Here is a 115,343-nt window from a genome sequence, read left to right on the forward strand (position 1 = left end):
GCTTTCCCGCGGTTCGATATAAGCTCCCATCTCCTCATTCCTCCCGTCTGCCGTCATGGCGCCCATTGCCGGACAGCCTGATCTCGAAGGTTGTATCGTACGGCGTCAGCACGTTGACGAGCAGCGTCCGGCAATCCGCCGGGTAGCTCGCGTTGTTGAGCGTCCTCGCCCGGTGCTCGCGGGCGCCTCCGTCCAGCTCGATCCAATCCTCTCCGGCGGCGAGGCGGACGGTCCCTTCCCGCCAGAACTGCGTCCCGTCAGCCGCATCCGCCAGCCCTTCGCCGGTCAAGGCGCCTTCCGCGCCGAACACGAACGAAATTTGCGTCATCAGAATGTCCGGCAGCCCGCAGCGGACGCGGATGCGCCAGCCTTGCCCGGTTTCCGTCAGCTCGACCTCGACCTCGTGCCGCTGCTCGTGCGTCGCTTCCCGCAAATGATGCGGCAGCAAATACCACGGGCTGACCGGTCCGCCCGCCGATTCCGGCAAATGCCGCGCCGCCACGGGACCGTAGTAGCCCTTCTTCTCCGTCGCCGACAGCCTGTATCCGCCGGATTCCAGCTCCTCCAGCCGCTTCAGCTTCACGAAGCCCGGCTCGAACGAAGCGGCGACCTGCACCGCGAGCAGCTTCGCCGCTCCGTGGCGGAGCGCGAAGAACGAATTCGTCTCGGTCATGACGGTCGCGCTCGTCGGGCCGCTCCGGTGCCTCGCGACCGGGGCGCCGAAATCGGGATGCAGCCGGCTGTGATAAATTTTGCCGCCGTGGCCGGCCGCCTCCATTCCTCCGAGGTAACGCCCGCGCGGGAATCCGCCGTTCACGACGACGCGGTATTCGTCCGGCAGCTCCGAAGGCGGAACCGGGCAATCGCGCAGCTCCGGATGCAGCAGCAAACCGAGCAGCGCGTTATTGGGCAGCCAACCCGGGTGCTCCAGCGCCTCGCCCGCGAGCCGCGCGATCGCGGCGAACAGCGGGTCGCCGTCGAGGCTCGCCATCAGCCCCGCCGCGAGAAAATACGCCCCCATGCCGTATTTGCTGCCGTAATCCTGGCGCCCGGAGTAATCCGTCACCACTTCGCCGTCCGGATGGATCATGTACGCCATCATCCGCAGGTTGCGGCGCACCGGCTCCAGCAGCTCGGGCTTGCCCAGCCGCTCCGCCGCGTAGATAAGAACGATGTCGCTGACGGCGTTATAAATGCCGTTGCTCCGCTCCGTCCATTCCCCGTCCCCGGTGCAGTCGATCCCTTCCGCGAGCCATGCTTCCGCCCGCTCCTTCAGCTCCGGCCGCCCCGTCAGCGTGTACATGAACCCGAGCGCCGCGGTCAGTACCCAGCGATGATTCGGGGTATGGCAGCCGCCCGTCAGCAGGGCGGGAATCGTCCGCTCGAGGAACAAGCGGATATCGTCCGCCGCTTGGCGCGCCGGCTCCCAGCCGTCGGCCGCGAGCAGCTCGTACACCTGCGCGAGGCCGCTCACGACGAACGCGGTGTCCGGCGGCGAGTGCATATTCGTCCATGGCGGCGAAATCGTCCCGTCGGCATGCTGGAACCGCAGCATGTAGCGAGCGCCCAGCTCCAGCCGGCGCAGCAGCTCAGGTTCGCGATAGAACCGGGAATCCTTGCCGGCCAGCGCGGATGCCCATAACGCCATGACCATCGGCGTTCCGCCGTGGCTCGGCCAGGCGACGCCGCTCGCCGGATCGGCGACTCCGCCATAGAAGCGGCTTTCGTTATCCAGCACCTGATTGTCCATTCCGTCTTGCACGCAGCGGTCGTTCATGGCGACCAGCTTCTCGTATAGGCTCATTTCGTTTCTCCCACGCTTTCCGTATAGCCGCCGCCTCATGTCCGCAAGGCCGCAAGCTTCGCGATTATCCGTTCATGGCTTCTTTCGATTACTAAGGCGAAAGCCGCATCGCCATCGCCTTGCCCATTCCTACCCCTTCACCGCCCCAAGCATGACGCCGCTGACGAAGAAGCGCTGAAGCCAAGGGTATACGATCAGGATCGGCACGGTGGCGAAGATGACGCTGGCCGCCTTCAGGCTCTCCGGAACGACGGTCGCCATCTGCGCCCCTTCATTCTGCAGAAGGTCCGTGATCATGTTGTTCTGGATGAGCTGGTACAGCTTGAGCTGGAGCGGGTAAAGCTCCGGGCTTGTGATGTACATCAGCGTGTCCGTAAAGCCGTTCCAGCGGCCCACCGCGTAGAACAGGCTCAGCGTCGCGATGACCGGCATCGATAAGGGCAGCATAATGCCGACGAGCGTCCGGAAGTGGCTGCTGCCGTCGATTTCCGCCGATTCCTCCAGGCTTTCCGGGATGTTGTTGAAGAACGAGATCAAGATGATCAGATAGAACGGGTTGATGAGGCCCGGCAGCACGAGCGCCCAGATCGAGTCGAGCAGGCCCAGATTGCGGACCAAAATATATTCGGGTATGATGCCGCCGCTGAAAAACATCGTGATCAGGACGACGAACATGAAGCCTTTGCGTCCTCTCAGCTTCTTTTTGGACAACGGATAGCCCATCGCGATCGTCATGACCATGCATAGCACGGTGAACAGGCCGGTCAGCAGCACCGTAAAGCCGAGCGAACGGATCATCGAAGCGTCGGTAAATACTTTGGTATACGCCTCTACGTTCAAATCGACGGGAAGCAGGCTTACTTTGCCGGACAGGATCCCCCCTGCCGAGCTTAAGGATATTGCCGCTATATGAAGAAATGGAGCCAGACAAATCAGCGTGCTAACGAGTAACACGATAAAGTTGGCCGTATCGAACACGCGGTTCGCGGTATGCTCTCTCATAAGCGTCCGCTCCTTTCCGATTCTCGATAGTCGAAAGTGATCGTTCCTGCCTTGCTTATCCTTTTATTGCGCCTACATAATGCCTTCGTCCGTAAGCTTCTTGGACGTATAGTTCGCGCCCAGCACGAACACGAGCCCTACGACCGCCTGGAACAGGCCGACGACCGTCGCGAGCGTATATTGGCCCGATTCGAGCCCGATTCGGTACACGAACGTGCTGAGCACGTCGGAATATTCGCGCACGGCCAAATTGCCGATGACGTACGGGCGTTCGAAGCCGATCGATACCATATGGCCTAAATTGATAATAAGCAGCACGACGATGGTCGGCTTCAGTCCGGGGAGCGTAATGTGCCAAATGCGCTTCAGCCTGCCCGCCCCGTCGATGCCGGCCGCTTCGAACAATTCCTTGTTGATGCCGGTAAGGGCCGCCAAGTAAATAATCGTCCCCCAGCCCGCGCTTTGCCATACGCCGACGAGCAGGTAGGTGACGAGCCAATCGTTCTTGTCCGTCAGGAACGGGATGGCTTCAAAGCCAAGCGACGTGATGATGTTGTTGATCATGCCGGATTGCGTGCCGAACACCTGGTAGACGATGCCGCCGATAATGACCCAGGAAATAAAATGCGGAATGTATAAAATCGTCTGCGAAAGCTTCTTGAACCAGACGGTCTTCATCTCGTACAGCATAATGGCCAAAATAAGCGGCGCCGGAAACGATACGAGCAGATCGAGAAAGTTAAGCATAAGCGTATTGCGAAGCGTCAAATAAAAATCGCGCATGGCGAATACTTCCTTGAACGCGTCGAAGCCGATCCACTCGCTCCCCGCTATGCCCTGGAAAAAGTTGAAATCCTTGAATGCGATTTGAATTCCGTACATCGGCCCGTATTTGAAAATGATGAAATAGGCGAGCGGCAGAGCAAGCAGCGCGTACAGCTGCCAATATCTGCGGAAATAAACGATCCAGCCCACGGCGGTCTCCTCCTTATGCTATCGGTTATGGCGGGGGGACGTTAAGGCTCCCCCATCCCCCTCGCCAAGCTGTACAGCCGCGTTAGTTCGCCGCCTGCATCTCTTTGTAAACGGCCGTGCGCTCATCCAGAATCGCCTGGCCGCCGCTCGCCATATAGTCCTTCAGCATCGTTTCGTAGATGCCGTCGAATTGATCCGGCTTCGCCATCGTCGTCTTGACGATCATCTCGTTGAATTTGTCGAGCAGGGTCGTGCCGTATTTCGTCTGCGCCTCGATCGGTCTGTCCATCAGCACGGGCTCAATGACGTCCGCGTTCGCGATGACCTGAGCCGCTTCCACCTGCTCCAGAAACTTCTTCGGCATTTGCAGTGCTCTCGCTTTCAGGTTCTTCTCCATGCTGCCAAGCTGCTTGCCGTTCGAGACGATGGCCATGTCGCCCGAGTTGAACATCCTGTTCAGCGCCTCCTCCGACGGATTCTCCACCGCGACCGGAATATCGTCGACCATTGTGTAGTTCTCGCCCTCGATGCCGTTCTGCAGGTGGAACAGATTGTCGCTCGTCGCCATCCACTCCAAATACTTGACCGCTTCGACCGCGCGCTCGCTCGATTTCGGAATCATGATGTACATGCCGTTCGGCGCGTACATCGGCTTGGCATGCTTGCCTTCCTCGTTCGTATACACGTCTACGGAAGCGAGCTGCGCGCCGGGAACGTTTTGCTGAAGCGTGTCCAGGGACCCTTTCTCGTAGAACGGGTTAATGTCGTCCTCGCTGTAGAAGCCGACTTTGCCCGTTGCGACGTCTTCGCCCAGCTTTTTCTTATCCTTGTCGAGGCCGAAGTCCTTGCTTATCAAGCCTTCGTTGTACAGCTTGTTCATGAACTGCAGCGCGTCCTTGAAGCCCGGCAGGAGCGTCGGGTAATCGTTGGAGCCGAGCTGCTGCGTCAGCGTGTGCCGCTCTTCCTCGGACACCGGCTTGATGAACGACCAGATGAGCGGCTCGTACTGCGCCGACGCGATCGTCATCCCGAGCGGAATGACCTGGCCGCCCGTCTCGCCCGGATCCTTCTCCTTGAACGCCTTGAGCGTTTCGTACAGCTCATCGGTCGTCTGCGGAACCGGCAGGCCGAGCTTGTCGAGCCAATCCTGGCGGATGAAGGAAGCATATTTGCCAACGTTCGACCGCTTGGCCGGGATGGCGAATTGCGTGCCTTCGAACTTGCCGTAGCCGAGCACCTCTTCGCCCAGGAACGCTTTCAAATTAGGCGCATGCTCGTCGAGCAGCGGACCTACGTCGGTGAGGCCGCCCTGCTTCGCGTAGCGGTTGAACGTATTCGGGTCGTAGGTGAATACGATGTCCGGCACGTTGCTGCCGCTGGCCATCAGCACGTTCAGCTTCTCGACCTCCTCCGAACGCGGCACCGGCACGTATTCCACGTCGATGTTGTTCGGTTTGCCGAAGTTTTCCTGTACGTATTTCGTCAAGTAATTGTCCGTAATCGTGGAGCCGGCCGGCGAATTGCCCCTGTCGAACACCTCGACCTTGAGCGTGACGTGCTCCTTCGCCCCTTCGCCGCCCGATCCGCCCGAAGCCTCCTCTCCGGCACCCGAATTTGCCGAGCATGCCGTAAATAATAAGGTACAAGCAAGTCCTGCCGTAAGCGCCGCTTTCTTCGTGCCCATGATCCCTTTTCTTTGTTTGTTTCCAATCATCGTTCCAGCCCCTTCGTTTGAATGATGGTTTGCCTCTCCGCCGGGCCGTTCGATGGAAGGATAACGCTTTCAGCAGCGATTGCCGCAGCCCGGACCGGAATGACCACAGTATGGCATGCCGGCCTGGAAAGCGGCAATAAACTAGTTTCCAAGCGATAAACCGCCGATAAAATTCCCATATTTTGTATACCTTAACCGTAATCGCGCAATAAACTTTTTTCAAATATCCCCGGCGTGACGGGCTTTTCCGGGCTTGAACTTCAGCTTCCGGTAGTCGCCCGGCGTGACGCCGACGACGCGCTTGAACACGCGGCCGAACGTGATGGCGTTGGCGTAGCCGACCTTCAGGGCGATGCTTTGCACCGGCTCTTCCGTCTCGGCCAGCAGCTCCTCCGCCCGCTCCATCCGAAGCTGAACGATGAAATCGACGAACTTCATGTTAAATTCCTCTTTGAACAAATAACTCGCGTATTTGCCCGAAATATGAAACCGGTCGCTCAGATGCTTGAGGGACAAATCGGGATTTTCGAAATTTTCTTCGATGTACGATTTCAGCTCGGTGATCATGGCGCGGTGGTTCTTCGTTTCGCTGTGCGAGACGTAGATGCGGTATACTTCCGTCAGCCGTTCCGAATAGAGCGCCTTCAGCTCCTCCAGCGTCGCCGTCTCGTCCGCGGCGGAGACGATGGCGCCCGCCTCCGGTCCCTTGAAGTAGACGCGCAATTCCTCGGACATTTCCGCCAGCTCGCTCCCCAGCATATCCATCATCGTCTGGAGCACCGTCCGGATGTCCTCGTCCTTCATGCAGTCCTTCTCCATGTGCGCGAACAGCATGTCCAGCTGCGCGCGCCACTGGCCGGTGAGCAGCCGGAATTCCTTGACGAGCCCGGAGGCATGCTGCACGTAGGCGTACCATTTCCGTCCCGCGGCGTCCGGCAGATCCTCGCTCATGACGACGGCTTGCTTGCCGAGCGACATTTTGTGCCGCAGCGCGTCGACGGCCGATTTGCAGGACTCGCCGATCCGCTCCCATTCCCGCACGGCGTTGCCGACGCCGAACAGCAGCGACAGCCGCAAATGCTCGGCCGCCCATAACCGTCCTTTGTCCGCGAATTGCCGAATTTGCCTGCGCGCGTCGGGACGGTCCGCGCCAAGTCCGACGATCAGGCCCATCCGGTTCTCGGCGATCCACTCCGCCCAGCCGTACATGCCGTCCGCCTGCGCCAGCTCCTGCAGCACGTTGGTCAGCGCGAACTTCAAGGTGTGCTGATCCCGCGATGAGAAGTCGCTGCGGAAATCGCGGTAGCGGCCGATCTCTACGACGACGAACGCCAGCTGCTCCGGCTTCTCCCCTGCCGGCAGCAGACCAAGCTTCGTCAGGCGTTCCTGCGCGTTCGCCGCTCCCTCGCCCTGCATCAGGTCGTGGAACAGCTGGCGCCGGCTCACGAGCAGATTTTCCCGCTGCTGCTTCTCGAAGTCCGCCGTCTGCTGAATGAGGCTCTCGAGCGTATGGTCGATCATCGACAGCTCGTCCATCTTCCGCCCGAACGCGTCCTCGCGCAGCTGGATCGATTCGATCCGGTTCATCATAACCCGGATCGGTTTATAATTTTTCCTCGTAATGTAAATAATGTAGAATATCGCAAAAGCGACCGTCAGCACGCCGATGACGATCCAGACATAAGAAATGACGGACACCCACATGAACAGCTGGCCGGCGGCGATGCCGCTCTCGAACGTCCAGCCGGTCAGCCCGAACGGAATGCGGTTCAGCACCTTGCCTCCCGCCTCGTCTCCTTCGGTCCGGTCCGCCGAACTGGTCGAGAACAGCAGCGTACCGGACGCGTCGCGGACGTCGACGAAGGAGAGCTCCCCGTTATTCATCGAACGGATCATCTGTTCTACCGCGTACATATCGACGTTGATGACGACGAGCCCTTCGGTTCCGAAGGGCAGCGGCTCTCTTTTGTAAACGGAAATGACGCGCTTGTCCTTCTCCGTGCTGAATTCGTGATAGGACCGCAGCTCCGACCACCCGTGGATATCGGGGTTCGCGAGCGCATGCTCGACGAACGCGCGGTCGGCGAACGCCTCCCAGCTTACGAGTCCGCTTCGGGTCAGCACCTGCTTGTCCTCGTTCCGGTACACGTAGATCGAATCGAGCAGGCTGTCGCTGTCGGCAAGCGCGCGCATGCTGTCGACGACGTCGAAGATGACCTGGCTGTTCTCCCCCGTCAGCCCGACGTTCAGAAAATCGCGGTACCGGTCGTTCTTCTCCACTTCCTCCAGCACGTCGAGCTCGATCCCCTTCAGCGAGCGGGACAGCCGGTCGGCCATATAGTCGGTCTTAATCCGGTCGGCCTTGACGGTCTCCTTATGCGAAATGTCGTTAACGACGATGAAGGACAGGAAAATCAATATCGTCACCGTAAACATAAAGATCGGGAAATAAGACAGCAGCATCCGGCGGTACCAGTTCCTCTTCATTTCTTCATCACTCCCCGTATCAAAAACCGCTTTCCGGAGAAAGCGCTTACCTTGCTTATTTTAAGAGATATCGGGCAAGGATTCAATGGTAATGCGATTTCCCAATCAGAAAAAAAACGGCAATTCCGGGAAGATTCCCAGAACTGCCGTCATCTAAGCGCCTGCCGAAAGCAAACGGATTATTTGAATTGCTTCAGAAATTGAACCGCCTTGCCGATATCGCCTTCGGGATTCGTGCCGACCTCGCGCTCGATCGTCAGGTAGCCGGTATAGCCGATCTCCTGCAGCGCGCGCAGGTAAGCCGGCCAGTCCACGCGGCCTTCGCCGAGCGGAACCTCGCGGAACGTCTCGCCGGATTCGGCCATCGCCGCGATCTTCTCGTGGTCGAGCGACTTGTCGTAGCCGTAGAAGCCGTACACGTCGCGCGGATCGACGTCCCCGAGCTTCACGCCGTCCTTAGCGTGCGTATGCACGATGTAATCCTTCAATGTGTGGACGCCGACCACCGGATCGTCGCCGGTCACCATGACCATGTTCGCCGGATCGAAGTTCACCGCCACCCCTTTGGTGCCAAGGCTGTCCAGGAACGCCTTCAAGTGCGCCGACGTCTCCGGACCGGTCTCGATCGCGAAATAGGCGCCCATATCGTTCGCGAACCGGGCCAATTCCTCGCACGCGGCGTGCATCGTCTCGTATACGCGGCTGCTCTTATCGTCCGGCACGATGCCGATATGCGTCGTAATGATGTTCGTGCCGAGCTCCCTGCCAAGCTCCATAATGCGCTTGGACTTCTCGATCTTGGCGGGATTCTCCGCCGGATCCTGGAAGCCGTGTCCGCCCAAATCGCCGACGAGCGCCGAAATTTCGAGCCCGAGCGATTCGATGTACGCCTTCCATTCTTTCCTGGCCGAAGGCGACAGGTTCGCCGGATCGAGCTCGCCGGATACCGCGTACATTTGGACGCCGTCCGCTCCGACCTGCTTCGCTTTGAGCAGGCCTTCCTTCACGCCGACCTGAAAGCTGTCGACAATGACGCCGATTTTATTCGTTATGAGTGGCATCGTCATCTTCTATCCACGCTCCTTAAACGTTAAATTTCGTTCCATACGCGCTTCACGTAATCGAAACCGAGCTTCGTGCCCAGCTTGCACTCTTCCATGCCCTCGAACTCGATCGAAACAAAACCGTCGTAGCCGCTTTCCTTCACCTTGCGCAGCACGTCCCGCATCGCGATGTCGCCGTGGCCGACGATCGCGCCGCGCAGCCAATTGCCGTGCGACGTGCCGAACCAGCCTTCGCCCGGTTTGTCCCCTGCCGGACGGTAGTAGAAATCCTTCACATGCACCATTGAGGCGAGGCCGATGTTGTTCGCCACCGCCACGAGCGGATTCTCGTCCGCGCACAGGAAGTTGCCGACGTCGAGCGTCGTCCTGAAATTCGGGCGGTCGACCGCCTTCACGAGCGCCTGCACGCGGTCGCTCTGCTGGATGTAGTAGCCGTGATTCTCGACGCTCGTCGTAATGCCGTGCGGAGCCGCGTAATCGGCGATGACGCGGCAGGCTTCCGCGAGCCTCGGCAGCTCCGACAGGAAGCTCGCGATCGACAAGTCGCTCGAGGAGGCGACGTCATGGCGCATCTTCTTCACCCCAAGCGCGGCCGCGTAATCGACCTCGCGCTTCAGGCGCTCGATTTCCCGCACCAGCTCCTCATCGTTCAGACCGGAGAAATTGGCGCCGACCGCGTAATTGGACAATTCGATTCCGCTCTCCCGCGCCTGCGACTTGATGACCTCGATAAGTTCCGGGTTTTCCGTGAAATTAAAGCCGAGCGGCACGATCTCGACATGCTCCGCGCCGATCGACGCGACGTGGGAGACGACGTCCCCGATGGACATTTCGCCCGCCGCCATCGCCTTGTACAGGCTGTACGAGCTTATTCCGAGCTTCATAGAAGCACCTCCGCGCCCTTCGCCGCCGATTCGTAAATGCCGACCAATATTTTCATGATCTCGACGCCGTCCGCGACGGGGCTGAGCGGCTGGCTGCCGGTTCTGACGCAGTCGACGAAATGGTTGATCTCGTTCTGGAACGCGCTTTGGAAATGGAAGCCCCGATGATCCGTCTGCGGGTACGCGTTCAGAATCGCGTTATGCCGCTCCGTCACGATGACCGTCTCCGGATCGATCTCGAAGCCGCCTTTGTCGCCGTACAGCTTGACGGAGCCTTCGTCGGACTTCGCGTGCAGCGTGAAGCTGACGTCGACGAGCAGGGAAGCGCCGTTCTCGAACCGGATGAGCGCGTTCGCCATGTCCTCGACCGTGTTTTTGTCCGCGTCGTAGTCGGCCGCCCTGTAGAACGACAGATTCTGCACGTTCGCGCGGTTGCCGAGCTTGCGGTACGTGTTGGCGCTGACCGATACCGGCTTCGGCCGGCCCATCATGTACCAGCACAGGTCGATGACGTGCACGCCGATATCGATCAGCGGGCCGCCGCCGGAGCGCTCGATGTCGGAGAACCAGCCGCCGGGATTGCCGAGGCGCCGGATCGTGGACGCCTTCGCGTAGTAGATGTCGCCGAACTCGCCTTTGTCGGCAAGCGAACGAAGCAGCTGGGCGTTCGTATCGTAGCGGCGGACGAAGCCGACCTGCAGCAGCTTGCCGGAGCTCGCCACGGCTTCCTGGACGCGAAGCGCCTCCTCCACCGTGCGGCAGAGCGGCTTCTCGACGAGCACGTGCTTGCCCGCTTCGAGCGCGGCGATGCTGATCTCGGCATGCGTGTTGTTCCATGTGCAGATGCTTACCGCTTCGACGGCCGGATCGGCGAGCAGCTCGCGGTAATCCGTATACACCTTGGACGCGCCGTACTTCTCGGCCGCCTTCCTCGAGCGCTCCTCGTTCAGATCGCATACCGCGTAGAGGTTCGCGTTCGGGTTGTTTTTATAAGCATCTAGATGACTGGACGAGATGGAGCCGGTTCCAATTACCGCGATTTGTACGGGATTCAATGACGATTCCTCCTCAATTTGGGCAGATGGGCAAACCCGCCTCGCTTGCGAGAGATTGCTCTCCAAAGCTTTGCAAGCGTTGCGAAGGTTTGCGCGCCTTTACTTTCGTATTATAATGGAATCGACGCCAAGCGCCATGCAAAGGTGTGCGGTTTGTTTGCACGATTGTGCGGTCTATGAGGAGCTATCGGAGGAGGATCAAGGGGATGAACAAGGACAGTTACGAATCGCTGCGCGAGCCGATGGACATGCCGGACCCTCATTTTCCGATCAAGGTGCACCGCAACGCGTTCAGCCAGCAAGGCCAAGTCACGTTCCCGCATCACTTTCACGAGCATCTCGAATTTCTTTATATCGTGCAGGGAGAAGCATCGATCGAATGCGGCTCGACGGCGATTACGGCAAAGCCAGGCGAGCTCATCGTCGTCAACAGCAATGAGCTTCACTATGGAATCAGCTTATCCTCCGATTTGTTCTACTATGCGCTGATCGCCGACATTTCGCTGCTGCACAGCCAGTCCGCGGACGCGGCCGAGACGAAGTTCATTACGCCGATTACGCAGAACCGGCTGCTGCTCCGCAACCACATCAGCGAGGACGGCGAAGCGATCGGCTGCGTCCTCTCCATCATCCGCGAGCTCGAGCAGCGCGAGTTCGGCTACGAGCTGGCCGTGAAGGCGGAGCTGTACCGGCTCATGACGCGGCTGCTTCGTGGCCATGTCGCTACCGTGCTCACCCAGGTCGAACACGACGAGCGTATGAAGAACCTCGAGCGATTCGCCCCCGTGTTCCAGCATATCGAGAACCATTACAAGGACGAGCTGTCGGTCGACCGCCTCGCCCGCATGGCCAGCTTAAGCCGGTTCCACTTCAGCCGCTTGTTCAAGGAGCTGACCGGCCATACCGTCACCGAATACGTGACGATGACGCGCCTGAACAAAGCCGATCACCTGCTGCGCCACAGCCCGCTTACGATATCGGAGATTGCCGCGGCCACCGGCTTTAACGACATCTACTACTTCAGCCGGACGTACAAGAAGCATAAGCAGGCAACCCCGTCGTCGGTGCGGGGGAACTAAAACAAAAAGCAAGCCCCGGAAATGCCGGCGCTTGCTTTTGTTGTTTCACGCGTCCTATCTATTTCGCTTGAATGTAGCCTTCCGCCTTGAGCAGCTCGGCGATCAGTACGGCGCCGCCCGCCGCTCCGCGAAGCGTGTTATGCGACAGACCGACGAACTTGTAATCGTACAGCGAATCCTCGCGCAATCTTCCCGCCGATACGCCCATGCCGCCTTCGATGTCGCGGTCGAGCTTCGTCTGCGGACGGTTCTCTTCCTCGAAATACGTAATGAACTGCTTCGGCGCGCTCGGCAGGCCAAGCTCCTGCGGACGGCCCTTGAACTGCGCCCAGCGCTCCAAAATTTGCTCCTTCGAAGGCTTGTTCTCGAACGATACGAATACGGTGGCCAGATGGCCGTCCGTTACCGGAACGCGGATGCACTGCGTCGTAATGTGCGGTGCGCTCGCCTTCACGATTTCGCCGCCTTCGACGCTGCCCCAGATGCGCAGCGGCTCCTGCTCGCTCTTCTCTTCCTCGCCGCCGATATACGGGATGACGTTATCGAGCATATCCGGCCAGTCGGTGAAGTTTTTGCCCGCGCCGGAGATCGCTTGGTACGTCGACGCCACGACGGTCGTCGGCTTGAAATCGGCCAGCGCGTGCAGCGCCGGCACGTAGCTTTGAATCGAGCAGTTCGGCTTCACGGCGATAAAGCCCTTCGAGGTACCGAGTCTTTTGCGCTGCGCTTCGATCACTTCGAGATGGCGCGGGTTGATTTCCGGAATGACCATCGGCACGTCCGGCGTCCAGCGATGGGCCGAGTTGTTGGACACGACGGGCGTGCCGGTCTTGGCGTACGCTTCTTCCAGCGCCTTGATTTCGTCCTTCTTCATATCGACGGCGCAGAAGATGAAATCGACCGGGCCGGCAACCTCTTCCACCTTCGAAGCGTCCTGCACGACGATGTTTTTCACGTTATCGGGGATCGGCGTTGACAGCTTCCATCTGCCCTGCACCGATTGTTCGTACGTTTTGCCGGCCGAGCTCGCGCTTGCCGCGATTGCCGTTACTTCAAACCAGGGATGCTGATCCAGCAGCTGTACGAACCGCTGCCCGACCATGCCCGTTCCGCCGACGATACCGACTTTCAATTTTGCTGTCATGATGATTTCAATCCTTTCGTTATGGCATTCCTAATTCATGGGTTTCCGAATGAGTCCGATTCCAATTTCAAGCCAACCAAACGTTTCTGTTATACCCTATGCGGCATGTGCGCGGCATTCCTTCGCCGCAATAAAAAAATCCCACCCCCAAGACTTCTTGTCAGTCTCAGGGACGAGATTGGATCCTCGTGGTACCACCCAGATTCGCCGATGCGTCGCCGCCTCGGCCTCTTCAAGTACGGCATCGGCCCGCAATGCGTATACTCTAGCTCGGTATCGGGAGCTCCCGGCGCACCATCCCCCCGATTCGCGGAGTTCCGATGGGCTGCTCAGAGTCTTTCTTCGATAAAGTTCGCTTTGCCCCTTTCCAGCCGCCGGAGCTCTCTGTGAAAGATCCCTTTACCTACTCGTCTCTTCATCGCATTGGATTATTGCGATTATATTATCAAAAAATGATGGCGAGGTAAACAGCATTTTAGAAAATTCCAATATTAATTACCTTTTTGGGCGGCCGTCATAGCGGATATTTGTGCCTTGGGCGTTTAAAAATAAGAATGCATAACAAGTCATTCAGCGCTTTGCTGCCGACAACAGCAACAGCGGCCAGGCTTGGACTTTTTTCGCGCCCTCGACTGCCGCTGTTGCGATTTCGGATCAGTTTAAAACCTGTAAGGCATCGTTATTACTCTTCGAACTCAACGTTGTGATAAACCTGCTGAACATCTTCCAGGTCTTCGAGCGCATCGATCAGCTTCTCGAATTGCGCCACGGAATCTTCCGGAAGCGTGACGTAGTTCTGCGCCAGCATCGTCAGCTCGGCTACCGTAAACTCGGTAACGCCCGCTTGCTTGAACGCTTCCTGCACCGCATGGAATTGATCCGGTTCCGCATACACCATGACGGACTCGTCCTCTTCGAGCACGTCCTTCACGTCTACGTCCGCCTCGAGCAGGATATCGATCGCTTCGTCGGCCGTTTTGCCCGTAACGCCGATGACGGCCGTGGCATCGAACATGTAGGCGACCGAACCGCTGACGCCCATGTTGCCGCCGCTTTTGTTGAAAGCCGAGCGAACGGCCGGAGCGGTACGGTTCACGTTATTCGTTAAGGCATCGACGATGATCATGGAGCCGTTCGGACCGAAGCCTTCGTACCGGAGCTCCTCGTAGACCTCGTCGGCGCTTCCTTTGGCCTTGTCAAGCGCGCGGTCGATAATCGCTTTCGGGACATTGTACGTTTTGGCGCGTTCTAGGACGACCTTGAGCGCGCGGTTCGATTCGGGATCCGGCTCGCCCTTCTTGGCTGCCACGTAAATTTCGACTCCGAATTTGGCGTAGATACGGCTCGTATTCGCATCCTTCGAAGCTTTTTTCTCTTTGATATTATTCCACTTGCGGCCCATGCTGTTCCCACTTTCTTATTTTTTCTATCCATCTCTACAGAGCTACGCTGTTTTTTCTATTATAAAGATCTATGCCTCGCAGCCGCAAGCCTATGCTGGATTTCATCCAGTGTAAGAGGCTGGCAAATCGATCTCCAGGTCTCTACACGAAATCATGAAATCCTAAATAATAAACCGGATAGCCCGCAAGCTGCCTGAAACCGAGCTTCCTTGCGATGGCGATCGAGTCCTTCCGGAACTGCTCGGTCGTCCAATGCGGCGTTCCGCCAATGCTCAGGCACTTACGCATGAAAGCTGTGGCCATCGCGGTAGCCAGCCCTTTGCCGCGATGCTTCGGATCATACGTGTTAATGCCAATCTCGTGCTCACTGCCGCTGACGAAGACGGAAAGGCATGTACCGACCACTTCGCGGTCTTTCATGACGCAGAAACCGATGCCCTTCGCCAGAAACCGCTCAATCGAAGGCCAGAACTTTATAATTTCAGTCGCAATGATTCCACCCGCGCCGGTCGCCAGCGCGACGGAATCGATCTCCGCAAGCCTGTAACCGTCCGGAAGCTTCTCTTCCCTGCCGGAATCATCCGCCTCGAACCGCTCCCGCTCGAAGACGAACGGAATCCTTTCTCCGCGATTCAGCTTGCGCTCGAACCTGCCGGCCACGAAGGCATGCGCTTCTTCGGACGAATAAACCTCCAAATTAAAGCAGTCCTCGCCCTGCCGAAGCGCCTCAGATGCAATCCGCTCCGCGATGAACGCCTCCAGCCGCGAATAAAAAGCCTCCTCATACCTGCCGACAAGGTAAAACATTTCGTTCTCTGCCCATACGAGCGCCGCACGCGGAGCTTCCCGATGGTCGACATAAACCTTGCCCCGGTTATTCCCGTTCAAGACTCCGTTAATGACAACGTTCGATTGCGCTTCTCCAAGCAGAGGTTTAACCAATCTGCAGCAATCTGCCGCTTCTAAATAATAGATCATATTCGCTCACGTCCCGTTTCAATTTTTATGGTTCTTGCCGCGATAGTTGGCCGAAGAACATAAAAATCGAAATGCCGTTCGTCTTTTCGTTGCGATTCACCTCGCCTCTCTTGCATACAGCTGCTTCATAACCGCTTCGATCGGGAGCGATTCGATCGCCATGTCGATAATGCCGTAGGCTTCGTTGAACTCACGGATAAACCGCTTCAGCGGGAGAGACGAGGTATCGATTCCGAGTTCCAGCTCATGCGGCCCGATCCGCTCGAGAATCTGAAGCCCCTCCTGGCCGATATCCGGCACTGCCGCTTCGGTCGTTATCCGGACCGACTTTTTGTCCCCCAATCGGCCCCGTAAGCCGCTGAGCGAATCATCGACGACGATCTCGCCGTGATTGATTACGACCACCCGCTCCGCCAGCATCTCCACATCGCCCAAATCATGCGTCGTCAAAATAAACGTGACGCCCTGACGGTTCATGCTGCGGATAAAGCCGCGGATGTTCTCCTTGGCGATCATATCCAGCCCGATCGTCGGCTCGTCGAGAAAGACAAGCTCGGGCCGATGCAGCATCGCCATGATGAATTCGCATTTCATCCGTTCTCCGAGCGACAGCTGCCTCGTCGGCTTGCGCATTACGTCGCCCACCTCAAGCAGCCCGACAAGCTCATCCAGAGTCGCCTTGTACGCTCGGTCCGGTACGCCGTATATCGCCTTGTTCATGTAGAAGGCGTCAGCCGGAGGAATGTCCCAGAGCAGCTGCGATTTTTGACCGAACACGGCTCCGATTCGGCCCACATACTGCCGGCGCTGCTTCCATGGAACAAGCCCGAGCGCGCGCACCTCGCCTGAAGTAGGGTGAAGGACGCCCGTCAGCATTTTGAGCGTCGTCGACTTGCCCGCGCCGTTAGGCCCCAAGAAAGCGACCATCTCTCCTTGTTCAACCGCAAAGGATAGCTCGTTCACCGCTCTCACTTCCTTCATCGGCCGGCGAATGAGATTTTGGGCGACTTCGCGAAGCGTATGGCCGCGCTCGTGCGTCCTATATGTTTTCGTTAAGTTTCGAACCTCTATCATGGCTTGTTCGTCGCTCCTTCAGCTTTCATACATACGAGAGATCAACCGCCTGCGCTTGTATAGCCCCGCAGCATCCGGTTCCAATACAAAGCCCCGAGTACGAGCACTGCGGCTGCGGGCACCAGCGCCCAAAGCACTCCCCAGCCTTCTCTCCCTAGAAGCGCGGAAGCCGGCACGAAGGCGATCAAGCCGATCGGAAGCACATAGGTGAGGACGTTTTGCAGCGATTTGGAGAAAATCGTCCCCGGATACATGCCAAAGCTGGTTACCGCGTCGAAAATATCGAATACGCGGCTGCTTCCGACCCAGCGGAAGAGCATGCCGGAGAGAAACAGCGATACGGCGCACAATATCGTAAGCGATGCGAGAAACAGCAGCCCGAATTGCAGCCATGACTGCCAGGACGGGCCGCCGGCGCCGCTTAGCGCATAGCCGAACAGAACGGAGCCGCTCAGCAGCCTGCCGAAATCATCGGGGTCGAAGCCCGTCAGCATCGCCATCATCATGACCGGACGCGGTCGAAGCAGGAGCAAATCGAAGGTGCCTTCCCTCACCTGGGAAAGCGTCGTTCCGACCATGCCGAAGAAGAAGGGGAACGCGATCCCTTTCGCCAGCGCAAATACCGCCTGGATGAGCAGCGCCTCATGCAGGGACCAGCCCGGGAACGATGCGCCCGACCGGTAAACGAGCAGCGTTACCAGAGGCACGACGAGGTCGCCTACGATCAGAAGCAGCACGCTTAATGCAAAATGGCTCCGGTAGGCCATTTGCTCGGCCAGTTTCGTCCGCATGACAGCCGCCCAGCAATATACGATGCCTCTCATACGCCAACCCCCGTAAACCGTCTAAGCGCCGCGCCGTATAAAGCAATCGTTGCCGCGCCGGCAACCGTTACGGCGGCGGCTTGCAGACCGACCGCCTGTCCAAGCGTCAATTGGATGCCCGTCAGCTCGTAGCTCCCTATATAAACCCTCGTAGGCAAATAAGTGATGAATTGAAACGGCAGAAAGAACAATAGCTTTTGCAGGACATCCGGAAAAAAAGAAAGAGGAAGGAATACGCCGGCGCTCACATCCTTAATCAACAGAAACACCCTGCGCACGCCCTCGGCGCGTACGAGCCAGAACGCCGTAAGCCCGACGCAATAATTGACGAAGAAGTTCATCAGGAAGCTGAGCAGAATCGAAATGACCGCCCAGCCCGGAGCGGCAGGCTTCATGTTCACGCCGAACGCGAGGATGAACAGCGCCATCACCGGCAGGACCTCGATCCCGAGCGCAAGCGAGCGGTGGCCGATCTTCTGCGCCAGCGCGAACAGCCAGTGCGGCAGGGGACGCAGCGCGAAAGTAACGAATTTCCCGCTGCGCACCAGCATCTGCAAATTCCAGTCGGCAAAGTCGAAGGAGATATAGTGGATTAACGTCGCCACGCCGAAGTAGGCGAGCATTTGCGGGTACGTTAAACCGTTCAGCGTCTCCTTCCCTTCATACATCGCCTGCCAAATGAATACTTGAACGAGGAACAGCACCGGTCCGACCAGCAGCGAAGCCGCCATATGCGACCGGAAAGCGGCCCATTCCTTATAGGTCGCAAACCCGATCGCCCTTATGGCGGCAGCAAGCCTTCTCATAGCCATCCGGAGCCGATAATATTTTGCGTGCCGATGATGGACTCCGGAATCCAGTCGGCATGGGTAGGAACGAAAAATACGATAACCGCTTGATGCTTGGAATCGATCAGCAGCTTGCAGCGCCCCGCGCCCTCATGCCCGAATGACCCCTCCGGCATCCATTCGCCGGGTCCGGTAATCGAGGCGCCTATGCCGTGCATCATCGCCCCTACTTCGCCGCCCCAGGCAAATGCCTCAATTCCGCCGCCAAGCGCGTTATCTCTCAGCTTCTCGACGGATTTGCGCGAAAGCACCTTGACGCCGTCCAGCGTTCCGCCGTTCAGCAGCATCTGGCCGAAGCGGAACAGGTCAGCCAGCGTCGAATAGAGGCCTCCCCCCGCACGCGGCGGCGCATACTTCCAATCGCCAGGTTTAAGACGCGAAGCTTCATGCTCGTTAACGAGGCAAACCTCGCCGTGCAGTTCGCCCGGCACCTCGAAGAACGTGCGGGTCATGCCAAGCGGCCGGACGATCTGCTCCATCACGTACCGTTCGAAGGGCATGCCGCTCGCTCTGGCAACGATTTCGCCAAGCAGCGCGAAGCCCGCGGAGGAGTAACTCCACTGCTCGCCTGGAGCGGCCAGCGGCTTGCCGGACAGCACGGCGCGAATCCATGCTGATTTGCGCCGTTTCTCAAGCTCGGCCTCGTCCGTAACCGCGTGCGGCCCCTCCGTCTCCGGCTCGAACGCGAACAATATATTCCACCAGCCCATTGGATACGGCTCCAGGTAGTATCCGGGATCGGCCTGAATGCCCGATGTGTGCGTCAACAAATGAAGAATGGTAATGCGCTCGAACATCGGGTGCTTGAACTCCTCCATCCATTCGGCAGCCGGCTGCCGCAGGAAGAGCTTCCCCCGCTCCACGAGCTGAAAGACGGCTGTCGCCGTAAACAGCTTCGTAACGGATGCGATGCGCCGAATCGAATCCTTGCGCAGCAGGGCTTCCGCATCGTCATACCGAAGCCGGCCGACGGCCCCGTCCGCGAATACCGCGCCGTCTCTGGCAAGCAGAAAGGACGCGCACTGCAATTTATTTTGAACGGTCAGCTGTTCGAAATGGCTCTCCAGCCTCTCGATCGCCGCATGGTCGAAGCCTGCCTCCTTCAGCTTCATACCGCTTACTTCTTCCGTCATTGACATACCTATCCCTCCATTATGGCTTCGTCATTAAATCCGGCTCAGCTTGCCAGACGCTAGAGAAGACCCGACCAAACGATCGCGCGGGGCGTAAGCACCGACTCGTTGGTAAAGCCCTTTGCGCTCGGAACAAAAAAAACAAATACCAGCTCCTCCGCCGGATCAATATACAAGCCGCAATGCCCGTAGCCTTCATGCGAGAATGTGCCCTTGCTGCACAAATCGTAATGCTCAAGCGACCATCCGAGCCCGTGCCTGTAATCGGTCTGCGAGCCTCCCCAGCCATTATGCGCTACGCCGTTTAAATGGTTGGCCGTTTGCAGCTCCACCGCCCGCTTGGACAAAATGCGGCTGCCGTTCCCCAGTCCGCCGTTCAGCATCATTTGCCCGAATTTCCACAGGTCGTCCAGCGTGGAATACATCCCGTTGCCGGCTCCAGGCGGCGCATCCTCCTGAATCTCGCGGGGATTGTTAATCTGCTCCTCCTCCCAAGGGCCCGTGCAGCAGACGCTGTCCCGGAACGGCTCCGGCACGGTGAAGAAGGAGCGGGTCATGCCAAGCGGCGTAAAAAACTCATCTTGAATATATTGAGCGTAAGGCTTCCCGGAAACCTTCGCTATAATTTCTCCCAGAACCGCGAACGCGCTGGTGGAATAAATCCATTCCTTGCCCGGCATGTTTTGCAGCGGTCCGGATAATATCGCCTTAACCCAGCCAATGTCGTTCCCCTGCTTCTTCAGCTCGCGAACCGCCCACTCGAACCAGGGAAGCCCGTTCGGCTCCAAATAGAAGCCGGGATCTCCGCGCAAGCCCGAGGTGTGGGTCAGCAAATGAAATACCGTTATGCCGCGATGCTTGTCCGTTTCGAATTCGGGCAATATGCCGCTCACCTGCTGCTTTAAATAAAGCTGTCCGCGATCGATGAGCTGGCTTATCGCCGCCGCTGTAACCGCTTTCGTAATGGAGTATACTTTCCGGATCGAATCCGGCATCAGCTCCGGACTGCCGTCGGCTGCGCGCAGCCTGCCCATCGAGCGGTTAGCGAATACCTTCCCTTTGCGCGACAGAATATAGCTCGCGCCTTGTATCGTTCCTTTGCCGATCAGCTCCGCATAGTGTTCGTCCAGCCTGTGCAGCGTTTGCGAATCGTAGCCGACCTCCTCCGGATTCGCTTCCGTCCAGCCTTCTTGCGTCGTTGCCGTAAACCGCATGATCAGATCACCTTCCCGCTATTGGAGATATTTGTAATCATAAGCGCGGATTCCATTTTAAGGGATGCAGCCGGCGTATGTCTATCTATTTTTATCGGCGTCATCCCGTTGTCAACGCATACGGGGCGTAACGCCCCGCTCACGCGAACGGGGCGCTCTTGACGAGCGGTACGGCTTCTTCATCATTCATCCCCGAGTCCGAACTGCTGAAGCCGGTATAACGACACGTTCGTCACGTCGGTGAACGTCTTGCCGCAATCCTTGCAGCGGTAGCGCTGGCGCTCCATCGTCTTCTTGCCGACCTTGACCGAATATTTGCCGAAGCGGACCGCTTCGCTGGAATGGCAATGGGCGCATTCGTACCCATCCTCCCGCTTCCGATCGGCCGCCTTCTTCATCACGGATTCGCATGCGGAATAAGAATCAAGGGATATCGTCAAATACTCCTTCAGACGATATTGCTCCGCCGCGCTAAGCTTCTCAATCTCTTTGATAATATCCCTTAATGCCATTCGATCACACCTGCTCTCCATCTTATTCCCAATAAATATAGAACATTTGTTTGCATTTTTCAATTGCCAATGGATTAAATTAACAGACTCTTTGGAAATAAGCTGCCTCGACGGCGACGGCGACGGCTTTGCGAGCCGGAACAGCATAGGAATGTCTATTGATATAGCGCGGCCAGCAGAATGCCCAGACTCTGCTGGTAAATTTCCTCGAGCTGCGACAGCGGCAGCGGATTGACGCCCCGCCCGACTTCGATCGTAAAGCCCGGCCTGCGCCAGTCCTGGATGAACCAGTCCTTATAGCCGGCGGAGCTGTCCGCGTAGCCGACCGGCCGGTAGCCGCTCACTCTCGCGAATTCCGCGGCGAGCGTTGCCGATTCGGGAGGCTCAAGCCCTTCGAAGCCCCAGAAAATGACCTGTCCCTGCGTATGAAAAGCCAATACGCGGCTGAAATCGCTGCTCCTCGTCAAATCGGCGATCGCCTGCGATTCCGGCTCGGTCAGCGGCTCCGCTCCCGCATAGTCGCGCGGGCTCGGCACGCGCGGGCCTCTCGCCGCTTCCCGGGCCCATAACGCCGGAAACTGGTTGTTCAGGTCCACGCCGCGAATATTCGCCTTCCAGCCGCTGAAGTCGTAGCTGCCGCCGTTGATCGCAAGCGCATCGCTGCGGTAAGGCTCCTCGGCCGGCAATCCGTTTACGACCAGATCGACCCCGTCCGGATTCACCATCGGCACGAGCGACAGCGTGGTCGCCAGGTAGAACGGGCTCATGACCAGCCCGCGAATATTGCCGTTATTCGTTAAGGCCAGCAAATATTCGTTCAGAAACCGGACGAGCACGGGCGTCGTAATCCACTCGTTGCCGTGGAAGGACGCGTCGGCATGAACTTCTTTCCGGCCTGCGCCCACCCGAATTTCCGGGATTGGCTTGCCCATCACCGAGGAGCCGATCGACCGGTGTCGCATGAACGGGTAAATATCCGCCAGGCGGTTCAAGTCCTCCTGCAATTCGTCGTAACCGTACGGCCTGGCCGTCTGTACGACTAGGCTCGTGACGCGGCTCGGCACCCGAATAAGCTGACCGACAGCGAGCGCGTTCGGCTGCGCCGTCGGATTCAGCAGCGGCAGCGCGTCCACCGGAAGCCCCCCCGACGAAGCGATGCTCCAAAGCGACTGTCCGGAGGCGATGCGGTGCGTTCTAGCCGCGTATCGGGGAATATCGACCGTCTGCCCCGCTTGCAGCGCATTTGGATTAACGTTCGGATTGGAATCGACAATAAGCTGAAGCGGTACCCGGAACAGCTGGCTGTATGCCCATAACGAATCGCCGCGTCGCACGGTAATTTTCATCTTAGACGCACCCTCCTGTGACAAAAGCCCATTTCCTATATCCTATGTCGGGCATGCGTCGAGAGTTCGCCGCTTGCGGGACGGCGCTAGACGGTCACTTCGTTGAAAACGCCTTCCAGATAAGCCGTCAAATCCACCTTGATCGGCATAAAATAAATATGGCCCTTCCTCTGCCGCGCGAATTCGATCGCTTGTCTCGAGAAATCCAAATTCCAGGCGAGGGTCGGCTCAAAATGGTTCGGAAACACGACGCGGTTCCGCTTCTCCCAATAGCCCCGGGACTTGTCCGTCACGACGGGCGCCACGCCCCAGAAAATGTCCGTCCCTTCGAGCATGTCGGCGTACAGCTCCATAAGCCGCGAGTCGAAGAACGGCTGAGTGAAGAAGCCGTCCGCTCCGGCATCGATTTTTCGCCGCACGTATTCGTATTCGCCGCGCATGCTGTCCCGGTACGGGTCGATTGCCGCGTATACCTTCAGCTGCGGATGCTCCCGCTTGAGCTTCGCGATCAGACCGGTGCACGTTGCCCCTCCCGCGGGTAGGCGGCCATCCCCCGGAGCGTCGCCCGTCACGACGAGCACCTCGGTTATGGCGTGCCGGTCCAAAACGTCGATTAACGCGAAAGGCTCGTCCGCCTTGAAATCCATCGCCCGGATATGCGGAATGCTGGCTCCGTAGCTCGCCTTGGACAAGCCCGCGGCTTCCCAGCTTCGCAGCTCGAACCTCGCCAGATCCGGTAAGTTGATCGTATTAATGGAAGGAAATCGATTTTTGACCAGCCGCAGCTCGGCGCTCAGCTCGTCTGCGTTTCTTGGAACAAGCTCTAATGAAACTCTCAACTTTTCGTCTCCTAACGCCTCAATCCTAAGCAGGACTGCATAATAATTCATGATAAAGAATTTATATGCGTTTTGCCAATACATATTTTCTAGCAAACCTATTAGTTTTTCTTATAATTAGGCAGGAGATCATTCATTTCGAACAAGGAGTAATACGTCAAGCCCGCCGCCTCCAGGTTGCGCCTTCCGTTCGCGTCCCGCTCGATAACCGACAGGACGGCATCCACGCAGGCTCCCTCCTCCCGCAAATCCGCCGCGCTTTGCAGGATCTGGCCTCCGGTCGTCACGACGTCCTCAATGACGCATACCTTCCTCCCGGTCAGGCCGATTCCCTCGGCAAGCTTGCGGGTCCCGTAGTCCTTCGCCTTCTTCCGAACGAACGCGACCGGTATGCCCGTTGCCAAGGACAGCGCCGTCGCAACCGGTATGCCGCCCATTTCAAGGCCGGCCAGCGCTTCCGTCCCCTTCGGGACGAGCGGCGCGAGATGCTCCGCGATAGCCCCGAGCAGAGCCGGGTCGGATTCGAATAAGTACTTGTCGAAGTACCGGTCCGAGGTTTGCCCCGACCGCAGTTTGAATTCCCCTTGCAAATAAGCCGCCTCGCAAATCGCCCTCGCCAATGTTTCTTTCTCCATGCGCCGATCCCTCCCTGAATTTGTGCATAAAAAAAACACTAAAGCCGCAATAGCTTTAGTGTCCGTAAGGGCAATCGTATGAACAAACGCACATAAGCCGATCCGGCTTCCGTTTTCGTTCCCGTCTCATGCGATCGCCCCCTAACCAACTTGTCATTTTCGATTATGAATTATAACCTACATTTCCCTCTCGCGCAACCGCTTCGCCGGCTTCATCGTGGCCGCGGCGATTCCGTAAAGCAGCAGCACCGCCAAAAACAAGTTCCAAACGCTCGGCACGGACGCAAGCGACAAATACAGTCCGTACGGCGTGGACCAGATCAGCGCGGCGAGCATGAGGAGCCGCATTCGGACGAGCGACGCGGCAAGCGCCAGGCATGCGGGAGCGCCCACCGCCAAGCCGACGATCAGCAGCGAATCCCTTCCGGCCGTCTCCCCGGTATAAGGATTCGCGAACAACAGGAACGCGCATAGCGCGAGGCAGCCGATCGACGCGGCCAATCCGGCCAGGGAAGGGAACCGCTTCATGCTACTCGGCCTCCCGGAAGCTCTCGATGAACAGCCGCGCGCGCTTCGGCAGGTAATGGTCCTTCAGCCATACGATGCCGACGTCGGACTGAAAGTCGGCGTCCTCGATGTCCAGCATCTTCACGACTGTCGTCGGGAAGGATGACATGACCGACTTCGGAAAGACGGTCGCCCCGATGCCGCCCGCAATGAGCGACATAATGATCGCCACGCTGGAGCATTCGCATATGATGTTCGGCTCGAAGCCGTGCCGCTTGCATTCGCTCACGACCAGCTCGTGCATCCGCGTCGTCCGGTCCGTCTTCAGCGTCAGGAACGGGAACTGCGCCAGCTCCTTCATGCAGATCGCCCGCTTGCCGGCGTACTCGCTCCAGGTGCTCGGAATGACGGCGACGAACGGGTCGGAGGGAAGCGGAAGGACGGAATACTGCTGCGGATGCTTCTCCGCCTCAAACGGAAGACGCGCCACGACCAGATCGATCGTCCGTTTGTCGAGCTGCTCGCCCAAGTAGAAGTGATCCCCTTCCGAAATTTTGAACGTAACCTGCGGGTATTTCTCCCGGAACTGCTCGATCCGCTTCGGAAGCAGGGAGATGCACGAGACGACCGATCCGATCGGCAGGACGCCGCTGACGCTCTCCTCGACCCCCTTCACCTCGCGGATCGACTCGTCGAACTGCAGCAGCAGCGTCTCCGCCTTCTGCTTCAGCAGCTCGCCCGAGGCGGTCAGCCGGAGCCCTTTGCCCCTCCGGTCGAACAGCTTCGCCCCAAGCTCCTCCTCCATCAGCTTCAGCTGCCTGCTGAGCGGCGGCTGCTCCATGTTGAGGCGCTTGGCCGCCCGCGTAATCTGCCCTTCCTGCGCCACCGTCAGGAAATATTTGAGCTGTCTCAAGTCCATTCCGCTCACTCCCGCAGAGCCATACCTTTTGAGTATGACGTTTCAATAAAATCGATACTTTAAATATATCGGAAGACATGTTAGCATTCAATTATCAATCATGAGAGGGAGATGGGCGAATTGCTTCAATCGTTGAGCATCGAACGGACCAAGACGAAGAAACGGCAGCCGGCGGCGGATCAGCTCGGCTTCGGCAATTATTATACGGATCATATGTTTATTATGGATTACGAGGCGGGCCGAGGCTGGCATTCGCCGCGCATTATTCCTTACCAGCCGATCGTGCTCGACCCGGCGGCCAAGGTGTTCCATTACGGGCAGACGATTTTTGAAGGCTTGAAAGCGTATAAGACGGAGGACGGACGCGTGCTGCTGTTCAGGCCCCGCAAAAACTTCGAGCGCATGAACCGCTCCAACGAGCGTCTCAGCGTGCCCGAGGTTCCCGTCGACGACTGCATCGAGGCGATGAAGCAGCTCATCGCGGTCGATCGGGACTGGATTCCGACGGCGCCAAGCACTTCGCTGTACGTCCGTCCGTTTATTATCGCGACGCAGCCGCAGCTCGGCGTAGCCCCGTCCACGCATTATCAGTTCATCGTCATTATGTCGCCTGTAGGCGCTTACTATAGCGAAGGCGTGAATCCGGTCAAAATATTCGTCGAGTCGGAATACGTCCGCTCGGTGAAAGGCGGCGTCGGCGAAGCGAAGACGGCGGGCAACTACGCGGCCGGACTGAAGGCGCAGGAGCTCGCCAAGGACAAAGGCTACTCCCAGGTGCTGTGGCTCGACGGCGTGCATCGCAAATATATCGAGGAAGTCGGCAGCATGAACGTTTTCTTCAAAATAAACGGAACGGTTCATACGCCGGCGCTGAACGGCAGCATTCTGGACGGCGTAACCCGCCGGTCGATCATCGAGCTGCTCGGGCACTGGAACGTCCCGGTCGTCGAGCGTCCGATCTCGATCGAGGAGCTGTACGAAGCAAGCCGCAAGGGCGAGCTGGAGGAAGCGTTCGGAACGGGCACGGCCGCCGTTATTTCGCCCGTCGGCGAGCTGAACTGGCAGGATGACGTGCTCGTCATCAACGGCGGGCAGACCGGCGAGCTGTCCAAGAAGCTTTACGACACGCTGACCGGCATTCAGATGGGCAAGCTGGCCGATCCGTACGATTGGATGGTGGAAGCGGTATCCGCTCCCGTCAAAGCGTAACCGTAAATGAAAAGGCGGTGCAGGACATTATTCCTGTGCCGCCTTTTTCTGTCTCTATTTGCAGCTTGCCCAGGCAAGGCCGCGACAGCTTCCTGAGTTTCATTGTTTTATTTCGTGCAACGCAGCCGCCGGCCAGAACGCAGCAATTCTACGGCATGGCCCTCTCATCCTTCTCCAACTTCTTTTCTCGCGTCATTGCATCGCTTTTTTGCCTACCGGCCTTCATGAAAAAAATGCCCCGGAGCGTAAAACGGCCACTGACATTCAGTTGTCAGTTGTCCCCTCTTATACTTGAGCTATAGAAGGGAATAACCAATTGGAGGTAAAAAACGATGCAAAACCGTCAACAAAAACAAAAAACAGGCGTCGTCGTCGCCGGCTTGCTGCTCGCCATTCTGATGGCTTCGATGGACAACACCATCATGGCCACGGCGATGGGCACCATTATCGGCGAGCTTGGCGGGCTCGACAAATTTATTTGGGTAACCTCGGCTTACATGGTGGCGGAGATGGCCGGCATGCCGATCTTCGGCAAGCTGTCCGACATGTACGGACGCAAGCGCTTCTTCGTGTTCGGCATCATCGTCTTCATGCTCGGCTCCGTCCTCTGCGGCACGGCCGGCTCGATCGTCGAGCTCAGCTTGTACCGCGCCATTCAAGGGATCGGCGCCGGCGCCTTGGTCCCGATCACGTTCACCATTATGATGGATGCCGTCGCTCCCGAGAACCGGGGCAAGCTCGGCGGCCTGTTCGGCGCCGTATTCGGAATGTCGAGCATTTTCGGCCCGCTGCTCGGCGCTTATATTACCGACCATATCCATTGGGCGTGGATTTTCTACATCAACCTTCCGCTCGGGCTTCTCTCGCTGGGCTTGATCGCCTTCTTCTACAAAGAATCGCTTGCGCACGCCAAGCAAAAAATCGACTGGTGGGGCGCGATCTCCCTCGTCGGCGCGGTCGTCTGCTTCATGTTCGCAATGGAGCTTGGCGGCCGGCAGTATGCATGGGACTCCTTCCCGATCGTCGGGATGTTCGCGGGCTTTGCCTTGTTCGCCGTCCTGTTCGTGATCGCGGAGAAGAAGGCGAAGGAACCGATCATTACGTTCGGCCTCTTCAAATCCCGCCTGTTCGCGACGAGCAACGCGCTTGCCTTGTTCAGCGGCGCCGCGTTCATTACCGCTTCCGTCTACATCCCGATATACGTCCAAGGCGTGCTTGGCGGAAGCGCGACGAACGCCGGCCTCGTGCTGCTGCCGATGATGCTCGGCTCGGTCGTCACCGCGACCGCCGGCGGCTCCTTGATGATGAAGCTGTCTTACCGGACGATCATGATCTCGACGCTCGTCCTGCTGGTTGCCGGGATCGCGCTGCTGACGACGCTTACGCCGGATTCCTCCCGTCTGGAGGTGACGCTCTACATGATTCTCGTCGGGCTCGGCATCGGCGGCTCCTTCTCGGTGCTCGGCAACGCCGCGATCCACGCCATGCCGATCCGCCAGCGCGGAACGGCGAGCTCTACGCTGAACTTCCTGCGTTCGCTCGGCATGACGCTCGGCATTACGATTTTCGGCATTATCCAAAGCCACGCCCTGACGCGCAACCTGACGGAAGCGTTCGCTGGCAGCGGCGCGGACTTGGGGCAGAGCGTCGGCTTCAGCGATCCGCACGCGCTGATGGATCCGGCGGCACGCGCGAATATTCCGGAGCAGGCGCTGGTCGCCTTTACGGGCGGGCTCTCGTCGTCGATCGTCTTCACGTTCGCGATCGGCATCATTCCCGCAGCCATCGCGCTCGCCGTCGCGTTCATGATGGGCAGGGAGAAGCTCGACCCCGCGGCCGAAGCGGAGCAATACGCGGCGGCGCACTAGCAGGATCAACCCTCAGACCTGGCGCCGCACTAGCAGGTTCAACCCTCAGACCCGGCGCCGCACTACAGGATAACCCTCAGACCCGGCGCCGACGGGGATGAGGGTTGTTTCTCGTTTATTGCGGCGGCGATTGATGCATGCTCGATGCGTTTGGATGGATTTTCTCCAACCAAAAGGACCTTGGGCAAGCTGGCTGCGGCATTTGAATGGAGTTTTTCCAATCAAATCTGTGCTGTGGACGTTAATTGGGGCATGAACGGGACTTTTGATTGGAAATATACAGGCAAACCGTGACCGGGCAGTCTGCGCGCCGCATTTGGTTGGAAAAAATACAGGCAAACTGTGGGGCCTACAGCAGTTCCTTACAGCTGTACCCTGCAACTGTAACCTGCAGCAGTGGCCTACAGCTGTACCCTGCAGCAGTGGCCTATAGCATTGCCCGGCAGCTGCGCCGCCAAGAATAAATACTGCCGCATTAGGAAAACTAATGCAGGTTGACTTAGGCATGAAGAGGAGGGATTCTCAAATGAGCGTAACGAAGGAAAAATTGCAGGAGGCCGCAGGACAGCTGCGGGTCAAGGATAAAATCGCGGTCATTACCGGAGCGGGGTCCGGCATCGGCCGGGCCGCGGCGCTGCTGCTTGCGCGCCAAGGCGCCAAAGTGTGCTTGCTCGACCTTAACGACAACCGGACCGAATCGGTCGAGAAGGAAATCGCGGACCTCGGCGGCGAATCGATCTTCGTCGATACCGACATCTCCGATCCCGCGCGGGTCGAGCAAGCGATCCATACGGCCGCCAGCCGTTACGGCCGCATCGACATCGTCTTCGCCAACGCGGGCATTAACGGCACCGTAGCGCCGATCGAGGACTTGTCGCCCGAGGATTGGGACAAGACGCTGACCACGAATTTGAAAGGGACGTTTCTCGCCGTCAAATACGCGATTCCCCACATGAAGCAGGAGGGCGGCAGCATCGTCATTACAAGCTCGATCAACGGCAGCCGCAGCTTCTCCGGCTTCGGCATGTCGGCGTACAGCTCCTCCAAAGCGGGGCAGGTCGCCTTCGCCAAGATGGCCGCGCTGGAATTGGCCAGATACAAAATCCGGGTCAACGTCATTTGCCCGGGCGCCATTCAGACGAACATCGACGAATCGACGAACCGGAAGCCGCAGGTGGACAAAATTACGATTCCGGTCAAATACCCCGAAGGCAGCCAGCCGCTCGAGCACGGGCCGGGCCAGCCGGAGCAGGTGGCGAACCTCGTGCTGTTCCTCGCGTCGAGCGAGTCGAGCCATATTTCCGGAACCGAGATCTATATCGATGGAGCGGAGACGCTTCTGTAAGGAGAAAGAGCAGCGATGCTCTTTCTTTTTTTACGGCCGGTGGGCCAAGCTCGTTTTTTGCTCAAAAGCGACCAAATCCCCTAGCGCCTCGATTACCGCCATCGGACGGAACAGCTCTTCGATATGATAGACGCCCGGCCGGTACTCGCGCGTATATAGGCTTTGGGCCACGAAAGCGGCGATTTCGCCCGTTATTTCGAACTCCCTCCGGCCTTGGATCGAACATTCGAAGCGGATCTCGCGGCCGCCGATCGTCCCCTCGGCGCTCGCTTTCGCGACGCACGCATCGGACCCGAGTCGGAGCTTGCGAAACAGGCCGACGACCATGCCGCGGGCTGCCCGGTGCCTGAGGACGCGCAGCGCGCCCAGCTTCCGAAGCCTCGCGATCGTCTCCGTCGCCCAGACCGAGTCGAAGCAGATCCGGGTAGAGGCCGTATCGATTCCGAGCGTATCCGGCACGACGCGCTGATCGGCAAACGGAAAGCGGTACGTTCGTCTGCGTCCCGTCTTCCCGGGGAACGACGTCGTTAAGCCGTCCGAGAAGCTGACCGCTTCAATGTCCAAGCCTCCTTCCCTTACCGGGAAGGAGACGTTCAAATGGTCGACCATCCACTCGATCGCCGCTTTGCCGTGACGATCGCCGAGGCCGAGCATAAGAAACAAATCGAGCCCGCGGACTTCGTCCAGCTCCTCCGCGCATTGCTTGGCGAGCAGGTTCGTTAGTCCCGGGGCGAGGCCTACGCTCAATACCGAAACGGACCGCGAGGCCAACCCCTTCGTACCCAGGCTCCGCACCTTCGATAAAAAACGGTATGAAGCCGAGAGATCGATATAGTGAATGCCGTTCGCGAGGCATTGCTCGACGAAGCCGGTATCCTCCTGATCCATGCACATAACAATGAGGGCCGTCTCGTCCGGAAAGCTTGCGTCAAGGCTTGCGTGCACGTCCATCCGTAGAGGCAGGACGGCGCCGCCCGTCGAAGAGGCGAAGGCTTCCGCTTTCCCGAGGCTTCTTCCGGCCGCGTAGACCTTGCCCGGAAACAGGCCGCCGAGACGTCTGCAAACGACTTGTCCCACTTGGCCGTAGCCGCCGATCACGACGATTTTATGTTTCATCTTGATGCTCCCTTCTCCCGCGCGGCGGCAGCGCCGGCGCTTCTTCGACCAACCGCGTAAATGATCAAGACAGCGGCGCACAATACGCCGATCGCGGCGTTAACGGCAAATAAGAGCCGAATCGCGCCGAGCTCGGCGGAAGCCCCCGCCTCCCCGTTCAGCAGGCCAAGACCCAAAGCGGCTCCGACAACCATGCCGAGGTTCCGCGTCAGCGCGATCAGCCCGCCGATCGAACCGCTGTGCCGAAGCGGCGCGCGCCCCATAACGAAACGATTGGTCGGAGACGCGACAAAGCCCATTCCGGCGCCGATAAGGGCCAGCACGGCCATGATGCCGGCGAGCGGCAATCGGCCGAGGAACACAGCGAGAACGGCAAGCCCTCCTCCCATTGCGCCAAGTCCGGCGAGCATGAACGGACGGGAGCCGGCCCTGTCCGCCCAACGGCCCGCGATTGGTCCGCAGGCGGCCAGCAGCAGCGGATAAGCGGTCATCATATAGCCCGTTTCGCTCGGGGAGTGCCCGGCCGCATCGGATAAGTACAACGGCATCGCCACAAGCACCGCGTTGGCAAGCGCGAACGAAGCGCAGTTGATCGTCAGGCCCAGGGCAACGGCCGGATCGCGAAGCGCCTTAAGCGGCAAGAAAGGATCCGTTCCGCGGAACTCCCGGAGAAGGAACAAAAGCAGAGCCATAACGCCCGCCGCGAATACGGCAACGATTTCGACCGACGACCATCCGCTCGCATTCCCCCTCGACAACCCGTAAATGACGGCGCCGATCGCCGCGACGAACAAAATCGCTCCGATGCCGTCGAAGGAAACGGGCGCCGGCTTCCGCGGCCGAGCCGGAATGTAGCGCAGGGCAAGGCCCGTAGCGATGACCGCGACGGGGACGTGTACCAAAAACAGCCACCGCCAGCTCAACCATTCCGAGACGATTCCCCCCGCGATCGGGCCGGTCATTCCGCCAAGCGCTACGGCGGAGCTGACGATGCCCAGCGCGTTCCCTCTTCGTTCCGGCGGATATTGGTGCGCGATGATCGCCATATTCGTCGCCTGGAACATGGCGGCGCCAACGGCTTGCGCCGATCTGAGCGCAAGCAGCGTGTAGACGTCGGCGGCAAAAGCGGCTAGCAGAGTGCTTAGCGTAAAACAAGCGTACCCCCAATTATGGACGGCGCGATGCCCGTAGCGGTCTCCCATTTTCCCCATGACCGGTAGCAGGGAAGCAATGACAAGCAAGTAACCGGTCGACATCCATTGCACGGTATCGAGATCCGAGTGCAGTTCGTCCATCAACTGCGGAAGCGACACGTTCACGACGCCTGCGGTAAAATGCGAAAGAAACGCGCCCAAGCAAATGGCCGCCAGCATCGGAAGCCGATGCTTGGCTTCCGTACCTTGCTCCATCACTGCTGGTTCATTCATCGTCGATCACCGCTTCCGTTTTAGTATAGTTACTAAACTAAATGGCCAAAAAAAATTTATTTCTCCTTCAGCGATTCGATCAATTGATCGATCCCTCTCTCGAATATTTCGATCTCCCGCTCGCTTAACTTGGCGCGAAGCCGTTCGTAGAACCGGTCATGAGCCTCTTCGTGCGCCTGATAAGCCTCCTTCCCCGAATCGGTAAGCGAAATGACGGTAGCCCGCGAATCATGCGGATGCGGCGAGCGCGCCGCCAGTTCCTTTGCTTCCAGACGCGCGACAAGCTGCGTGACGGCCCCCTTCGTAACGCCGAGCCGGGCCGCGAGCTCGCTCATCAGAACGCCATCCCCACAGCCGATCGCCTCGACCGTATGGATTTCGCTTGGGGTTAACATGCCGGCTTGGCCGAAGCTTCTCGGCTGCCGCTCGAGTCGGCGCAATTCCATGATCAATCGGCCGATGCTGCGGCTGGCGCGATTCGAATGGATTGGCGAATTTGATTTGTTTTCCATGGATTTAGTTTAGCTACTAAACCTCTATACTGTCAATAGCCGATAACGGATTCATTGCCAACTAGAAGCGATCCATGGTACAGTTAAGGTAGCGTTAATTGATTAAAGTTACCTAATTCAATTAAAGGAGAATCCCGTTGGACGATAAAAAACTGAAGCTCGGCGTCCCGGCAACGGAAGGCCAGCTGTCGATGATGTTCGCGAGAGGCGGCCCGCGCGAAGGGGCAGGGCGCAAGGGCATCGGCGAGACGAGAAAGGTATCGGTCACCCTGACAAAGGAAACGTGGAGCGCGTTCGAACAACGATGCGGTGAGCTCGGCTGCTCCAAATCCGAGCTGTTTCGCGGGCTGATCGAATCTTATTTGAAGCCTTAAAGAAAGGGAGGCGAGGGCCGCTTGTTCATCGAAGTCGAACAAAAGACGTTAGCCAAAGCGCTGCACATGATCTCCGGCGCCGCAGCCGCCAGAAGCCCGATTCCGATTCTGGCCGGCTTGAAGCTCGAGGCCGATCCGGGCGGATTGACGCTTGCCGCCGGCCATCCCGGCATGATGCTGCAATACCGCATCCCGTCCGGCGACGGGCAGGCCATCGTCGGTCAGCGCGGGAGTATCGTCGTTCCCGCGCGTTATTTGACCGAATTGATCCGCCGCTTGCCGGAAGGCTTCGTCACCGTCTCGTGCACGGAAGACCGCGTGGTCGTCATCCGCTCGGGCGGAGCGGCGTACCGCTTGTCCGGCATGTGCGCGGACGCGTTCCCTGCGCTCGCGAGGCTCGAGCATTCGGCCGTTGTTCATATGCCGAATTTCGCGCTGAAGAGAGCGATCAAGCAGGTTGCGTTCGCGGTATCGACGTCGGACGCCAGGCCGTCCTTGACCGGCGTCTCCTGCCGGTCGGAAGGCGGGCAAGTCCGACTGACGGCGACGGACGGCGTCAGGCTGGCATCCCGAACGATCGCTGCGTCGAAGAGGCGGCAGGACGCGTTCCCGGCGGTCGTCATTCCCGGCAAGCCGCTGTCGGAGTTCTCAAAAATGATGCACGACGAGCAGGGAACGACCGCCGTCACCCTCGGGAAGGATTCGATTCGTTTTCAAACGGGCGATTTGCTTATGCAGTGTTCCCTGCTGGCGGGCGGCTTTCCTTCCGCCGACCAGCTAACGCCGGCCGCGTTCGCGGCGGAGCTTACGTTGGAAACGCAGGCGCTGCTGCGGACGCTTGTACGCGTCTCTCTTTTGTCAGGCGACAGCAAAACGGTCAGGCTGACGGTTTTGTCCGAAAGCGCGATCGAGCTGTCTTCGCGGACGGCCGCGGTCGGCGATGCGGCGGAGACGGTCGGAATCGAGGCGCTGTCGGGAGAGAAGCTCGCCGTCTCTTTTAACGGCAGCCACATGACGGACATCATCGAGGCTGTGGACAGCGCGTGCGTGACGTTGAAACTAGCCGGCAAGTGGAGCCCGATCGTTATCCGGCCGGCAGACTGTCCCTCCTCCTTCTATATCCTGACCCCCATACGCACGAGAGGGTAGCCAAATGCGGCTACCCTCTGTCTGCGATCCATAGAAGTCCGGCTGCTGCTTCGCCCGCTTTATCCGTCCTTATCCAAATTGCCCGCTTCCCGCGCCAGTCCCAGCCGCAGAAGCTGCTCCCTCGCAATGGCGGTCAATTCCGCGTTGCCGTGAAATTGCCCCATCGAGCGCGCGTCGCGAATGAAGCCGAGAATCGATTCGTCCGAAGCGTCCGCGAGGAACGAGCGGAGCTTGTTCGCGTCCGGTGCCGTCTGACGCTCCATTGCGAAAATTTTATGCCGCGCGCCCGTCCCGCGCTCCCCCGCGATGCCGATGCCGTCCTGGGTGATCAGGACGACCCGCTCCATCCGCTCCCGCTGCAGCTCCCGGTAGTATTCCTGCACGCTGCCGATCGGCTTCAGGTCGAAGGCTTCGATCACTCTCGCCGCGACGGCATGGTCCTCCTCGTAGTAGAAGGCCGGCGTTCCGCTCCGCAGCGAAGGAAACTGCTCCGCCAGCCGCTCGTACTCCGCCTCCGCTATGCCGGCGCGCATCACCCACAAGGCATCCGGACAATAGCACATCAGGCGGAGAAAATCTTTGAAGTTTCTGGCCGCAAGCTTGACGGGCTCGTCGAAATCCATCGGATCGACGCGGACGACATAGGCTTCCTCAAGCGACGCCGCCGTGCTAAAGTCCGTCAGGAAGCCAAAATGCATGCCGTCCGCTCCCGGCGAAGCGAAGGAAATGCAATCGAGCGGCGTATTCAGATAATGGTAATCGTCAAAGCCGAAGTAATAGCCGAGAAAGCTTCTCCCCGCGCTGTGCGCGATATTTTCCGGCCGCTTCGCCATTTCCGCGACGCGCTCCAGCTGGGGAGGCCTCCGGTCAAAGATTTGTCGTTGATCGCTCATCGTTCGGCTCCTTTCATTCCCTCCGTGATTTTCCTCGGGCATGACGCGGACGCTCCCGGAGCCGAACGAATCATAGCCCAATCGACTGGCTGCCCTATCCCCCGATTGAAGCGTCGTCGAACCCAGCTTCTTATCGGCCATCTCCGGCCGATCGTCCGCTGAATGGCCTGGCTGTTCGTCTTGCGATTTTCTTATGTAATCCTTATAACGCATAATGGCAATCGGCAAATTAGCGACGCCCATCAGCAACGTGCTGATCACAGGCAGCAGCTCTTGAAAGGTCGGCCAAGCGTTCCCGTCCCCGACGGCCCCCGTTTTCGGCTGGCTCGCGTCCCAATAAACGTACAGCAAGGCGCATATCGAAAATACGATGCAGAATACGGATGTCGCGAGGTAGACCACATTCCTAATCAACGCATGACCTCCTCTCTTTCACTTTATTCCAAAAATTGTATCACACTCCTAAGCGGCCTTCTATCCTTTTCTATGCCGTCATACAAAAGAAGGTCCGCGGCAAAGGAAGCTTTCCTTCCGCCGCGGACCTCCGGTTCACGCCGACCGCTTGTCGTTATTGATAAAATGCCTCCAGCTCGCGGACGACGGCTTCAAGCGAGCCGTCCACGCGCGTCTGGCGCTGCGGCTTCTCGAACAGCGCCGAAATTTGCGCCGGGAATGGCTGCTCGATGCCGCATAGCTCGATCGCTTCGCCAAACTTCGCCGGATGCGCCGTCGCGAGCGATACCGTCATCCCTTCGCCGCTGTATTTGTCCGCCGCGGCTACGCCGCACGCCGAGTGCGGGTCCAGCAAGTAACCGGCCGACGCGTGGTACGCCTTGATCGTCGTCAGGCACTCCTCGCCCTGAACGCCGTGCGCGCCGAACTCCTCCTGCACCTTGCGCAGCGCATCGCCGGAAATGACGATCCGCCCCTCCGACTTGAACTGCTCCATCAGCGCGCGGACTTGTGCGGCGTCCTCGCCGAGCACGTAATACAAGTATCGCTCGAAATTGCTCGCCACTTGAATGTCCATCGACGGGCTGTACGTTGTGCGGAAGTCGCCCGGCTTGTACACGCCTTCGAGGACGAACCTCTCCAAAATATTGTTTTCGTTCGTTGCGAGAATAAGCTTGCCGACCGGCAGCCCCATCCGCTTCGCCAAGTAGCCGGCGAAAATATCGCCGAAGTTGCCCGTCGGCACGCTGAAGTTCACCGTCCTCGCGCCCGTCTGCTTCGCCACCTGGAAGTACGCGTAGAAATAATAAACGGTCTGCGCCATGATCCGAATGAAGTTGATCGAGTTGATCGCGGCCAAGTGATGGTTCGCCTTGAAATCGAGATCCGCGAACAAATCCTTGATCATGCGCTGGCAGTCGTCGAAGTTGCCGTCGACCGACAGGTTCAGCACGTTGTCCTCCCGCACCGTCGTCATTTGCAGCTCCTGCACCTTGCTGACTTTGCCGTGCGGATGAAGGATGCAAATTTTGATGCCCTGCTTGCCCTTGACGCCTTCGATCGCCGAAGCGCCGGTATCGCCGGAAGTCGCGCCGAGAATATGGATTTTTTTGTTCTGCTTGGCCGCAACGTACGTATACAGCTGCCCCATGAACTGCAGGGCGATATCCTTGAACGCGAAGGTCGGACCGTGGAACAGCTCAAGCAAATACAAATCGTCCTTCAGCTTGCGGACCGGCGTCACCTCCGGATCGCGGAAGGTCGAATAGCTTGCGTACACCATGTCTTTCAAGTCCTGCTCCGGTATTTCCCCGTTCGTATAAAGCGAGAAGATCGCCAGCACGAGCTCCTGATAGCTCAGCTCCCGCCACTGCTTCAGCGTCTCCTCGGACACGACCGGAATGACGCTTGGCACGAGCAGCCCCCCGTCGTTGCCGAGTCCCATCATGAACGCGTCGATAAATCCGATTTTGCCAACGTTGCCTCGTGTACTGATGTAATCCATCTGAAAATAGCCTCCTACGCGCGTACGATTAATCGCAAGGATACGCCTGCCTCGAGCATATCGCCGTTTGCCCTGTTAATCGAATGTTTCCTAACAGTATATCACGATTTGCCGATGGAAAAAATGGATTCGACAAGGAAAAGCGAGGTTATTCGCCAGGTTTGACGATCAGCCCGAAATTCGCCGCGAACACCGAAGCCTGCCCGGGAGAAATGATGCTGCGGCGCAGGTCTTCAAGCGTAGCGCCTATGCCGTTAAATTCGCAGCTGCTAAGGTCGATTCCCGCAAGCTTCGTCTGCGAGAATTGCGCGCCGTCGATATTCGATTGCTTCAAAAAAAATTGCGAGAGCGTCATGTTGGACATATCCGCCTTCGCGAGCGAGCAGTTGTCGAACACGACGGCCTTCGCGTTAGCGAAGCGCAGAACGGCGTAGTCCGCCGAACATTGCGTAAACCGGACGTTGCGAAGCGTCGAGCCCGTCAGATCCATGCCGAGCAGCTTGCAGTTTTGAAAGACGGCCCGGTGCAAAACGAGCTCGGTCAGATCGATATTCGACAGATCGCAATTTTCGAAGCGGACGTCGGTCAGCTCCGCCTTGCGCAGGCTCGTGCCCCTGAAGGCGACGTTGCGGAAGACGGCCCGGTCAAGGTACAGCTTGTAGGCCGATTGGTTATGTACGCCGCTTTCTTGAAAGATGACGTCGCTTATTTCTTGCCCGTCCGCCCATTCGTTATCGGATACGGTTGCTTCGGTCAAGCTTTCCGGTATTTTCGGCGGTTCGATTTTCACTTTATTGCCGGACATCGTCCGCATCCCTCCTCATGACGCAGCCGCGGCAGATCTGCGCGGTTGCTTTCATTATAAACGAAATCGGAGCGGCCTTCGACGCCGAGGATGACTTATTTCATCCGCCCCTCTATAATGGCATTAACGAATCCGTCATGGAGGTGCACGATGAAATACGAGCTGACGATGGAGCAGCGCGACCGGCTGCTCGGGCAGCTGACGGAGGAGCAGCGCCGCTTCGTTCATCATGAGCTTGTGCGGGGCAGGCGCACGCTGTTCGCGCGCCAGCTCGCCCGCAAAAAAGTCCAGTTCATCCCGGAGGATGCGCGGTTCGAGGACATCGAAGCGTTCATCGAGGAATGGGATTACGTCGGCTTCACCGACAGCGGCGAAGTGTCTCCGCTGACCAAGTGCGAGTGCGGCCGCTCGCTGCGCTATCAGCATCAGGTGTTGCATCTGCCGACAAATACGATGCGCTACTTCGGCATCGAGCACCTGCAGCTGCATACGGGCATCGACGCGAAAACGATCGCCGCCATCATGAAGGGCTTCGACGTCCTCGACGCGGAGATGAACGAGCTGCTGTGCAAGCTCCGGGACGGCTGGTCGCTCGGACAGCATCTATTCCTGCCGCTGCCGGAAGAGCTGGAGGTGCCGCCGGATATTCGGGCTCATCTGGACGCGGGGCTGCCGCTGCTGGACAGGCAGGTGCTTCGGCTGCGCGGACGCTTGCGCGAGCTTGATCAGGCGAATCGCAGGAAGCGGATCGAGGCCGCGATCGCTTACGTCGACAAGCCGGACGCCCACGACGGCTGGCCGTCCGACAACGATGTCCCCGCTGCGGTCGAAGGGCAGGAAGCCCCCGGCATCGGGGAAGCCGACGGGAGGCAAGGCGCGTTCGACTTCGGCGGCGACCCGGACGGACAAGTCGCGTTCGACTTCGGCGGCGACCCGGACGGACAAGTCGCATTCGACTTCGGCGGCGATGCCGGCGGGCAGGTCGCCTTCGACTTCGGCGGCGATGCCGGCGGGAAGGCCGCTTTCGGTGTCGGCGGCAATGCGGCGAGCCAAGGCGCGTTTCCGTTCGACGAGCCGAAGCCGGCGAAGCAAGACGACGCCTTCGGGATGCCGAAGCCCCCGCCGGGCGCGTTCGCTCCGCCCGAGCCCGGCGTCTATGCCGGCGGCAACGTCGCGACTGCCGGGTCCGATCCGTTCCATTTGCCCGCCGCCGCTCGGCGCGTTGTGGACGATGCGCTCCCGTACGGCCGCATCAGCACGAGAGCCGTCTCCGAGTTCATCCTGGAGCAGAAGCTTTCCCCGGACATCCGGATGTCGACGGGCAAGCCGAGCATCTATATCGCCGTTGCGGCCTATCTCGACAAGCTGGCCGCATTCGGCAAATGCGAGCTCGTAACCGCAAGCGCCGAAGACCGCGTCTACGCTCCGCGCTGACCTTGCGGGCAGCGATTTTTTTAGCAGGCTCCGACGGCATGCGCCCGCTCGGGAGGCGCCGACTCGGCACTCGCTGCTTCCGGGGCGGTGCGCGCTTGAGGCGGCAGCATAGTGAGGCAGACTCATTAATTAATGAGCCAAAGCTCACAATTTGAAGAGCTATTGACCTGCTTTTCCCGTTTTATGAGGCAAACCTCACTCCCCAATGAAGGCAGCCTCACGGAGAGTGAGGTTTGCCTCACTGTTCTTTCGATCTGCGCGCATGCTGCCGAAAAGCGTGAGGATAGCCTCACTGATTAGTGAGGCTGCCTCATTGTTGCTTAGGCGGCCTATCGCTTCGATTGCCGCATAGAGACCAAGATTTGGCATAAATAGATAAGGTGGAACAATGGAGCCCCCCAATTTGCGCGTATTTGAACATTTCCAAATACACGCTCTACAGCTACCTGGAGGAAACCAAATCGCAAGCCGAAGGGAAGGAGGAGCGGCATGAGTGAGGAAGCAGGCGGAACGCATCCCGTAGAATGGCCCCAAACCCCGTGCGTCGTCATCGATAAGGCGAAGATGGAACGCAATATTGCGGCGATGGCGGAAATCGCCCGCAGCCATCAGGTTCGTCTACGCCCCCACGCGAAGACGCATAAGATGCCCTCGGTTGCGGAGCTGCAGCTGCAAGCCGGAGCCGTGGGCATTACGGTGGCCAAAGTATCCGAAGCGGAAGTCATGGCGCGCGGCGGCATCTCGAACATTTTTGTCGCGTACCCGCTCGTCACGCCGGACAAAATCGACCGGGCCATTCGGTTAAACCGGCAAATTAAGCTTATTGCCGCCGTGGACAGCCTGGAGGGCGCCGAGCGGCTGAACGAAGCGGCCGGCCGTGACGGGAAGCCGCTCGAGGTCCGGCTGGAGATCGATACCGGCTTGCGGCGGACCGGCGTCCCGTATGATCGGGCGGCCGAGCTGGCGGCTCCTGTTCACCGCATGGAGCATCTGCGTCTGACCGGCATCTTTACGTTCCGGGGGGCGATTTACCGCGGGAAGCCGACGCTTGATTTGCGGGCCGCCGGCGAGGAGGAAGGACGGCTCATGGTCGAGCTGGCGGACCGTCTGCGCGGCATGGGCATCCCGATCGCCGACGTGAGCGTCGGTTCGACGCCGACCGGCAGACATGCCGCCGCGGTGAAGGGCGTGACCGAAATCCGTCCCGGCACGTACGTGTACCAGGACCGGATGCAGGCCCGGCTCGGCGTATGCGGGTTGGACGATTGCGCGGGCAGCGTCTGGGTGACGGTCGTCAGCCGGCCGTCCCCGGATCTGGCCGTCGTCGACGGCGGCAGCAAGACGTTTGCCACCGACGTGGCCCCCGGCGTCGAACCGCTGATGCTGCAAGGCTTCGGAAGTGTCGCCGGGCTGGAGGACGCCGTCCTTGAGCGGCTGTCCGAGGAGCACGGCATGCTGCGCCTCGGTCCGGACGCGCAGAAGGCGGACCTTCGGATCGGAAGCCGTCTGCGGATCATCCCGAACCATATTTGCAGCACCGTCAATTTGCATAACAACGTGTATGTCGATAACGGCGACGTCTTTGAAGAGCGCGCCGTGCTTGGACGCGGTATGCTGGAATAGGCGCTTGGCCGCGCAAGAAGAGGCATAGCCACCGATACAAAACGCGGGACGGCCGTCTGATCCGGGCACTGCTCCGCTGCCATTATCATTTTAACGACTATATCGCAATCGGAGGTATTCGAATGTCCACAATCGAACGGCGCCTGCTCGAGCTCGGCATCGAGCTGCCCCCTTCGCCGGAGCCGCGCTTCACTTACGTTCCGTGCCGGCAGACCGGGAACCTGATTTACTTGTCCGGGCAGGACTGCCGCATCAACGGCGAGTTAATGTACGAGGGCAAGCTGGGCCGGGAGCTCACGATCGAGCAGGGCCAGGAGGCGGCTCGTCAGACGATCATCAACTGCCTCGCCGTCATGAAGGGCTACCTTGGCGATTTGGATCGCGTCGCGAAGATCGTCAAGCTGCTTGCGTTCGTGAACAGCGCTCCCGGCTTCGCCGATCAGCCGTACGTCATTAACGGCGCGTCCGATCTGCTGGTCGACGTGTTCGGCGAAGACGGCAAGCACGCAAGGTCCGCGATCGGCACGAGCGACCTGCCCTTCCATACGCCGGTCGAAATCGAGCTCATCGCGGAAATCCGCGATTAAACGCAAAGTCCCCCGGGTCGTTCTTTCGACTTGGAGGACTTTTCTTTTTGGCTTGTGGAATTCCCCGCGTTCCTGCCCGATCGGTGCAATTTTATTCGAGTCATGACAGTCACGAGATACTATTTCTCCAGATAATTCTTCAGCCCATCCAAATCCTTGGCACAAATTTTTCGGAATGTGCCTGTCATTAGTTTACTAACCAGTTTTGCAATTCCAGTCATCCCTCTAATTTCACCGTGTAAAGTAACCTCTGTAGCATTTCCTAATTCTTTAATTGAGTATGTATAAAAATGTTCCCCTTTACCGCTTGTCCCTTTTGAACCGTCTACGTAGAGTTGAATTTTGTTAGGCTCCAGACCCGTTACAGTAAATACTTCCGTTGCTTCTTGTCCCATCATTTTCCTTGTTTCTTTCCATCCACTTCCAACTTTCATTGGACCCTCATCCAATCGCTCTATTCGAACTAACCCTTGCATCCAGTGCTTTGCTGAATCCAAATCCAGCAAGCCTTCGTATACTTTTTCTCTTGGAACATTAAAGGTTTCTTTCGTTTCAAATTGAATACTCATACCATTTCCTCCTGCTTTATTTAATCTTAAATCCTCATCTCCAGTCTAACACTTTATTTTTCTTTTCCGCCTAGAACAAATCCAGCTGCTCCACGACCGGACCCGCCGGAGGCCGCTCGAAGGGGCTGCGCCCGTCGGGCCTTGCCAGCCCGAGAAGCTCCATCATCCGCTTCGCGTTGTCCGCGGCGTCGCCGCCCGAGTTATTGTTGAACACGACGCATATATGCTCGCTTTCCTCCTGCAGCCGCAGCAGCTTGTCCGCCCAATCGCTCAGCTCCTCGTCGCTGTAGCGGTACAAATAGCGCACCTCGCGCCAGTTCGCCGCGCCGCCTTGGTTCCACCCCGCCGCGTTGCGGCCGTGGAAGCGCACGACGGTCGCATCCCGATCCGTCGCCTTCAGCACGGTCGGGACGGAGCCGCGCCCCGCCTGCGGTTCGTCGCAGACGCTGTGAATCCACCCCTCCCGAACCATGAAGGCCAGCGACTTCTCCCTCATCTCGCCCTCGAACCAGCTCTGGTGCCGGAACTCCAGCGCGCAAGGGATGCCCTCCATGCGAGCCTTCGCCTCCCGGAGGACGCGTACGTTGTCGCGGGTGCAGTCGAACCACGGCGGGTACTGGAACAGCGCCGCCTTCAGCCTGCCCGCCCGGGCGGCCGGCTCCAGCATGTCCCGGAAAGCCGCGAACTGATCGCCCTGCTCGTTCGGCATAGCGGCCGGTCCGCGCTGATGCCCGGTCATCCCTTGGTACGCCTTCACGACAAAATGAAGCGTATCCGGCGTTTCGTCCACCCATTTGGCGAATCGCTCGCGCGGCTGGATCGCATAGAACGTAGTGTCCACTTCAACGAGCGGAAAATGCTTCGCGTATTGCGCCAGCTTGCTCCCCGCTTTCGCGCCGGGAACGTACAGGTCGTGGTCGCCCCAGCCGGCCAGTCCGATATGGATCGGCATGCCTCCCCCTCCTGCCTAGCTCATAAATAACGGTACTCCGTGAAGGCGGCCGCTTGTCCCTTGTACGCGCCGTCCCGGTCGATAACGTTCCAAACGGTCGCATTAACGATGTAAAACCGCCGCCCCGTGCTCGATATGCGGATGCCCGTATAGTTGTCGACGTACCCGCTTTCCGTCACCGCCCGGAAGAACCGGTCCCGCTCGGCGCGCTCCATCGGCTCTGCCGTCAGTCTGGAAGGCGTGTCCGTGAACCGCTCCCAATCCATCTCCCACAGCTCAAGCCCGAGCCGGTTGCCGTAGTTCAACACGGGATTATCCTCCGTCCCGTGCGACAAGACGACCTTACCGGCATGAAACAGCTGCTCCCTTGCCGAGCGCTCGGAATCGCAGGCAATGAGCGCTTCCCCCGTCCATCTCCGATAACTGTCCATCAGCAGCGCTGCGTGTTCTTCCGTCGATCCGTCTCCCGTTTCCGGCAAATTCATCCGAATGCTCCTCCCGCGTTTTCGGTTTCGTTACCTTTACGTATAACACGACAGGGCGTTATTTGTCCAATTTGCGAAGACGCAGCAGCGAAGCCCCAATAATCGCAAAAGCCGCCAGCGCCAGCATCGGAATCGTGATGAAGCCGAACCAGTTCAAATAGTCGCCCTGGCAGGATACGGGGCCGCAGGCCGCAAGCGCCGAGTCGTGCGGGAGCTTCTGCAGCACGGTATGGTACAGCGAGAATCCGCCTCCGATCGCGGCGAGCGGCAGGGCGTAGGCGGCGATGCCTGTATCGCTCCTCGCGTAAGCGATGCCAAGCAGCAGCGCGAGCGGATACATAAAGATGCGCTGAAACCAGCACAGGCTGCAAGGCTGAAAATGCATGACCTCGCTCAAATACAGGCTGCCTGCCGTCGCGAGCACGGCGGCCGCCCATGCGAGAAACAGCAAAAAAAATTGTTTTTTTTCCCTGGTATTATCCTCGCGACCCGCCATCCGCTCATCCTGCCTGTCCGGCGTCTCCAACCTATCTTGCTTGTCCAGCTTAAATCCCTCGCTTTCGTCATATTCCGGTTCTTCTCCCTATCATCGTACAGAACAACCCGCCATGTCATGACTCGAAAGGGCTAGGCGGCCAAAACTTCCGGCGATGCCCCGCTACCCGAGGCTGACCCGGTTTCTGCCGGCCTGCTTCGATCGGTACAGCGCTTCGTCCGCCCTCCGCTTTACCTCTTCCAAGGAGTCGTTCGGATCCGAGCAAGCGGCGATGCCGACCGATACCGTGATTGGTCTGCCTGTCGGGCCGATCTCCCGCGCGATGCCCTTCCGCATCCGTTCCCCGAGCCGAACCGCGGCTTCGGCGTCCGCGCCCGGCGACAACACGACGAACTCCTCGCCGCCGTACCTGAAGCACACGTCGTTGCTGCCCGCAAGCCCGGACAGCTTCGAGCCGAGAAACCGCAGCACCTCGTCTCCCATCGCGTGGCCGTACGTGTCGTTGACCGATTTGAAGTGATCGATGTCGAGAATCATATAGTTAAACGGCGTGCCGCTTGCCTGCCAACCCGCCAGCACCTTATCCATCGAGCGGCGGTTGTTAAGGCCCGTCAGCGTATCCTTCTGCGCCTCGACCGATAACGAGTCGATTTGGCTGCGCATCGAAGCGACCGCTTTTTCGATCGTCTTGCGAAGCTCGTTCGCCTCGTAATTCCACTTATGAATCTCCGGCACGTTGACGTCCGGGTTCGCCTCGCTCGACAATTGCTCCGCGAAGCTCGCGAGGTTATACAGGGGCCGCGAAAAATAACGGGTCAGCATAATGACCGCAAGCAGAACGAGGAGCAGGATCGGCAGCGAATACGTGAACATTTTGAGCACAAGCTGCCGGGAGGCGGTGATCACGGAAGAAGAAGGCGTCTGCGAAATGATTCCCCAGCCCGATTCGGCGACCGGCGCGTAGCCCGCCAGCATGGAGACCCCCTTCGTGTTCACGAGATCCATGTCGCCCTTCTCGCCCTTCAGCACATGCCGGACAGCGGCGTTCGCGGTCACGTTCTCGCCGATCCGTTCCTTGTCCGGGTGATACAGCAGCTCCCCCTTGCCCGAGACGACGTACACGTAGCTGCCGATGTCGTTCGACATCTGCGTGCCGAGCATGATCTCGAACAGATTGGGCTCGCTGAGGTAAATGCTGCCTGCGATGAAGCCCTCGTAGTCCCCGCTTTTCCCGAAGATGGGCTCCGATAGTAAAATAATGTGACGGCCGGTAATGCCGATGTAAGGATCGGATATCATCGGCGCCTTCGCTTCCAGCGCTTCCAAGGCGGCCCGGCTTTCCAGCCTTTTGCCCGCTACTCCGATATTGTCCGGCGCGGACCTCAGCACGACGCCGTCCTTATCCGCAATGAATACCGAATTGAACAGGTTATTGCTCTCCCGAATTAGCTGAAGGCTGAATTGGCTCGTCTCCTCCTTGCCTCCTCCGCTCAAATGGGCGGCGGAAAGCGCCAGCATGTCGGTCGCGGACGTTAACAGCTCGTTTGCCGTTATGGCAAGCTTCTCGGCGTTGATGCGGTTTAATTCGAGCGTATTTCTCACGAGCGAGCTTTTGTTGCTTTCATACCCGACCATCGCGCTGATGAGCAGCGTAATAATAATGGTTAAAACGACCGTCGCGATGACAAAAAAACCGATCGTTCGGCCTTTTTCTATTTTGACCAACTTCGAAATTCCCCTTATTTGTCTATTTTCATACAAGATTCGACAAACAAAAGGTATTCCCTTTTTTATCGGCGAAGCCCCGCGCAGGCGAATTTTGCCAATCGACCATGCCGCGATGTCGGAACCGCCCGGCCGGGGCGGGGCTAGCCGATCGGCACATGGTAGCCGAACGAATGCCATACCCCGAAATGGTCCTTGACGGTAATGCCCCTCTGTCCCCCCATTGCGGCATCGGCATAATAGGGGTAGCTCCGGCCCGCCGTGTAGTGCCCCTTATAATTTCCGGAGAAGGAGACTGGCGCCGCATCGAACCTCAGCTCAGCGTCCGTTACGAGGACGGCGCGCGTCGTTGCGGAGGAGGTGCCGTAATTGGCCTCCTCGGCTTGCTGCACGCCGCTCTCCGCCTTCAGCATGTCGATATCGCGCTGCATCGCCAGAATGACGTCCCGGTCGGCCGAGTCGCCGGCAGCGCAGGCGGAAGGGATGCACATCCGCTGGCCGACTCTCAGGCTATTTGGGTCGATACCCGGATTGGCCGCCAAAATACTCGCGATCGTCACCCGATAAGCTTGCGCGATAGCATAAAGCGTATCGCCGCGTTCGATGATTTTTGCCGTATGATTCGGCGGGCAAGACGGGATGCAGAGCACTTGGCCCACTCTCAGATTGTAAGGATCGACGCCCGGATTGGCGGCCATGATGCCGGCCACGCTGACCTCGAGCCGATAGGCGATCAGATTTAACGTATCGCCCGGTTGTATCGTGTACGGATATTGCTCCGCCGTGCATTGCCTGTAATCGTACAAAACGAAATTCCCCTTTCCGCGCGGTTATCATCTATAGACTATGCTCGGAATAGGCATTCGTTCCAGTCCGTGCCGCCGGCCGTCCGCTAGACCAAGGCGCCATGCTGCCAAAGTGCCGACGATTCGGAAAATAACGGTAAAAAGCGGTTTTATTCCGGCCTTCACTCGGTTCGCTCGCGAAATAAGGGAATATGGCGGCGCTATTTGGGCGATATCCGCTATGAAACGGACAAATCGAGACAAATAAAGCCCATTTGTTCCGTTATTCCTCGCAAGCGGCGGTCCATAGGCCGAATAAGACCAATAATTTCCGTTATTCGTCATCAGGCGCTACAAATATGCCAAGAAGCCGCTCCCGGCATCAAACGGGGAGCGGCTTCTCATCGTTCGAATCAGTTGATGAATTTCAGATGCTTCAGCAAGCCTTCCAGCATAACGGCGGCCTCGGCGCGCGACGTTGCTTCGGCCGGGGCGAACGTACCGTCCGGATTGCCTTCGATGATGCCCGCGGCAACGACGTCGGCCGCCGCCTGCAAAATAAGCGTCGCTTTCGATCGCGAGATACGTCATTTCCTGGGAAATCGTCTCGTCATTAATCGACATCCCGACGGCGTCCGGATCAACGCCGCTTTCCGTCCCCTTCATGACCGCCTGTCCGGTCAGCACGTCGCCGTCGGCCGCCTTCTGGCGAAGCCCCTCCTGCGGCAGGCCGCCGATGACGGTCAGACGTTTGGTGCTGGTTGTCGTTTTATTGAAGCCGTCCGATATAGCCTGCGCATACTCCGCCAAGGAGCGCGGCTTGTAATAGACGGATGCCGCTATCGTCCCACTGCCCGCATCCGTAATTTCGGCTTGGCCTGCGGTGAAAAAAAGCGGTTGCCAGCATGCTGAAAGCTAACAGCAGCGGCAACCACCTTTTCAATCTGCGACGTTTCAATTCCATTCCCCTCCGCCTCTAAAGTGGTAAAATCAAAAACCAATCTCCTTCATTCTAGCGTCGGAATGTAAATGGAATGTTAGGGCGAAATAAAGATTTCATGTTCCTGCCGACAGATGTTGCCCATACGCCGAATAACCCGACCCGGCTTCCGCCGGCATCGGGTCCTATCGAAAGATTTCGAGGCTACACCATGATTTTGCAAATATCGTTCGTGAATTCCACCGGATCCTGGATCGGCAGCCCTTCGATAAGTAGCGCTTGATTGTACAGCAGCTGCGTATACAGATTCAGCTTCTCTTTGTCCGTCTCGAACGCCGATTTCAGCGACCGGTACACCTCGTGGTTCACGTTAATCTCCAGCACTTTGTCCGCTTTGACGTCCCCGCCGTTCGGCATCGCCTGGAGCACCTTCTCCATCTCGATCGAAAGCTCGCCCTCGGCGGACAAGCAGACCGGATGGCTCTTCAGCCGCTTCGACGCCTTGACGCTCTTCACCTTGCCGGACAGCAGGCCGGCCATATGCTCGAACAGATCCTTGTTCTCGCTCGCTTCCGCATCCGCCTGCTTGTCGGCTTCGTCGGCTTCGATGCCGAGATCGCCGCTCGATACCGATTTGAATTCCTTGTCCTTGTACTTCGCGACGATCTTGATCGCGAACTCGTCGATATCGTCGGTAAGGTATAGAATCTCATAGCCTTTGTCGGCGACAAGCTCGGTCTGCGGCAGCTTCTCGATCCGCTCGACCGATTCGCCGGAGGCATAGTAAATGTACTTCTGGTCTTCCGGCATTCTCGACACGTATTCGTCCAGCGTGACCGGCTTCTTCTCCTTCGAGGAATAGAAGAGGAGCAGATCCTGCAAATCGTCCTTGTGCATGCCGTAGTCGTTGTACACGCCGAACTTCAGCTGACGGCCGAACGACTTGTAGAACTTCTCGTACTTCTCTCGCTCTTCCTTCAGCAGACTTTGGAGCTGGCCCTTGATCTTGTTCTTGATGTTCTTCGCGATCAGCTTCAGCTGGCGGTCGTGCTGCAGCAGCTCCCTGGAGATGTTCAGCGACAAATCCTCGGAATCGACCATGCCCTTCACGAAGCTGAAGTAGTCCGGCAGCAGATCCGCGCATTTGTCCATGATCAGCACGCCGTTGGAGTACAGCTCGAGCCCCTTCTCGTACTCCTTCGTGTAATAATCGAACGGCGTATTTTCCGGGATGAACAGAATCGCGTTGTACACGACGGCGCCGTCGGCGCTAATATGGACATGCTTCAGCGGCTTGTCGAAGCCGTACCGCTTCTCGAAGTAGAAGTTTTCGTAATCCTCGTCCTTCAGCTCGTTTTTGTTCCGGCGCCAGATCGGCACCATGCTGTTCACGGTTTGCTCTTCCCGGTATTCCTCGAATTCGTTGCTCTCGCTGCCTTCCTTCGGCCGGGAGCCCGTCACGTCCATCTTGATCGGGTAGCGGATAAAATCGGAATATTTCTTGATGATCGAACGGAGGCGGTACTCTTCCAAATATTCGTCGTACTGCTCGTCCTCGTTATTCTCTTTGATCTTGAGCGTAATCTCCGTGCCGACCGATTCTTTCTCGCAAGGCTCGATCGTGTAGCCGTCTGCGCCGCTCGACGTCCACTTGAACGCCTCGTCGCTGCCGAGCGCCTTCGAAATAACGGTCACTTCGTCCGCCACCATGAACGCCGAATAGAAGCCGACGCCGAATTGGCCGATAATGTTGTGCCCGTCCTTCGCCTCGTTCTCCTTCTTGAACGCCAGCGAGCCGCTCTTCGCGATGATGCCCAAATTGTTCTCGAGATCCTCCTGCGACATGCCGATGCCCGTATCGACGAGCGTGAGCGTCCGGCTCGCCTTATCCGCCGTCACTTTAATATAGTAATCCTCTTTATTGAACACGAGCGCGTCGTCGGTCAGCGCCTTGTAATAAATTTTGTCGATGGCGTCGCTGGCGTTGGAAATAAGCTCCCTCAGAAAAATCTCCTTCTGCGTATAGATGGAGTTGATCATCATTTCCAGCAATCGCTTCGATTCCGCTTTGAACTGCTTCATGGCCATGAACGGTTCTCCTCTCGATTTTAAATCAGGGTTAGCACTCGAATTCCAAGAGTGCTAATACTTCTTTTTATATAACATATCGCATTTTTTAATGTCAAGCGCCGGGCCGGTATTTGTCCGCAAAAAAATAAAGAGCGGAAACCGATGGCACCGGGCCGCCGACTCCGCTCTTCTTCCTAACTATGCTGCATTCCGTACCCGCTCCGGCTTAGCCGTTCACCGATTCGATGAACCTCTCCAGCGCGGACGTGTCCGTCATATTTTTGTTGCATTCGAGGCTGTTCATGCACAAATAGTTGCCGACCGCCTTATAGTAGTCCGGCGACGCGTTCGCCGGCCTCTTCTTGGTAACCGCCGAGAACAACGCCAGCTCCTCGTACCGGTTGCACGCGAAGCAGTAGCTCTTCTTGTTCGTCGGCGTGAACCGACCCTCCACACCGACGAACCCGAACCCGTCCCCCGACGGATACACGATAAACAGCTTGTTCGTCGAGACGTCGGTCCAGCCGAGATAAGACGTATGGCGAAGGTCGAACGCCTCCAGATCGGGAAGCTTCAGCTTCTTGTTCTTCGGGAACAGCTTCTGAATCTGGTTTTTCGTAATGGAAGGAAACATGGTCAAATACGGCTCCAGCTCCTTCAAGTACCGCTGAAAATCTTCCGACGTCTTTAGCGCCGATACGTCCAGCAGCCTGCGCTGCTCGTCCGTCGCCTCCGGAAACAGCCCGCCGATCTTCGCATCGGTGCCGGATCGGACCGATTCCAGCACCTTCAGGTCGGCAATCGACCGAAGCGCCTGCTGCAGAACGGCTGCCTGCTTCTTAATAAAGTTATATTGGTGGTTTCTAATAAATGGTTGGCACATCGAGTCCAGCTCCTTATTCGTATTTGTTCAAGCAATAAGGGGCAAAGCCAATTATTAGAAACGAAAATTGCTTATTCGGGCGATGTTAGGCTTGCTTCGTCCGCCCATGCAAAGAATCGCCTCTATAATGGGCTTTGCATGAGACTGTGCCAATCCGGCAATCCGGAATTGCCATCATTACCAGCTCCCTCGTATCAAGGATAGGTTTAGTATAGGAGAATTGCCGTGCCTTTTCAACGGAAAAAAACCCGGACGCTCTCAAACGACCGATTCCTGCTTCTGGACGCCTTCCACGCCCCTATCCTTGCCGCCGCTCTTCACGATCCAGATAAAAGCGAGCAGGGAGACCAGTATGACCGAGGCCATGGCCACGTACCATTCGCGTATGCCGCTTTCCGGCAAAGCAGCCGAAGGCGCCGATGAGCCCGAGCTTAACAGAAGCCCTCCGAAGGCTGCCCCGAACATCATGCCCAGATTGCGGTTCAGCGCGATCATGCTGCTCATCATCCCAAGATTTTGCTTAGGCGTCCGGCTCATTATAATGCTGTTATTAGGAGCGGTAATCAAGCCCATGGAGCAGCCGAGCAGCACGACGAAGGCGACCACGTAGACGATCCGCGTATCCGCCTCGAGAAACCCTAACGCCGTTAACGAAGCGGCCATGCCGCCGAGCCCCAGCATGATGAAGGGAGCCGAACCGAACCGGTCGGAGCTCCCGCCGCTGATCGGAGCCGAGACGATCAGCGAAACGGGGTAGGCCATGACGATAAGGCCCGCCACCGCCGGACTAACCCCCATGACGTTACGAAGCAAAACGGGCAAGACGAGCTGCGTCGCGAACGCGGCCGCATACGTCACGACGGTGAGGAGTACGCCGAATATAATATAGGCATGATTAAATAAACCAAGCCGGATAAACGGATGCCGCCCGGACGCCATCCACCTCTCCGACAGGCTCCGCCTGGCGAATAGAATGGCAGCGATGCCGAACATGCCGAACAAAAGCCAAACGGAGGCGCTCGTCCAACCCCAAGCATTGCCCAGGTTCAGGGCAAGGACAAGCGCGGTCAGCGATACGGAGAACAGGGCAGCGCCCGGCATATCCGGCGCAGCCTTTCCCGCCGCGCGGTCGGACGGCAGGTAACGCTGCGCAAGCAGCCAAGCGCCAAGCGCGACGGCGCACAGCAGCCAAAAGTTCGTCCGCCACGAGAACCACTCGATGACGGCGCCGCCGAGGCTCGGCCCGATCAGCGCTCCCGCCGCAACGAACGTGCTGACCGTGCCAAGGGCGCGTCCCCGTTTATCAGGCGGGAAGAGGGCGACGATCAGCGCCATATTGTTCGCTTGGTACATCGACGCGCCGATCCCTTGCAACACGCGAAAGGCGAGCAGCGCGGGCAGGTTAGGGGCAAGCGCGCAGCCTAACCCGCCGAGCATAAACACGAACAGCCCGGCATTATGTACCTGCCGCTTGCCTTTCATGTCCCCGACCGCGCCCATCAGCGGCAGGCAGATCGAAACGGCCAGCAAATAAATCGTCACCACCCATTGCGTAGTCGCAACGGATTTGCCGAAATCGTCCGCGATGTCCACGAGCGCGATGTTGAACATGCCCGCCGACAAATTGGACAGAAATGCTCCTAGGCATATGACGTATTTCATCCCGTTCATCGGTTTCGTACGGACGGCCGTCAGCCCGCCGACGTTACGGTCTCTTCCGCCAACGCTTCCCAGGTTTCGATCAACTGCTCCGTCCGCACGACCGATCCGAAGAAGCCGTCGATGTTCTCCAGCGTCATCCGGTGCGCCTCCTCCGAGAACGCCGCGCACGCATCGGCAACGAACGCGATGTTATAGTCCAGCATGTAACCGTGCCTTGCCGTCGACTCCACGCATACGTTGGTGCTGACGCCGGTCATGACGAGCGTCTCGATATTCAGCGTGCGCAGCACGGAATCCAGCCTCGTGTTAATAAAGGCGCTGTAGCGGTGCTTATTTACGATAATATCGTCGGGAAGCGGCGCGACTTCATAGAACTCCGCTCCCCAAGTGCCCGTCCGGCATACCTCGCCGGAACGGCCGTCCGAACGGCTTGTCCATGCGGCCGAATCCGTCGCCCTCTCGTGGAAGGTCTGGATGAAAATAATCGGCACCTTCATGCTTCTGGCGGCGCGCAGCAACCCGTGGAGATGCGGCATCATGCCCTTCACGGCGCTCACGTCGCTGCCCCTTCGGGCGCACGCCCCCTCCGGATGACAAAAATCGTTTTGCACGTCCACGACGATTACGGCGGTTTTAGCCGGCGTCAGTTTTTCTTTTACCAAGCGCATCCTCATCACCTCGTCATTTAATCGATCCGTTATTTCGCGTTGTTTACGAACTTCATGTCGACCAAATCATCGTACGTATAGTCGTCCGTGAAAATGCCCGTCTTCCGCATGACATCCATGTCGTTCCGCAGCGCTTCCTCCGAAATTTGCCCGTCCGGGCTCCACAGGCTGTCCGCATAGGCGCGTTCCACCGATGCTAGCAGCGCTTCTTCGGTCATCGTCGGAAACTCCAGCTTCGCCTGCTCCGTCAAATAAGCTTTGTCGTCCTTGACTTTGCGCAACACCTCCACGATCGCATTCACGAAGCTCTGCACGGTTTCTGGCTCCTTCTCGATCGACGACCGCTTCACGCTGAGCACGGAATAGGCGTAATCTCCGAGCGAATGGAACTTATAGAACGGCTCGTCCCATACGCCCTTGGCCATTCCGTCGCTGACTTGCGGCTCGGCGCCGTTCGCGGCGTCAGCCGCGCCCTGCTGCATCATCGCCACGACCGCCGAGCTGTCGGCCGGCTCCATGAGCTGCACGTCTTTGTCGGGATCGAGCCCAAGCTCGATCAGCAAGTACCGGCTGAGCAGATTCGGGGTTCCCCCGTGTCGCCCGACGATCAGCTTCTTGTCCTGCAGGAAAGCTTTCAAATCCTCCGGCGAATCGCTCGCGGGAGCCGTCCCTTTCTTGGCCATCAAATACACGTTGGCCCGGTTGACCACGTTAACGACCGAAACGATCGGATCGTCGTTCTTCTTGTTGGCCATGGCGTTCGACTCCGGCCCGCCGATCACCCCCCAGGCGTCGCCGCTTACGACGGCCGTCACGTGCGTGCCGCCTGCCGCGGTAATTACGCTGACATCGAGCCCGTGTTTTTTAAAATAACCGTCGCGCTGCGCGATATAGAGCGGCAGGTAGCCGACGGAATGAAGCGGCTCCGCGATGACGAGCTTCTTCAAGGAGCCTTCTCCGGCGGCACCGGCGGCGTCCGGTTCGTTCCCTTCCGCGTTACCGGCGGTCGTTTGGCCGCAAGCGGCAGCTAATGCCAGGACGCACATGCAGAGGAGCAGGGCAATTATTTTTCGGGTATGCAACATGGTTTCTTCTCTCCCTTGGCCCGGTAGGCCTCTCTATTGGTTATTGCTTCACAAACCCTTTGGACAGCCATTTCTCCAATGCGACGACTCCCCAGTACATCAGCATCGATAATACCGAGAGCACGACGACGCCGACCCATACCAGATCGATGTCCAGAATCGTGCCCGCGTATACGATCATCCGCCCGACGCCCTTGCTGGAAGCGATGAACTCGCCGACGATGGCTCCAGCGAGCGCAAGCGCGATATTGATGCGCAGGCTGCTGATCATCCAGGGCATCGACCAAGGCACGACGACCTTCGCGAACACTTGATGACGCTTGGCCCCGAGCGAATACATCAGCTTCTCCATATCGGGATCGACGCTTTTGACGCCGCTGTAGGCGGATAACGCCGCAACGATGACGGTCAATGCGAAGGCGAGCGCGACCTTCGAGAAAAAGCCGATGCCGAGCAAAATAACGACGATCGGCGCAAGCGCCAGCTTCGGCATGGCGTTCAGGACGATGAGGAACGGCTCGCTGATTAGCGCGTAGCGGCGCGACCACCAGAACGATAAACCGAGCAGCGCCCCAAGCAGCGTTCCCGCGACGAATCCGATGATCGTCGAACCGGATGTGTAGAGCAAATCGGATAGCAAATTATGCTCCGCGATTTGAATCCAAGCGGTCTCCGCAATGACGGAAGGGCTGCTCCAGTAATAGGAATCGAGCCAGCCGGCCCGGGTGAAGCCCTCCCATACAACGACGACGAGAACCGTAAGGATCAGGCGGCCGAGCAGCACGAACCGCCTGTCCTTCCTCTCAAGCAGCTCCTCGTCCTGGATAACGGGCGCTTCCGCCCCGTGGCTTGCCTTTCTGGGAATGATGTTCTCGATGACGGCCGATTTCGGCAAGGTTGCCTCGCTTTCGATTTTCATGGGTAATCCCTCCGCTCCTTCAAGCTTTATTAAGAAATCATCTCTTCCGCCTGCGCGGTCTGCCGCTCCTCGGACAACAGCTCCATCAGCCGGTGCTTCAGTCCGGTAAACGCCTCGGAGGTCATGTCCTCCTGCTTCCGAGGGCGCTCCATGTTCACGCTGACCTTCGTCTTGATGCGTCCCGGCCTCGCCGTAAATACGTAAATATCGTCCGATAAGTAGATCGCTTCGTCGATGTCGTGCGTCACGAACAATACCGTTTTCCCGAAATCGCCCCAAATCTGCAGCAGCCAGTTCTGCATTGTGATTCTGGTTTGCGCGTCAAGCGCGCCGAAGGGCTCGTCGAGCAGAATGATGTCCCGGTCGTACAGCAGCGTCCGCAGTAGCGCCGCCCGCTGCTTCATCCCGCCCGACAGCTCGGCCGGATAGTGCTTGTCGAAGCCTTTCAGCCCGTATTTCTCCATGAGAGGAAGCGCCCGATCCACCGCCTGCTTGCGGGGCACGCCCCTGATCTCCATGCCGAGAATGATATTGTCGAGAATCGTCCTCCACGGCAGAAGCATGTCCTTCTGCAGCATGTAGCCGACATGTCCGGTCTTCCCGATAATGTTCGCGCCGCCGGCCAGGACCGTTCCGGTCGAGGGCGGCACGAGACCCGCGATGATGTTGAACAGCGTCGATTTGCCGCAGCCGCTCGGACCGATAATACTGACGAAGCGTCCCTCCTCGATGCTCAAATACGTCTCCTGCATGGCCGTGATTTCTTTGCCGTTCTTGCGGAAGATCTTGCTGATGCCGTTGATTTCGATTTTGTTTCCCATGCTTCATGCCTCCTTTTTATGGATAAAAAAAATCGCCAGTTCAAGGATGGGCGCAAAGGCGCGCGCATGAAATCCAAGAACTGACGACGGATCGGCTCTCCTGACCGGAGCTACAACGCATCATTCAGATAGCTTTCGACGTCCCGATCCAGGATGACGATCGTACCGGAATATTCGGTCTCCAGATCGTAATCCTTCAATATCGTGACGATATTCAATTGGTAAGCATCCTCCAAAGCGGCTTTGATTTCCGTCTTGAAGTGCTCGAACAGCAGCATGTCCAGCCTTCGGGTCGCTCTGCGGTCTCTCTCGTCCAGCAGCTTCAGCACCGGCACCCGGTGATTGATGGAGAGTATGAGAATCTTGTTGCCGACGAAATCCACCTTCGTTCGGCTGACGCCCGCGTTAAAGATCGACATGTTGATCTCGTTATACATTTTCAAAATGTTTTGCTTCATGATTCCGGCAGTCGCTTTCAATTCAACCACCCCTTAATGTCATATTAATTAACATAAAAGCGGGTGTTTGCTTTGATATTTTTCATTATACAAGCATTTCGACCGTTGTCAACTCATTAATTGTTATGAAATTTAACTTACATATTACATTAACATAACACTAATCACAACGCCGAACCACGAAAAAAGCCGCAGCCCCTTATCGCAAAGGAGCCACAGCTTCGTCCGCATGCTTATTAAGCCGGAAAATCCGTTATAATCCCGTCCACCCCGAGCTTCTTCATCCATTTCATGTCCTTCTCTCTGCGGATCGTCCATGCCATCACCTTCCGGCCTCGTTCATGGATTTCGGCTACGAGCTTCCGGTCCAGCTGCTCGAAGTTGTAGTTGATATAAGAAGCGTAAGAGGCCAGCTCATCCAGCGCTTCGTCCGACAGCGGATGCTTGTCCTTGTGAATGAGCACGGCGACCGGCACGTCCGGCATCAGCTCGTGCATTCGCTTCGTCGAGTCGAAATCGAACGATTGCAGCACCACCTTGTCGAGCCGGCCGTGCCGCTTCAACTCCTCCGCCAGCTTTTGCTCGAGCCCGGGGTACAGATGCGGATCCTTCGTTTCGATGAGCAGCCCGATCCTGCCGCCGAACCGGTCCAGCACTTCCCCGAGCGTCGATATCGTCTCGCCCGAGTAGCCGGGATCGTAGAAGCTCCCCGCATCCATGCGCCGAAGCTCGTTCATCGCGTAATCGTGAACGAAGCCCGATCCGTTCGTCGTACGGTCCACTTTGACGTCATGGATGACGGCGAGCTCGCCGTCCTTGCTGAGACGGACGTCCAGCTCAATGTAATCGGCAGCCATCAGCTCGGCGAGCTCGAAGGAAGCCATCGTGTTCTCGGGCGCGTAGCCGGATGCCCCGCGGTGCGCGACGATGAGCGGCGCGTTCGCCGGATTCGGCACGTACGCGGACAGGATGAGCGCCGAACTGCCCAAGAGAAGCAAGAGCAATACGGCTTTGAGCAAGACATGGGATGTTTGTCGACTGGCCACCGCTACTCCTCCTCTCCCGCGCGCCTCTTCTTAGGATGACAGAGCGTCCTGCCGGATGATGCGCAGCAGGCGGTCCGGGCAATTGGTCGTAATCCTCAGGTTCGGATAATCGCCCGCGAGACGGGCCAGCGTCGCCGCATCGTCGACCGTCCATACGCCGAAGTCGATGCCGTGCTCGGCCATTTCGTCTACCAAAGCGCGGGTCGCGAACGCGTGATGCATCGATATGCTTGTCGCGCCCGTGTACCGAAGCTGCTCCGCCAGAAGCGTCGGCTTGCCGAGAAAAATAAGTCCCGTGCGAATGGAAGGCGCAAGCTCCTTCGCCTTCTTCATGGAATCGTGATTGAACGAGGAGAGGACGACCTCATCCTCCATGTCTTGCCTCCGAATGCAGGCGATGACGGCTTCTTCGATGCCCGGGTATTCGTCGCCCAGCGCCTTCAGCTCGACATGCAGCTTGATGCGGCCTTTCGCGAGCTCAAGCACTTCCTCAAGCGTCGGAATGCGCTCGCCCGCGAAGCCGGGCGAGAACCAGCCGCCCGCGTCGAACTCGCGCAGCTCCTCGACCGTATACGCCTTAATCGGTCCCGTGCCGTTGGAAGTCCGATCCAGCGTATGGTCATGCATGACGACGGGCACGCCGTCCTTGGACAGATGAACGTCAAGCTCGATGATCGCGATGCCCGGATCGGTCATCGCGAGCCTGAACGCGGCCATCGTATTCTCGGGAGCGTCTCCCGACCAGCCGCGGTGCGCAACGATTGTCATCATTATCCTCCCCATCCTTTCCTTGCTTTATTTGACGCCGTTATAGACGAACGCTTTGATGATCTGGCGCTGCGACAGGAAGAACACGAGCAGAATCGGCGCCACCAGAATGAGGTTGCCGGCCATCAGCGTATTCCATGTCGCGACGCCCTCCACTTCCCGGATCTTGGCGATGCCGAGCGGCAGCGTGCGAGCGGTCTCGTTCGTCGTCATGACGAGCGGCCAGAAGTAGTCGTTCCAATGGGCGATGAAGCTGAACAAGGCGAAGGTGACGAGCACCGGCTTCACCATCGGCACCATGATTTGCAGGATGATTTTCCACTCGGCCGCCTGATCGAGACGAGCCGCCTCCAGCAGCTCATCCGAAATTTGCATGAACGCCTGCCGCAGCAGGAAGATGCCGAAGGCGCTCGAAGCGAACGGGAGGATAAGCCCGAGATGCGTGTTCAGCAGCTTGAACGCGCTCAGCTCCAGATAGACGGGCAGGAAGATGAGCTGACCCGGAATCATGAGCGTTACCATGACGATGCCGAACAGGAAGCCCGAGCCTTTGAACTTATAGCGCGCGAAGGCGTACGAGGCCGGAATGATCGTGAGCATCTGCAGCACCAGAATGCCGACCGCAATGACGACGCTGTTCACGAAGTAGCTGAGGAACGGCCCCGTGTTCCAGGCGTCCGCGAAGTTTTGCCAGACGGGGTTCGACGGTATCCATTCCGGCGGGAAAATCATCGTCTCCGGCAGCGTCTTCAGCGACGTGGACAGCATCCACGCGAACGGCATGGCGAAGACGAGAACCAGTACCAGCAGCCCGGCGTAATTGACGACTTGAAGAACGGCGCGCAGCGCTCTGCGCAGCGCCTGCTGCCTGCTGCGCACGAATACGCGGTCGCTCTCGGCTGCGGTTCCGATCGGCGTGCCGCCGATCGTATCGTTAACGGCTTTCAACATTTTCACCACTTTCTAACGGTAATGAACGCGATTCGACAACAGCTTGAAGTAAATGATCGTCAGGATGCCGACGATGACGAGCAGAATGACGCCCGCCGCGGAGGCATAGCCGATCTTGAAGAAGCGGAAGCCGTATTCGTAAATGTAGTAGACGAGCGTATTGGTCGAATTGATCGGTCCGCCCTGCGTCATGATCGCGATCGTCTCGAATACCTGGAACGAGCCGATCATGTTGATGATGACGAGGAAGAAGATCGTCGGCGACAGCATCGGCAATATCAGCTTCGTGAACGTCGTCCACGGCTTTGAGCGGTCCAGCGACGCCGCCTCGTAAATATCGGCCGGAATGCTTTGCAGCCCGGCGATAAACACGAGCGCGTTATAGCCGAGCCCCTTCCAGACGGCGACCATGACGAGCGAGACGAGCGCCGTGCTCGGATGGGACAGCCATTGCAGCTTGTCGAAGCCCGCAAGGCCGATCACCCAGTTGAGCAGCCCGTACTCGGGATCCATCAGCCAGCTCCAGAGCAGGGAGATGGAGACGAGCGAAATAATATGCGGGCTGAAGATGGCGCCCTGCACGAACCCGTGGAAGAGGCTCTTCTTGTTCAGCCACAGCGCGAGCAGCAGCGCGAGGCCGGTCGTCAGCGTAACGGTAAGCACCGTGTAAATCGTCGTATTGGAGAGCACCTTGCGGAAGTCTTCCTCCGCGAGAAGGTCCCGGAAGTTCTGCAAGCCGACGAACGTCTTGGTCGGGCTGACGAAGTTCCAATCGAACATGCTGAGATAGATCATGTAAAAAATCGGATAGATGAAAAACAGCGAAAATACGATGATCGCCGGCGCCACCATCCCGTAAGGGCGCAGCTTCGTCCATAATGTCATGTTCAAACCCCTCCGGCGGCAACCAGCTGCCTGGCGCCCGCCTCGATGCCCGAGCGCAGCCTCTCTCCGCCGAGGCCGAAATAAAACAGATGCTCGTACGGGATCGTCACCTTTACGCGGTCCGCGGTTTCCAGCGGCGCGAGAAACGTTTTGACGAAGAAGACGCCGCCGCGCGCGCGAATTTGGTAAATCTGCTCGGCGCCAAGGCTCTCGCGGGTCACGATTTCGCCTTCGATGACATGCCCACGCGCCTCCGGGCCCGCGTTAAGCAGCGCCTGCTCCGGGCGGAAGCCCATGAAGCCGATGCTTACGCTCGTTTGGATGTCCAGCCCTTGCACGTCCTTCATGTTCATCGTGTTCATCGCCGGCGTGCCGATGAATTCGGCCGTGAACAGGTTCTCCGGGTCGTTATACAGCTTCATCGGCGAGTCGGCCTGCTGGATGACGCCCTTGTTCATGACGACGATCTCGTCGCCCATCGACATCGCCTCGACCTGGTCGTGCGTCACGTAGACGAACGTCGTGCCGAGCCGTTTATGCAGCTGAATCAGCTCCGTCCGCATCTGACCCCGCAGCTTCGCGTCCAGATTGGACAGCGGCTCGTCGAGAATGAACACCTTCGGCTGCTTCACCATCGCGCGCGCGAGGGCAACCCGCTGGCGCTGGCCGCCGGACAGGCTTTGCGGCTTTTTGTCCAAGTACGGCGCGAGGCCGACGATCTCGGAAATATCCTTGACGAGCTTATCGCGATCGGCTTTCGCGACGCCGCGGTTTTTCAGGCCGAACTCGATATTACCCCGGACGGACATCGTCGGATACAAGGCGTAGTTCTGGAACACCATAGCTACGTCCCGCAGCCCCGGAGGCGTGTCGTTGACGCATTTGTCGTCGATCCAGATGTCTCCGCCGGATTGCTGCTCCAGCCCCGCGACCATGCGCAGCGTCGTCGACTTCCCGCAGCCTGAAGGGCCGACGAGAACCGTGAACGAACCGTCCTTGATCGTCAGGTTCAAGTTCTGGATCACCGTATCATCCTTGAATTTCTTGCTTATATTTCTCAGCTCGATCTTCGCCATCCGGCCTTCTCCTCCTCGATATGCTTTGTTTAACCGCCCGCATGAGCTCTTCCAGCTCATCCAGCGACGTCAGCCGCAAATCCCAGTCTTCGCCGTCGCTGCTGTGGTAGGGGGAAATAAAGCAAGTCCTCCCGCCCAGCCGTTTCACCGGATGCAGGTCGTTCCACGGGTTATCCCCGATCGACAGAACCTCATGCGCCTCGTAGCCCTGCTCCAGCAGCGCCCCGAAGCAGCTCCGGATACCGTGCGGCTTCTGCGCCCCGCAGTACACTTCCTCGAACAAATCGCGGATTTCCATATAGTTCAGGAAATCGATGCCGGACGCGAGATACGTATTGGTCATGAGAATGCGCTTCTCCACCCTCAGCTCGCCAATCGCCCGGAACAAGCTTCGGCTCACGGCGAATTGGTACGGCTCCAGCACCATCTCCTCACGGACCCGCTCGAACGCCGCCTGCATCTTCTCTCCGGCAAGCCGGTATTTGTGGCCGATGACGGAGGCGATCCCCCAAGGATCGCCGATGTGAATGAGATGCTCCGCTTGCTGCGTCAAAGGCCCGTAACCACCGGCTCGCTCGCCGATCGCCGTTCCGTCCCACGTATAGCCTTGAATGAAGCCGTAATCCTGCCGCACGAGCGCCAGCCCGTCTTCTTTATGATAGAAGTGGCCGAATCGGAAGGCATGCTCCCCTGAAAGTATGGCTCTTCCCGCCTTGACGGCCGCCTCGGCCTCGCGCTCGTGCTCCGTTCCTTCCAGCATGTAGCGGATGTAACGGTCGAGGAACGTATCCTCCTGATAAAGCGTGCCGTCCATATCGAAAATGATGACTTTAATCGCAGACAACCAATCTTCGCCAAATCTCGTATGCAAATTCTCAGCTCCTATGGACGGTTTATTTGCTCAGCAGCTTGTTCGCCTTTTCCGCCGCCTCGTTCATTGCGTCCTGAGGCGCCGTGTTCGGATCGAGAATCGATTTTTCGATTGCTTCCCTGATGATCTTCGTCACTTCCGGATAGGCGCTCTCCATCGGACGCGGTCTCGCGTACTCCAATTGGTCGACGGCTACCTTATACTGCGGGAACTCTTGGAAATGCGCCTTCAAATCCTCGCTTTCGAGGGCGGACAGACGGGTCGGCAAGTAACCGACGTTTTTATGCTGGTAAATCGTGTTTTCCTTGGTTGTCATCCACTTGAGGAATGTCCACGCCGCTTCCTTCTCTTCGTCGGACAGATTGGCGGTGATGACAAGCTGGCAGCCGCCCGTCGGCACGCCGTAATCCTTGTTCGCCGGCATGAACGACGTCTGCATCTCAAACCCGCTGCCCTTCGCAATTTCCAGGCTGGCGTTCACGCCTGCGGTGGAGCCGAACTTGAAGGCCGATAACTGGTTCGCCCAATCCTTGTCCGCCGTTGCGCCCGCTTCGTCGCCGACCGGAATTTTGATGAGCCCGTCTCCGACCATCTTCTTCCAGTACTCAACCGGAGCTACACCCTCCGGCGTATTGAACGCTGCGGATTTGCCGTTATCGCTCAGCATGTTGCCGCCGCTTTGGGCGACAAGCGCTTCATAGTACCAGATGTCGGCGGGAACCGTCATTCCGGTCTTGCCCTTCTCCTTCAGCACGCGGGCATACTGCTCCAGCTCATCCCATGACTTCGGGCCTTCCGGATCGAGGCCGAACTCCTTCAGCATCGTGACGTTCTTGTATAGAATCGGGGTGCTGCGCATGAACGGAAGGCCGTACAGCTTCTCGTCCACGTAGGCATTTCCCATCAGGCCGGGATTGAAATCTTCAAGCTGCAGCTCGGCACTATCCCTCTCCGCGAAAGCCGTCAGCTCCTCCAGCATGCCGGAGCGGGCGAATACGCCGGTCGAGGCGATCTCGAGATCGCTCACCGCCGGGGCGTTGCCCGCGGCGAACGCCGCCTGCACCTTCGCATGCAGGTCGTCGTAATTGCCTTGATGCTCCGCCACGACCTCGATTCGGTCCTGCGACTCGTTGAATTCCTTAACCAAATGCTTCTTCGCTTCTTCAGCCTTGCCGCCGAACGCGTACCAATACTTAATGACGATTTTGTCGGAAGAGCCGGCGCTCACGCCCTCCGCGTTCGGGCTGTTCGTCGCCGCGTTGCCGCCCGCGCCGTTCGATCCGCAAGCAGCGAGCGTAGCGGTCATCACGGTCGCAAGCGTAAGTGCCGTAAACTTTTTAATCATGGTCAGTTCCTCCACCTTTTTTTGTTTGGGATGCGTTTGGAAGCAGCAAAAAGAGAAACCTTAATCCGGCCGCGGCTCGATCGTTCGTCCGCGACGGGTTAAGGTTTCTCCATTGCTCCAACCTATTGCTATTTACTTTTCACTTTGAATGTTAAAGGACGAGTATTAACGCTATGTCATCGCATTGCAAAGATTATATGAATTTCCGCAGCTTCGGCTTCTCCTCGTAGACGTAGGATCTCTTCCAAAGCTCGGGCTTGGACGACGAGATGGCGGCCGCCCCGCTTCGCAGGCAGGCGCGGGCCTGATCCTCGTCGAACAGCAAGCCGCCCGTAATGACCGGCAACGAAGTGAACGATTTGACCATGCCGATCACCTCCGGGATACGGGCGGGCATGATCTCGATCACGTCGGGCTCGATCTGGTTCAAGCTTTTGGCGATATTGTCCAGTCCTTCGGTATCGACGAGGAAAAAACGCTGAATCGTAATCAGGCCCATCTTCTTGGCGGTCTTCACCACGCTCGTCTTCGTCGAAATAATGCCGGCGGGCTTGATGACCTTCGCCAAATACTCCAGTCCGTAAATGTCCGTATTCAGCCCGCCGATTTTCTCCAGATGCAGGAAGACCGGCAGCCCATGCTCCTTGAAGACGTCTACGTACCCCTTCAGCACGCCGATATGGCCGGTCAGCAGGAAGACGCCGCTCAATTGGCCGCTCAGCGACAGTGCCGTCTCGATATGCTTCGGCTCTTTGATGGAAGCGATCATCCGATGCTCGTGAAGCCCTCGGAAGAACAGGTCATGCGGAATCGAGCTTGCCATCCGTTATCCTCCTTGCACCGTCGTCAGCAGGGAGACGATCGTCTCGCGGTCCTCATCCACGCCTCGCGCGTCCGGATTATGACGGAAATGCTTCATATACCGATGCAGGACCTGCGCATGGTCCTTAACCGCCGCTTCCGTCACGTCGCGGGCCGCAATCCGAATCTCGTCTCCCGCGATATCCACGATCCGGAAGCCGTGCTGATCGAGCCCCGCGGATAGCTGCACGAACGTCCAGTTATGCTGCCGGACGATGGAATCCACGTGCGTGTGGCCGTTGAAGAAGAGGCCTTGTCCTTGCTTTTGCCCCAGTATCGACCACATATCGATGTCCCGATGAATCGATCCTTTGTCCTTCTCCGACCTCGCCGTCGTCTCGAACACCGGATGATGGGCGAAGACGAGCATCGGCTTCGAGCCGGAAGCCTGCACGGTCTCTTCGAACCAGCGCAGCTGCTCGCCGTCGATCCATCCGCCCCAATCCTCGAAGTCCATTTCCTTCGCCGTATTCAGAAACACGAGGATCGCTTCTCCGTTATCGATCGCATGGTAATCCTTCTGGCCGGTAAGGGCCAGCACTTCCTTCTTCGTTTGCCCGTAGAGGTCGTGGTTGCCGAGCACATGAATGAACGACCTCTCCTTGCGGCCGAGAATCGCGTATACCTCTTGCAGCTCCGAGGACGTCCCGAAATTCGTCAAGTCTCCGAGCGAAATATGATAGTCGGCGTCCATCTCCAGAAAACATCCCAAATACGTCTCGTAAAAAGCGGCGCGCGCCTCGCGCAGCCCCTCAATCGTCTCGTCGATGTCGTGGTAATGCAAGTCGCCCATCAGAATTAATCTCATTATTGCACTCCTCCCGCTATCGTTATTGTTCCGCTATCTATCGTAACGGGGGAGTATTGCTTGTTCGTTAAGCGGGGAAGTAGTTTTTGTAAAGGCATTCGATAGCGGTCTCGGCCGGTAAGTCCTATTTGGATCGCGCAGCGGCATTCGCCTGACGCAATTGGCGGGGCGAGCAGCCGTATTTGAGCCGAAACGCACGATCGAAATGCGGCAGCGTGTTGAAGCCGGAGCCGAAGCATACCTCCGTCACCGGCAGGTCGGAGCTCAGCAGCAGCGATCTGGCGAATTGCAATCGCAGCTCCTGCAGGCAGTTTTGATAGGAGGTGCCGGTTTGCTTCTTGAACATTTCGCTGAAGTAATTGGCCGATAGTCCGCTCAAATTCGCGATTTGCTCTAACGTAACCGGCTCGCGGAAGTGGTGCTGGAGATAAAGCAGCGCTTTCTCGATCGAAGCGTGGAGAGGACCGCCGAGCCTTGCCGGCTTGCCCGCGCGTTCGGCGTCGTTATGGCGGGCGAGGTCGATGAGCAGCCGCTGGACGCAGCACTGGATGACCGCTTCGCTCTCGCGCCCGGGATGATGGACCTCCGTCCAGATGCGGGCGAATTCCCGTTCCATATCGGCTGCGGCTTCCCCTTCGAACGTATGCATAAGGTTGGCGGCATCCTGAAGCAGGCGGTGCAGCAGACCGTCCTTGACCAGATGCTCGCGGAAAATAAAATTGTACAAGCGGATCGTTACGCCCTCATCGGGGACGATCTCGTGGAAATCCGCCGTCGTCAGCAGAAACGCCGTCCCTCTTCCAAGCCGCAGCGGGACGCCGTTCACGACATGCGTACCGGTACCGGACACGACGAAGGCCATCTCGAAAAAATCATGCCAGTGCGTCGTGATCGTCCGGTCGATCTGATGCTTATAAATTTGGTAGGGGGAGGACAAGCCGAAGTAGTGCTCGCTTAGCAGCCGCTCAGGCGCCGCGTTTCCTTGCATGCCTTTCCCCCCTTTCTTCCAATTAGTTATCGATGTTACGCGTTCACGAACGGGCTGCCCGCCAGATCCTTGCCTCTGGCCAGCCATACTTTATGATTCGCGTTCTTCTCCGGAATGACCTTCGCCTCCGTCGAAAAATACCGCATCGTATAGCCGCAGCGGCGGTACGGGCTTTTGTTCGGCGCGGCGCCGTGAACGATGCGGGAATCGTGCAGCGAGCACTCGCCCGGCTCCAGCTCGAAATAGACCGCCTTCGATTCGTCGACCTTGCGGATTTCCGTGCCGAAAATATTTTCGCTGCCGTCCACTTCCTTATACTCGGAGAAGCCATTATGATGCGTTCCCGGAACGACGCGCATGCAGCCGTTCTCCTTCGTGCTGCGGTCGATCGCCAGCCAGACGGTCACGATGTTGTCGAAACGGTCGAGGCGTCCTTTCCAATAGGCGGAATCCTCGTGCCACGGCGTCTGCTTGCCGACGAGCGGCTCCTTGCAAATGAAATGGCTGGACCACAGGCCGATGTTCGGCCCGATGAGCGGCTCGACCAGATCGAGCACCTCGTCGCTCAGCAGAAACTTCAGCAGCCGCTCGTCGCGGAAATGCGGCGTATCGAGCTCGCTGTTGAGCTTTCTTCCGACAAGCTCCCACTGTTCCTCGAATATCCCCGACAGCTCCGCCATTTTCTCCGGACTGAACAGCTGTTTCCTGTACAGGGCGTACCCGTTCTTCCCGTAATGTTCGATCTCTGCGGACGATAAGCTTATTGCCGTCATCGACAATCCCTCCGATTGCGCTTAGGATAGGTTCACAGTTCCTATACTAAACGGTCCGCTTTCCGAATGCTTCCCTTCGCTTCCGATAAAGTATGCATATTTTCGGATCGGCGCGGCAGGGCAACCATTCTCATTAACAGCTCGGCCGAAGGCCGCGCTTGGCCGGGATTGCTTTGCGATTGGACGGCTTAGCCTTTTAATTTCAAAAACTGAAACAAAATGCGAAAGAAGGAGATTTCGCAGGCGTTTAGTTTCAAATTTTGAAAATAAGTCGGTTAATATGGAAAGATGAAGCGCGTATAAAACCGTTTAATTTCATATATTGAAACGAAATAACGAATGAGTGAAGTCAAGAGCAATTTAGTTTCATTTTTTGAAATTAGCATCGCCGTATCATGACCGTCGAAATTAAAAAAAGGGCTGACTCTCAGGTCGTTTCACGGCCTTTTGAGATAGCCCCTTCATTGCCGCCCTATAACGTCTATTTGCGATCGATCGGCTTCTTTTCTAAACTAGCTCTCGACAGGCCGCTCCTTCATCGCGCCTTCCATGTTCCGGTTGCGGATTCGCAGCGCGGCAGCGAACGCGACGACGCTGCCGATCAGCCCGAACAGAAATAACGAATGGAAGCCGCCGACCATGTCGCTCTGCCCGTATAGAAGGGCGCCCATGATCGTCACGCCGACGGCGGTCCCGATATTACGGCAGAACATGAGGAACGACGTCGCGATCCCCTTCTGATGCGGCTCCACCAGCTGCTGGGCGGAAATCATCGATACCGTGGACGTGAGTCCGAAGCCGAGTCCGAGCACGGTCATCGCTCCGAATACATACCAGAAGCCCGTGTTCGCGTCAATAAGTATAAAGAGGATGCCCGATGCGACGAGCAGGCCGTTTCCGATCAACAGCAGCTTCCGGTAGCCGTACCGCAGTACCCATTTGCCGGCGGGCACCGACAGCACCATCCAGCCGATCGCGAGCCCGAGCAGAGCGAGGCCGCTCATGAACAGGCTTTCCCCCGCGATGTCCTGCAGAAACAACGGAACGAAGCTGCCGATGCCGAAGAGCGCGGCGCATGCGGCGAAGCCGTTCAAATTGATCCAGCGGATCGTCGGATCCTGAACCAGCGATAGCGGCACGATCGGCGAAGGCTGCTTCTTCTCGTAATAATAGAACGCGATCAGGACGGCGGCGCCGAGCGCGGCGAGCGGAACCTGGTACTTCTCCAGCACCGTCACGAGCAGGATCAGGCTGACCCCTGAGGCGAACAGCAGCGCGCCGATATAATCGATGCTCGTCTTCTTCGGCGTGTAGGCTTCCTTGTAAGGCAGCAGCGTCGCGAAGGCGAGCAGGCATACCGGCAAATTGACGTAAAAGATCCAGCGCCAGTTCATGTACTCGACGAAAAACGCGCCGAGCAGCGGGGCGAGGATGGCCGACAGCCCCCACATTCCGGTGAACAAGGCTTGAATTTTGCCCCGCTTCTCGATTCTGAACAGATCGCCCGCGATGATCATCGGGAACGGCGTCATAATGCCGGCGCCGATTCCTTGGATCGCCCGGAACGCAACGAGCTGCACCATGTTCTGCGACAGGCCGCACAGCAGCGAGCCGATCAGGAAGAACAAAATGCCGAAGCCGAATACGTGCTTCCTTCCGAACATATCCGATATTCGCCCTGCGACGGGGGCGAGCACCGTGCAAAAAATCATGTAGGACGCGAACGACCAGGCGTACAGGTCGAACCGGCCCAGCTCCTCGGCGATGACCGGCATCGTCGTATTCATGATGGTCGTGTCGATGGATGCGACCAGCATGGCCAAGACGATGCTGATCATGACGGTCGTTCTGCTTTTCATACTCGCACCTCTCTCCCACGGTTGGAGGCCCGATTCGCACAATTGCCCCTTGCCTTAATCCTTACGGAACGCTTCATTGTAGCAGCGCCTGCAGACCGGCTTGTAGTCTTCGTTGCCGCCGACCTGGATCTGCTCGCCCGTATTGACCGGCTGCCCGTCGCGGAAGCGGATGACCATCGTCGCCTTGCGGTCGCAATACCAGCAGATCGTCTTGATCTCCTCGATCTTGTCCGCCTGCACCAGCAGGTTGTAGCTTCCCTCGAACAGCCGGTTTTGAAAATCGTTCTTCAGACCGAAGGCCATCACCGGAATATGAAGCTCGTCCACCACCCGTGTCAGCTCGAGCACGTGATGCCGCTTCAAAAACTGCGCTTCGTCGACCAGCACGCAATAAATTTTCGAAGGGGCCGCGGCCGAGACGAACGATCGGACGCTTTCGAACAGGTCCGTATCGTCGTGCACCGGGACCGCCTCCCGCTCGAATCCTACCCGCGATCCGACGCGGTCGACGCTCTCCCTTGCTCCGACGGAAGGCGAATAAATAAGCACCGGCTTGCCCTGCTCCTCGTAATTGTGGGCGACTTTGATGATTTCAAACGATTTGCCGCTGTTCATCGTTCCGTATTTGTAATACAACTGTGCCAATCCAATCTCTCCTCCACTACCCGTTCAATATTCCCATTATACAGGAAGGAGACGCGAGCCAAAATAGCAGCCGCGAACAAATGTCAGTTCGCCGCCTCCGCCACGTTTTTCTTGGCCTCCTCCTTGTCGCTGGACAAGAACCAGCCGCCTGCCGCGATCAGGACGAGCACCAGGTAGAACGTTGCCTTCCAGCCCGTGGAATGGGCAAAGTCGTGCGGAATGACCGCAAGCGAAGGGTGCGACAGCGTCACGACCGCCAGCTTCACGCCGACCCAGCCGACGATGACGAACGCGGCGGTCTCGAGTCCCGGCCTGCGCTCGAGAAGCTTCACGAATACGGTCGCGGCGAACCGCATAATGACGAGCCCGATGAAGCCGCCCACAAAAATGACGGCGAAATGGCCTCCGTCCATGCCCCCGATTTTCGGAAGATTCGTCGTCGGAAGGGCGACCGCCAGCGCTACCGCCGCCAAAATCGAATCGACCGCGAAGGCGATATCCGCCACTTCGACCTTAAGTACGGTCAGCCAGAAGCCGCTGCCCTTCTTGGCCGGCTTCTCTTCTTGCTTCTCCGCCGCTTTGACGTCCGCATCCGCCTTCTTGACGACGGCTTTGCGGAAGAGATGATTCAAGGCGACGAACAATAAGTATAACGCTCCGATTGCCTGCACCTGCCACACGTCCACGAGGAACGAGATGGCGAACAACGAGCCGAATCGGAATACGAACGCTCCCGCAAGGCCGTAGAACAGCGCCTTCTTCCTCTCCTTCTCGGGCAAATGCTTAACCATGATCGCGAGGACGAGCGCGTTATCCGCGGCAAGCAGCCCTTCGATCGCGATCAGCACGAGCAGCACCCAACCATACTCCAACAACAAACCTAACTCCATTCCCATTCCTCCTCGTTTTGTTCGGCTAGAAAGCAACAAAAAAAGAGACCTCTGCCTTGGGATAGGCAAAGGTCTCACTAACAACGCCGCAACGTTGCCAATAAAGCCGGAGAATCGGTATTCTCGGATTGACGACTTTATTGTGGAAGCTACTCCCCTTTGTTACTATTGCTAACCGTATGGCACGGCATTCGCGCCGCGCATACAGGTTGTTACGTGCCAAGCCGCGGATAGGTTCCCGATTTTCGAAAAAAATTATCGGGAAGCCTTCTTCCCGCCGATTTATTCCAGAAAGCCTTTGGCCGCGGCCGCAGGAATTTCGGCCTGTCCGCCGGAGGCGGCTTGAATGCCGAGACGCTGGCCGACCTGCTGGTTGATCTGCGTCATCTTCTGCGTCTGCTGCGACACGGTCTGAATGATCTGGCGGTTGGAGTTCTCGTACTTGTCCATCGCCGAGAACAGATCCGACATGGCTCGCTCGACCAGCTCCATGCTCATCGCCGGCTTCGTCAGCGCCTGATTCGCTTTCTCGCTCGTCTCGTTCAGAAGCCGGGCGTTCTCGGCGAATTGGTTGCCCAGCATTTCGTTCGTCGAATTGACGGCTTCGATCGCCTTCATCTGATCGTCGATCGCGCTCGCGATCAGCACGGACACCGACATGAGATGCTGCGTCTTGTCGATCGAGCTGTCCAGCGCGTCCATCAGCTTGTCGTTCGTGTCGTTGATGATGTCCGTCGCGGCGATCGCCTGCTGGTACAGCATGATCATCTCCGTGTACGTTTGCAGCTTCGTGACGACCTTCCGCAGCCCGCGTTCGAGATACGTCTTGCGGTGCTCGTTCTCCGGCTTCGCGATCTCCTCCTCGAACATTTGCTTGAGGCGGTTGCCGTATTCCACGAGCAATTGCAGATCGTACACGTTGTCGAGGCTGCTCCGCTTCAGGTTACGCATATGGATGACGTTTTCCTCAAGGTTGTCCCGGCCGTCGCGCAGCGACTTGACGATCGCCTGCACGTTCGTTTTGGCCGACTGGTACTTGTAGATGTAGTTTTTCATCGGCGCCTTGCGAAGCAGCTTCTGAACGAGCGACAGCTGCTTGCTCCGGCTCAGCTCCTCCACCTCGCCGCGCAGCTTCAGCATGTTGTTCGTCACTTCGTTCCGTTTGCCGGACATCAGATCCGTTAGCGGACGCTCCAGCAGCGTCAGCGTCTGGCTCGAACGCTCCAGCGTCTTCTGCCCCTTCTTCGTAATTTCGTCCATCAACGAATCAAGATGCATGGCGTCGGTTGTCGCCACCTTCTGCATCGTGTTTTGGACTTCCTGCTCCAGCTTGTTCAAATCCTCGTTTTTGATCGAGACGAGCTGCGTGGCCATCGGTTCTTCCCCCTTTTTAGTCGTTCAAGCGGTACCGCTGTTGGATGAGCTCGGCCTTCGTGCGGAGCTCCATAATATCCTTTTGTTCGAGCGTCTTCGTGTAGAAGGTCAGCTTCGAATCGACATCCTTGATGCCGTCGAGCAGCAGCCGCCGGTTTTGCCGCTTCGCCTCGCCGCTCAGCCTCAGGAACGGGTTAATGGTCGAATTCAAATCCTTGCGGACGAGCCGGACGATATTGTGGTTGATGCTCGCGTCGCCAAGCGCGACCAGATCCGGGATCAGGCGGTTCAAGCGGGTCAGCAGCGCCAGCGTCTTCTGGACGATCTCGTCGTCCAGGTTGTTCTTCTCGCCTTCGAGCAAAATCATATCCTCGATGATGCCGATATATTCCAGGGCGGACGCAAGCTCGGGATCCTGAACGGCCGCGGGAGCGGCCGCCTGCTGGGCGCTGTGCTGCTGCTGCGGGACGTTATGCTGCTGCGAGCCGCCAAATGGCGCTTGCGCCTGCAGCGGGGCGGGCTGCTGCTGCACTAGCGGCGCCGGCTGCCGCTCGGCTATGCGGGCGCTCTCTTCGACCGGTTTGCCGTTTCGTCCGCTCCAAAGCAAAGCCCCGAATAATCCGATCGCCGGAATCGCGATCGCGATATAGGGCGACGTCACCCAGTACGCGACAAGCCCGACGACATAGCTGCCGAGCGCGATCGCCGCCGTCTTCTTCATCGAACTCTTCAATGTAGCACCTCCAACCTGACTGTTCCGCTTCGTGATGCACGCCTGTTTTATCTATTAATTATCTCGTTTTTTGGGCCGCGAAGTCAATTTGTAAATCGGGCTGCTTCATGATGAGCGGCTGCTCCACGTAGCCGGCCTGAATGCCGAACCGCGGAGCCGGCGGCTCGATCGGTTTGCCTTGGAGCGCCTGCACGGCCAAATACGGCATGTTGACCCCCGACAAGCAAGTAATGTACAAGCCGCCCGACATGCGGGGATTGATCTCGAGCAATTTCGGGACGTCGCCGCTATAGCGCACCTGAATGTTGAACGCATACGGAATTTTCAGCGATTTCGCGATTCGGTCCGCTATCTCGAGCAGCTCCGGCTTCGCCTCCAACAAGTACGTCCTTCCGGTCGACTTGCGTCGCGGAATCGCCGTCATAAGCTCGCCTTCGGCCGACGCGACGCAATCGATGCTGTATTCGACGCCGCCGAGATACTCCATGACCATCAATGGCTCGAAGCGCTCCGCGCGCGACAGCGTATCGTACGCTTGCTTGAAGCTTGTGGACAACGTGACGTATCCGTACAGCTCGCGCAGCGGATCGCGTCCGTCGTCGATAATCCGGAAGCCCATGCCGCCTTCGGATTTCGTCGGCTTGAAGCACACTCGATGACCCGCTTCGGCCAATTCCCCGCAGGCGCGTTTGAATTGCTCGGCCGTATGCACGACGCGGTAGTCCGGAATGTCCACCAGCCCTTTACCCGCAATCGCCTCGTAAAATTTGTCCTTCTCGACCATCGAATCGAGCAGCTCGGTGTCGCGGCACACCATTACCTTCGTGCCGATCTCGTCGAACAGATGCGCGTAACGCGCAATCTCTTCCATATGCAGGCGGGGAATGAACAAATCGATGCCGTTCGTCCGGCAATAGTCGGCGCAGTACTCCGCATACTCGCTGCCGTACAGAGCAGGCTCCGTCCCCGGATGATCGGAGGCGAGCAGCGACATGTGGTTAATGTCGGGATGCGTGCCGAAAAACTCGAATTTCTCGCCGTCCGGGTTGTTTCTGATCATATTAATGTAATGATAAGCGACCGAAAACCAACGGTTCATATAAATTTTTGTCATGGCTGGCGACCTCTTCCCTGTCTATTAAGAATGGTGCGGCACGTTCCGATCGGCTCCGCCGGCCGCGGCGTGCCTGAATATCGCCTCCAGCAGCTCCTCGGCGGCATAAGCCCCTCTCGCTTCGGTGAACCGGATATGCGGATGCGAGTCATATACGCGTCCAAGCTCGCCGTGCGCGGGCGCGATCGCGTAATCGGCCGCGAGCAGCAGGCTCTCGTCGAGCAGACTGTCTCCGGCGGCGTATACATAGGCCGAAGCCAGCTTCTCCTTCACGTACCGAAGCGCGGCTCCTTTGCTTACCTTCTCCGGAACCAGGTAAATTTTACGTCCTTGGAGCGAATAGCTCCAGCCGAGCTCCACCGCCTGCCTCCTCAGCTCCTCGAGCTGATCCAGAGGCAGGCTGTCCCTCTCGACGACGATGGAGTAGAACAGGTCGTCGCACAGATCGGTCGACTTTACCCAGCTCGGGGAGGCTATCTTGGCGAACAGCTCGCCCATCTCGGCGCTTCCCGCGCAATACGTCTTCACGGCCTCTCTCACGTGCCGGTCCCATTCCCGGTCGATCCGTCCCTCTTCGAAGATCGCGCCGCCGTTGCTGACGATCGCATACCGCGGGCGAAGCTGCTCCTTAATGCCGAATATGCGGTCGTACTGCGCCGGAATGCGCGTCGTTACCGGCACGAAGGAAAGCATCGAACCGAGCTCTCGAAGCTTGCCTAGCGCCGGCTTCGTCATATACGAAATATGCCTGCCCTCATACAGCTCGACCGGCACCATGTCCTCAATCTCGATATTCCCTTTGGAACGGGCCGAATAGATGAGCGTCTGGTCCAAATCGCTCGCGAATATCATTCGCTCTCCCCCTTCACCGCTTTAATAATCCCGCAGCAGGAATACGTCATATGCGGATACTCCTCGACGGGCACGCCGCGATCCTTCGCCAGCAGCAAAATAGGCTTCAGATGCGGGTTGTCCGTCCGGTCGACGAGAATTTTCCACGGCACCCGGCGAAGCAGGACGCGCGTCGTCTCGCCGACGCCGGGCTTGATGAGATTGATGTCCGCGATGCCGAATTCTTGTTTTATGCGCGCGATGTCCCGCATTCCTCGCCACGTGACCGTATGATCGGCCTCTTGTTGACCGAATCGCTCCGCGGCACGCTTTGCCCTCTCCGTCACCCGGCCGAAATGCGCCGATATCGTATCGACGAACTGATTCGATACGTCCGAGCCGCTCCACTCGCGATAATATTTCGCCCCGTGGAAGTCGTCCGGCCCGATCAGGTCGTCCCGCAGCACGGTGCGGCTGATCAGTCCCGACACCGTCGCGTTCAAGCACGCGCTCGGGATAAGCAAGTCCTCGCGCGTTCCGAACAATTCCGCGCAGTGGCCGGGGTCGGCCAAGACGGCCAGGTCGTCGTCAAGCCGTATGCCATACTTGCGCTCCATCCCGGCGCACGCTTCGGTCAGCACGCCCCGGATCGCGCCTTTGCCGGTCCATCCGTCCACGAACTGCACGCGCTCATCCGGGTGGTTCTGATGGATGTAGCGCAGCGCGTTCTCGTCGATCCCTTTGCCTCGAATGATCGACAAGCTGTAGTGGGGCAGCGACACGCCGTAGGCATGCTGGACGTATCGCTTGATCAGCACGCCCACCGGCGTCCCGCCTCTCGCCAAGGAAGCGAGCACGATGCCGAAGCCGCGCCTTGCGACGATGCGCTCGGATACGATGCCGACGGCCTCCGCGAGCGCAAGGGCGGAATCGCCGAGCGTATCGCGGAACAGCCGGATATAGGCGGGCGTCGGCTCGTATTCGATCGGCAGGCTCTCGGAATAGTGCCCGCCCGATTGCATGGCCGATTCCCGCTCCTCGGTGCGCCGCTCCAGCCGGAGGCCGCTCAGATCCTTGAGCAGGAACACGACGTCCTCCGGCGAATAGCTGCCGATCGGCGCCGGATCCGCGATCCGCGCCCGGCCGCAATAAACGATAACAATGCGGGGAATCCCGAGCTCCCGGAGCGCTCTCTTCATATCGGCGAGCCGCTGTTCGGGCATCTCGCGCTCCATGAACAGAATCATTTCGTCATAATGGCCGCGCGGGATGTTATACATGAAATTCGTCACGCCGGAATGCTCGGGCGACTCGAAGCGGTATTTGGAACGGACCGCGTAGCCCGGGTCGTCGGACGGATGAATCGGGCTGCGCGTGCTGGATTGGTACCATGTGTCCGAGCCGAGAAGCGCCGCGATCCGCATCGGAACGTACATGAACTCGCCCGTCCCCATGCAGAGCGTCCTGCCGCCCGCGCGGTGCCCGCCGATTAACGCGGCCGCCCGGCCGATCTCCCGGTCGAGCCGGCCGCTCTCCTCCGAAGTTAGGCCGAAGCGTCCCGTATGCTTTAAATAAAACGCGTCGCCGCTCCCGGAAGCAAAACCCTCGAAGCAGGCGCTCGCATCGAGCTCCCGAATTTCCGGTTCGCACGCCGGTACGGTCTGCGCATGCCGGGCGTCGTCCCGATCCTCGCCCTCCACCGGGCCGCCGTGCACCTCGATGTCGCCCGACACGAGCGACAGGCAATCGATATGGACGCCCAGCTCCCGCATCGCTTCGCCGAAGCGGTCGGCGTCCGCATGCGAACGCCAATCGAGCAGGCTGGCGACGACGTAATTTTTGCGGCCGTATTTCCGGTGCAGATCGCGAATAATGTTGAGCGCGGTTTTGCCGGTCGTCAGCTCGTCGTCGACGAGCACGATCGTCTCCGCCTCCGCGAAGATCGCCGGATCGGCCGCATAGCAGCGGTGGGCCGTCGCATGGGAATGCTCCTCCTCGAAATCGATGCAGGAGGCCATCGAAGCCATGCTCTCCCTCGTCGTATGAAGGAAGGAGGCTTCGCCCTCGAACAGGTCGAACATGGCGTGGCCGAGCGCCGTCGCCGTCTCCGCGAAACCGATGAACAGCGTCTTTTCGTCCACGGCCATTTTATTTTGCTTAAGCGCCTCATAGACCTCGCCGGCTATCTCCGGACGCTCGAAAGCCTCTACGATCCGCTCCATCCCTACCGGAAGGGCGCCGCCCTTGAACTCGCGGTAGAGCAGCCCGAGCGAAGCGCCCGCCAGCAGCGAGACATGCGGCCTGACGGGAATATGCTTGCCCAGCACCTTGCTGACGAATAAGAAGCTGCGCTTCTTGTTGATCCTGGCCGCCATTTGAAACAGATCGTTCAGCGGGATGCCGAAGCGGTTGTCCCTGGCCTCGATCGAAACCTCTAAATCTCCCAATATATTAAACGATTGCCGATTCCCTCTCTTGCGCGAGTAAGCAGGTGAAGTTTTGGTTTTCATTTAGCACCCCGTATACGTTTGCTCTGATCATAATGCGGCCGGCCCATGTCATATGCGGCTTGAACTCGTTCATTTTGTTCGAATAACGGCTCTTCATGACGCCATGATCGCCCTTGCCGTTCTCGATAATGTGAAGCGCGTCCATATATTCCTCGTGGGTTACGACGTACATCGACTGCACCGGCCGGATATGGGTCGGGTGGATGATCGTTTTGCCGATCATGCCGTTCTCCTTGTCCATCGCCACCTCGCGAATAAGACCGTCTACGTACCGGTTAATATAATCCATCCGCAAGATCCGGCCGCTCCTGCCCATGCTTTCCTCGAAGGGAGTCTGCCTCAGCTGCGGCTTGAAGACGCGGTCGCTCTTGAAATATTCCCATACCGGACCCGAGATGACGTAATGGTCGTCCATCCGTCCGAACACGTTGACGATATCGGCGATGCAATCCCGGATGACGCCGATGTCGTAGATCGTATGGTCCGGGCTTCTGCGCAGGCCGAACAGGCTGGAGAAATCGGTCGCGCCGATTCGCACGTTCAGGATGTACGCCTTGTAGGACCGCAGCAGCTCGAAAATGCCGAGCAGCGCTTCGATCCGTTTCTCCCGGTAAATGACCTCCGAGCTTTCCAGAATCGGCATGCCGTACAGCGTCCCGCGGGACGCTGCGCTCCGCCTGTTGTATTCCGCCAAAATCCGCAAATATTCGCCGCCGGTTTCGACATTGAATTTGGGGAACACGATTCCCGTCACATACTCGATTTCTTCGCCGAAGAACGAAAGCAGCCGCTTCAGCTGGTCGACGGACCGCACCCGGATGAACAGCAGCGGGACGTTGCCTTGCTGAAGCAAGCCAATCGACAGGTACCGGCCGATCTTCAGCAGCGATTGCTTGAGCAGTTCCTCGGCATATTCGATTTGATTGTCGCCCACCGCATCCTCGAGGTCTATTACCATCGACACGAGCCCCTCGTGTTTGCCGGCCGCCAGATCGTCCGCGATGCTTTCCTTGGTGGCGGGCATGTAGAGCGCCGCGCCGACCGCGTGGGCAAGCACTTCTTTATCGGCTTTATTGTCGAAAGGTCTCGGAAGGGAATGGAAGAAGGACTGTTCTTCATCAACGGTAAGATAGTTAAAGTACCTCAAAGGTTATTCCTCCTCAAAAAGATGGGCTTGTCCTGCGCGTTTGCGTATGCGGATATGAGCGGCAGCGAGTCGAGGGTGAAAAAATATCCCTCACGTTTCGATGAGGGACTGTCGGCAGCTTTGGCCGTCGTTCGTCTTGGCTATATTCGCCTGAAGCGTCGGCAACCGGCTGAAGCGGACGGGAAAAGCACCCGCTAATTTTGCCCCATGCGGCCGGGTGAATCGGTTCGTTCGGCTAGGTGACGGTCCCGGCCCGCCCGAGCAACATTAGCTGACGCTCTTCCGATCGGAGCGGCAGCGGCGCTTCTACACCGATAGGCCGTAATTGCGGCACACCGCCGCGAGTCCTCCGGTAAATCCGGAGCCGACCGCCTGGAACTTCCACTCCGTTCCGTGCCGGTACAGCTCGCAGAATACGATCGCCGTTTCGACCGAAAATTCCTCGCCGAGATCGTAGCGAAGCACCTCTCTGCCCGTCGTTTCGTCGACGAGGCGGACGAAGGCGTTCGAAATTTGCCCGAAGTTCTGATGCTTGGCGTCCGCGTCGTGAATCGTGACGCTGATGCCTATCCGATGAATATGCGGCGGGATTTTCGCGAAATCGATTGTGATCTGCTCGTCGTCGCCGGCGCCTTCGCCCGTCCGGTTGTCGCCCGTATGCTCGACCGCTCCGCCGTAGGCGATTAGGGAATTGTAGAACACGAAATCCTTATCGTCCCGCGCCTTGCCGTCCTGATGCAGCAGGAACGCGCTCGCGTCCATATCGTAATCGCCGCCGCCCGCGTACTTGTTCGTGTCCCAGCCGAGGCCGAGGATGGCCTTCGTCAGGCCCGGATTCGTCTTCGTCAGATCGATGCGCTGCCCCTTGGACAGATTAATGGACATCCCTGCACTCCTCCTTCGCGATAATGGACCGCCGCCCTAGGTTTGAATGCCGAAGTCGCCGCACAGTCCGGCCAAGCCGTCCCGGTAGCCGCTGCCGACCGCGCTGAACTTCCATTCGCCGCTATGCCGGTACAGTTCGCCGACGACGACCGCGGTTTCGACCGAGAAATCCTCGCCCAGGTCGTAGCGGATAAGCTCGGCGCCCGTATCTTCGTTAATGACGCGCACGTAGGCGTTCGCGACCTGGCCGAAGTTCTGGCTGCGGGCGGCCGCGTCGTGGATCGTAATGCAGAAAGCGACCTTCTGCGTATCCGCGGGCACGGCCGTCAGATTAATGCTGATCGTCTCGTCGTCGCCCGCGCCGACGCCGCTTTGATTGTCGCCGGAAGAAACGATCGAGCCGTTCGCGTTGGATTTGTTGTTATAGAAAATAAAATCCTTCTCGCCATTCACCTTGCCGGACCCGTTCAGGCAGAACGCCGTCGCGTCCAGGTCGAACTGGCTGCCGCCGTCGTATTTGTTGACGTCCCAGCCAAGGCCCACTTTGATTTTTGTCATGCCCGGATTGGACTTGGTCAGATCGACCTTCTGACCTTTGGATAAATTAACCGCCATGAGAATGCCTCCTCGAAGGATGTAGGATCATTTTAAAAAAAGGGCCGCACGAGGCGACCCTTCGCGTTAAGTAAGGGGCTGTTAGTTGGTAGCCAGGCCGTAGTTGCGGGCAAGGCCGGCAAGGCCGTCCTGGAAGCCGCTTCCGACCGCGCTGAATTTCCACTCGCCGGAGTGGCGGTAGAGCTCGCCGACGATAACCGCCGTCTCGATGGAGAAGTCTTCTCCGAGATCGTAACGGATCAGCTCCGTGCCGCTTTGCTCGTCGACGATGCGAACGAAGGCGTTGGACACTTGTCCGAAGTTTTGGCTGCGCTCGTGGCCTTCATAGATCGTGATGCAGAACGCGATTTTGTCCGTTTCGGCGGGAACCGCCGCCAGATCGACCGCGATCTTCTCGTCGTCGCCGTCGCCCGCGCCCGTGCGGTTGTCGCCCGCGTGCGCGACGGAGCCGTTCGAGTTCTTCGGATTGTTGTAGAAAATAAAGTCGGATTCGGAATTCGCTTTGCCTTGCGCGTTCAAGCAGAATACGGAAGCATCGAGGTCGAAGTCCTTGCCGCCGTCGTACTTATTCGTATCCCAGCCGAGACCGACCAAAATTTTCGTCAGCCCGGGATTTGTTTTCGTAAGATCGATTTTCTGACCTTTGGATAAGCTGATCGCCATTGTGTGGATGCCCTCTTTTCTCTATCAAATTATTGGTATTGACGAGCAAGAATGTCGACATGCGCCGCATGCGCGCCTTCGCCGATCGCGCTGAATTTCCATTCGCCGCTATGGCGGTAGAGCTCTCCGACGATCAATGCCGTCTTGCCGGAGTAGTTGTCCGTCAAGTTAAAGCGGATAAGCTCCTGGTTGTTAACCGGGTTGACGATGCGGATGAATGCCGATCGAATCATGCCGAAATCCTGGCGTCTCGATTCGCTTTCGTAAATGTTGACGACGCACAGGATTTTGTGAACGTTCGCCGGCACGCGGTCCAGCTGCACGATGATTTGCTCGTCGTCGCCTTCGCCGTCGCCCGTAAGGTTGTCGCCGGAATGAATGACGGAGTTGCAGCCGCTCTGCTTATTATAGAAGCATACGAGATTTCTTTCGCCGCTCAGCTTGCCTTTCTCGTCGAGCAGCAGCGCCGAAGCGTCGCAGTCGACGTTGGCCGCCTTCTTCATGCCGAAGAAGCCGCTTTTCACCTCCGCCGGGTCCCAGCCGAGTCCGACGATCACTTTCGTAAGGCCCGCGTTTCCTTTGGTCAAATCTACCTTCTGACCTTTAACGAGAGAAATAGCCATTGTATTTGCACCCCCTTTCCGTGAGGTTCCAATTCGTTAACAAGCTATACGCCTATCGGACGACATGCGTTCCAAAAAGTTCGCCTGATCGGATTTTAATCTATCTATAATTCTATAACAAGCCTGCGTCGGATTACAAATTTCTACAAATCAAGCAGGTTGCATCCTATCGGGCCGACCATGAAAAAAAGGTGGCAAATTCAATGAAACCACGAGATAATGAGAACAAACAAATCCATTCGTTCGGGGTGGTCCCATGACATTTCTCAAAAGAAACAAAACCGTCCTCATCTTCGGCGTCCTGCTCCTCATTAACGGGCTGTTTCTCCTCTCCATCCTGCTCTCCAAAAGCTGATGGCGATCCGCGACATCGATGAAGCCGCGGCCGAACGTCTCGCGCATCCGGACAACGGCCCGGCCGCCGTCTACTTCTATACCCCTCTATGCGGCACGTGCAAGCTCGGCGAGCGCATGCTCGAAATCGCCGTCGCCGCAGGCGCCGACACGCCCGTCGCCAAGCTGAATATCAACTACGCGCCGCATCTCCGCGACGTTTGGCGGATCGCGAGCGTTCCATGCCTGGTGCTCCTGCAGGGCGGCGAGCCGGTCCGGAAGGAATACGCGATGAAATCGGTCGATTCCCTGTACCTCTTGCTGAAGCGGAAGAACCCCGGCTGAGGCATGGCGCGGACCGTCAGGCCCGGCCATTCTCCCCGGCCGCGCTTAGGCGCGCCCGCAGCCCGCGAATTTCCTCCATAAGCATCCGCTGCTCCTCCGGATCGTCCGGCTGCGCGCTGCCCATCAATTGCGCCAGGCGCAGGCCAAGCCTCTCCCTCTCGTTCAAGCCAAGCTGCTCTTCGGCCGTAAGCGTCCGGCTGCGGTCGCGCGACATATATTCGTCGTAAGTGCCGGGATATTGGACGAGCCCGCCCTTGCCGTCCATCACGACGAGCCGGTTCGCCGTCTGCCTGATCAAATACCGGTCATGCGTCACAAGCAGCACCGCGCCCGGATAATGCCGAAGCGCCTCCTCCACCTTCTCCCGCGTGCCGATATCCAAGTAGTTCGTCGGTTCGTCTAGGACAAGCAGATTGGCTTTGCCGAAAAACAGCTTCAGAAAAGCTACCCTGCTCTTCTCTCCCATGCTCAAATCGCCGATCCGCTTGAACGCGTCCTCCCTCGTGAACAGGAAGCAGCCCAGAATCGTCCGCGCATGCGACTGCGTCATCCCCGGCAGGACGAGAAGGCTGTCCAGTATGGTCGTATCGTCGTCCAGCTTGCCGAGCTCCTGCTCGAAGTAACCGATGCGCGTCTGAGGATGGATGCTCACGGCGCCTTCCCGCGGATTCAAGATGCCTGTCGCCAGCTTCAGCAGCGTCGACTTGCCCGCCCCGTTCGGCCCGAGCACCGCAATCCTATCGCCTCGGTCGATCGTAAGGCCGAAGCGTTCGAACAACGGCTTCCGTCCGTCGTACGCGAAGCCGACGTTCTCCATCCGGAGCAGCGTCGACGCCGCGAAGCCTTCCGTCTCCAGCTCCATGCGCAGCTGCGCTTCTTCGCGGGGCTTCTGCACCTTGCTGCCGTCCAGCCGCGCCAGCGCGGATTCCTTCGCATGCAGGCGCGAGACGTTCTTCTTCGATTTCGAACGGAGAAAATCGTTCTGTCCCGCCGCCTTGTGCGCCTGCTGGAACCACTCCGCGTACATTCGTATACTCTCGAGCAGCTTCTCGCGCTCCTGCTCCTGCTTCTTGTACAGCGCCTCCTGCGTGCGCAGCTCGATTTCCTTCTGGGCTTTGTACGCGGAATATCCGCCCGGATATCGCCTGCAGCCGTCCGCTTCCAGCTCCAGAACCGCCTTCGCGGTCCGGTCCATGAACGTCCGATCATGCGACACATAGATGACCGTGCCCGGGTAATTTCGCACCCAATGCTCCAGCCATTCGAGCGCATCCGCGTCCAAATGATTCGTCGGCTCGTCGAGCAGAATGAGCTTCGGCTCCCTAACCGTCAGCGCCGCCAGCTGCGCCTTCGTCTTCTGGCCGCCGCTCAGCTCGGCGAACGGCGCTTCCCAGAGCGCCGCTTCGAAGCCGAGCTCCCTTAAGGAGCGCTCGACCAGCGCTTCCCAGCCGTAGCCGTCAAGCTGCGCGTATCGCTCGTACAAGTCGCTATACCGGCCAAGCAGCTCGGCGCTTTCCGGTTCTTCCTTAAGCCGCTGCGTCAAATCGGCAATCGAGCGCTTCAAGGCGTACAGTTCCGGGGAGCCGGCCTGCACGAATTGTTCCAGCGTCAAGTCCGAGCCCGTCTGCGCCTGCTGGTCGAGCCAGCCCCAGTCGGCGAGCGGCAGCAAGCGCCGGACGTCCCCGGCGTCGAAAGCCAGCCTTCCGGTCAGCCCTCGCAGCAGCGTCGATTTGCCTGCGCCGTTGCGCCCGAAGAGCGCGAGCCGTTCGCCTTCCTTCACCTCGAACGTTACGCCTTCGAACAGCTTCGCGCCGTCCCATTCTTTCGTCGCGTTCCTCACTTTAATAAGCGTCGTCATGCTTCCATTCCCCATTTCCGTTATCAAAAAATAAAAACCGCGGCCAGCGGCTCGCGGTCGATTGCGTATGGGGAAATTCGGCTGCGCGAAAAGGAGGCGATGCCCCGCTCCGCTTCGCAAGTCGCGAGCAGGCGAGCATCTCGTCGCGCTCGCAGCCGAATGCTGATTCCTGAAGCCCCCAAATAGACGCACGTATCCCCGACCGGTTCTCCAACATTTGCGAGAACGCCGCTTGCGCATAGACAAGTCGATAGCAGGAAACGCGTGCTTACTTCATCGTTAAGGGGCCCTCCGTCAGTCATCAGAATGGATATGCGTCTATTATACGAGAGAGGCGAAATCATTTTCAAGAAGAAATCGTTTCGGGCGGTACCAAAAAAAGTTAGTACTTGGCGCCGGAAGCGTCAACCCCGATCATTATTCGTAACAACATTCATCGGAGGTGCGCTCATGAACGCGGTTTATATTACGAGCATCGGAAAGTTTCTTCCCGGGCCGCCCGTCGGCAATGAGGAAATCGAGGACTATATCGGCCGGATCGACGGCAAAGGCTCGAAGTCGATGCGGCGGGTGCTCGATCAGAACCGTATCCGTTACCGCCATTATGCCATAGACAAGGAACAAAGAAGCTTGCATTCCAATGCGGAAATGGCTGCGCTCGCCATTCGCGACGCGCTGGATCGGAGCGAGGAGGATCTGGCCGAAAGCATCGGCTTCCTGGCTGCCGGCACGACGCAGGGCGACCTGCTCGTGCCCGGCTTCGCCAGCATGGTGCACGCGGAGACGGGGCTGCCGGTCATGGAGGTCGCGACGCATCACGGCGTATGCGCCAGCGGCATGCAGGCGCTCATGAACGCCTACCTGCATATCCGCTCCGGCGAGCAGCGGACGGCCGTCTCCTGCGCCAGCGAATTTCCGAGCCGCGCGTTCAAGCATACCCGCTTCGAGGCGCAGGCAGCGCTTGCCGGCCGTTCGGTCTCGTTCGATACCGACTTCCTGCGGTTCATGCTGTCCGACGGCGCCGGCGCGGCCGTCCTGCAGCATAAGCCGGCCGCAGGAGGCCTGTCGCTTCGTATCGAGTGGATCGATATCAAGTCGTACGCCAACCACTACGACGTCTGCATGTATGCCGGCGCGAACAAGGAGAACGGGGAGTGCGGCAGCTGGCTCGATTACGCGTCCGTTCAGGAAGCGGCGGATGACGGAGCGGTCAATTTGAAGCAGGACATTCGGCTCGTGAACGAAATGCCGAAGGTCGGCGTGAAGCGCTTTTTCGAGCTGGTCGAGGAAGGGAAGGTCGATCCGTCGCGGATCGATTGGATGGCATGCCACTATTCGTCGCATTTTTTCCGCGAGGAAATTTTCCGGCTGCTGCGGCTTGGCGGCCTGTCGATTCCGGAGGAGAAGTGGTTCACGAACCTGTATACGAAGGGCAATACCGGCGCGGCTTCGATCTATATCATGCTTGAAGAGCTGCTGAACGAAGGACGGCTGAAGCCGGGCGAGCAGGTGCTGTGCATGGTGCCCGAGAGCGGCCGGTTCCAAACCGCCTACATGCTGCTTACCGTTGTCGGCGGCGTGGAGGGCGCCGCCTCCGCATTCGAAGAGCGGCAGCCCGAGGCGCCTCGCCTGGCCTACGACGCGGGCGACGACGTGCAGGCGCAGCTGGTCAGGCAGCTCGTCTCGGTATGGATCGATTTCGAGCAGAAGCTGGCCCGGGTGCCCGTCATTGACAAGCTGTACCGCGGCCGGTTCACCTTGGACGACTATAAGCTGCTGATGATGAACATCCGACAGCAGGTGATCGACGGCTCGCAGTGGATCGCGCGCGCCGCGTCGCATATCGCGATCGAGCATATCGATCTCCGTTCGGCGTTCATCGCCCATGCCCGCGACGAGCATCGCGACTTTCAAATTTTGGAGCGCAACTACGTCGCCGTCGGAGGCGCGCTCGCGGACATCAGGTCCGGCGGCAAAAACATCGGAAGCGAGGCGTTGTCCGCCTACCTGTTCCAGCGGGCGAGCCGCGACAACCCGTTCGATCTGATCGGCGCGATGTGGATCATCGAAGGGCTTGGCTGCCGGATGGCGAGATACTGGGGCGAGATGATCCGCGACCAGCTTGCCCTAAGCGACGAGCAGGTGTCGTTCCTGCTGTACCACAGCGAGTCGGACGAGAAGCATTTTGAACGGCTGGAGGCGGTCGTGCGGCATCCGCTGCTGACGGCGGACATCGCGGCCCGCGTCGCCAAGACGGCCAAGACGACCGCCAGGCTGTACCTGCTGCAGCTGGAGGAGCTGGGAAACGTATGAGCGAAGCCGATTTCTTCAAAAACATGCCGCATGACAAAAACGATCCGAACCCGTTCCTCGCCGTGTTCATGGATCGGAGCATTCCGTTCAACGAGGACGCGAAAGCCGCCTATTTGAAAGATTGCTCCAGCAGGTCGCGGCAGTTCCTGCTTCCCGTGCTGAGGCCGGTCGCGCGGCTCATGATCGCGCTGCTGCAGCTGTATAAAATCGTCGTGCCGAGGGCTTTCACTTCTTCCAAGCTGCTGCACCGCGTACTCTATCTGGGCATGAAGACGTTCGTCAGCCCAAGCGCGAATTATATGATCCTGCGGCATTTCTATCTCGGCTCGGAGGTGCTCGCCTTCATCCGCGACAACGTGCCGGGCGTGCAGATCGAGATGAATCCGCTGAAGCCGACGAGCCTTGCGCCGGTGAAGGACGATTTGTTCCTCATCCACGATTTGAACCTGTACAACTTCATCATTAATTTGAATCGCGAGCTGCAGAGCAAAGGAATCGAGGTGACGAAGCAAGAGCGGCTGAACCTCGCGGCCGTCACTTCAGGCCCGATTCCGATTGAACCGATGCCGAAGCGGTGGACGAACTTCATGGATTTGACGACGGCGATCGAATGCTTCACCCCCGTCTATCAGCTGTTCCTGACGGACAACGACTTCTGGCGGGCGACCAATTCGCTGCAGCTCGACGAGACGATCGGTATTCTCGCGTCGAAGATCATCGGCAGCAACGACCGCCTCGCGCTTATAAACAACAAGCATCCGATGGTGCCGCTCACGACGCTCCGCGCGGGCTTCAGGCTCGTGCTCCACGGCCTCGCGACCGAGCAGCTCCACGCCCTGCTCGTCGAGCTGAAGCAGAAGCAGGAAGCGCAGGACCAAGCGGTCGCAGCTTCGCCGGAAAGGTAGCCCTGCATGGCGGCGATGAACGCGATGACCTTATGCAAAAAGAAGGTAGGCTCCTCCTGTCCGAGAGAGCATACCTTCTTTTGTTTGCAATATACGATTTCGCCGTTCGTTCGGCTACTGCCGCGTCACCGTGAAGCCGGCTTGCTCGAGCTGCGGCACGATGCCGTGTTCCCCTAGCATATGAGCGGCCCCGACTACGACAAAGCGGACGTTCTTCTCCTCGCCGTTCAGAAATCCGGCAATTTTCTCGACCATCGGCTTGTTGCGGTCCTCGAGCATCGCTTTATAAAGCTCCTCGCCCATCGCCGCCTCGTTCGTCAGGGCAAGCAGCTGAGCCTCGTCCCCGGTTGCCCAAGTTTCCGTCAGCTGTTCGAGCGAGGATTCCTCGGCATAATAGCCTTCGATGGAAGCCGTAAGCATCTGCTCCTGCAGCTCCGGAGAGAATTCATCGAACATGCGCAGCTGAGCCTCGATCGATTCCAGCTCGACGACCGCCTGCCCGCTTTCCGTTGCCTGCTCAAGGAAATAAGCATCGATGCCGATCCCCGCGTCGTAGCCCGATTTAAGCGTCGTCAAGTAATCGATCGTCGAAGAAACGCTCCACGGCTTGAAGGCGTCCATCGCCGTCTCCTCCATGCCGTTCTCCTTGAGCAGCTGCACCAGCTTCTTGTATGTATCCTCGGCGATATGGTCCTTCAGCGTCGTGCCGTCCTTATACGCGCTCAAATCGACGACAAGCTGCCGATTCGCCTCGACGTTGGCTTGCCTAATGTCCGCCTCGACGACAAGGATGTCGGAAGCTTCGTACGCCTCCATTATTTCCGGGCGAAGCGGATACATAGCCTCGCTGGCGACATGGATCGAGCCAAGCAGGTAGACCGTATTGCCGGAATTCTCCGCCTTCCAGAGGAAGCCGACCGACGGCTCGTCCTCTTCCAGCGTAACCGCACGGTTCTCGCCGTTCCAAGACACCTCGTAGCCCGCCGCTTCGCCGACGAAGCGCAGCGGTACGTAAGCGGTGCCCTTGACGAGACGGGGAACGACGACGAGCTGCCGCTCTTCCTCGTTGACGTGCGCAACCGGATCGTCCATCCTGAGCGTTACCGTCAAGCCTTCCTTCGTACCCGTCGCGGCCTGCGTCTGCTCGTCCCAGCTATAAGCGAACGCCAGCTCTTCGAGCAGCGGCTCCGCCGGCACGAGCGTCGTGCCTTGCTCGATCAACGGCTGCAGCCCTTCTTCCAGCTCGAGCCTCTCGTCGCCGATCCATACCGTTACGGGCTTCGCCTCCGCTTGAACCCCCGTCGCAAATGAAAATAATAGAGCCAATGCTGCAAGCCATAATGCCATCTTTTTCATTTAATTTCCGATCTCCTTCCGCATTAAAGCAATTATCGTTCACCTAACGATTTCGGCTCCCGCATCACCTCGTCTCTCCTTTTGGTATCCACATTTTAACGATTTCTTCCACGCAATTTCCAGATCGGAAAATACGAATCCGGTTTGCGCTGATCCGCAACAGAAAGAACCGGCTCCTCCCATAGAGGCGCCGGCCTTCCAGTTTCATGCGCGATGCGGTAGCGCCTGTCCTTCGACCGGCTAAGCCGCGCATTGGCCTAATAATACTTGTACATTTTTTTGGCGCGCTTTCTCTTGACGTGCTTGCTCTTGACGTGCTTGCATTTGATGCAGTAACTTTTGACGGGAAAACAAACCTTTTTCCGTTTGCGGCTCGGCTTCTTCTCCACTTTCATGCCAACGGAAACGGCCGTAATCGCCGACAAGCTGATATAGCTGACGACGCCGTCCACGCTAAGCGCGGCGCTTCCGCCGACAATGCCCAAATAGACGCCGGTTTTGGATACGCCGTTAAATTGGATGCGAACATTAGGCGTGCCGACTCCGATTTTGCTTAGAATGCCATGGCCATATTCGTTTTTCTTGCCGCCGTCTTCCTTGCCGCCGCCGCTATCGCCGCTTTTGAAGCCCCAATCCTTCCAGCCCTTGCTTTCCCATTCCCAATCCTTCCAGCCGTTGCTTTTATGCTTGGATCCGTGGAACCACTTGTGACCGCCGCTATTGCAATCTCCTCTGCCTGACATACCGATCTACTCCTTTCTTTCCGAGTTGCTATATCATATGGAAATTCATAGAGTCGGTGTGGATGTTTTGGTAGATTCGGAGGTGGTTTGTCTTATTTTTCGCTATGGCAAAAAAAGCCTAAAGGATGATTGCTCCTTAAAGCAGGCTTTGCGCGCCTCAACTACGGCTCGGCACACATTACAAAGCAGCGTTGGCGTCTATTCCTGAATTTTTTTGAGCAGCTCGAGCAGCCGCTTCTTCTCCTCCCGGCTTAAGGCGCCGAATCGGGATGCCTGGAATTGCTCCTGCACCGGAACGACGTCGGCGTACAACTCCTTGCCTCTTTCCGTTAACGAAACGTATTTATGCTTCCAGGTCTGTTCCCGCTTCACGAGGCCGAGCTCCTCCAGCTTGCCGAGCAGCTGCGTTATATTGCCTTTGGTGACAAAAAGCTTCTCCGCCAGCTGCTGCTGCGTCAGCCGGTCATGGGCGCCGACCTGAGCCAGCACATCGAATTGCGCCGCGGTCAAGCCCCACTGCTTCAAATGACGATGGGACTCCTTCAGGCTCCGGCCGTACGCACGGGACAGTCGAAACCAGATCAGGAGCCCCAGCCGCTCGTCGCGCTTCGATAAGCCGGAATCGAAACGATGCTCGGTCACGTAACCACTCCAATCATGTATATTTGTCATCAGTTTAGTTATAAACTGATATAAAGTCAACTCGGTCCGTTTTTAATCCCCTACCTCGGACTAGCGCAACGGCCGCCGCCGTATGATAAGATAAGCGGATACTGAACGGATCTGCGCACGCTACCGCACGCACTTTTTGTTTTACAACGGATGAAGGAGAAATGACATGCTCCAAAGGAATCATTATTCGCAGCCCCTGCCTCCGGCGGGACAAACGCAGCTGACGACGGCGACGCGAAGCAGGCGGAACCGCAATCGGGCGCTGCTTCTGATCATTTTAGCGCTCACCGCGTATCTGATATGGAAGTCGGTTTGGCCCTTCGAGCGCTCCGTGCCGGAAGAGGAGATCGTCCCCGTCCATCCCGTATCGGAGCTTCATCCGATCGTGGCCGCCAAGCAAAGCGAGCTCATCGCGGAGACGGCCAAGCTTGGCATTACGATTCTGATCACCGACGGCTTCCGCTCGGTCGAGGAGCAGGATGCGCTATACGCGCAAGGCCGCACCGCCGAAGGCGACGTCGTCACGCAAGTGCAGGGCGGGAATTCGTATCATAATTACGGGCTTGCCATCGATTTTGCCCTGCGCACGAAGGCGGGCGAGGTCGTGTGGGACATGCAATACGACGGGAACAAGAACGGCGAGGCCGATTGGATGGAGGTCGTGGACGTTGCGAAGCGGCTCGGCTTCACTTGGGGCGGAGACTGGGCGAACTTCCCGGATTATCCGCATCTGCAGATGGACTTCGGCTACACGATCCGCCAGCTGAAGAGGGGCATGCGGCCGCCGGTCGAGGCCGAGTAGGCGAGGGTTACGCCAATGGCGCTATTATTTCAAAAAATGAAACTAAATCGATCCGTTACCTTTTCGCTCCCGATTTAGTTTCAATATTTGAATTTAAACGATATTTTTTCGCGCTTATCCTTTCGAGATAAGCCAGTTTGTTTCAAAATTTGAAACTAAAATCCCGGTTTCTCCTCTTCCTTTCGGTTTTAGTTTCCGTTTTTGAAATTAACCCCTGCCAGAAGAGCAGCCTATTGCGGATAGACTGCTCAACTACCTGCAAACACGACCGTAGTTCGAGTTTCCGAGGGTTGCATCCATTTGGAAGAGGAATTCCTGGAATTCCTAAAACCGGTTAATGTTCAACGAGCGCTCTATCCCCCGCCGCCGCCGGCTTCGCCTTCCCGCCGCGTCTCATCGACAAGTACAGGCTAATGACCAGCACAACGGCGCCGAGCATATAAGGCGCATTGATGTGCACGTCGTAGATCGTGCCCGCGACGGCAGGGCCGAATATGTTGCCGAGACTCATGTAGGCATTGTTCATGCCGGCGACGAACCCCTGCTCGTCGCCCGCCGACTTCGATAGGAGCGTGTTAATGGCCGGGCGCATGACCGAGGTGAAGGTGAAGAAGAATGCCGTCAGGATGAGCACGTAGACGAAGTTGCCGGACAACAGCATGAGCAGCAGCGCCGCGGCCGACAGCAGGAACGTCCAGTTGATCAGCCTCTTCTCGCCGAACCGGTTAATGAGCTTGCCGATGAACAAAGCTTGTATGACCGTCCCCGCAAGCGCACCGACCGTAATAATGATCGATATTTCGAGCGCGGTGTAACCGAACTTCGCGTCGACGAAGAGCGGGAAGATCGCTTCGAAATTCGCCAGTCCGAACGTCAGGGAGAAGATGAGGACAAGCAATATAAAGTAGGATGCCTTGAACGATTTGGCGAACTGTTTGAAAATATTGTCCCGCTTCACGATCGCCGCGCGCGCCGCCGCTCTCGCCTCGCGCGACAGCGACTCCGGCACGAACAGCAGCGAGCCGATCGTCGCAAGCGCCCCTACCGCGGCCGATACGTAGAACGGCGTGCGGAAGCCGAATTCGGCCAGAAAGCCGCCGATGCCCGGGCCGATGACGAAGCCGAGCGACATGGAGGCGCCGAGCAGGCCGAGTCCCTTGCCGCGGCTTTCTTCCGACGTAATGTCCGCTACGTAAGCGAGCATGGCCGGAATCATCGCCGCCGCCCCGACTCCCCCGATTAACCGGGACAAGTAGAGCAGCGGGATCTGCTCGGCGACGGCGAAGACGAGATTCGAGACCGTAAACAGCAGTAGGCCGGCTACGATCATAATCTTCCGCCCGTATTTGTCGGACAGCTCGCCGGCGATCGGCGAGAAAATAAACTGCGTGACGCCGAAGGCCGCGATGAGATAGCCGGCCGTCTTGCCGCCGGCGCCGAATTCCTTCAAAAATTCCGGCAGCACGGGAATAATGAGTCCGATGCCCAGCATCGCGATAAACATGTTAATCATCAGGAACAGCATTTGCTTGTTCCCCTTGGATGTTGCCTGCATTTCCAATCTCCATCCTGTCCGATAAGTCTTTTTTTATAGTCCTGCTACGATTTCATAAGAGCGCAGACGGGCTTGGTGATCGAAAATATGGGCGGCCACCATAATCTCGTCCGCTTGCGTCGCTTCCATGTACCGCTTCAGCTTCCCGCGGACCGTCTCCGGGCCGCCGACAATCGAAGAGCCGAGCTGCTGCTGCAGCGCCGCCTTCTCCTGCTCGCTCCACAATTGATCCATATTGCGGACAGGTGCCGGCAGCGGACCTCTCGTATTGCGGATGAACGAGAGGAACAGCTGCTGCATCGACGTCGCCAGGTACCCCGCCTCCTCGTCCGTATCCGCCGCGACGATGTTGACCGCTACCATGCCGTACGGCTTATCCAGCACCTCGGATGGCTTGAAGTTGCTGCGGTACAAATTCATCGCCGGTATGGTGAAGTTCGGGGAGAAATGTCCGGCGAACGCGAACGGCAGGCCAAGCTCCGCAGCCAGCATCGCGCTGAAATCGCTCGAGCCGAGCAGCCAGATCGGGATGTTCAGCCCTTCGCCTGGAATCGCGCGCACCGGCATGCCGACTTCCGCCCTCGACGGGTCGAGGAACGCCCGCAGTTCCGCCAGCTGCTCGGGAAAATCATGCCCGTTGCTTCTGCGGCTGCCTCGCAAAGCGGCGGCCGTGAGGCCGTCCGTGCCGGGCGCCCGCCCGAGTCCGAGATCGATCCGGCCTGGGAAGAGCGACTCCAGCGTCCCGAATTGCTCGGCAATGACGAGCGGCGCATGGTTCGGCAGCATGATGCCCCCCGAGCCGACTCGGATCGTCGAGGTCCCGGCCGCGACATGGCCGATGACGATCGACGTAGCGGAGCTGGCAATGCTCGGCGCATTATGGTGTTCGGCCAGCCAGTAACGGTTGTAGCCCCACTTCTCGGCGTGGCGCGCAAGATCAAGCGTATTGCCGAGCGACTCGGCGACCGAGCCGCCTTCGACGATCGGGGATACATCGAGGACGGATAGCGGAATGCGGAACGTTTCGTTTATTTGTTGACGGTCTGACACTTTGTTCACCTCTTCTGCATAATCGAGATAGCCGCTGCCGGGTTCGTCCTTCAGCGCGCTTCGGCTTTGGCTTCTCTCTAACTGTATGAATAGCGGATACACTTTGAGTGCGGAAACAGCGCCATACACGGTCCAAGCCGCGTGACGGTTTAGGCCGGTTCGACGCCATACTATCCCGGCAGCCGACCCGCCTTACGCCTGCTTCGTCTTTAACTTCTGCTGGCACTGCCGGATCTTATCCAACACCGTTTGCAGCGTATTCTGCTCCAAGTAAGCTTCGTAGTGAAGCTCGGCCTCGTAGAAGAAGTGGTCCATGACAACCTGTATGTTCGCGGAGACCAAACACTCCTCTTCCGGATTGCCGGAGCACCAATGCGGCTTCAAGGCGCCGCCGGACAACACGCGATAAATTTCGGCCAGCGTAACTTCCTTGGGGTCGCAGCTCAAAATGTAGCCGCCGCCGATTCCTTCCTTCGTTCTCACGTAGCCGCTCTTGCGCAGCGTGCTCATAATTTTGCGGATTCGGGTCGGGTTGGTCGTTACGTTGCGCGCGATCGTCTCGCTGCTAGCCATATGATCGGGCAAATAGGCGAGCAGCACCAAGCTGTGCACCGCCACCGTAAACTCACTGTTCATCTTTACACTCCCTCTCGTGAAGGATACTGTAATACTATTTCATACAGTTAAGAAAGTCAAATCCGAATTTTGCGAGGGAAGGAGAAGCGGCGCAACACAGCCCTTCTCCTCCCCCAGCGCAGACCGATGGACAGGAGAGTTGCACGTTAAGGCTCGTAGCCTTCTTTGACCGTATCCTTCGGATCCCAAATCGACCAGGCCGCTTCCAACAAATTGCCTTGATCGTCTCTGAAATAAAAATATTTCGCTTCGCCGCCGCCGAGAATCCGTAGCTCGCCCACGTCGACGCCTTTGCCCGCTAACTCGCTGTGCGTATGCTCGATATTCGGGCAGTTGAGGGCCATGATGGGAAACGGCGCGCCGTTTCTTGCGATTTCCAGCGGCTTGCGGTCCTCCGTCTCAATGAGCAGGAGCGCGATCGAATGCTGGTGGGGATGATGCAGTACGGCCAAATAAGAGCCCCGGTCCTGGAACTTGTCGATCAGCTTGAACGATAGATGATTCGTATACCATTCCACCGATCGGTCGATTGCCGTCGTAGGGGCGTATACGTAGCCGATTCTGGTAAAAGCAAATTCGCGATTCACCCGGCTTCCTCCTTATCCTCTAAAGGCTATGCTTCCGGCTCCTGGAACACTTGAAACTTGTTCCCGTCGGGATCCTTGAACATGAGCTGCAGTCCGCAGCTTCCTTCGTCCCGGATATCGGCTTCGACCCAGGCGCCCGATTCCTTCAGCGAAGCGTATAGAGGCTGGATTCTCGTGGTCGTGAAGCAAATCGGAAACATCTCGAACGGCGCTCCGTCGTCCGCCCACCCTGTCGTGGAGAAGGTAAGCGGCGTCATGTCAGGGCTCGGCAGCAGGAACAGCCACTGCCCTTCATCCATAACCATAATGGCTCCTCTGCCGGGCTCGACGGGGGAGCGAAGCTTCATCCCGAGCACCCGTCCATACCATTCCGCCGCTTTTTCCGGGCTCGCTACCGGGACATAGGCGCAGTTAATGTTTTTGATCATCGTCATCTCTCCTTAAGGTTTCAGTGCGACATATACGTCGATTTCATTATCGTCCCGGTCGGGCTTGTAGCGGTCGTCCCACACCTCGAAGTCGTATCCGTCCGGCTGGCGTCCATTCTCCTGCATCCAGCGGCCGTACAGCAGGTCGTACGTCCGGCCAAGCTCCGACTCGAGCCCGACATGCGTCAGCTTGACGTATTCCCGGGAAGGAAGCGATCGGACCGCGAATCCTTCGGGAACGGCCGTCCCTTCCGGGACCGCATAACCGATTAGCTGCGTAAACGCGTCCGTATGCGGATTAAATCCGGGCTTCATCGGATAGATCTGTACGAGATAGACGGCATCGGACAAGCGCCCGCCGAACTGCCCGCGCGCCTCCCGCACCTTCTCGAGCGCACGGGTACCGAGCTCCTGCTCGGCAATTTCCCGTAAATTCGCTTCGAACGCCACGCCGGCGACGGTGAAGCCGGCCTTCTCCACGATCGCCGGCTCTGCCGGCGGCGCTTCTTCCGATGCCGATGCCGACGCCGCGGCCGACTCCAGGCGATCCGCATGGCAGCGCAGCAGCTCCTCAACCGGAATTCCGTTAATGCGCATGCCTTCGACCCGGCAATCGATCAGCTCCACGCCGCTCAAGTTGCACGATTCGAATACCGCCGTGCTCAAATCGCTGTTCAGGAAACGGACAGGCTCTACGTTGACCCAGCCGTCGGTTCCGGCTTCCTCCTCCAATTGGCTGACCGCGGCGTCCGGTCGCCGGATATTTTCGAATAAGGTTCCGCCCATCTGCACTTCATCGACATGCACGTTCGAGAAATAGATGTGCTTCCACGCGGAATCGACGAAATTGACATGCTCAAGCGACGTTTCCCTCGCGTCGACGCCGTGAAGCTCGGCTCCTTTCAGGCATACCATATGCAGCTTCTCCCCGCGCAAATCTTCAAGCTCGAAGCCGCCTTTGCGATCGATCATCCTCTTGTCCGTTAAAGCCATCGCCCTCAACCCTCTCCCATTAGCAACGATTAATTGACCCAGACTTCCGAGTAATACTCTTTCATGAAATGAAACAGCTGCTCCAGCTGCCGGACGCCCTCCTCCTCCGCTTCCCTTGCCTGCCGCAGCAGCCGGATCGCGCGATCCGCTTCCGCCGGATCCTTCGGCCGCCCGCCTTCCGGGAACGGGAACAGCTCCCTTAACCGGCCGAGCGCCTCGGCGACCGTCCCGTAACGGGCAGCGGCTTCCCCCGCATGCTTGCGAACGGTGCGCTCCACTACGTTGGCGCCATCCCAGCGGAACGCTACCTCGCGCAAGAAACGCTCGGCGAATTCCCTGGCATCGGCAATGACGGCCGTGTTGTACGCATTGCCGTATTCGTCGGCGCCGCGCCGCTCCATGACGCCGATCCAGGCGTCGTACCCGGCCAGCCCATGCGCGAACCTGTCGCCGAACACATGGGTCCATTCCTTGCCTCGCGCATGGTCCACGATCATCGACAGCGCCATTCGCAGCACCTCGTATTTCGAATGCGGCAGGCTCTCGCTGATCGTCGTCACGAACAGAAGATCGATCTTCGGATTCGCGAACTGCTCGTACGTCAACGTTCCGTCCTTCGAGACGTCCTTGGCGTAAAACAGCTGCTTGTCGTCGTCATAGCCGTAAATCAAGCCGAATTCGGGAACGAACAGATCGAACGCGATGGCCGGAACGCCTCGGTCGATCGATTGCTGAACGAGCGCGATGGTCCGCTCGACCTTATCCGGCGTCAGCGGCGCGGAAGGGTCGGCCAGGCAGCTCGTGAAGCCGAGATTGCACAGATTGCGGCGAAGAATGTACCCGCCGGGGAACGAGGTCGGTCCCGCGGCGTTGACGCTGTCCGGGTCGATATTCATGCGGAAGGCATGGCCGGTTAATCCCATGACGTCCGAGAGCGAATAGTGCTTCTTGTCCGTATAGCCGACCGCCCCGTGTATAGCCGCCGCCGATGTCCATGTCTTCGACCAATCCTTCCGAGCCTCCATGAACGTCTCATCTCCAATCCCGTAAGAAGATTATGATAGTAGCTACAACCTGGGAGGAACCAACAGCTTCCTGCTCGGCAGGCCGAGCGCCGCCCGACGCTGCACGTACAGGCCGATCGTTACGCGGATGCGTTCCTTCTGGAGCTTGGCGCGGGATTTGGACAAGGAGTTGTATACGCCGGCGGTCGTCGTTCCGAACAGCTCGGCGATCTCGGCAGGAGGAAGCTCTCCGAAGAATCGGGCTTCGAAAATGCCGCGTTCCCGCTTGTTCAAGCAGCCGATCAGCTCATGGATGCCCTGAAGCACCTCTTGCCGAAGCAAATGCTTCTCCGGCTCTTCCCCGCTTCTTGCCCCTTCGGCCGCGTGATCCGCCAAGTGGAACAAAATGCTGTCGATGTCGGTGCAGTCGACCGGCTGGCCGCTTCCTCCCGAGCGGGCTTCCGCCTCCGGTCCTTGCCGGCTCCCGAAGCTGCAGAACGGCTTCTCCTTGGCATGCGGGCCTCCGCGCCTAAGCTTCATATAAGCCTGATTGCGGACGATGCGGTGGAGCCACGGCATGAACCGGCCGGCATCGGCGAGCGTACCCAGATGAAGAAACGCCCGGATCAGCGCTTCCTGCACGATATCCTCCGCGAGAAACCGGTCCTTCAGCAGCGAACCCGCAAGGCCCAGCGCCTTCGCCCGATGCTTGCGGACAAGCTCGCCGAACGCTTCCGTGTCGCCCGCTCGGGCCCGTTCGACGAGTTCGCGCTCCGTCTCCCCCGGTGCCGATGGCCCGGCCGGCCAATCGGACTTCCCAAGCTCCAACACGTTCAATGCCATCCCTCCCGCAACATGGATGCCGCCCGCGGCCGAAATCTATCCAACTTTACTGATCTATTTGCAAAAAAATAAATGAAGCTGCCCGAAGGCAGCCTGGATTCCCCGTATTTGCCATGGGAAAATTGCCCATGACCTGATCATAACCCGGAACATGTGTTCTGTAAACCGTTATTTTCAGCCCATCCGTCCGCGCTACCTGTGCTGCTCGTAAACGCCTCGCTTGCTCAGCGCCGCGATCGCGGCCAGCTCCCGGGCCGTCAGCGGCCTGGCCCGCCCGGCTTCCGCATTGACGAGCAGCTGCTCGCGCGAGCTGGCGCCGGGAATGACCGTCGCGACGACCGGGCTCGCGAGCGCGTAACGCATCGCAAGATGGGCCAAGTCCGCGTAACGCCCTTCCCGGCTAATCCGCAGCAGCTCATCCCGCAGCGAAACCGCCTCCGAGCCGAGGTAATCCAAGCAGCCGTCCGCGGCCTTCGCTTCTCCCGCGTCCGTCAATATCCCTTTCGCCACCGGTCCGCGCGCGATCAGGCCGATTCCGTATTCCGAAAGAAGGGGCAGCACCGACTCCTCCGGCCTGCGGTCCATCACGCTGTACTGGCTCATGACGCTCACGATATTCGAGCGCCGCGCGTATTCGCGAATGACGTTCGGACGGATCGAGGAGATGCCGTAATGACGGATGACCCCTTCCCGCTTCAGTTCCTCGAACGCTTCGATCGTCTCGTCAATCGGATCTTCCAGCGTTCCTCCATGAAGCTGGTACAGGTCGATGTAATCCGTCCTCAGCCTTCTCAAGCTTTCCTTCGCCGCCGCCTTGATATAAGCCTTCGACGGATCCCATGTCCAGCCCGGCTTGCCCGGCTCCCGCCGATTGCCGACCTTGGTCGCCAGAATGACGCCGGAACGCCTCCCCCGCAGCGCTTCCCCGACGATCTCCTCGTTCCGTCCCTCATCGTACAGATCCGCCGTATCGAGAAACCGAATGCCGCGTTCGAGCGCCTCATGGATGAGCGCGACTCCGCTTGCCATATCGGTTCCAAGCGACATGCAGCCAAGGCCGATCTCGGTGACCTCGAGCTCCGACTTGCCCAGCCTGTTCTTCTTCATCGCTTACGCCTCCCGTCCTTCCGGCCGCATGGCGGCGTTAAGCTCGATGATGTTGCGGTCGGGGTCCAGCATAAAAATTTGAGCGAAGCCGGTCATGCTGTTCGGATTCGCCCGATACTCGATGCCATGCCGCTCCAGCCAATCGATCGCGTCCCCGTAATCGCTTACGCTAACGGCGAAATGGCCGTCCCTCGAATCGATCCCGCCGGCGCGCTTCGTCTCGCCGTCGTGAACGATAATATGCAGCTGCTGGCCGCTCCCGCCGACCGCGTACCAAGCGCCCGGAAAGCCGAACGGCGGCCTCTCGATTTCGCGCAGGCCGAGAACGCGTTCGTAGAACGACTTCGACCTCTCCAGGTCGCTGACGATTATGCTGACGTGATGCAAGCCTTCGTTCCGGATCATCTTTTCTACCATCCTCCTGCTTGTCTATTGGTTTAATCGGCGACATGCCCGTATGTCCGCAATCTCCCGCATAATACCAAGCTTCTTGGGCATACCAACATGTAAATCATGCAAACGAAAGGAACTGCTGGAATGAAACCTAACAATCACATCCGATTGACCTCGTCCGAAATCGGCACGCTTTGGGCGACTTATATGAGCGATACGATGGCCAAGTGCCTATTGAGCCACTTTCAGCGCAACGTGGACGATTCGGAAATCGCGGCCATCGTCGAATTGGCGATGACGATTACCGAGAAGCACCTTGAGGTGCTGAAGAAGCTTTTCGAAGACGAAAGCTTTCCGATCCCGACCGGTTTCACGGACGAAGACGTTCAGCCGGACGCGAAGCGGCTTTATTCGGACACCTTTTATTTGTATTACATCAAAAATATGAGCAGAGTCGGCCTGGCTACGCACGCCATGTCCTACACGATGTCTTCGCGGGCGGACATTCGCGCGATTTTCCGCGAAAATTTAAATCAGACCGAGGTGCTCGACCAGCAGGTGACCGAGGTGCTGCAGTCAAAGGGCCTTTATATCCGCCCTCCCTATATCGAAAAGCCCGAAAGCGCCGATTTCGTCGACAGCAGGAGCTTCCTGTCGGGCGGATTTTTCGGTTTTGGGGACAAACGTCCGCTAACCGCCATCGAAATCGCCCATTTATTCGCCAACGCGCAGACGAACGGGCTCGGCAACACGCTGCTTCTCGGCTTTAGTCAGGTTGCCCGTTCGGAAGCGATACGCAAATATTTAAAGCGCGGTCTGGAGATTTCGACCAAACATATTAAAATTTTTACCGATCTGCTTAGAAACGAAAACCTGCCCGTGCCGATGACCTGGGATTCGGATGTGATGAACTCGACGGAGGCGCCGTTCTCCGATAAGCTCATGCTGTTCCATGTCTCGCTGCTCGTCGCCGCGGGAACGGGCAATTACGGCCTCGCGGCCGCGGCGAGCCCCCGCAAGGACGTTGCGGCGAACTATGTAAGGCTTGCGGCGGAAATCGGCACCTACGCGGAAGACGGCGCCAATCTGATGATCGACAACGGCTGGCTGGAGGAGCCTCCGCAGGCGGCCAACCGCAAAGAATTGACCAAGGCTTGACGGTTTAAGGGAACGGCTTCCGCCCCGCAAATCCGTCGTGCCAGCCGTGATAATGGGAGGCGCTCTCCTCGCCTTCCTTCCAGCAGATCAGAATCTCCTCGCCGTCCAGCACGGCCGGAAAATCGATCAAGCCGGGGTTGATCATCTTCAGCAGGACGCCCTTGCGCGTGAAATTTTCGATGAGCAGATCGGTCTCGATTTTCATGAAATCAAGCTTGCTCTCCAGCTCGAAGAACGGGTCGAGGCTGCCGCTTGGCAGGCCGGACGTTTGCCGGAAGCTTTCCTTCGCCTGCTGGTATTCGATATAGAGCCGCTCGAATTGGTCCGTCGCCTCCTGAAGCTTGCGGAGGTCCTCTTTGAGCTGCGGCAGCAGCGCGTTCGCTTCGCTTAACGTAAATAATTTATGCTCCAAGATGCCCTTACCTCCTAATCGTCGTCTTACGAGATCGTATCGTGCATAACCGGCTTTCCGAACTTGTTGTCGTTGTTCCATCCCTCTTATTATACTAGCCCGCGCCGTTCAACTCACCCTCCGTATTGTTAAATTATAACCGTTTCTTCCCTTGCCTGCGTTAAGATGACGTCCTATGATGGAGAGATCAATCGCGGAACCGATAAACTAAGGAGGGTTGCCTATGATCACGGGCCTGCTCATCAGGCAAATGGAAGCCGGGGACGTCCCGGATATTCACGAAAGCCTCGACCGGAACGGGATTCCCAAGCCCATGGCTTACATTGCAAGATGCTGGGAGGAGAACAAAACGGGCAAGCGCGTTACGCTTGCCGCGTTCGTGAACGGTGGATTCGCGGGCTGGCTGCATCTGCTCGCCAAGTCGTATTATCCGGATTTCGCGGAAAAGGGAATACCCGAAATCAACAACTTCGACGTCATCCCGCCCATGCGCCGGCGGGGAATCGGCAGCGCGCTGATGGACGCTGCCGAGAAGATCGCGTTCGAGACGTACGGCATCGTCGGCATCGGCGTCGGCTTGTACGCCAGCTACGGCAGCGCGCAGCGGATCTACGCCAGGAGAGGCTACATTCCGGACGGCCGCGGAATAACGTACAACAACGAGGTGGTTGAACCGGGGAGCACCGTTCGGGTGGATGACGAGCTGGTGCTGTACATGACGAAGAATCCCGGGTAGCGGATGCATAATTTTCCTCCGACGCGCGCAAGTTAGAGGGGTGCCCGCGGGCAACGACGAATGCGGAGGATGAACATGACGACAAGCAGACAGCATCAGGAAGCGCACGGCATCGGCCAAATCGAGAAGCAGCTGGAGCAGCAGATCGAAGCCGCGGAGGAAATCCAGGGCGCAAGCCAGGTTGATCGGGAAATTAACGCCGCAGCGAATGAGCATAGCTCGGAATTGGACGAAATCATCGTAAAGCAAGAAAAATAGCGCCCGACCGGGTGCTATTTCTCTTGTTCTATGGAGTGATAAGAACGGGTCAGTCAACCCGGTCCATATCTTCATTCCTCCAATCGAATGTTTGCACGATGCTGTGCTTCGTCCTTACATCCCCTAGTCTAAAATGCCGAAAGGAATTCCGTAAGTACGCACTTTAACGTGCATCAGTTTCTTGGAGGATAACGTTACGAATTATTCGGAGCAGACCATGACGACGTTGCCGTCCGGATCCTTCACCGTAAAGAAGGCCATATCGCCATGCCGTTCGATGTCGGTGAATATCTCTACCCCGTTTCTTTGCAGATAGGCTCTCGCTCCTTCCACGTCCCTCGCTGCAAACATAAACAACGTCTTATACGAATCGCCCTGCCGGTACCGGTTATCGTCGAGCAGCACGCCGCTGCCGCTCTTCATCGGCAAGACGTAGACGGATTCATTCGCTTCGACCTCCCGGTAAAGCAGCCCCAGCACCTCGCTGTGAAATTTAATAGCGCGATTCATATCCGTGACGTTAAGGAAGACGGATGCGATTTTATTCATGATCGGGCTTGGCGCATGCGCAAGCGGCTGCACGACGGGCGAATCGTAATCCGATTCCGTCACCATGAGCGCGTTGCCGTCGGGATCGGCGAATCGGAAATAAGCTAGCCCCGGGTGCGGGCGCTCGATCGGGGACGGCAGCTCGGCGCCCAATTGCGAGAGGAAGCGGTAAGCTTCTTCGATATCGTCCGTCTTGTAGCTGTACAGCGCTTGCTTCGCATCCGAGGCGTTGTTCCGGTTGTCATCCAGAATCAGACCGGTTCCCCCTTCGAGCGCCAGCCAGTAGACGGGCCCGCCGTTCAACCGCTCTTCCAGCAAAGGCAGTCCCATGACCATGCCGTACCACTCCGCCGACCGTCTCACATCCGTTACGTGAACAAATACGCTTCCCACCGCTTGCTGAATCGGGCTTTGAATCGCTTCCACATCGATCTCTCCCTCAAAGGAAAATGGCACAACGCCTATTTTACCGCACACATGTTCGCATGTAAATGTTTTCCACGAATTGAAGGGAGCGTCAAAACAAATGAAAAATAGGTTCCCCGTTCAGAAACGGCCTGCAGCGCTCCGCGCATAGCTTCGGCATCCGTTCGCGGATCCACGGATGAATCTTCTCGTTCTCCATTTGAAAGGCATAATAACCGAGCACCGCCATCAGCATGAAGCCGCCCAGTACCGACTCCGCCCGATTCGGCGCCTTCCCTTCCCCAAAGTAACCGGCCACGACGTCCCGGCGCCGGTCCGCGGGCGCGTTAAGCGCCGCCATTGCCAAATCGTGCATGTAATAGCCGTACCCGAACAGGCCGTAATCGATAAAAGCAAGCTCCCCCGCCGGAGTAACAAGGATATTGCTGCTATTGAGATCGGCGTGAATGATGCCCCAATTTCCCGGTCCGTTCAGCGTTTCCGCAAGCTGGCCGTTCATAAACCGCATGCTGCTTTCCACGATGCCAAGCTCCTCGCGGCCGAACAGCCCTTTATCGACTCCCCGCGAAATTTGAGTCAGCATCAAACCGATTCGCGCTTCTCCATATTCCGGACGATCCTCCGGACGCACGCCGGCGCAGCCGCGCGTGAACGCGTGAAGCTTAGCCGTAAGCGAGCCTAACTCGCGCGAGAGACGCTCGTCCGCCAGATCTTCCTTCTTCAGTTCTCTCCCCTCGATCCATTTTAGAAGCGAGCAGAGGCTTGCGCGTCCGCCTTCCTCCGTCTCCGTTATCAAGGAACCCGATAGGCTGGAAACCGGCGTCTGCACGGCAAGCTCCGTATTCCGCGCCAGCTCCGCAAGCAGCCGAAGCTCGGACCGCAAGCCCGCGCGCGTATGCTGCGCCCCGGCCAAATTGGCCGTCGCCGGCCGATGGATGCGAAGCAGGTAATCCGCGCCCGAGGCCGGATCCGATACTTTATAGGTCATATTTTCGCTATGCTTCAGCTCTGCGATCGCCGGCCGCTCGATGCCGTACTGCTTCAGAAGCGCTGCCGCTTGTTCATGTCTCATGACGAACTCCGCCCCCCATTTTGTCCGGTTTGAGCCTTGCGAATCGTTTGTCTATTCGAAGGAAATTGTGGATAATACTAGAATACCAGTCTACCAAATTTCGCCTGGGAGTGAACCTATGAAAACGACGTTGACTTATCCGGAATTCGTCCAGCTTGTCGAGCGTTATAAAATTTTGCCGTTCTCCGAGCTGATTCCGGATCACCCTTCGCTCACGGCCGCCGCGGCGGGCAATGCCTGGCATGACGGCTCCGGGAGCGACCCTTGGCCGTGGCGGGTCCGGATCGTGCAGGACGGGCATGCGGCTTACGGAAAGTTTATCGGCACGAAGGCTTCCTTCGTTCGCGTCGATCTGTTCCCTCAAGTTCGGGTGCTGCTGTCGCAAGGAAAAAGCGCGGAGGAACGGTATGAAGGCGGCAACATGTCGCAGCACGCCTACCTCCTCTACGGCATCGTGAAGGAAGCCGGCAGCATCGATTCGCGCCAGCTGCGCAAGGCATCCGGCCTGACCGCCAAGGAGCAGAAGAAGGATTACGAGCGGGCGCTTGTCGAGCTGCAAAATTTCGGCGACATCGTCATCGCCGGAGCGCAGGAAAGCGACTTCGAAGGCGGCTGGAGCAGCATGTCCTTCGAGAGCGCGGACCATTGGCTGGGCGAGACGCTGGGCCGGAAGGAGGCGCGGACCGGCGACCTCGCCGCGGCGAAAACCTTGGTGAAGGAGGAGCTTGAAGGCGTCTGCACGGACAAAGCGATGAGTTATTTAATCAAAAAGCTGCGGCTGAAGTAGCCGCAGCTTGTCGATCGGGGGAGCGTTTGAGAATGACGGCGACGCGGCGACAGACGCTCCCTTGGCGCATTTTATCCGATGATATCGCCTTCTCTGTTCCTTAGCGCCCCCGGTTCGCCTCCATCCACGCGACCGCAAAATCGACCAGCGGCTTAACCGGCATCAGCCGGGCGTCCGCGTTCGCGACCTTTCCTCCGACCACATGGTTCGTCTCGCGCTCGAACGCTTCGCCGATCCGCTCGAAGTCGTCCGAATCCGGCTCGATATCGTCGAACCTCGCCCATTTCCTTACGCCGCCTTCGAATACCGGCGCCGTGTTCGTCATGAGCGATTTCCCGGCAAAATCCGCCCGGTATTCCGCCAAATGGATCGACGTGTTGTTGCCGTGGCCCACGCCGAGCAGCAGCACCCGGCCGTCTTCCTCGTAGAGCCTGGCCAGCGGCGAGCCTTCGCCCAGACTGTACGACAGGCCGTGCCCATTCGTAATCTTCTCTTTCTTATGCCCCCACGCGGCAAAAGAAACCTGGGGATGGCCGCTTCTAACGACGCCGTTCTGCTTCCGGAAGCATTCCGGGATCAGCCCCATCATCCTCGTCGGCGTAAGATCCGCTTCGTAGGCCGGCATCGTCTCCCGAATGGCCGGCCACCACGATTCCTTGACCGGAGGGAAGCGCCATCCGGCCGGATCGGACAGATCGCCGGTATGGGTCGGCATGACAAGCGTGCCCTTCTCGCCGAGGCATTGCTCGAGCGCCAATATGACCGCCGCCGCCCCGCCGACAACCCACCCTCCGAGCGCCTTCATCGACGAGTGAGCGATGACTGTCATGCCCGGCGCGACGCCGAGCGCTTTGAGGTCCGCCTTTAACGTTTCGACGGTAAACATATCGCCTTGCAATTCTTCCATGGTAAGCCACCTCTCTTGATCCCAATCGTCCGAACATTGTAGAGCATAACCGCTCAGCTTCCGCTGTAGACCGCTTCGTCTATCTTTCTCGCGACGGTACCTGCGACGTTCTCGCTATTAGCCAGCAGATGGATGCGCAGGCTTGATTTCGGGTAAACCGAGGAGCGCATCGAAACGCCCGGATCGCTCCCCGTCACATAGTACTTGAATATCTCGTTATCGATGACCGATAGCCATACGCCATAGCCGTAACGGACGTTTTCGTTGTAACGGGCATGAGGCGTCAGCATTGTTTTCGTCATCGATTCGGATAACAATCGGTTGCCCAGCAGCGCCTGCCAGAACTTGTCCATATCGTACACCGTCGTGAACGCGCCGCCGTCCGGACCGCCGATGACCGGCACCGCGTAAATGTTCGTTCGCGCGCCCGATTCGCCGTCGATATAGCCGAACGCCGTCCGCTCGGGCAGATCGTCCATCCGGAAGTAGCCGGAATCGGTCATGCCGCACGGGCGGAAAATCCGCTCCTCGACGTATGCCTGAAACGTCATTCCCGTCAGCCGCTCCACGATCAATCCCAGCACGATAAAGCCGGCATTGCTGTAGGAAAACCGCTCGCCCGGCGCGAACTTCATCTCCTTGTCCCGGAACATCGGGAGAAAGCTGGCGGGCGAGGTCATCGCGTACGCCGGCACGGCCTTCCACAGATCCGCGTAATCGGTCATCGTTTCCTCGTCGAAATAGTCGGGGATGCCCGAACAGTGCGTCAGCAGATGATGAACCGTTATGCCCCGGTCGAACCTTGGAAACGACATGTCCGGCAGATCGCTAAGCAGCGCGTCGAACGACAGCCGCCCTTCCTCGACGAGCTGGCAAATCGCCGCCGCGGTAAAAATTTTGCACCCCGACGCCATGCCGAACCGCGTATCGATCCGATTGACGATCCTCTCGCTCCGGTTGGCGTACCCGAAGCCGCCCTCGAACAACTTGCCTTCGCCGTCCCCCGCGTATGCCGCGCCGGAGAACGGAATGCCCGATTCCCGGCCGCATGCGTCTATGATTTGTTCCATTTGCATCGAACCTGCACACCCTTTACGCTATCCTTGTTATCCTATAGCTCAATCATACTCCAACCCTTCGCGCCTCGATAATGAACGTTCGATTATAGCTGAAAATTACCAATAAGCGCGTATCCGCACTTATTCGTCGGACTCGCAAAATTAGTGAGGCAAACTCACTAATAAGCGAGCCGAGGCTCACTAGCTTCACCGGATTTAAGCGGTTATCGCCGAATAGTGAGGCAAGCCTCACTCCCCGTGAAGGCAGCCTCATGGCGAGTGAGGTTTGCCTCACTATACGATACATGCCGCGCGAACGGCAACGAAAGAATGAGGCTGGCCTCACTAATTAGTGAAGCCGCCTCATAATTTTTCCGGCCTCCGAAAGACAGTCCCGTCAACTCCCGCCGATAACGACGGACAGCTTGTAATTCGCATGGCGATTTAGATCGCTCAGAAACTTGTCGAGCTCCTCGTTGGACGGAAACCGGCATTCCAGAAGGTAGCAGCCTTCGCCGCTAATTTTATAATTATGAACGACGTACAGATCCTCCGAAGCGACGAACGACAAGAACGGCTGATGATCGTGGCTCTTCGTGAAAATCGTCAAAAACGCGTGAACCGCGAAGCCCGTTTTTTTATGATTCAGACGGACGGTATAGCCCTCGATGACTTCGTCTTCCTCCAGCTTGACGACCCGGTTGGCCGCCGCCTGGCCGGTCAGATGCACCTTCTCGCCCAGCTTCTTCATCGAAATTCGGCCGTCCTTGGCCAGTTCCTCCAATATCCGTTTATCCGTATGATCCAGCATCCGCGCCCAACCTCTTTCAACAATCAAGTTTGTCTGCCCCTATACGTGATTTTCGTTATGTATCCGCGCTTACCTAAATGCTAACCTAAAAGCAGAAATTAGGAAAGGGAGGCCTGTTGCGCCATGAAAATCAGACAAATCCGAAACGCGACGATAGTGCTCGAATACGGGGGCGCCGTATTTTTGATCGATCCGTACCTCGCCCCGAAGGGGGCTTACCCGCCCGTCATCAACACGGCTAATCCAGTGAACAATCCGACCGCCGAATTGCCGGTCGCGGCAAGCGAGCTCGTCCGGGCAGATGCGGTCATCGTCACCCATCTGCATCCCGACCACTTCGACGCGGCGGCGATCGAGGCGCTTCCCAAAGACGCGTACATGATCGCGCAGTCGGAAGAAGACGCCGAAGCGATCCGGGAAAAAGGGTTTCGGAGCGTGCGGCCGCTGGACGCCGCCGGCCGGTTGAAGGAGGTAAGGCTGAGCCGTACGGGAGGCCGGCACGGCACGGGGGAAATCGGCCGCATGATGGGGAACGTCTCCGGCGTCGTCTTCCGCCATCCGGACGAGAAGACGTTGTATATCGCGGGCGATACGATCTGGTGCGACGAAGTGGAGGAGGCGATCCGCGCGCATCGGCCGGACGTCATTATCGTCAACGGAGGCGCTGCGCAATTTCTGCAAGGCGACCCGATCACGATGGGCAAGGAAGATATTTACCGGACGCACCTCGCGGCCCCGCAAGCGAAAATAATCGTCTCCCATATGGAGGCGGTCAACCATTGCTTCTTGTCCAGGCGGGAGCTGAACGCCTTCATTGAAGAGAAAGGCCTCGCCGCTACGATCGCGGTGCCTGAGGACGGAGAAACGATTATAGGTTAAGCCGGGAACCAAAAGCGGCGGACCGGGACGCGATTGCGCATCCTGGTCCGCCGCCTTCTTATTGGCTATTCATCGATCGGGCGCCCCGAAATCGGGGGTCCCGTCCTCGCGCCATCCGAAAACCTGCGCTCTCGCATGGCGGTTCGGATCGTACAGCGGGTTGCCTTCGATCTCCTTGTACGGCCGCGCATGGTAGACGATAACGTCGTTGCCGTTCTCTTGCGTGAAGCTGTTGTGCCCCGGCCCGTATTGCCCGGTCTCGTCGCTGCTTTCGAACACGGGCCGCGCAGACTTGGACCAGGCGCCGGCGTCCATGACGTCGTCGTTCCCGGAAATCGTCAGCAGCCCCATGCAGTAGTGATGGTCCGTAGCGCTTGCCGAGTACGCAACGAAGATCCGTCCGCCCCGCTTCAGCACGGCCGCGCCCTCGTTGACCCAAAATCCGATCCGCTCCCACGGATGCTCCGGCGTGGCGATCATCACTTCGCTGCCGGCGATCGTCCATGGATTGACAAGCTTGTCGATATAAAGATTCGATATATGGTCGCGCTTCTCGGCCCAAATCGCATAACGCGAGCCGCGGTGCTCGAAGGTCGTCATGTCGAGCGAGAAGTCGGTAAACGCTTCGGACAGCGGATTGGCCTTGCGCATGATACCGAGCTCCGCCCACTGTCCCGCCAGCGGATCGGCGGCGCCGCACGTCAGCACGAACGGACGGATCTTCCAGATGTCGTCCCGCTCGCCAGCGGCGAAATAAATATACCAGCGGCCTTCGATGTAGTGGATTTCCGGCGCCCAGACGTGCTCGGACATTTCGCCCGCTTCGCGGCGGCGCCACAGCACCTTCTCCTCGGCGTCCGCCAGCCCTTGGATCGTGGCCGCCCTTCTCAATACGATGCGGTCGTATTCCGGAACCGAAGCCGTAAAATAATAATGGCCGTCGCTATGCTTATAAACCCAAGGATCCGCGCGCTGCTCGATGACCGGATTCGCATACGTTTGATCGGATAACATAAGAATCATTCCTCTATGAAAAATTTATTTGGCCATTCGGAACCGGATGACGTTCCAGGAATAAGGCGCGACGACGGCCTCGGCGCGGCCTCCGTCGACGATCGCCGCTTCGGCTTGCGCCGGCTTGATTTCATAAGGATTGTCCGACGTGTTGACCGCGTCGAGACGGTCGTGCTTCATGACGATATGCTCGGCGAACTTGCAGCCCTCGAAGTCGCGCAGGTCAAGCTTCAGCGCGATCGCCTCGTCGCCGCGGTTAACCGCGAAGACGGTCAGATCGCCCGTCTCTTCATTATACACGACTGCAGGGTCGAGCAGCGGTACGTCCGTGTACGATTTCGTATCGTATTTCGGGCTGTCGACAATGGCTCTCAGCACCGCGCCTCTGCCGTAAAGCGATACGTGCAGGAACGGGTAGAAGGTCGGGTTGCGCCAAGCGTTTCCGCCCTGTTCCGTCAGAATCATCGGAATCGTATTGACGAGCAGCGACTGGCAGGCGATCTTGATCCTATCCGCCCGGCGCAGCAGCGTCAGCGCCGCCGAGCCGAATACCAAGGCATCCTCCATGCGGAAGCGGACCCAATCATATGGCGACCCCGTCTGCCAAGGCACGTATTCCACGTCCGGCTCGCGCCATACGTTCCATTCGTCGAAGGACAGATTCATCACTTTGTCGCTGCGTTTAACCCCTTTGACGTAATCGCAGGACGCGATGACCTCTTCGATTTGCTTCTCCATCTCGATCGGCATCGCCAGGTACGTCGGCGTATCGTTGTCGCGTTTTCCGATATAATGATGGAGCGAGAGCAGGTCCGCATGCTCATACGTATATTCGAGCACCGTCCGGTCCCATTCCGGGAATGTCGACATATGCCGCGCGGAGCTTCCGACCGCGACGAGCTCGACGTCCGGATCGACCCATTTCATCACTTTGGCCGTCTCGAGCGCCAGCTGCCCGTACTGCGAGGCCGTCTTGCGGGCGATCTGCCATTCGCCGTCCAGCTCGTTGCCGAGGCACCATGTTTTGATTTTGTACGGATCCTTGACGCCGTGGGCTTTGCGGAGCTCGCTCCACTTCGTCCCGCCTTCGAAATTGCAGTATTCCAAAATATCCTTGGCCGCCTCGATGCCTCTCGTTCCGAGATTCACCGTCATAATCGCTTCCGCGCCGATCATGCGGGTCCACTGCATAAATTCGTTCAAGCCGAATTGATTCGTCTCGATCTGCCGCCAGGCCGGATCGACGATTCTCGGCCGCCGCTCCTTCGGGCCGATGCCGTCCTCCCAGTTGTAGCCGGAAGTGAAATTTCCGCCGGGATACCGGACGACCGACAATTGGAGTTCCTTGACCAGGTCCATGACGTCGCGGCGAAAGCCGTTCTCGTCCGCCGTCTTATGGCCCGGCTCGTAGATGCCGTTATAAACGACGCTTCCCATATGCTCGACGAACGAGCCGAACATCCGGTCGCCGACGTCGCCGATCTTAAAATCCTTGCTTACAATCATCGATGCATGTTTCATGATTCCGCCACTCCGTTTCTCAATCTCTTTATGTTCTGTTTATTTCAGGCCGGATGTTGCGATGCCCTGCACGAAATAGCGCTGCGCCATCGCGTACACGGCAACGAGAGGGACGAGCGAGATCGTTGCCGCGGCCAGCGTCGCGCCGTATTCGATCGTTCTTCCGCCCACGAACATGGCCAGACCCGCGGATAGCGTCCGCATTTCCGTCGAGCTTGTCAGCATTAATGGATAGATCAGGTCGTTCCAGTTGTTCATCAGCAGGAAAATGCCGAGCGTAACCATCGCGGATTTGCACAGCGGGAGCATAATGTTCCAATAAATGCGAAATTCGTTCAAGCCGTCGACTCTTCCGGACTCCTCGAGGTCCTTGGGCAGCGACACGAAGAAGGACCGCATCAAATAAATGCCGAACGGACTGGCCGCCCTCGGAAGAATAAGTCCCCAATACGTGTCCAGCATGCCCATCTTGTAAATTTGCACGAATAACGGAATCATCATGACCTGGAACGGGATCATCATGAGAATGAGCACGAACGTATAGAGGAGCTTTCTGCCCTTGAACTTGATCCGGGCAAACGCGTATCCGGCGAGCGAATCGAAAAACACGGATACGACCATGACGCCCACCGAAAAAATAACCGTATTTTTCAAAAAATCAAGCAGCGGGATTCTCTCCCATACCGTGGCGAATTGCGCGAAGCTGTAGCTGTCCGCGAAGAAGGTCGGCGGAAATTTGATCAGCGCCTGCTCGGATTTGAAGGAAGAGAGGAGAATCCACAAAAACGGATGGAGCACGATAACCAGCAGCACGATGGCCAAAACGGAACCAAGCATCGTCATCAACGTCGTTTTATTCATTGTCACTATCCTCCTAGCGCGCATCCGTCGATTCTTTGCTTTGGAAATACCGGTTCATCGTAAGCGACACGATCATGATAAAGATTAGCGTCATGACGGAAATCGCGGACGCGTAACCGAGATCGTAAGGCGCGGTCTGGAAGCCGCTCTTGTAAATATAGGTGACCAGCGTCTCCGTTTTGCCCAGCGGGCCGCCTTGCGTCGTCACGAAGATTTGGTCGAACACCTGCAGCGCCATAATCGTTGCCGTGATGACGCTGAAGCCGAGCGCGGGGACGATGGACGGGATCGTGACATTGGCGAATTGCCGGAACTTCCCCGCCCCGTCGAGCTGGGCGGCCTCGTAGTACGAAGCGGGAATCGTCTGGACGGCCGCGACCAGAATGACCATCGTATAGCCGAAATTGCGCCATACCGTCATCAGGATAACCGCGGGCATCGCCAGCTGGGGATCGCGCAGGAAGGCCAGCCGCGGAAGCCCGAGCCGCGTCAAATATTCGGTATATAAACCGATCTGCGGGTCAAGCAGGAACGACCACATGATCCCGATCGCCGTCAACGAACAGACGAATGGCAGGAACAAGGCGGATCGGACGAATTTTCTAAGCCGGGTATTGCGGGACACGTAGACGGCCGCCAGCAAGGAAACGGCGATTTGGAGCGGAACCTCGAACGCCGTAAAGTAGGCCGTATTGCCGAAAGCGTTCCAGAACTTGCCGTCTCCCATCATTCTTATGAAATGATCGAGCCCGATGAAAGTCGCGGACTGCATGAACACGTCCATGCGCAGCGTGCTGACCGCAATCGTCGAGACAAGCGGAATGAACATGAAGATCAGCAAAACAAGAATGGCGGGAGCGATAAAGAGATAAGCCGCTCGTTCCGGTTTATTCAGAAAAGACGATACTTTTGAACTCGATTTCATACCTATCACCCGCTTACTGTTATGGGCAGGGGCTGCGCAGCGGCAGCCCCCGCCGTTTCGTCGCTTATTGCTCGGATGCCAATAATTCGTCGATCGCTTCGGACGCGCTTTTCACCGCTTGCTCGACGTCCGAGCCGTTCTCGACGGCCTCGATGAGCAGCAGCAGCACCTCGTTGTTGATCCGGTCCGCGGTCAGCAAGCCTTGCAGGAACGGCGCCGCGGCGTCTCCCATATCGGCCATGGCCGACACGACCGGATCCGCGCTAATCTCCGGATCCCGGGCGACCGCCTTCAGATAAGGAGGGAACCCATTGCTGAGCGACCAGCGCTTCGCGATTTCCGGCGAGTTCCAATAGTTGATGAAGTCGTACACGGCCGCTTTCTCGACGTCGGGCGTTCCCTTCGGCACGGCGAACCCGATGCCGCCAAGCTCGGTGAACTGCGTATCGGAGCCTTTGGGCGGCAAGGCGATGCCGAAGTCGATCGAGCCGCTCTTCAGGCTCGGCACCATCCACGGACCGTTAATGTACATGGCCATCTGCCCGCTCTGCATCATTTTTTCCAAATCCGCGCTGGCGGCGCCTACCGGGCTGACTTTTTTGTCGACCACCAAATCCTGAAGCCACTTGAAGGTATCGATATTCTGCTGCGAGTTCAAGGCCGACTTCTTGCCGGCCTCGTCGACGACCGAGCCGCCGTTGCCGATAATGAAGGAAGCATAGTAAGCCGGCGCCCCGCTCGACGGGAATCCGATGCCGTACCGGTTTTTGGACGGATCGGTCAGCTTCACGGCGTATTCGGCCAGCTCCTCCAATGTCGCGGGCGCTTTGTCGGGATCCAGTCCGGCATCCTTGAACAGCTGCTTGTTCCAATACAGGTAGAGGCCGTTCATTTGCATCGGGAGCAAATACGGGCTGCCGTCCTTCGCGCCCAATTCCAGCGCCCCGTTCACGTAAGCGTCCCGGCTCGCGCCCGTCGCTTCGAAGAAGCCGCTCAAATCCTGGAACGTGCCGTTTTGGATAAACGGCGCAGCCGCCCCGCCGATCACGGCCGCGAAGCTCGGCGCCGTATCCGTCGATATGGCCGGCGGCAGCTTCTGGTTCAGCTGAGCCCACGGCATGACGTCCATTTTGATTTCAACCTTGTCCTTGTTCGCCTCGTTATACTCGTCCACGATCGTCTTGAGCAGCTCGCCGTCCGCGCCGGTGAAGCCGTTCCAGAACGACAGCGTCACTTTGCCGCCGGTCTCGCCGTTGCCGGAATTGGCGGCATTGCCGCCGCCGCAGGCCGTTAACGCGACGAGCAATACGGCCATGACGAGCGCCAGGAAAGCCCGGCCCTTCTTTTCTTTCCGTTGACTGTACATTCGGATCCCCCCGATAGTAAGATTCCTGTTTCCCTACCTTTAATGTGTCCCATTAACCAAAATTTGCTTAAGCCCCCGAGGAAACGATCACCTCCTCCATCGAATTTAAATCGATTTAATTTTTATTCAAAAAAAATTAGTTGACCCGGCTTGATTCGCGGACGATTAATTCGGCCGGAATGATCGTTTGTTTGTCTCCGACTTCCTGTCCGGACAGCAGATCGATTATTTTGGTCGCGGCGACCGTACCGATCGTTCGCAGCGACTGGTGAATGGTCGTCAGCGCAGGCACCGTCATCGACGCCATCTCGATGTTGTCGCAGCCTACGATCGCGACTTCGTCCGGTATCGAAATGCCCGCGGCGCCCAGCGCCTTCATCGCGCCGATGGCCATCCGGTCGTTGCTCGAGAACAAACCGTCGAACGGAATCCCGCGCCCGATTAATTCATGGACGGCCGCGACCCCGGATTCCATCGTGTAATCCGCCGTGACGACGAGCGAAGGATCGTACAGCACCTTGTAGTCTTCAAGCGCTTTCCTGTAGCCATCGAGCCGGTCGATGCTGACCTGGAATTCCATCGGACCGGTAATATGCGCGATCCGTCTCCTGCCCGCTTGCAGCAAATGTTCGGTCGCAAGATAAGCGCCCCCGTAATCGTCCCTCTCGACCGTGATGACGTCGTTATGGTGCCACTTGCCCAGGTAGACGACGGGAAAGCCCGATTCGACGATTCGGGATATATTGCTGTCGTTGATCGACGCGGGCCATAAAATAATGCCGTCCGCGCGCCGGTTTCTCATGATTTTGTCATAGGCGGCTTGTTCGTTCTGCTCGGTCGGCGCCGTCGATACCAAGAGATGGAACCCTTTCTGGACAAGCACTTCGGTAACGCCTTCAAGCAGCTCGACGAAATAGGGGTGAGAGAAAGCGTTGTGCGGCGTGTTCGGAAAGATCAGGGCGATCGTCTCCGCTCTCTTGGCGCGCAGGCTTCTGCCGATTTCGTTGGGCACGTAATTCAGGCGCCGCGCAGCCTCCTCCACCATTTCCTTCGTCTTGGCGCTCACCCTGGGGTCGTCCGCCAGGGCAAGCGACGCCGTTGCCGGGGATACGCCTACGATCTTCGCCAAATCCTTTAGCGTCAGGTTTCCTTTTTTATTCGACATCCATCACAGCATCCTTCGCATTTAAATCGATTTAATTAACACAATAATAATACGCTTACATCATTACGTCAATTACAAAATAGCTCATTTCAGTCCAATCGTCAAATTGAGCGGGAGTCATTCCGGTTAAAATCGGAAACGCTCGCCGTCACTTTTCCAGCACCGCATCGAGGAAAGCGACGACGTTCGCGAGCCTCACCGTCTTCACGACCAGCTTCTCGTGATCGAACACGAGAAAGACGGGCAGAGCCCCGACGTCGAGCGCCTTCTTCAAGTCCAGCACGTATTCGGGATCGTATTCGAGCCAGCCGACTCCGCCTTCGAATACGGAAGGAGCCTCCCGCTCCAAATAATCGCTGTCGTAGGGCAGCTTTGCGCCTTGCCCGTACAGGACGGTGGTCCGGTAGCTCCCTTCGCCGCCGGCGAATAAGCCAAGCCGCTTCAGCGTCTCCCGCTCGCTCATGCCCATCAGCATAAGCTCCTCCGGCGCGTCCGCCGCCTTCCCTCCGCCGGACGACAGGATCTGCACCTTCTGGCCGAGCTTCAAATGCTCCCACTTCAGCCGCGCGCCGGCCTCGTTGGTCAGCTTCGTGCCGGGCGGCACCCGCGCCGTATATTCCGCGCCCCAGTCGCCAATGTCCGTCCCCTGCTCATCCCGCTTCATCCACTCCGATACGTCGAAGGTAACGGCACGGTCTTCCTCGTTCAGGGCGCTCACGTAACCGATCATCGGTTCGTTGCGGTACTGTCCGTATGGCTTGCCCGAGCAGCCCGACATAATCAGGCACGCGGCAAGCAAAATGCTTAACAAGGGTACTCTCATCGCCATGCCCCCCGGTTGCGGAATGCCGGCATGCGGTGCCGCCGCTTGAGCAGCCCGGCACGCCAATCATTTCCTCGATTGCGCTCATAAGCTATAATAATAGAGACTGATGATACGTTTGCTTTGCATTACCTTAAGGAGACTATCGAATGGACATTATCGAAATTTTAACGG

113 protein-coding genes and 2 pseudogenes (2 of these 115 running past the window's edge) are annotated in these 115,343 nt (G+C 58.1%); 19 read left to right on the forward strand and 96 right to left on the reverse strand.

Going from position 1 to position 115,343, the window contains the following annotated elements; genetic code table 11:
• The 9 genes from IDH41_RS12115 to IDH41_RS12155 form a co-directional block, all read right to left on the reverse strand.
• Positions 1-30, reverse strand: partial view of a glycoside hydrolase family 88/105 protein gene (locus IDH41_RS12115; RefSeq protein ID WP_190861315.1) — the 5' portion only. 2,223 nt of this gene lie to the left of the window's left edge; the window shows 30 of its 2,253 coding nt (coding positions 1-30); the start codon lies at positions 28-30; the stop codon falls past the left edge of the window.
• 4 nt (positions 31-34) lie between these two features.
• On the reverse strand, positions 35-1,804 hold the full coding sequence (locus tag IDH41_RS12120) for a hypothetical protein (RefSeq protein ID WP_190861317.1): 1,770 nt from the start codon (positions 1,802-1,804) through the stop codon (positions 35-37).
• Positions 1,805-1,933: 129 nt separating this feature from the next.
• Positions 1,934-2,806: a carbohydrate ABC transporter permease gene (locus IDH41_RS12125; protein ID WP_190861319.1), complete on the reverse strand. Its 873-nt coding sequence runs from the start codon at positions 2,804-2,806 to the stop codon at positions 1,934-1,936.
• A gap of 72 nt (positions 2,807-2,878) precedes the next feature.
• A complete protein-coding gene (locus tag IDH41_RS12130; protein ID WP_190861321.1) occupies positions 2,879-3,781 on the reverse strand; it encodes an ABC transporter permease in 903 nt (300 codons plus the stop codon).
• A gap of 82 nt (positions 3,782-3,863) precedes the next feature.
• Complete coding sequence (locus IDH41_RS12135) at positions 3,864-5,495, reverse strand: extracellular solute-binding protein (RefSeq protein ID WP_190861323.1); 1,632 nt, start codon at positions 5,493-5,495, stop codon at positions 3,864-3,866.
• 219 nt (positions 5,496-5,714) lie between these two features.
• The gene (locus IDH41_RS12140; RefSeq protein ID WP_190861325.1) at positions 5,715-7,982 is read right to left on the reverse strand and encodes an AraC family transcriptional regulator; all 2,268 of its coding nucleotides are present in this window, start codon (positions 7,980-7,982) and stop codon (positions 5,715-5,717) included.
• Between the two features lie 179 nt (positions 7,983-8,161).
• The gene (locus tag IDH41_RS12145) at positions 8,162-9,049 is read right to left on the reverse strand and encodes a sugar phosphate isomerase/epimerase family protein (protein ID WP_190861327.1); all 888 of its coding nucleotides are present in this window, start codon (positions 9,047-9,049) and stop codon (positions 8,162-8,164) included.
• 23 nt (positions 9,050-9,072) lie between these two features.
• Complete coding sequence (locus IDH41_RS12150) at positions 9,073-9,930, reverse strand: sugar phosphate isomerase/epimerase family protein (protein WP_190861329.1); 858 nt, start codon at positions 9,928-9,930, stop codon at positions 9,073-9,075.
• A complete protein-coding gene (locus tag IDH41_RS12155; protein WP_190861331.1) occupies positions 9,927-10,985 on the reverse strand; it encodes a Gfo/Idh/MocA family protein in 1,059 nt (352 codons plus the stop codon). The genes IDH41_RS12150 and IDH41_RS12155 overlap by 4 nt, the downstream gene beginning before the upstream one ends.
• 206 nt (positions 10,986-11,191) lie before the next feature.
• Between IDH41_RS12155 and IDH41_RS12160 the strand changes: the two genes are divergently transcribed.
• Positions 11,192-12,064, forward strand: a complete 873-nt coding sequence (locus IDH41_RS12160; protein WP_190861333.1) for a helix-turn-helix domain-containing protein — start codon at positions 11,192-11,194, stop codon at positions 12,062-12,064.
• Between the two features lie 58 nt (positions 12,065-12,122).
• On the opposite strand, the gene asd is transcribed toward IDH41_RS12160, so the two are convergent.
• From asd to IDH41_RS12230, 14 genes and pseudogenes are all read right to left on the reverse strand, one after another.
• Positions 12,123-13,208 carry an aspartate-semialdehyde dehydrogenase gene (gene asd / locus IDH41_RS12165; protein WP_190861335.1) on the reverse strand — a complete coding sequence of 362 codons (1,086 nt, stop codon included), beginning with the start codon at positions 13,206-13,208 and terminating at the stop codon, positions 12,123-12,125.
• 682 nt (positions 13,209-13,890) lie between these two features.
• A complete protein-coding gene (locus tag IDH41_RS12170; protein ID WP_190861337.1) occupies positions 13,891-14,610 on the reverse strand; it encodes a YebC/PmpR family DNA-binding transcriptional regulator in 720 nt (239 codons plus the stop codon).
• Positions 14,611-14,752: 142 nt separating this feature from the next.
• Positions 14,753-15,589, reverse strand: coding sequence for a GNAT family N-acetyltransferase (locus tag IDH41_RS12175; protein WP_190861339.1), 837 nt, complete (start codon positions 15,587-15,589; stop codon positions 14,753-14,755).
• 96 nt (positions 15,590-15,685) lie between these two features.
• Positions 15,686-16,663, reverse strand: a complete 978-nt coding sequence (locus IDH41_RS12180; protein ID WP_190861341.1) for an ABC transporter ATP-binding protein — start codon at positions 16,661-16,663, stop codon at positions 15,686-15,688.
• Positions 16,664-16,704: 41 nt separating this feature from the next.
• Positions 16,705-17,487 carry an ABC transporter permease gene (locus IDH41_RS12185; protein ID WP_190861343.1) on the reverse strand — a complete coding sequence of 261 codons (783 nt, stop codon included), beginning with the start codon at positions 17,485-17,487 and terminating at the stop codon, positions 16,705-16,707.
• Positions 17,484-18,293: an ABC transporter permease gene (locus IDH41_RS12190; RefSeq protein ID WP_190861345.1), complete on the reverse strand. Its 810-nt coding sequence runs from the start codon at positions 18,291-18,293 to the stop codon at positions 17,484-17,486. The genes IDH41_RS12185 and IDH41_RS12190 overlap by 4 nt, the downstream gene beginning before the upstream one ends.
• The gene (locus tag IDH41_RS12195; RefSeq protein ID WP_190861347.1) at positions 18,290-19,474 is read right to left on the reverse strand and encodes a serine hydrolase domain-containing protein; all 1,185 of its coding nucleotides are present in this window, start codon (positions 19,472-19,474) and stop codon (positions 18,290-18,292) included. Before IDH41_RS12195 ends, IDH41_RS12190 begins: the two co-directional genes overlap by 4 nt.
• A gap of 53 nt (positions 19,475-19,527) precedes the next feature.
• The gene (locus tag IDH41_RS12200; RefSeq protein ID WP_190861348.1) at positions 19,528-20,682 is read right to left on the reverse strand and encodes a serine hydrolase domain-containing protein; all 1,155 of its coding nucleotides are present in this window, start codon (positions 20,680-20,682) and stop codon (positions 19,528-19,530) included.
• 212 nt (positions 20,683-20,894) lie between these two features.
• A pseudogene (locus IDH41_RS12205) lies at positions 20,895-21,194 on the reverse strand (transposase); the annotation flags it as partial.
• A gap of 155 nt (positions 21,195-21,349) precedes the next feature.
• Positions 21,350-22,540 carry a M14 family metallopeptidase gene (locus IDH41_RS12210; protein ID WP_190861352.1) on the reverse strand — a complete coding sequence of 397 codons (1,191 nt, stop codon included), beginning with the start codon at positions 22,538-22,540 and terminating at the stop codon, positions 21,350-21,352.
• An 86-nt stretch (positions 22,541-22,626) separates the two neighbouring features.
• Entirely contained in the window at positions 22,627-23,379 is a 753-nt protein-coding gene (locus tag IDH41_RS12215; protein WP_223829669.1) for a methylenetetrahydrofolate reductase, read from the reverse strand.
• Positions 23,380-23,480: 101 nt separating this feature from the next.
• Positions 23,481-24,014, reverse strand: coding sequence for an orotate phosphoribosyltransferase (pyrE, locus tag IDH41_RS12220; RefSeq protein ID WP_190861356.1), 534 nt, complete (start codon positions 24,012-24,014; stop codon positions 23,481-23,483).
• Between the two features lie 177 nt (positions 24,015-24,191).
• Positions 24,192-24,542 carry a hypothetical protein gene (locus IDH41_RS12225; RefSeq protein WP_190861358.1) on the reverse strand — a complete coding sequence of 117 codons (351 nt, stop codon included), beginning with the start codon at positions 24,540-24,542 and terminating at the stop codon, positions 24,192-24,194.
• Between the two features lies 1 nt (position 24,543).
• The gene (locus IDH41_RS12230; protein ID WP_190861360.1) at positions 24,544-25,440 is read right to left on the reverse strand and encodes a LysR family transcriptional regulator; all 897 of its coding nucleotides are present in this window, start codon (positions 25,438-25,440) and stop codon (positions 24,544-24,546) included.
• A gap of 120 nt (positions 25,441-25,560) precedes the next feature.
• Between IDH41_RS12230 and IDH41_RS12235 the strand changes: the two genes are divergently transcribed.
• The 3 genes from IDH41_RS12235 to IDH41_RS12245 all read left to right on the forward strand — a co-directional run bounded on the left by IDH41_RS12235 (position 25,561) and on the right by IDH41_RS12245 (position 29,862).
• A complete protein-coding gene (locus IDH41_RS12235; RefSeq protein WP_190861362.1) occupies positions 25,561-26,649 on the forward strand; it encodes a branched-chain amino acid aminotransferase in 1,089 nt (362 codons plus the stop codon).
• Positions 26,650-26,981: 332 nt separating this feature from the next.
• Positions 26,982-28,517 carry an MDR family MFS transporter gene (locus IDH41_RS12240; RefSeq protein WP_190861364.1) on the forward strand — a complete coding sequence of 512 codons (1,536 nt, stop codon included), beginning with the start codon at positions 26,982-26,984 and terminating at the stop codon, positions 28,515-28,517.
• Between the two features lie 526 nt (positions 28,518-29,043).
• Positions 29,044-29,862 carry an SDR family oxidoreductase gene (locus IDH41_RS12245; RefSeq protein WP_223829670.1) on the forward strand — a complete coding sequence of 273 codons (819 nt, stop codon included), beginning with the start codon at positions 29,044-29,046 and terminating at the stop codon, positions 29,860-29,862.
• Positions 29,863-29,892: 30 nt separating this feature from the next.
• On the opposite strand, the gene IDH41_RS12250 is transcribed toward IDH41_RS12245, so the two are convergent.
• Genes IDH41_RS12250 through IDH41_RS12260 form a run of 3 tightly spaced genes read right to left on the reverse strand, consistent with a single transcriptional unit; the run spans position 29,893 to position 32,917 of the window.
• The gene (locus tag IDH41_RS12250; protein WP_190861368.1) at positions 29,893-30,978 is read right to left on the reverse strand and encodes a saccharopine dehydrogenase family protein; all 1,086 of its coding nucleotides are present in this window, start codon (positions 30,976-30,978) and stop codon (positions 29,893-29,895) included.
• Positions 30,975-32,405, reverse strand: coding sequence for a DHA2 family efflux MFS transporter permease subunit (locus tag IDH41_RS12255; RefSeq protein ID WP_190861370.1), 1,431 nt, complete (start codon positions 32,403-32,405; stop codon positions 30,975-30,977). Before IDH41_RS12255 ends, IDH41_RS12250 begins: the two co-directional genes overlap by 4 nt.
• A gap of 56 nt (positions 32,406-32,461) precedes the next feature.
• Positions 32,462-32,917 carry a MarR family winged helix-turn-helix transcriptional regulator gene (locus IDH41_RS12260; RefSeq protein ID WP_190861372.1) on the reverse strand — a complete coding sequence of 152 codons (456 nt, stop codon included), beginning with the start codon at positions 32,915-32,917 and terminating at the stop codon, positions 32,462-32,464.
• A 137-nt stretch (positions 32,918-33,054) separates the two neighbouring features.
• On the opposite strand from IDH41_RS12260, the gene IDH41_RS12265 reads away from it, so the two are divergent.
• Positions 33,055-33,291 carry a ribbon-helix-helix domain-containing protein gene (locus IDH41_RS12265; RefSeq protein ID WP_190861375.1) on the forward strand — a complete coding sequence of 79 codons (237 nt, stop codon included), beginning with the start codon at positions 33,055-33,057 and terminating at the stop codon, positions 33,289-33,291.
• 21 nt (positions 33,292-33,312) lie between these two features.
• Positions 33,313-34,440, forward strand: a complete 1,128-nt coding sequence (gene dnaN / locus IDH41_RS12270; protein ID WP_190861376.1) for a DNA polymerase III subunit beta — start codon at positions 33,313-33,315, stop codon at positions 34,438-34,440.
• 59 nt (positions 34,441-34,499) lie between these two features.
• Here the strand turns inward: dnaN and IDH41_RS12275 are convergent, their stop codons facing one another.
• From IDH41_RS12275 to IDH41_RS12285, 3 genes are all read right to left on the reverse strand, one after another.
• Positions 34,500-35,747, reverse strand: coding sequence for a hypothetical protein (locus tag IDH41_RS12275; protein WP_190861378.1), 1,248 nt, complete (start codon positions 35,745-35,747; stop codon positions 34,500-34,502).
• A 154-nt stretch (positions 35,748-35,901) separates the two neighbouring features.
• Positions 35,902-37,290 carry a threonine synthase gene (gene thrC, locus IDH41_RS12280; protein WP_190861380.1) on the reverse strand — a complete coding sequence of 463 codons (1,389 nt, stop codon included), beginning with the start codon at positions 37,288-37,290 and terminating at the stop codon, positions 35,902-35,904.
• A 148-nt stretch (positions 37,291-37,438) separates the two neighbouring features.
• On the reverse strand, positions 37,439-38,095 hold the full coding sequence (locus tag IDH41_RS12285; protein ID WP_190861381.1) for a pentapeptide repeat-containing protein: 657 nt from the start codon (positions 38,093-38,095) through the stop codon (positions 37,439-37,441).
• A 150-nt stretch (positions 38,096-38,245) separates the two neighbouring features.
• On the opposite strand from IDH41_RS12285, the gene IDH41_RS12290 reads away from it, so the two are divergent.
• From IDH41_RS12290 to IDH41_RS12300, 3 genes are all read left to right on the forward strand, one after another.
• Positions 38,246-39,529, forward strand: a complete 1,284-nt coding sequence (locus IDH41_RS12290) for a DUF3895 domain-containing protein (protein ID WP_190861383.1) — start codon at positions 38,246-38,248, stop codon at positions 39,527-39,529.
• Between the two features lie 489 nt (positions 39,530-40,018).
• A complete protein-coding gene (locus tag IDH41_RS12295) occupies positions 40,019-41,152 on the forward strand; it encodes an alanine racemase (protein WP_190861385.1) in 1,134 nt (377 codons plus the stop codon).
• A gap of 122 nt (positions 41,153-41,274) precedes the next feature.
• Positions 41,275-41,739: a RidA family protein gene (locus tag IDH41_RS12300; RefSeq protein WP_190861387.1), complete on the forward strand. Its 465-nt coding sequence runs from the start codon at positions 41,275-41,277 to the stop codon at positions 41,737-41,739.
• Positions 41,740-41,858: 119 nt separating this feature from the next.
• Here IDH41_RS12300 and IDH41_RS12305 read toward each other — a convergent pair whose 3' ends face one another.
• The 40 genes and pseudogenes from IDH41_RS12305 to IDH41_RS12500 form a co-directional block, all read right to left on the reverse strand.
• Positions 41,859-42,308, reverse strand: a complete 450-nt coding sequence (locus tag IDH41_RS12305) for an SRPBCC family protein (protein WP_190861389.1) — start codon at positions 42,306-42,308, stop codon at positions 41,859-41,861.
• Between the two features lie 70 nt (positions 42,309-42,378).
• Complete coding sequence (locus IDH41_RS12310) at positions 42,379-43,260, reverse strand: DUF72 domain-containing protein (protein WP_190861391.1); 882 nt, start codon at positions 43,258-43,260, stop codon at positions 42,379-42,381.
• Positions 43,261-43,280: 20 nt separating this feature from the next.
• Complete coding sequence (locus tag IDH41_RS12315) at positions 43,281-43,745, reverse strand: MEKHLA domain-containing protein (protein ID WP_190861392.1); 465 nt, start codon at positions 43,743-43,745, stop codon at positions 43,281-43,283.
• A gap of 58 nt (positions 43,746-43,803) precedes the next feature.
• The gene (locus IDH41_RS12320; protein WP_190861394.1) at positions 43,804-44,241 is read right to left on the reverse strand and encodes a disulfide oxidoreductase; all 438 of its coding nucleotides are present in this window, start codon (positions 44,239-44,241) and stop codon (positions 43,804-43,806) included.
• Between the two features lie 162 nt (positions 44,242-44,403).
• Entirely contained in the window at positions 44,404-45,966 is a 1,563-nt protein-coding gene (locus IDH41_RS12325; protein ID WP_190861396.1) for a sensor domain-containing diguanylate cyclase, read from the reverse strand.
• Between the two features lie 143 nt (positions 45,967-46,109).
• Entirely contained in the window at positions 46,110-46,772 is a 663-nt protein-coding gene (locus tag IDH41_RS12330; protein WP_190861398.1) for a LysM peptidoglycan-binding domain-containing protein, read from the reverse strand.
• Positions 46,773-47,102: 330 nt separating this feature from the next.
• A complete protein-coding gene (locus tag IDH41_RS32275) occupies positions 47,103-47,561 on the reverse strand; it encodes a hypothetical protein (protein WP_263364572.1) in 459 nt (152 codons plus the stop codon).
• Positions 47,562-47,895: 334 nt separating this feature from the next.
• On the reverse strand, positions 47,896-49,779 hold the full coding sequence (gene htpG, locus IDH41_RS12345; RefSeq protein ID WP_190861404.1) for a molecular chaperone HtpG: 1,884 nt from the start codon (positions 49,777-49,779) through the stop codon (positions 47,896-47,898).
• A 208-nt stretch (positions 49,780-49,987) separates the two neighbouring features.
• Positions 49,988-50,644: a FusB/FusC family EF-G-binding protein gene (locus IDH41_RS12350; RefSeq protein WP_190861406.1), complete on the reverse strand. Its 657-nt coding sequence runs from the start codon at positions 50,642-50,644 to the stop codon at positions 49,988-49,990.
• 258 nt (positions 50,645-50,902) lie between these two features.
• Positions 50,903-52,315, reverse strand: a complete 1,413-nt coding sequence (locus tag IDH41_RS12355; RefSeq protein ID WP_317890733.1) for an MFS transporter — start codon at positions 52,313-52,315, stop codon at positions 50,903-50,905.
• Positions 52,316-52,335: 20 nt separating this feature from the next.
• Positions 52,336-52,974, reverse strand: a complete 639-nt coding sequence (locus IDH41_RS12360; protein WP_190861410.1) for a cysteine hydrolase family protein — start codon at positions 52,972-52,974, stop codon at positions 52,336-52,338.
• A 29-nt stretch (positions 52,975-53,003) separates the two neighbouring features.
• Entirely contained in the window at positions 53,004-54,059 is a 1,056-nt protein-coding gene (locus IDH41_RS12365) for an ABC transporter substrate-binding protein (RefSeq protein ID WP_190861412.1), read from the reverse strand.
• Positions 54,060-54,099: 40 nt separating this feature from the next.
• A complete protein-coding gene (locus tag IDH41_RS12370) occupies positions 54,100-54,978 on the reverse strand; it encodes an ABC transporter permease (protein WP_190861414.1) in 879 nt (292 codons plus the stop codon).
• Between the two features lie 29 nt (positions 54,979-55,007).
• On the reverse strand, positions 55,008-55,799 hold the full coding sequence (locus tag IDH41_RS12375; RefSeq protein ID WP_190861416.1) for an ABC transporter ATP-binding protein: 792 nt from the start codon (positions 55,797-55,799) through the stop codon (positions 55,008-55,010).
• A gap of 110 nt (positions 55,800-55,909) precedes the next feature.
• A complete protein-coding gene (locus IDH41_RS12380; RefSeq protein ID WP_317890734.1) occupies positions 55,910-56,287 on the reverse strand; it encodes a Na-translocating system protein MpsC family protein in 378 nt (125 codons plus the stop codon).
• Positions 56,288-56,493: 206 nt separating this feature from the next.
• Positions 56,494-57,303 (reverse strand): glycerophosphodiester phosphodiesterase, encoded by an 810-nt coding sequence (locus IDH41_RS12385; RefSeq protein ID WP_190861418.1) that lies wholly within the window; start codon positions 57,301-57,303, stop codon positions 56,494-56,496.
• Positions 57,304-57,333: 30 nt separating this feature from the next.
• Positions 57,334-58,071 carry a glycerophosphodiester phosphodiesterase gene (locus IDH41_RS12390; protein ID WP_223829673.1) on the reverse strand — a complete coding sequence of 246 codons (738 nt, stop codon included), beginning with the start codon at positions 58,069-58,071 and terminating at the stop codon, positions 57,334-57,336.
• 27 nt (positions 58,072-58,098) lie between these two features.
• The gene (locus IDH41_RS12395; RefSeq protein ID WP_397327869.1) at positions 58,099-58,929 is read right to left on the reverse strand and encodes a carbohydrate ABC transporter permease; all 831 of its coding nucleotides are present in this window, start codon (positions 58,927-58,929) and stop codon (positions 58,099-58,101) included.
• 105 nt (positions 58,930-59,034) lie between these two features.
• On the reverse strand, positions 59,035-59,907 hold the full coding sequence (locus IDH41_RS12400; protein ID WP_190861424.1) for a carbohydrate ABC transporter permease: 873 nt from the start codon (positions 59,905-59,907) through the stop codon (positions 59,035-59,037).
• A gap of 2 nt (positions 59,908-59,909) precedes the next feature.
• Entirely contained in the window at positions 59,910-60,983 is a 1,074-nt protein-coding gene (locus tag IDH41_RS12405; RefSeq protein ID WP_190861426.1) for an ABC transporter ATP-binding protein, read from the reverse strand.
• Positions 60,937-61,854 (reverse strand): HAD family hydrolase, encoded by a 918-nt coding sequence (locus IDH41_RS12410; RefSeq protein WP_190861428.1) that lies wholly within the window; start codon positions 61,852-61,854, stop codon positions 60,937-60,939. Before IDH41_RS12410 ends, IDH41_RS12405 begins: the two co-directional genes overlap by 47 nt.
• Positions 61,855-61,876: 22 nt before the next feature.
• Entirely contained in the window at positions 61,877-63,199 is a 1,323-nt protein-coding gene (locus IDH41_RS12415; RefSeq protein WP_190861430.1) for an ABC transporter substrate-binding protein, read from the reverse strand.
• 193 nt (positions 63,200-63,392) lie between these two features.
• Positions 63,393-64,022, reverse strand: a complete 630-nt coding sequence (locus IDH41_RS12420; RefSeq protein WP_190861432.1) for a glycerol-3-phosphate responsive antiterminator — start codon at positions 64,020-64,022, stop codon at positions 63,393-63,395.
• 3 nt (positions 64,023-64,025) lie between these two features.
• Entirely contained in the window at positions 64,026-64,868 is an 843-nt protein-coding gene (locus tag IDH41_RS12425; protein ID WP_190861434.1) for a metallophosphoesterase family protein, read from the reverse strand.
• A gap of 124 nt (positions 64,869-64,992) precedes the next feature.
• The gene (locus tag IDH41_RS12430) at positions 64,993-65,856 is read right to left on the reverse strand and encodes an AraC family transcriptional regulator (RefSeq protein WP_190861436.1); all 864 of its coding nucleotides are present in this window, start codon (positions 65,854-65,856) and stop codon (positions 64,993-64,995) included.
• Between the two features lie 35 nt (positions 65,857-65,891).
• Positions 65,892-66,629 carry a phytanoyl-CoA dioxygenase family protein gene (locus IDH41_RS12435; RefSeq protein ID WP_190861438.1) on the reverse strand — a complete coding sequence of 246 codons (738 nt, stop codon included), beginning with the start codon at positions 66,627-66,629 and terminating at the stop codon, positions 65,892-65,894.
• A 512-nt stretch (positions 66,630-67,141) separates the two neighbouring features.
• Positions 67,142-68,488 (reverse strand): MDR family MFS transporter, encoded by a 1,347-nt coding sequence (locus tag IDH41_RS12440; protein ID WP_190861440.1) that lies wholly within the window; start codon positions 68,486-68,488, stop codon positions 67,142-67,144.
• Positions 68,489-68,542: 54 nt separating this feature from the next.
• On the reverse strand, positions 68,543-69,133 hold the full coding sequence (locus tag IDH41_RS12445) for a thymidine kinase (RefSeq protein WP_190861442.1): 591 nt from the start codon (positions 69,131-69,133) through the stop codon (positions 68,543-68,545).
• An 83-nt stretch (positions 69,134-69,216) separates the two neighbouring features.
• Positions 69,217-70,023, reverse strand: a complete 807-nt coding sequence (locus tag IDH41_RS12450; protein ID WP_190861443.1) for a TerC family protein — start codon at positions 70,021-70,023, stop codon at positions 69,217-69,219.
• A gap of 282 nt (positions 70,024-70,305) precedes the next feature.
• Entirely contained in the window at positions 70,306-71,397 is a 1,092-nt protein-coding gene (locus IDH41_RS12455; protein ID WP_190861444.1) for a toxic anion resistance protein, read from the reverse strand.
• Positions 71,398-71,413: 16 nt separating this feature from the next.
• Entirely contained in the window at positions 71,414-72,130 is a 717-nt protein-coding gene (locus IDH41_RS12460) for a hypothetical protein (protein ID WP_223829674.1), read from the reverse strand.
• A gap of 58 nt (positions 72,131-72,188) precedes the next feature.
• Positions 72,189-73,244, reverse strand: a complete 1,056-nt coding sequence (locus tag IDH41_RS12465) for an ATP-grasp domain-containing protein (protein WP_190861446.1) — start codon at positions 73,242-73,244, stop codon at positions 72,189-72,191.
• Positions 73,245-73,268: 24 nt separating this feature from the next.
• A complete protein-coding gene (locus IDH41_RS12470) occupies positions 73,269-74,096 on the reverse strand; it encodes an HAD family hydrolase (protein ID WP_190861447.1) in 828 nt (275 codons plus the stop codon).
• A complete protein-coding gene (locus IDH41_RS31335) occupies positions 74,093-75,274 on the reverse strand; it encodes a cysteine protease StiP family protein (RefSeq protein WP_223829691.1) in 1,182 nt (393 codons plus the stop codon). Before IDH41_RS31335 ends, IDH41_RS12470 begins: the two co-directional genes overlap by 4 nt.
• Before the next feature lie 9 nt (positions 75,275-75,283).
• Positions 75,284-76,585: pseudogene (locus tag IDH41_RS31340) on the reverse strand (phosphoribosyltransferase family protein); the annotation flags it as partial.
• Positions 76,527-77,732 carry an HpcH/HpaI aldolase/citrate lyase family protein gene (locus IDH41_RS12480; RefSeq protein WP_190861450.1) on the reverse strand — a complete coding sequence of 402 codons (1,206 nt, stop codon included), beginning with the start codon at positions 77,730-77,732 and terminating at the stop codon, positions 76,527-76,529. The gene IDH41_RS12480 and the pseudogene IDH41_RS31340, both read right to left, overlap by 59 nt.
• 306 nt (positions 77,733-78,038) lie before the next feature.
• A complete protein-coding gene (locus IDH41_RS12485) occupies positions 78,039-78,617 on the reverse strand; it encodes a TerD family protein (RefSeq protein WP_190861452.1) in 579 nt (192 codons plus the stop codon).
• Between the two features lie 36 nt (positions 78,618-78,653).
• The gene (locus IDH41_RS12490; RefSeq protein WP_190861453.1) at positions 78,654-79,232 is read right to left on the reverse strand and encodes a TerD family protein; all 579 of its coding nucleotides are present in this window, start codon (positions 79,230-79,232) and stop codon (positions 78,654-78,656) included.
• 81 nt (positions 79,233-79,313) lie between these two features.
• Entirely contained in the window at positions 79,314-79,895 is a 582-nt protein-coding gene (locus IDH41_RS12495; protein WP_190861455.1) for a TerD family protein, read from the reverse strand.
• Between the two features lie 29 nt (positions 79,896-79,924).
• Positions 79,925-80,518: a TerD family protein gene (locus tag IDH41_RS12500; protein WP_190861456.1), complete on the reverse strand. Its 594-nt coding sequence runs from the start codon at positions 80,516-80,518 to the stop codon at positions 79,925-79,927.
• A 354-nt stretch (positions 80,519-80,872) separates the two neighbouring features.
• Between IDH41_RS12500 and IDH41_RS12505 the strand changes: the two genes are divergently transcribed.
• Positions 80,873-81,196: a thioredoxin family protein gene (locus IDH41_RS12505; protein WP_190861457.1), complete on the forward strand. Its 324-nt coding sequence runs from the start codon at positions 80,873-80,875 to the stop codon at positions 81,194-81,196.
• Positions 81,197-81,212: 16 nt separating this feature from the next.
• Here the strand turns inward: IDH41_RS12505 and abc-f are convergent, their stop codons facing one another.
• On the reverse strand, positions 81,213-83,294 hold the full coding sequence (gene abc-f, locus IDH41_RS12510) for a ribosomal protection-like ABC-F family protein (protein WP_449867050.1): 2,082 nt from the start codon (positions 83,292-83,294) through the stop codon (positions 81,213-81,215).
• Positions 83,295-83,504: 210 nt separating this feature from the next.
• Here abc-f and IDH41_RS12515 point away from each other — a divergent pair, with 210 nt between their 5' ends.
• Both IDH41_RS12515 and IDH41_RS12520 read left to right on the forward strand, forming a co-directional pair.
• Complete coding sequence (locus IDH41_RS12515) at positions 83,505-85,367, forward strand: 3-oxoacyl-[acyl-carrier-protein] synthase III C-terminal domain-containing protein (RefSeq protein ID WP_190861459.1); 1,863 nt, start codon at positions 83,505-83,507, stop codon at positions 85,365-85,367.
• Positions 85,364-86,272 carry a DUF6999 family protein gene (locus tag IDH41_RS12520; protein ID WP_190861460.1) on the forward strand — a complete coding sequence of 303 codons (909 nt, stop codon included), beginning with the start codon at positions 85,364-85,366 and terminating at the stop codon, positions 86,270-86,272. Before IDH41_RS12515 ends, IDH41_RS12520 begins: the two co-directional genes overlap by 4 nt.
• A gap of 114 nt (positions 86,273-86,386) precedes the next feature.
• Here the strand turns inward: IDH41_RS12520 and IDH41_RS12525 are convergent, their stop codons facing one another.
• From IDH41_RS12525 to IDH41_RS12535, 3 genes are all read right to left on the reverse strand, one after another.
• Entirely contained in the window at positions 86,387-87,628 is a 1,242-nt protein-coding gene (locus IDH41_RS12525; protein ID WP_190861461.1) for a TraB/GumN family protein, read from the reverse strand.
• Positions 87,629-87,885: 257 nt separating this feature from the next.
• Positions 87,886-88,371: a hypothetical protein gene (locus tag IDH41_RS12530; protein ID WP_190861462.1), complete on the reverse strand. Its 486-nt coding sequence runs from the start codon at positions 88,369-88,371 to the stop codon at positions 87,886-87,888.
• A 198-nt stretch (positions 88,372-88,569) separates the two neighbouring features.
• Positions 88,570-89,013: a MarR family winged helix-turn-helix transcriptional regulator gene (locus IDH41_RS12535; protein WP_317890735.1), complete on the reverse strand. Its 444-nt coding sequence runs from the start codon at positions 89,011-89,013 to the stop codon at positions 88,570-88,572.
• A gap of 196 nt (positions 89,014-89,209) precedes the next feature.
• On the opposite strand from IDH41_RS12535, the gene IDH41_RS12540 reads away from it, so the two are divergent.
• Positions 89,210-89,845 (forward strand): M15 family metallopeptidase, encoded by a 636-nt coding sequence (locus IDH41_RS12540; RefSeq protein ID WP_190861464.1) that lies wholly within the window; start codon positions 89,210-89,212, stop codon positions 89,843-89,845.
• Between the two features lie 334 nt (positions 89,846-90,179).
• Here IDH41_RS12540 and IDH41_RS12545 read toward each other — a convergent pair whose 3' ends face one another.
• The 10 genes from IDH41_RS12545 to IDH41_RS12590 form a co-directional block, all read right to left on the reverse strand.
• Positions 90,180-91,400 (reverse strand): MFS transporter, encoded by a 1,221-nt coding sequence (locus tag IDH41_RS12545; RefSeq protein WP_190861465.1) that lies wholly within the window; start codon positions 91,398-91,400, stop codon positions 90,180-90,182.
• A 33-nt stretch (positions 91,401-91,433) separates the two neighbouring features.
• The gene (locus IDH41_RS12550; protein ID WP_317890736.1) at positions 91,434-92,450 is read right to left on the reverse strand and encodes an LLM class flavin-dependent oxidoreductase; all 1,017 of its coding nucleotides are present in this window, start codon (positions 92,448-92,450) and stop codon (positions 91,434-91,436) included.
• A gap of 192 nt (positions 92,451-92,642) precedes the next feature.
• Complete coding sequence (locus IDH41_RS12555; protein ID WP_190861467.1) at positions 92,643-93,086, reverse strand: Rrf2 family transcriptional regulator; 444 nt, start codon at positions 93,084-93,086, stop codon at positions 92,643-92,645.
• Between the two features lie 146 nt (positions 93,087-93,232).
• Positions 93,233-93,673, reverse strand: coding sequence for a VOC family protein (locus IDH41_RS12560; protein WP_190861468.1), 441 nt, complete (start codon positions 93,671-93,673; stop codon positions 93,233-93,235).
• 26 nt (positions 93,674-93,699) lie between these two features.
• Positions 93,700-94,101: a VOC family protein gene (locus IDH41_RS12565; RefSeq protein ID WP_223829675.1), complete on the reverse strand. Its 402-nt coding sequence runs from the start codon at positions 94,099-94,101 to the stop codon at positions 93,700-93,702.
• A gap of 12 nt (positions 94,102-94,113) precedes the next feature.
• On the reverse strand, positions 94,114-95,094 hold the full coding sequence (locus IDH41_RS31345) for a GyrI-like domain-containing protein (protein WP_223829676.1): 981 nt from the start codon (positions 95,092-95,094) through the stop codon (positions 94,114-94,116).
• Positions 95,095-95,123: 29 nt separating this feature from the next.
• Positions 95,124-96,119: a hypothetical protein gene (locus IDH41_RS12575; protein ID WP_190861471.1), complete on the reverse strand. Its 996-nt coding sequence runs from the start codon at positions 96,117-96,119 to the stop codon at positions 95,124-95,126.
• Positions 96,120-96,161: 42 nt separating this feature from the next.
• Positions 96,162-96,929, reverse strand: coding sequence for an RNA polymerase sigma factor (locus tag IDH41_RS12580; protein WP_317890738.1), 768 nt, complete (start codon positions 96,927-96,929; stop codon positions 96,162-96,164).
• 204 nt (positions 96,930-97,133) lie between these two features.
• Positions 97,134-98,048, reverse strand: a complete 915-nt coding sequence (locus IDH41_RS12585; protein ID WP_190861473.1) for an aldo/keto reductase — start codon at positions 98,046-98,048, stop codon at positions 97,134-97,136.
• Between the two features lie 3 nt (positions 98,049-98,051).
• The gene (locus tag IDH41_RS12590) at positions 98,052-98,453 is read right to left on the reverse strand and encodes a VOC family protein (RefSeq protein ID WP_190861474.1); all 402 of its coding nucleotides are present in this window, start codon (positions 98,451-98,453) and stop codon (positions 98,052-98,054) included.
• 132 nt (positions 98,454-98,585) lie between these two features.
• Here IDH41_RS12590 and IDH41_RS12595 point away from each other — a divergent pair, with 132 nt between their 5' ends.
• Complete coding sequence (locus IDH41_RS12595) at positions 98,586-99,599, forward strand: DUF3231 family protein (RefSeq protein ID WP_190861475.1); 1,014 nt, start codon at positions 98,586-98,588, stop codon at positions 99,597-99,599.
• Positions 99,600-99,603: 4 nt separating this feature from the next.
• Here the strand turns inward: IDH41_RS12595 and IDH41_RS12600 are convergent, their stop codons facing one another.
• Positions 99,604-100,011 (reverse strand): DUF2203 domain-containing protein, encoded by a 408-nt coding sequence (locus IDH41_RS12600; RefSeq protein WP_190861476.1) that lies wholly within the window; start codon positions 100,009-100,011, stop codon positions 99,604-99,606.
• A 223-nt stretch (positions 100,012-100,234) separates the two neighbouring features.
• On the opposite strand from IDH41_RS12600, the gene IDH41_RS12605 reads away from it, so the two are divergent.
• Both IDH41_RS12605 and IDH41_RS12610 read left to right on the forward strand, forming a co-directional pair.
• Entirely contained in the window at positions 100,235-100,747 is a 513-nt protein-coding gene (locus IDH41_RS12605; RefSeq protein ID WP_223829678.1) for a GNAT family N-acetyltransferase, read from the forward strand.
• Between the two features lie 75 nt (positions 100,748-100,822).
• A complete protein-coding gene (locus IDH41_RS12610) occupies positions 100,823-101,005 on the forward strand; it encodes a hypothetical protein (RefSeq protein ID WP_190861477.1) in 183 nt (60 codons plus the stop codon).
• A 201-nt stretch (positions 101,006-101,206) separates the two neighbouring features.
• Here the strand turns inward: IDH41_RS12610 and IDH41_RS31940 are convergent, their stop codons facing one another.
• On the reverse strand, positions 101,207-101,980 hold the full coding sequence (locus IDH41_RS31940) for a VOC family protein (protein WP_190861478.1): 774 nt from the start codon (positions 101,978-101,980) through the stop codon (positions 101,207-101,209).
• A gap of 91 nt (positions 101,981-102,071) precedes the next feature.
• Entirely contained in the window at positions 102,072-103,052 is a 981-nt protein-coding gene (locus IDH41_RS12620) for a phosphotransferase enzyme family protein (protein ID WP_190861480.1), read from the reverse strand.
• Between the two features lie 118 nt (positions 103,053-103,170).
• Between IDH41_RS12620 and IDH41_RS12625 the strand changes: the two genes are divergently transcribed.
• The gene (locus tag IDH41_RS12625; protein WP_190861482.1) at positions 103,171-103,839 is read left to right on the forward strand and encodes an AlkZ-related protein; all 669 of its coding nucleotides are present in this window, start codon (positions 103,171-103,173) and stop codon (positions 103,837-103,839) included.
• 100 nt (positions 103,840-103,939) lie between these two features.
• Here the strand turns inward: IDH41_RS12625 and IDH41_RS12630 are convergent, their stop codons facing one another.
• The 3 genes from IDH41_RS12630 to IDH41_RS12640 form a co-directional block, all read right to left on the reverse strand.
• The gene (locus IDH41_RS12630) at positions 103,940-104,746 is read right to left on the reverse strand and encodes an aminoglycoside N(3)-acetyltransferase (RefSeq protein ID WP_190861484.1); all 807 of its coding nucleotides are present in this window, start codon (positions 104,744-104,746) and stop codon (positions 103,940-103,942) included.
• A gap of 53 nt (positions 104,747-104,799) precedes the next feature.
• Positions 104,800-105,822, reverse strand: coding sequence for a serine hydrolase domain-containing protein (locus IDH41_RS12635; protein ID WP_190861486.1), 1,023 nt, complete (start codon positions 105,820-105,822; stop codon positions 104,800-104,802).
• Between the two features lie 379 nt (positions 105,823-106,201).
• A complete protein-coding gene (locus IDH41_RS12640) occupies positions 106,202-106,615 on the reverse strand; it encodes an Lrp/AsnC family transcriptional regulator (RefSeq protein ID WP_190861488.1) in 414 nt (137 codons plus the stop codon).
• A gap of 123 nt (positions 106,616-106,738) precedes the next feature.
• Between IDH41_RS12640 and IDH41_RS12645 the strand changes: the two genes are divergently transcribed.
• The gene (locus tag IDH41_RS12645; protein WP_190861491.1) at positions 106,739-107,494 is read left to right on the forward strand and encodes an MBL fold metallo-hydrolase; all 756 of its coding nucleotides are present in this window, start codon (positions 106,739-106,741) and stop codon (positions 107,492-107,494) included.
• A 69-nt stretch (positions 107,495-107,563) separates the two neighbouring features.
• On the opposite strand, the gene IDH41_RS12650 is transcribed toward IDH41_RS12645, so the two are convergent.
• From IDH41_RS12650 to IDH41_RS12680, 7 genes are all read right to left on the reverse strand, one after another.
• Positions 107,564-108,508, reverse strand: a complete 945-nt coding sequence (locus IDH41_RS12650; protein WP_190861493.1) for a glycoside hydrolase family 43 protein — start codon at positions 108,506-108,508, stop codon at positions 107,564-107,566.
• 24 nt (positions 108,509-108,532) lie between these two features.
• Positions 108,533-110,029, reverse strand: a complete 1,497-nt coding sequence (arfA, locus tag IDH41_RS12655) for an arabinosylfuranosidase ArfA (protein ID WP_190861495.1) — start codon at positions 110,027-110,029, stop codon at positions 108,533-108,535.
• 39 nt (positions 110,030-110,068) lie between these two features.
• Positions 110,069-110,890, reverse strand: a complete 822-nt coding sequence (locus tag IDH41_RS12660; RefSeq protein WP_190861497.1) for a carbohydrate ABC transporter permease — start codon at positions 110,888-110,890, stop codon at positions 110,069-110,071.
• A 13-nt stretch (positions 110,891-110,903) separates the two neighbouring features.
• A complete protein-coding gene (locus IDH41_RS12665) occupies positions 110,904-111,815 on the reverse strand; it encodes a carbohydrate ABC transporter permease (RefSeq protein ID WP_190861500.1) in 912 nt (303 codons plus the stop codon).
• A gap of 64 nt (positions 111,816-111,879) precedes the next feature.
• The gene (locus IDH41_RS12670; RefSeq protein ID WP_190861502.1) at positions 111,880-113,181 is read right to left on the reverse strand and encodes an ABC transporter substrate-binding protein; all 1,302 of its coding nucleotides are present in this window, start codon (positions 113,179-113,181) and stop codon (positions 111,880-111,882) included.
• Positions 113,182-113,317: 136 nt separating this feature from the next.
• Complete coding sequence (locus tag IDH41_RS12675; protein WP_190861503.1) at positions 113,318-114,346, reverse strand: LacI family DNA-binding transcriptional regulator; 1,029 nt, start codon at positions 114,344-114,346, stop codon at positions 113,318-113,320.
• Positions 114,347-114,494: 148 nt separating this feature from the next.
• Positions 114,495-115,169, reverse strand: coding sequence for a hypothetical protein (locus IDH41_RS12680; protein ID WP_190861505.1), 675 nt, complete (start codon positions 115,167-115,169; stop codon positions 114,495-114,497).
• Positions 115,170-115,318: 149 nt separating this feature from the next.
• On the opposite strand from IDH41_RS12680, the gene IDH41_RS12685 reads away from it, so the two are divergent.
• A protein-coding gene (locus tag IDH41_RS12685; RefSeq protein WP_190861507.1) for a ParB/RepB/Spo0J family partition protein crosses the window boundary here: on the forward strand, positions 115,319-115,343 show its beginning. Its footprint extends 1,004 nt past the window's final position; only the first 25 of its 1,029 coding nucleotides appear in the window; it begins with the start codon at positions 115,319-115,321; the stop codon falls past the right edge of the window.

The sequence above is a fragment of the Paenibacillus arenilitoris genome (assembly GCF_014705655.1).
GTDB classification, from domain to species: Bacteria; Bacillota; Bacilli; order Paenibacillales; family Paenibacillaceae; genus Pristimantibacillus; species Pristimantibacillus arenilitoris.

Coding starts and splice junctions, on each gene's coding strand:
- IDH41_RS12120 (WP_190861317.1), bottom strand. CDS start 1,804: ATGAGCCTATACGAGAAGCTGGTCGCCATGAACGACCGCTGCGTGCAA.
- IDH41_RS12125 (WP_190861319.1), bottom strand. CDS start 2,806: ATGAGAGAGCATACCGCGAACCGCGTGTTCGATACGGCCAACTTTATC.
- IDH41_RS12135 (WP_190861323.1), bottom strand. CDS start 5,495: ATGATTGGAAACAAACAAAGAAAAGGGATCATGGGCACGAAGAAAGCG.
- IDH41_RS12140 (WP_190861325.1), bottom strand. CDS start 7,982: ATGAAGAGGAACTGGTACCGCCGGATGCTGCTGTCTTATTTCCCGATC.
- IDH41_RS12145 (WP_190861327.1), bottom strand. CDS start 9,049: ATGACGATGCCACTCATAACGAATAAAATCGGCGTCATTGTCGACAGC.
- IDH41_RS12150 (WP_190861329.1), bottom strand. CDS start 9,930: ATGAAGCTCGGAATAAGCTCGTACAGCCTGTACAAGGCGATGGCGGCG.
- IDH41_RS12160 (WP_190861333.1), top strand. CDS start 11,192: ATGAACAAGGACAGTTACGAATCGCTGCGCGAGCCGATGGACATGCCG.
- asd (WP_190861335.1), bottom strand. CDS start 13,208: ATGACAGCAAAATTGAAAGTCGGTATCGTCGGCGGAACGGGCATGGTC.
- IDH41_RS12170 (WP_190861337.1), bottom strand. CDS start 14,610: ATGGGCCGCAAGTGGAATAATATCAAAGAGAAAAAAGCTTCGAAGGAT.
- IDH41_RS12175 (WP_190861339.1), bottom strand. CDS start 15,589: ATGATCTATTATTTAGAAGCGGCAGATTGCTGCAGATTGGTTAAACCT.
- IDH41_RS12180 (WP_190861341.1), bottom strand. CDS start 16,663: ATGATAGAGGTTCGAAACTTAACGAAAACATATAGGACGCACGAGCGC.
- IDH41_RS12185 (WP_190861343.1), bottom strand. CDS start 17,487: ATGAGAGGCATCGTATATTGCTGGGCGGCTGTCATGCGGACGAAACTG.
- IDH41_RS12190 (WP_190861345.1), bottom strand. CDS start 18,293: ATGAGAAGGCTTGCTGCCGCCATAAGGGCGATCGGGTTTGCGACCTAT.
- IDH41_RS12195 (WP_190861347.1), bottom strand. CDS start 19,474: ATGTCAATGACGGAAGAAGTAAGCGGTATGAAGCTGAAGGAGGCAGGC.
- IDH41_RS12200 (WP_190861348.1), bottom strand. CDS start 20,682: ATGCGGTTTACGGCAACGACGCAAGAAGGCTGGACGGAAGCGAATCCG.
- IDH41_RS12210 (WP_190861352.1), bottom strand. CDS start 22,540: ATGAAAATTACCGTGCGACGCGGCGATTCGTTATGGGCATACAGCCAG.
- pyrE (WP_190861356.1), bottom strand. CDS start 24,014: ATGGAGAAAGAAACATTGGCGAGGGCGATTTGCGAGGCGGCTTATTTG.
- IDH41_RS12225 (WP_190861358.1), bottom strand. CDS start 24,542: ATGAAGCGGTTCCCTTCCCTGGCCGGATTGGCCGCGTCGATCGGCTGC.
- IDH41_RS12230 (WP_190861360.1), bottom strand. CDS start 25,440: ATGGACTTGAGACAGCTCAAATATTTCCTGACGGTGGCGCAGGAAGGG.
- IDH41_RS12240 (WP_190861364.1), top strand. CDS start 26,982: ATGCAAAACCGTCAACAAAAACAAAAAACAGGCGTCGTCGTCGCCGGC.
- IDH41_RS12245 (WP_223829670.1), top strand. CDS start 29,044: ATGAGCGTAACGAAGGAAAAATTGCAGGAGGCCGCAGGACAGCTGCGG.
- IDH41_RS12250 (WP_190861368.1), bottom strand. CDS start 30,978: ATGAAACATAAAATCGTCGTGATCGGCGGCTACGGCCAAGTGGGACAA.
- IDH41_RS12255 (WP_190861370.1), bottom strand. CDS start 32,405: ATGAATGAACCAGCAGTGATGGAGCAAGGTACGGAAGCCAAGCATCGG.
- IDH41_RS12260 (WP_190861372.1), bottom strand. CDS start 32,917: ATGGAAAACAAATCAAATTCGCCAATCCATTCGAATCGCGCCAGCCGC.
- thrC (WP_190861380.1), bottom strand. CDS start 37,290: ATGGATTACATCAGTACACGAGGCAACGTTGGCAAAATCGGATTTATC.
- IDH41_RS12285 (WP_190861381.1), bottom strand. CDS start 38,095: ATGTCCGGCAATAAAGTGAAAATCGAACCGCCGAAAATACCGGAAAGC.
- IDH41_RS12290 (WP_190861383.1), top strand. CDS start 38,246: ATGAAATACGAGCTGACGATGGAGCAGCGCGACCGGCTGCTCGGGCAG.
- IDH41_RS12295 (WP_190861385.1), top strand. CDS start 40,019: ATGAGTGAGGAAGCAGGCGGAACGCATCCCGTAGAATGGCCCCAAACC.
- IDH41_RS12300 (WP_190861387.1), top strand. CDS start 41,275: ATGTCCACAATCGAACGGCGCCTGCTCGAGCTCGGCATCGAGCTGCCC.
- IDH41_RS12305 (WP_190861389.1), bottom strand. CDS start 42,308: ATGAGTATTCAATTTGAAACGAAAGAAACCTTTAATGTTCCAAGAGAA.
- IDH41_RS12310 (WP_190861391.1), bottom strand. CDS start 43,260: ATGCCGATCCATATCGGACTGGCCGGCTGGGGCGACCACGACCTGTAC.
- IDH41_RS12315 (WP_190861392.1), bottom strand. CDS start 43,745: ATGAATTTGCCGGAAACGGGAGACGGATCGACGGAAGAACACGCAGCG.
- IDH41_RS12320 (WP_190861394.1), bottom strand. CDS start 44,241: ATGGCGGGTCGCGAGGATAATACCAGGGAAAAAAAACAATTTTTTTTG.
- htpG (WP_190861404.1), bottom strand. CDS start 49,779: ATGGCCATGAAGCAGTTCAAAGCGGAATCGAAGCGATTGCTGGAAATG.
- IDH41_RS12350 (WP_190861406.1), bottom strand. CDS start 50,644: ATGTGCCAACCATTTATTAGAAACCACCAATATAACTTTATTAAGAAG.
- IDH41_RS12355 (WP_317890733.1), bottom strand. CDS start 52,315: ATGAACGGGATGAAATACGTCATATGCCTAGGAGCATTTCTGTCCAAT.
- IDH41_RS12360 (WP_190861410.1), bottom strand. CDS start 52,974: ATGCGCTTGGTAAAAGAAAAACTGACGCCGGCTAAAACCGCCGTAATC.
- IDH41_RS12365 (WP_190861412.1), bottom strand. CDS start 54,059: ATGTTGCATACCCGAAAAATAATTGCCCTGCTCCTCTGCATGTGCGTC.
- IDH41_RS12370 (WP_190861414.1), bottom strand. CDS start 54,978: ATGAAAATCGAAAGCGAGGCAACCTTGCCGAAATCGGCCGTCATCGAG.
- IDH41_RS12375 (WP_190861416.1), bottom strand. CDS start 55,799: ATGGGAAACAAAATCGAAATCAACGGCATCAGCAAGATCTTCCGCAAG.
- IDH41_RS12390 (WP_223829673.1), bottom strand. CDS start 58,071: ATGACAATCGTTGCGCACCGCGGCTGGTCGGGAGACGCTCCCGAGAAT.
- IDH41_RS12400 (WP_190861424.1), bottom strand. CDS start 59,907: ATGACATTATGGACGAAGCTGCGCCCTTACGGGATGGTGGCGCCGGCG.
- IDH41_RS12405 (WP_190861426.1), bottom strand. CDS start 60,983: ATGGCGAAGATCGAGCTGAGAAATATAAGCAAGAAATTCAAGGATGAT.
- IDH41_RS12415 (WP_190861430.1), bottom strand. CDS start 63,199: ATGATTAAAAAGTTTACGGCACTTACGCTTGCGACCGTGATGACCGCT.
- IDH41_RS12420 (WP_190861432.1), bottom strand. CDS start 64,022: ATGGCAAGCTCGATTCCGCATGACCTGTTCTTCCGAGGGCTTCACGAG.
- IDH41_RS12425 (WP_190861434.1), bottom strand. CDS start 64,868: ATGAGATTAATTCTGATGGGCGACTTGCATTACCACGACATCGACGAG.
- IDH41_RS12430 (WP_190861436.1), bottom strand. CDS start 65,856: ATGCAAGGAAACGCGGCGCCTGAGCGGCTGCTAAGCGAGCACTACTTC.
- IDH41_RS12435 (WP_190861438.1), bottom strand. CDS start 66,629: ATGACGGCAATAAGCTTATCGTCCGCAGAGATCGAACATTACGGGAAG.
- IDH41_RS12440 (WP_190861440.1), bottom strand. CDS start 68,488: ATGAAAAGCAGAACGACCGTCATGATCAGCATCGTCTTGGCCATGCTG.
- IDH41_RS12450 (WP_190861443.1), bottom strand. CDS start 70,023: ATGGAGTTAGGTTTGTTGTTGGAGTATGGTTGGGTGCTGCTCGTGCTG.
- IDH41_RS12455 (WP_190861444.1), bottom strand. CDS start 71,397: ATGGCCACGCAGCTCGTCTCGATCAAAAACGAGGATTTGAACAAGCTG.
- IDH41_RS12465 (WP_190861446.1), bottom strand. CDS start 73,244: ATGACAAAAATTTATATGAACCGTTGGTTTTCGGTCGCTTATCATTAC.
- IDH41_RS12470 (WP_190861447.1), bottom strand. CDS start 74,096: ATGATATTCGCGAGCGATTTGGACCAGACGCTCATCTATTCGGCCCGT.
- IDH41_RS31335 (WP_223829691.1), bottom strand. CDS start 75,274: ATGAAGAGAGCGCTCCGGGAGCTCGGGATTCCCCGCATTGTTATCGTT.
- IDH41_RS12485 (WP_190861452.1), bottom strand. CDS start 78,617: ATGTCCATTAATCTGTCCAAGGGGCAGCGCATCGATCTGACGAAGACG.
- IDH41_RS12490 (WP_190861453.1), bottom strand. CDS start 79,232: ATGGCGGTTAATTTATCCAAAGGTCAGAAGGTCGATCTGACCAAGTCC.
- IDH41_RS12495 (WP_190861455.1), bottom strand. CDS start 79,895: ATGGCGATCAGCTTATCCAAAGGTCAGAAAATCGATCTTACGAAAACA.
- IDH41_RS12500 (WP_190861456.1), bottom strand. CDS start 80,518: ATGGCTATTTCTCTCGTTAAAGGTCAGAAGGTAGATTTGACCAAAGGA.
- IDH41_RS12505 (WP_190861457.1), top strand. CDS start 80,873: ATGGCGATCCGCGACATCGATGAAGCCGCGGCCGAACGTCTCGCGCAT.
- abc-f (WP_449867050.1), bottom strand. CDS start 83,294: ATGCGCAAGCGGCGTTCTCGCAAATGTTGGAGAACCGGTCGGGGATAC.
- IDH41_RS12515 (WP_190861459.1), top strand. CDS start 83,505: ATGAACGCGGTTTATATTACGAGCATCGGAAAGTTTCTTCCCGGGCCG.
- IDH41_RS12520 (WP_190861460.1), top strand. CDS start 85,364: ATGAGCGAAGCCGATTTCTTCAAAAACATGCCGCATGACAAAAACGAT.
- IDH41_RS12525 (WP_190861461.1), bottom strand. CDS start 87,628: ATGAAAAAGATGGCATTATGGCTTGCAGCATTGGCTCTATTATTTTCA.
- IDH41_RS12530 (WP_190861462.1), bottom strand. CDS start 88,371: ATGTCAGGCAGAGGAGATTGCAATAGCGGCGGTCACAAGTGGTTCCAC.
- IDH41_RS12540 (WP_190861464.1), top strand. CDS start 89,210: ATGCTCCAAAGGAATCATTATTCGCAGCCCCTGCCTCCGGCGGGACAA.
- IDH41_RS12545 (WP_190861465.1), bottom strand. CDS start 91,400: ATGCAGGCAACATCCAAGGGGAACAAGCAAATGCTGTTCCTGATGATT.
- IDH41_RS12555 (WP_190861467.1), bottom strand. CDS start 93,086: ATGAACAGTGAGTTTACGGTGGCGGTGCACAGCTTGGTGCTGCTCGCC.
- IDH41_RS12565 (WP_223829675.1), bottom strand. CDS start 94,101: ATGATCAAAAACATTAACTGCGCCTATGTCCCGGTAGCGAGCCCGGAA.
- IDH41_RS31345 (WP_223829676.1), bottom strand. CDS start 95,094: ATGGCTTTAACGGACAAGAGGATGATCGATCGCAAAGGCGGCTTCGAG.
- IDH41_RS12575 (WP_190861471.1), bottom strand. CDS start 96,119: ATGGAGGCTCGGAAGGATTGGTCGAAGACATGGACATCGGCGGCGGCT.
- IDH41_RS12585 (WP_190861473.1), bottom strand. CDS start 98,048: ATGAAGAAGAACAGGCTGGGCAAGTCGGAGCTCGAGGTCACCGAGATC.
- IDH41_RS12590 (WP_190861474.1), bottom strand. CDS start 98,453: ATGATCCGGAACGAAGGCTTGCATCACGTCAGCATAATCGTCAGCGAC.
- IDH41_RS12595 (WP_190861475.1), top strand. CDS start 98,586: ATGAAACCTAACAATCACATCCGATTGACCTCGTCCGAAATCGGCACG.
- IDH41_RS12605 (WP_223829678.1), top strand. CDS start 100,235: ATGATCACGGGCCTGCTCATCAGGCAAATGGAAGCCGGGGACGTCCCG.
- IDH41_RS12610 (WP_190861477.1), top strand. CDS start 100,823: ATGACGACAAGCAGACAGCATCAGGAAGCGCACGGCATCGGCCAAATC.
- IDH41_RS12620 (WP_190861480.1), bottom strand. CDS start 103,052: ATGAGACATGAACAAGCGGCAGCGCTTCTGAAGCAGTACGGCATCGAG.
- IDH41_RS12625 (WP_190861482.1), top strand. CDS start 103,171: ATGAAAACGACGTTGACTTATCCGGAATTCGTCCAGCTTGTCGAGCGT.
- IDH41_RS12630 (WP_190861484.1), bottom strand. CDS start 104,746: ATGGAAGAATTGCAAGGCGATATGTTTACCGTCGAAACGTTAAAGGCG.
- IDH41_RS12635 (WP_190861486.1), bottom strand. CDS start 105,822: ATGCAAATGGAACAAATCATAGACGCATGCGGCCGGGAATCGGGCATT.
- IDH41_RS12640 (WP_190861488.1), bottom strand. CDS start 106,615: ATGCTGGATCATACGGATAAACGGATATTGGAGGAACTGGCCAAGGAC.
- IDH41_RS12645 (WP_190861491.1), top strand. CDS start 106,739: ATGAAAATCAGACAAATCCGAAACGCGACGATAGTGCTCGAATACGGG.
- IDH41_RS12650 (WP_190861493.1), bottom strand. CDS start 108,508: ATGTTATCCGATCAAACGTATGCGAATCCGGTCATCGAGCAGCGCGCG.
- arfA (WP_190861495.1), bottom strand. CDS start 110,029: ATGAAACATGCATCGATGATTGTAAGCAAGGATTTTAAGATCGGCGAC.
- IDH41_RS12660 (WP_190861497.1), bottom strand. CDS start 110,890: ATGAATAAAACGACGTTGATGACGATGCTTGGTTCCGTTTTGGCCATC.
- IDH41_RS12665 (WP_190861500.1), bottom strand. CDS start 111,815: ATGAAATCGAGTTCAAAAGTATCGTCTTTTCTGAATAAACCGGAACGA.
- IDH41_RS12670 (WP_190861502.1), bottom strand. CDS start 113,181: ATGTACAGTCAACGGAAAGAAAAGAAGGGCCGGGCTTTCCTGGCGCTC.
- IDH41_RS12675 (WP_190861503.1), bottom strand. CDS start 114,346: ATGTCGAATAAAAAAGGAAACCTGACGCTAAAGGATTTGGCGAAGATC.
- IDH41_RS12680 (WP_190861505.1), bottom strand. CDS start 115,169: ATGAGAGTACCCTTGTTAAGCATTTTGCTTGCCGCGTGCCTGATTATG.